The following is a 105,223-nucleotide window of genomic DNA, read 5'->3' as shown; positions in this document are numbered from 1 at the left end:
GTGTCATCCTCGGTCACTTCGCCCGCATCGTTGCCCGAGATCGTGGCGAGGTCGTTCACGCCGTTCACGGTGACGGTGATGGTCTGCGTCGCGGTGCCGTCGAGCGATGTGACGGTGAGGGTGACGTTCTCGAAGTCGCCGGCGCCGAGTTTCTGGGTGGCGGCGTTGTCGATGGTGAAGGTCCACGCGCCGGTGGTGGTGTTGAAGGTGAAGGTGCCCCAGTCGGTGGTCAGGCTGCTGGCCACGACGAAGGACGCCTGTCCGGTGTCGCCGTCGGTCACGGTCAGTTGGCCCGACGCGATGGCGGGGTTGTCTTCGGTGACCGACCCGGTGCTGGTGCCGGTGATCGTGGCCGCGTCGTTGACGCCCACGAATTTCAGTTCGGCCGTGGCGAAGCTGAAGGTGCCGTTGGCGAGCTGGATCGAATAGGTGAGGTTGACGATCTTGACCTCGCCCGCCGGAAGGGCGTCGATCGCGGCCTTGAGCGCCGGGGACATGGTGAAGGTCACCCTGCCATTGCTGATATTCGCGCTGCCATCCGTGCCGGTGGCGGCCGTCGTGTCGGCGCGCAGCAGGTCGTTGACGAGGTTGGAGTCCCTGATCACGTCGCGTTCGGCGCCGAAGACCACGTCCACCAGCTTTTTCGCATTGCCGCCGAGGTCATTGCCCAGCACGTCGAGCGTGATGGTATCGCCCGAGACGGTCATGAAGGGGTTGGTCTCGGTCAGACCGGCATTCGTGCCCGCGTTATCGGTGAGGGTGAAGAAGTCATCAACTGCCTGAGGGGTGTTCAGGTAGGAGGTGCTGGTCGACGTCGCCATTTCCGGCTCCCGTGCAAAATCGTGACAAAAACATGGCCGAAAGGTGGCAATGCTACATACAAGCGGTGATCTGCCTTGTTCGAAAGAATGTCAAACATACTTTCGGATAGGTAAGGATTTTCGCACCCGCCGGTGGCGAGAAGTGTTACCGGCGGTTGTGCAAATCATTCGCACTGCACGGTATCCGTAACTTTAGTTAATAACGGGAAACAGTTACGCAGATCGTGGCTGCGGATTTGCCTAAAAAATAGGCAGCATTTTCCCTGCGGTTGCAGGCGCGCGAATCAGAAAAGGGCGCCCGTGGGGCGCCCTTGGACAGTGGGGACGGGGAAGGTCGTTCAGCGCGTGAACTTCTTGTACTTCACGCGCTTCGGTTCGACGGAATCCGGGCCGAGGCGGCGGATCTTGTCCTGTTCGTAGGCGTCGAAGTTGCCTTCGAAGAATTCCACATGGGCGTCGCCTTCGAAGGCGAGGATGTGGGTGCAGAGGCGGTCGAGGAAAAAGCGGTCGTGCGAGATGATGACCGCGCAGCCCGCGAATTCCTCGATCGCGGCTTCGAGGGCCTGAAGGGTTTCGACGTCGAGGTCGTTGGTCGGTTCGTCGAGCAGCAGGACGTTGCCGCCGGATTTCAGCAGTTTGGCCATGTGGACGCGGTTACGTTCCCCGCCCGAGAGGATGCCGACCTTTTTCTGCTGGTCCGATCCCTTGAAGTTGAAGGAGGAGCAATAGGCGCGGCTGTTCACTTCGGCATCGCCCAGCTGGACGATGTCGAGCGCGTCTGTGATTTCCTCCCAGACGTTCTTGTTGGGGTCGAGCGCGTCGCGCGACTGGTCGACATAGGACAACTGCACGGTGTCACCCAGCGTGATGGTGCCGCTGTCGGGCTTTTCCTGACCGGTGATCATCTTCATCAGCGTGGATTTGCCCGCGCCGTTGGGGCCGATCACGCCGATGATGCCGCCCGGGGGCAGCGAGAAGGAGAGGTTCTCGATCAGCTGCTTGTCCCCCAGCGCCTTGGAGACGTTTTCGAATTCGATGACCTTGGAGCCGAGGCGGGGGCCGTGCGGGATGATGATCTGGGCCTTGCCGACCAATTCCTTGACCGACTCGTCCGCCATCTTTTCATAGGCCTGGATACGGGCCTTGGATTTGGCCTGACGGGCCTTGGCGCCCGCGCGGATCCATTCGAGTTCCTTTTCGAGGACCTTCTGCTTGGCCTTGTCCTCGCGCGCCTCTTGCGCCAGCCGCTTGGCCTTGGCGTCGAGCCACGAGGAATAGTTGCCCTCGTGCGGGATGCCCTTGCCGCGTTCAAGCTCGAGGATCCAGGTCGTGATGTCGTCGAGGAAGTAGCGGTCGTGGGTGACCGTCAGGATCGTGCCCTTGTATTCGATCAGGTGCTTTTGCAGCCATGCGATCGTTTCGGCGTCGAGGTGGTTCGTGGGTTCGTCGAGGAGCAGCATGTCGGGCGCCTCGAGCAGGAGTTTGCACAGCGCCACGCGGCGGCGTTCGCCGCCCGAGAGGGTTTCCACATTCGCGTCATCGGGGGGGCAGCGCAGCGCCTCCATCGCGACGTCGATCTGGCTGTCGAGATCCCAGAGGTTTTCGGCGTCGATCTGGTCCTGAAGCTGGGCCATTTCTTCCGCCGTCTCGTCCGAATAGTTCATGGCGAGTTCGTTGTAGCGGTCGAGTTTCGCCTGCTTCTCCGCCACGCCGAGCTTGACGTTTTCGCGCACGGTGAGGTTCGGGTCGAGTTGCGGTTCCTGCGGAAGGTAGCCCACCTTGGCGCCCTTGGCGGCCCATGCCTCGCCCTGGAAATCCTTGTCCCAGCCGGCCATGACGCGCAGCAGGGTGGATTTGCCCGCGCCATTGACGCCCACGACGCCGATCTTCACGCCGGGCAGGAAGTTGAGGCGGATGTTTTCGAAAACCTTCTTGCCGCCGGGATAGGTCTTGGAGACGCCATCCATGTGGTAGACGTATTGATAGCTGGCCATGTTGCCGCTCCTGATCGGGAATCCTCGGATGTTGGCGGGGTATGTAGCGATAATGCTGGACAGTGGCAACGTGGGGTGGTTGGGCTTCGGGCCGGAACAGCGGCGGAGGGTGGCGTGCGGGCAGGATTTCCCGTGGCGCGGAAGGGGATGGTGATCGGGCTTCTGGGAGGGAGCTTCGATCCGGCGCATGGCGGGCATGTGCACATCACGCGCGAGGCGCTGAAGCGGATGGGGCTGGACAGGGTCTGGTGGCTGGTGTCGCCCGGCAATCCGTTGAAGGCGCGGGGGCCTGCGCCGATGGCGGACCGCATGGCGCGGGCGCGGGCGGTGATGGATGATCCGCGGGTGGTGGTGAGCGATCTGGAGGCGCGGCTGGGCACGCGGTTCACGGCGCAGACCTTGCGGCGGCTGCGGGCGATCTATCCCGGGGTGCGGTTCGTCTGGCTGATGGGGGCGGACAATCTGGGGCAGTTCCACCGCTGGGAGCGGTGGGAGGAGATCCTGCGGATGGTACCCGTGGGGGTGCTGGCGCGGCCCGGATGGGGGGTGCGGGGGCGGATGTCGAAGGCCGCGCGTATCTATCGCGGGCATCTGGTGGATCGGGGCGAGGTGTTGCGGGGCAAGGATGCGCCCGCGTGGTGTTTCGTGAACCTGCCGATGGATGGCAGTTCTTCCAGCGCGATCCGGGCGCGGGGGGAGTGGCGGGGGTAATCCCCGGCGTTTCGCGGGTGGCGGGCCCCGGGAGGGTCCCCGGACCCTCCCGGACCCACCCGGGGGTATTTGGGCCGGGATGAAGGGGGATCAGGGTTCGGGGTCCTGGGCGGCGCGGCGGAGCGTGCGGAAGAGACGGGATTGCAGCCAGCCCGAGAGGGTGAGGGCGAGCGAGAGCATGAGCGCCACGATGCCTGCGGTCAGGGCGAGGGCGGTGTTCGCGACGCGGACGGTGGCGCGCAGGAGGCGGGACTTTCCCAACGCCTCGGCCACGGCGGTGGTGCGGGGGCCGAGGGCGGTGGCGGCATTGGCAAGGCGGCGCGCGTCGGCGGGGGTGTCCACGAATTTCAGCAGATGCAGCGCGGTTGCCGTGTCCGTCGCCTCGCGCAGGCGGTCGAGGTCGGCTGCGGTGTCGACGAGGGGGGCGAAGGCGGCGGGGCGCAGGCTGGCTGCGATGTCGTCGGTGGAGCGGGCGGCGCGCAGGGCGACCCAGTCGACGCCGTCGGTCGCCGCGCGGGTGACGAGCGTGGTGAGGGCGGGCGAGAGGCGGCCCATGCCGCGCGCGAGTTTCAGGGTGGAGGCACCGAGTTTCGCCGCGACCGATGTGCCGCCGGTGGCTGCGACGGTGACGGTGGCACCAAGGCCCACGATGGCGAGCGCGACGGAGAGGCGGTCGACATCGCCGCCCGAGAGGTAGTCGCGCGCGCCGTCCGCGATGGCGAGGACGTCACCGATGGGCGAGAGTTCGATGGGCGCGCGGCAGAGCAGCACGTTCGACAGGGTGCAGGCGGCGGGGTCGGTGGCGCAGGCGGCGCAGTTGGCGGCGCTGGCGTAGAAGCCCGAGTCAGAGGCCAGGGCCGCGTCGTAGCGGGCGGACAGGTCGGGGGGCAGGGGGTGGCCGAGGTCGGTGGCGAGGTCGCGCAGCGCGGCCAGCGTGACCCAGTCGCGCGGTTCGGCGGCAAGGCCCGTGGCGATGCGGGCGGGGATCGTGTCGGGCGAGAGGCGGGCGAGTTCGCGCCCCACCGTGGCGGTGATTTCCGCCACGGTCGCGTCGCGCAGGGGGGCGAGCGCGGGGTCCATCGCCACATGGGCCCCCGAGAGGGCGGTCAGCGCGACGGACCCCGCAAGGGACAGGGTCAGGATGTGCCGCGCCAGCCGCCGGAACATCCCGCGCCCCGTCAGCGTCGCGAGCGGATCATGCCGATGATGTCATAGACCTGATCGACGATCGGCCGCGCGATGGCATCGGCGCGGGCTGCGCCTTCGCCAAGGATGCGGTCGATTTCGGCGGGGTCCTGCATCAGGCGGTTCATTTCCAGCGTGATGGGTTCCAGTTTCGCCACGGCGAGGTCGGCCAGCGCCGGTTTGAAGGTGCCGAATTGCGCGCCCGCATAGTCGCAGATCACCTGTTCGGGGGTGTGGCCGGCAAGGGCTGCGTAGATGTTCACGAGGTTGCGCGCCTCGGGCCGGTCCTTCAGGCCGTCGAGCGTGTCGGGCAGGGGTTCGGGGTCGGTCTTGGCCTTGCGGATCTTTTTCGCGATGGTGTCGGCATCGTCGGTCAGGTTGATGCGGGACTGGTCCGAGGGGTCGGACTTGGACATCTTCTTGGTGCCGTCGCGCAAGCTCATCACGCGGGTGGCCGCACCTTCGATCACGGGTTCGACGACGGGGAAGAAATTCACGCCGTAGTCGTTGTTGAACTTGATCGCGATGTCGCGGCAGAGTTCGAGGTGCTGTTTCTGATCCTCGCCCACCGGAACATGGGTGGCCTTGTAGGTCAGGATGTCGGCGGCCATGAGGGATGGGTAGGCGAAGAGGCCCAGCGAGACGTTTTCGCTGTTCTTGCCCGCCTTGTCCTTGAACTGGGTCATCCGCGACATCCAGCCCATGCGGGCGATGCAGTTGAAGATCCAGCCCAGTTCGACATGGGCGGTCACCTGGCTCTGGTTGAAGAGGATGGAGCGCGCGGGGTCGATGCCTGCGGCGATGAAGGCGGCGGCGCCTTCGCGGGTTTGCTGGCGCAGTTTTTCAGGGTCCTGCCAGACGGTGATCGCGTGCATGTCCACCATGCAGTAGATCGTTTCGATGCCTTCCTCCTGCTTTTCCACGAAACGCTTGAGCGCGCCGAGGTAATTGCCGAGCGTCAATCCGCCGGAGGGCTGGATGCCGGAGAAGATGCGCGGGGGGAAGGAAGCCTGAGGCGTTTGGACCGGCTCGGCCATTTTGTGCTCCGTCTGGAAAATGTCGGGCTTTCGGCTTAACGATGCGGCGGTTGGGCGTCAATCGCGCCCTGAGTGAAGGACCGTGCAGAGATGATGCAGGATCGCAATGCGCCGCCGTTGAACCCGCTGCCGTGGATCGTCTGGGTGCTGGCCCTGCCGATGATCGCGATGGAGGTGGTGCTGAGCCTTGGGTCGTCGGGGCTGGCCGGAGGGATCGAGGGCGCGGGGTGGCGGTTGCAGGCGCTGGAGCGGTTCGTATTCTCGCCCCCGCTGATGCGGGCGATGATCGAGGCGGGGGAGTATCCGCCGCAGCATGTGATGCGGCTGGCGAGCTATGTCTTCGTGCATGGCGGGGTGACCCATGCGCTGTTCGTCGTCGTGATCCTGCTGGCGCTGGGCAAGATGGTGGGCGAGGTGTTTCGCTGGTGGGCGGTGGTGGTGATCTTCTTTGCGGCGGCGGCTGCGGGGGCGGGGGCCTTCATGCTGGTGCCCGGGAATGATGCGCCGCTGTTCGGGGGCTATCCGGCGGTGTTCGGGCTGATCGGGGGGTTTACCTTCCTGCTGTGGGTCAATCTGGCGGCGGTGGGGGCGAACCGGTATCGGGCCTTTACCCTCATCGGGTTTCTGCTGGCGTTCCAGCTGGTCTTCGGGGTGCTGTTCGGGGGCGGTTATGAATGGGTGGCGGATGTGGCGGGGTTCGCCACGGGATTCGCGCTGTCCTTCGTGGTCAGTCCGGGCGGGTGGCGGCGGGTGGTGGCGAAGATCCGTCAGCGCTGACGGCGCAGCGCGGCCTTGAGGTCGGCGGGCCGCATGGCACCCAGGGCGAGGGCGGCGAGGCCGTAGGCGGCCATGCCGATGGCGACGAGAAGGGCGAGGGCGGCGTAGCGCCAGAGGGGTGTGCCGAGCGCGGGGCCGAGGGCGATGGAGCCGCCCCAGAGGGCTGCGCCCATGATGAGGCTGGCGGCGATGATGCGGGGCAGGCGGCTGCGGAAGCGGGTGTCGAAGCGCGCCTCGTCGCCCATCTTGCGCGTGCCGAGCCAGAGTTGCAGGACCATGGTCCAGCCGGAGATGGTGGTGGCCAGCGCGGCGGCGGAGAAGCCGATGAGCGGCAGGAGGCCCACGGCGACGATGGCGTTGACGATCATCGACCAGACGGCGAAGCGGAAGGGGCTGCGGGTGTCTTCGCGGGCGTAGTAGAGCGGCTGGAAGACCTTGTGCAGCACGAAGGCGGGAAGCCCTGCGCCGTAGATGGCGAGTGCAAGCGCCGTGGCGGCGGTGTCGTCGGGGCCGAAGGCGCCGCGCTGGAACAGGACTTCGCAGAGCGGCATGGCGATGACGACCAGCGCCACGGCGGCGGGGATCGTGAGGAAGAGCGCGAATTCCGTGCCGCGGTTGAAGGAGGCGCGGCCACCTTCGGCATCGCCTGCGCGCAGGCGGCGGGAGAGGTCGGGGAGGAGGACGGTTCCGACCGCGATGGCGACGACGCCTAGGGGGAGTTGGTAGAGGCGGTCGGCATAGGAGAGCCATGCGACCGCGCCTTCGGTGAAGGAGGCGACTTGGCGGCCCACGAGGAGGTTCACTTGCACCACGCCGCCCGCGAGCACGGCGGGGGCGGCGATCAGGGCGAGGCGTTTTAGGTCGGGGGTCAGGCGCGGCAGGCCGGGGGTGAAGCGGAAGCCCGCGCGGTGGGCCGATATCCATGTGAAGGCGAGTTGCGCGATGCCCGTCAGGGGCACGGTCCATGCCAGCGTCAGGCCCATATCCCAGCCCCAGCGGTCGGCCAGCAGCATGGCGGCGATGAACATGAGGTTCATCAGGACGGGGACGAAGCTGGCTTCGGTAAACCGTCCGAAGGCGTTGAGGACGCCGGAGAGGAGTGCGACCAGCGAGATGAAGAGGATGTAGCTGAAGGAGATGCGCCCGAAGAGGACGGCGAGGTCGAAGCGCGCGTCGCCCGCAAAGCCCGAGGCCATGAGCCAGACGAGCCACGGCATGGCGATGGTGCCGAGGATGGAGAAGAGGATGAGGATGCTTGCCAGCCCGTTGAAGGCGTCGCGGGCGAAGCCCTGCGCGTCCTCGCCGCCTTCGAGTTTCTTGGAAAACATGGGCACGAAGGCCATGTTGAAGGCGCCTTCGGCGAAGAAGCGGCGGAACATGTTGGGCAGCGAGAAGGCGATCAGGAACGCCTCGGCCACCGGGCCCGCGCCAAGGTAGGCAGCCATCATCACGTCGCGGGCAAAGCCTGCGCCGCGCGAGAGCAGGGTCCATCCCCCCACGGTGACGATGGAGCGGATGAGGCGGATGGGCTGCATCAGCTTGCCGCCCGTTCGGCGCCGTCGGCGATGGCCTGACGCAGTTTCTTTTCCAGCGCCTCTTGCTTTGACTTGGCGTGGAGTTTCAGGCCGAACATGTCTTTCACGTAAAAGCTGTCCACCACCTGCGCGCCGAAGGTCGCGATGACGGCAGAGGCGATGTAGATGTTGTTGCCCGCCAGCGTGCGGGTCAGGTCATAGAGCAGGCCGGGGCGGTCGCGGGTGTCCACTTCGATGATGGTGTAGATTTCCGATCCTTCGTTGTCGAAGGTGATGTGGGTCGGGAAGCGGAATTCGCGTTCGCGTTTCTTGACCTTGTCGCGGTCCTTGAGCGCGTCGCGGGCGACGACTTCGCCCTTCAGCGTCTTGTCGATCATCTGCGACAGGCGGGGCAGGCGGGCGACTTCGTAGGGTTTGCCTTCGGCGTCCTGCACCCAGAAGACGGCGGTCGCGTAGCCGTCCTTGGAGGTGTAGGTGCGCGCGTCCACGACGTTCGCCCCCACCAGCGCGAGCGCCCCCGCAAGGCGCGAGAAGATGCCCGGGTGGTCGGCAAGGGCGAAACAGGCGCGGGTGGCGTCGCGGCCTTCGTCGGGATGCAGGTCGATGCGGATCTCGTTGTCGGGGATGTCCTTCAGGAGGCGGGCAAAGACGGCGTGGGTGTCGGTGGGCAGCCCCTGCCAGTAAGGCGCGTAATGGCGCGTGGTTTCGTGTTTGAGGTCGGTGTCGGACCAGTCGGGCAGGCGGTCGCGCAGCGCGCGCTTTGCCTCGTCCTCGCGGTTCTCGCGGTTGAGGGATTCGAGCCCGCCTTCCAGCGCCTCGGCCGTCTGGCCGTAGAGCTGGCGCAGGAGCATGGCCTTCCAGTTGTTCCACGTGCCCGGGCCCACACCGCGGATGTCGCAGACGGTGAGGACGGTGAGCAGGTCGAGACGCCGACGCGATTTCACCGCCTTGGCGAAGTCGCGCACCGTGCGGGGATCTCCAAGGTCGCGCTTCTGCGCGGTGTCGGACATCAGCAGGTGATAGCGCACCAGCCATTCCACGGTTTCGGTTTCGTCCGCCGACAGCCCGAGGCGGGGGCAGACGCGGCGGGCGATCTGCGCGCCGAGGATGGAGTGATCCTCGGGCCGGCCCTTGCCGATGTCGTGCAGCAGGAGGGCGACGTAGAGGATCTTGCGGTCGACGCCTTCCTTCAGGATACCCGAGACGACGGGGAGTTCTTCCACCAGCTCGCCGCGTTCGATCTGGGCGAGGATCGAGATGCACTGGATGATGTGTTCGTCCACCGTGTAGTGGTGGTAGACGTTGAACTGCATCATCGCGACGATGGGTTCGAATTCGGGGATGAAGGCGGCCAGCACGCCCAGCTCGTTCATCCGCCGCAGCGAGCGTTCCGGATTGCCGTGTTTGAGCAACAGGTCGAGGAAGATCTGCACCGCCTCGGGGTTGTCGCGCATGTCGTCGTCGATCAGGTCGAGGCTGCCCGCGATCTGGCGCATGACGTTTGGGTGCAGCAGATAGCCGGTACGCAGCGCCTCTTCGAAGACACGCAGGATGTTGAGCTTGTCGGTGAAGAAGCGGCGCGGATCGGTGACGTCGAGACGGCCCTGCACCAGCTTGTAGCCTTGCTTGACGCGTTTGGTGCGTTTGAAGATGCCGAAGAGCGAGGCTTCGGGTTTCGCATGCCGCGCCTCGAGTTCGGTGAGGAAGACGCGGGTCAGGTCGCCCACGCGGGTGGCGTGGCGGAAGTAGTCCTGCATGAAATGTTCCACCGCCCGCCTGCCGCCGCGGTCGGCATAGCCCATGCGGGCGGCCACCTCGACCTGCAGGTCGAAGGTGAGCTGGTCCATGGCGCGACCGGTGATGTAATGCAGGTGCGACCGCGCGGCCCAGAGGAAATCCTCGGCGCGGGTGAAGATGTCGTATTCCTCGCGCGTGAGCAGACCGGCCTGCACGAGGCCTTCGGCCGTCGGCGTGCGGTGGAGGTATTTGCCGATCCAGTAGAGCGTCTGCAGGTCGCGCAGACCGCCCTTGCCCTCTTTCACGTTGGGTTCGAGGACATAGCGCTGGCCGCCCTGCCGCTTGTGACGCTCGGCCCGTTCGGCCAGTTTGGCGTCGATGAATTCGGGGCCGGTGTTCTTGAACAGCTCGCCCCAGAGCCGGTCGCCCAGTTCGGTGGCGAGGGGTTCGTAGCCCGCGATGAAGCGGTGTTCCAGAAGGGCGGTGCGGATGGTGATGTCCTCGCGGCCCAGACGCAGGCAGTCCTTCACCGTACGCGAGGCGTGGCCCACCTTCAGCCGCAGGTCCCAGAGCATGTAGAGCATCGATTCGATGACGGATTCGGCCCAGGGGGTGATTTTCCACGGGGTGAGGAAGAGGAGGTCGACGTCGGAATGGGGGGCCATCTCGGCGCGGCCGAAGCCGCCGACGGCGAGGACGGCCATGCGCTCGGCCTCGGTCGGGTTGGCCAGCGGGTGGAGGTGGTTGCGAGCGATGTCGAAGGCGGTGGCGACGAGGATATCGGTCAGATGCGCCTGCGCGCGGATGAGGGCGCGGGCATCGTGCGGGCGGGTGGCAAAGACGGCGGCGAGGGCGGCGTTGCCGCGGGTCTTCGCCTCGGCCAGATGGCGGACGGCGGCGCTGCGGGCGGCGCGGGCATCGGCGGCGGCGGGCAGGTCGGCAAGGATCGCGGCGCGCAGGGCGGCGGGGTCGATGATGGCAACCGCCGGCAGGATCATGCCGGCGGGTTCGGGCGGGAGTGTCCGGTCAGGCTGTGCCGACAGCGCCTTTGGCATGGCATGGGCCGCGCGGGCGGATCAGAAGCCCGCCCCGCCGAAGCTGCGCGGGGCAGGGTCGATCACGGTGACGGCGTTGTTCTGGATGCGCGCGATGGCAAGGCCGCGCTCGTTGGTGCCGTTGGGCAGCAGGCGGAAGACGCCGTTGACGCCGACAAAGCCCGCCCCCTGCGTCAGCGAGGCGCGGTCCATGCCGCGGCCCTGCTTGGCCAGCGCGCCGATGGCGGCGATGCCGTCATAGGCGATGGCCGAGACGGGATGGGGCTGTTCGCCGAAGGTCGACTGGTAGCGCGCCTGGTACTGGGCATAGAGCGCGGGATCGGGCATGGCGAAGATGCCGCCCTGCACCCCCGGTAGCGACAGGGTCGCGGCGGGGATGTCCCAGCGGGTCAGGCCCACATATTGCGTGACGGCGGGGCTGACCCCGTTTTCGGACAGAAGTTGCGTCACCAGCGGCAGCGCGCCCGCGGTGTCGGCGGTCAGGAACACGGCCTGCGCGCCCGAGGATTTGGCCTGAGCCGCGATGCCCGGGATCGCCTGCACGATGCCGTTCTGCGAGAATTCGTAAGAGCCCGTGGCGACGATGCGCCCGCCCGCCGAGACGACGCCGTTCTGGATGGCGGCGCGGCCCGCCTCGCCCTGCGGGTTGCGGTCGTGGACGATCATCACCTGCGACTTGCCGGTGCGGACGGCATAGCTGGCAAGGCGGCGCGCGGTGTTGTCGAAGGTCGGCCCGAGGACAAAGACATTGGCCCCCGCGATGGCCGGGTTGTTCGAGAAGGACAGCACGTTGATGCCCGCCTGCGAGGCGGCAAGGCCGGCCGCGTTCGCCTCTTCGGCGAAGACGGGGCCGAGGATGACGCTGGCACCATCCGCCACGGCCTGCGTCGCGGCGGCCGAGGCCTGCGCGGGCTGGCCCGAGGTGGGGTAGACGCGCAGGTCGATCTTCACGCCGCCCAGATCGGTGATGGCCATGCGGGCCGCATTCTCGATGGAGCGGGCAAGAAGCTGGTCACTGGCCTGACCCGAGCCCGAGGGGACGAGGAGCGCCACGTTGACCGTGTCCGAAGGGGCGGTGGCGGGGCCGTCTCCCGAGGGTTGGCAGGCGGCGAGGACGAGGGTGGAGAGGATGGCGGCGGCCTTGCCCATCGACTTGCGGGCGTTGCGGAAAACAGAGAACATGCGGCTTCCTCACTCGTTGGTCGGGTCGGCGTGCCTGCCCGGCCCCGGTCCCCCTGAAATCGGCCCCAAGCCTAAGGGGTTCCACAGGGGAAGTAAACTTGGCGGAGGCGGTGGCGGCGGAAGCGGACCGGCGAGGAAGTAAACCTGTGGGTTGTAATGCTGTGTGTGTTGTAAACCCGCTGGACCAGCAGAGTTTTTACAAGGGGCGCCGCATCATGGACCTGCCGACCACCGTCTGGGAAAAGCGGCCGCTTCGGGCGGGGCTCTATCTGGTCGCCACGCCCATCGGCGCGGCGCGGGACATCACGCTGCGCGCGCTGGATATCCTTGCCAGTGCCGATGTTCTGGCAGCCGAGGATACGCGGACACTGCGGCATCTGATGGAGATCCACGGCGTGCCGCTGGCGGGGCGGAGCATCGTGCCCTGCCATGACCATAACGAGGGGGCGGCGGCGGGTCGGCTGCTGCGCGCGGTGGCCGAGGGGAAGTCGGTCGCCTATGCGTCCGAGGCGGGGACGCCGCTGGTGTCGGACCCGGGCTTCGTGATGGCGCGCGAGGCGGTGGCGCAGGACCTGCCGGTGATCGCGGCGCCGGGGGCGTCGGCGGTGCTCTGCGCGCTGGCGGTGGCGGGGCTGCCGTCGGACCGGTTCCTGTTTGCGGGCTTCGCCCCCCCGGCGCGGGCGGCGCGGCGGAGCTTTGTCGGGGACCTCCGCGAGGTGCAGGCGACACTGGTGCTATACGAATCGCCCAAGCGGCTGGCGGCGCTGCTGGAGGACATGGTGGAGGTGCTTGGCGCGGGACGGCAGGCGGCCGTGTGCCGCGAGCTGACCAAGCGGTTCGAGGAGGTGCGGAGGGGCACGCTGGCAGAGTTGGCGGCGGAGTTCGCGGCGCGCGAGGTGAAGGGAGAGGTGGTCGTGCTGGTGGACCGCGCCGAACCCGCCCGCGCCGATACGGCGACATGGGAAGAGGCGCTGGATCAGGCCATGGTGACGCTGTCGGTCAAGGATGCCGCGGCCATGGTGGCCGAGGCCTACGGCCTGCCCCGGCGCGAGGTCTATCAGGTGGCGCTGTCGCGGGGACAGGGGCGTTAATGATAAGGGGGCAAAGTGCTTGTGGGAGAGGGGGGAATGGCGCATCCTCCGAAGTGTTGTTTATTGCCTGTGGTGGCTGCGGGGGCCGGGATGCAGTTGTCCTTCGATTTTTCGCCCGTGGAGGCGGTTCCTGTTCCGGTGGTGACGCCGGCCGCTGTGGTGGTGCTTGACCCCGCGCGTGCCGTGCCTGCGCAGGCCATGCGGGGCAGGCTTGCCTATCATGCGGGCCTTGCGGCCGAGGACCGGGTTGCGGGGCTTTACGACCGTGCGAGAACGCCGGTCTGCGCACGGCGCTGGCGCGGGCGCCATGGCGAGATCGACATCGTGGCGCGGGACGGGGATCAGGTGATCTTTGTCGAGGTGAAGCAGAGCCGGACGCATGACGAGGCGGCCCTGCATCTGACACCGCGCCAGATGCAGCGCATCTGGAATGCGGGATCGGAATTTCTGGACGGTGAACCCAGGGGTCAGTTGACGGATGTCCGCATCGACGTCGCCCTTGTCGATGCCATGGGCCGGATCGAACTTGTACGGAATGCCTATGCCGCGTGATGGTTGACCGGGCGCGCGGTTCGCGGGCGGCTTCGGTTTGCATCCCCCGCTCTGTTGCGCCATCAAGGGGCGACAGGCAGCGCGGAGTGAGACATGACCCTGAAGGTCGCCTTGCAGATGGACCCGATCGGGTCGGTCAACATCAACGCCGATTCGACGTTCCGCATCGCGCTTGAGGCGCAGGCGCGGGGGCATTCGCTGTTCTTCTACACGCCGGACCGGCTGGCCTTTGTCGAGGGGCGGGTGATCGCGCGGGGCTGGCCGATCGAGGTCCGGCGCGAGGCGGGCAACCATGTGAGCTATGGCGAGGAGGTCGAGGTCGATCTGGCCGGGTTCGACGTGGTCTGGCTGCGGCAGGACCCGCCCTTCGACATGGGCTATATCACGACGACGCATCTGCTGGAGCTGATCCATCCGCAGACGCTGGTGGTGAATGATCCGTTCTGGGTGCGGAATTTCCCCGAGAAGCTTCTGGTCCTGCGCTTCCCCGACCTGACGCCGCCCACGGCCATTGCGCGCGATCTGGCGACGATCCGGGCGTTCAAGGCGAAGCACGGGGACATCATCCTCAAGCCGCTTTACGGGAATGGCGGGGCGGGGGTGTTCCGGCTGGACCCGAATGACCGCAATCTGGCCTCGCTGCACGAGCTGTTCACGGGGATGAGCCGGGAGCCGATGATCGTGCAGAAGTTCCTGCCGGATGTTTCAAAGGGCGACAAGCGGGTGATTCTGGTGGATGGCGAGCCGGTGGGCGCGATCAACCGTGTGCCGCAGGCGGGCGAGACGCGGTCGAACATGCATGTGGGCGGGCGGCCCGAGAAGATCGGGCTGACGGAGCGGGATCTGGAGATCTGCCGCCGCATCGGGCCGACGTTGCGCGAGAAGGGGCAGGTCTTTGTCGGGATCGACGTGATCGGGGACTGGCTGACCGAGATCAACGTCACCTCGCCCACCGGGTTGCAGGAGTTGGAGCGGTTCGACGGCACGAATGGTGCCGCGCGCATCTGGGAAGCGATCGAGGCAAAGCGGCGGGGCTGAAGGCGCGGCTGGAGGGGTCCGAATTTTCTGCGAAAATTCGGGCGGCGCGCGAGTGGGCTGTCTGGTCTTGTGCTGCGGGTGGTATGGCCTGCCGTGCTTTCTTCGGGTGCGGGATTGGGTGGGGCGGGCGAATTTTCTGCGAAAATTCGGGATCGCGCGGTGTGGTTGTCGGCGAGGGTTGTCCGGTCAGGTGATTTGCCAAGCACGTGCCCGAGGGCGGGTGCAGCGGGCGCGGGAGTGCCCGTTCCGGCATCCGGTGAGGGTGCGTCATCCGGAAAGCCGCGATCCGCGGGGCGGGTTCGGCCTGTGCGCGGTCGGGGCGGGGCGGAATTTTCGCCAGAAAATTCGCCGCCCCTAGCCCTTGGCGCCGAGGACGAGGCGGTAGCTGACGGCTTCGGCGATGTGGGGTTGGCGGACATGGTCGCTGGCGTCGAGGTCGGCGATGGTGCGGGCCACGCGCAGGATGCGGTGATAGCCGCGCGCGGTCAGGTGGAAGCGGTCGGCGGCGCGGGCGAGGAAGGCGCGTCCCTCTTCGTCCGGTGTGGCGGTTTCTTCCAGCAGGCGGCCTTCCATGTCGGCGTTGCAGCGGAGCGTCGGGTGGCCTGCGAAGCGGGCGGTCTGGCGGGCGCGGGCGGCGGCGACGCGGGCGGCGACGGTGGCGGAGCTTTCGCCGGTTGCGGGCAGGTCGAGGTCTTGCCAGGCCACGGGCGGGGCCTCGACGCGCAGGTCGAAGCGGTCCATCAGCGGGCCGGAGATGCGACCGATATAATCCTCGCCGCAGGCGGGGGCGCGGGTGCAGGCGCGGGCGGGGTCGGTGAGATAGCCGCAGCGGCAGGGGTTGGCCGCCGCGATCAGCAGGAACCGGCAGGGATAGCGGACATGGGCATTGGCGCGGGCGACCACGACTTCGCCCGTCTCGATCGGCTGGCGCAGGGTTTCGAGGACGGGGCGCGAGAATTCGGGGAATTCGTCGAGGAACAGCACGCCGTTATGGGCAAGCGACACCTCGCCCGGCTTGGCGCCCTTGCCGCCGCCGACGATGGCGGCCATGGAGGCCGTGTGGTGCGGTTCGCGGAAGGGGCGCTGGCGCGAGATGCCGCCTTCGGTGATCAGGCCCGCGAGGGAGTGGATCATCGAGGTTTCCAGCGCCTCTGCCGCCGTCAGGGGCGGCAGGATGCCCGGCAGGCGCGCGGCCAGCATGGATTTGCCAGAGCCGGGCGTGCCCATCATCAGCATGTGGTGGCGGCCTGCGGCGGCGATCTCGAGGGCGCGCTTGGCGCGTTCCTGCCCCTTGACCTCGGCCAGATCGCGGGGGGCGGGGCCGTCGGTGACCTCGCCCGCTTCGGCGGGGGTGAGGGGGGATTGGCCGGTATAGTGGCGCACCACGGCGTCGAGCGAGGGTGCGGCGAGGACCTGCACCGCGCCGACCCATGCGGCCTCGGGGCCCGAGGCCTGCGGGCAGAGGAGGGTGAGGTCCTCTTCGGCGGCGGCCATGGCGGCGGGGAGGGCGCCGGCGACGGGGATCAGGCGGCCGTCGAGGGACAATTCGCCCAGGGCGACGGTGGTTTCGACGGCGTCCTTGGGGATGATCTCTAGCGCGGCGAGGAGGGCGAGCGCGATGGGCAGGTCGAAATGCGACCCTTCCTTCGGCAGGTCGGCGGGCGAGAGGTTGACGGTTATGCGCCGCGAGGGCAGCGCGATGGACATGGCCGAGAGCGCGGCGCGGACGCGTTCGCGGGCTTCGGACACGGCCTTGTCGGGCAGGCCCACGAGGGCGAAGTTGGGCATGCCGGGGGCTATGGCGCATTGCACCTCGACCATCCGGGCCTCGACCCCTTCGAAGGCGACCGTGTAGGACCGTGCCAGCATCTTTCCCCTGCCCTTTGCCGGATAGGGGTAACGCGGGAATGGTTTACGATTGGTAAAGGGCCATGAATTGCGGCCATGCTTCGGGGTCGGCTGCCGTCTTGTCGCGGCAGAAGGCGTTGCAGAAGCCGAAGCGGCGGCCGTTCAGGGCCAGCGCGTGGGTGACGGGTTTGCCGGAATAGGGGCAGGCGGTGTTTTCGGTGTCGGTCCCTTCGATGGCGCGGGCCGGAAGCGGCTTTGGCCCCGGCCAGTCGCGGCGGGGGTAGTCGCGGCGGTAGAAGTCCTGATCCGCGCCGTCGACCATGCCCATCGCGCGCCAGCGGCGGAAGGAGGGATGGGCGAGGTGGGCCATGACATAGTCCATCGCGGCGGGGGTGACGGGCAGGTTGTAGGTGGCGATGCGGGTGGCGACGGGGGCGAACATGGCGTCCGCCACGGAATAGGCGCCGCAGAGCCACGGGGTGGTGCTGCCGGTTTCGGCGCGTGCCCATGACCAGATGGTGTCGAGGCGGGCGAGGTCGGCAAGGACCGCGTCGGGGGGCGTGCAGTCGGTATAGCTCACGCGCAGGTTCATCGGGCAGTGGGAGCGGAGTGAGGTGAAACCGGCATGCATTTCGGCGGAGACCGCGCGGGCGATGGCGCGGGCCTTGGGGTCGGTGGGCCAGAGGCCGGTGTCGGGGTGGCGGGTCGCCAGTTCCTCGGCAATGGCGATGGTTTCGGGGACGACGGCGCCTTCGGGGGTGCGCATCGTGGGGGCGGTGCGGGCGGGGTGGTATTGGTGCAGAAGGGTCGGCAGTTCGTCGGTGTAGAGCCGTGCCGAATGGGTGCGGACGGGGATGCCGAAGGCGTCGAAGAAGAGCCAGCCGCGCAGGCTCCACGAGCTATAGGCGCGGTCGCCGATGACGAGGTCGTAGGTCATTATGGTCCCCCTTGTTCCGGGTGAGGGTAGGTCAGGACTGTTGCCGCGCCAAATGCCGATTTGTGCGCTGGGGCATCACGAGCGGTGATTGATGGCGACGATATCCCAGCCCGTGGCGTGGCGGTCGAGGCGGGTGACGGAGAGGTTGTCAATGCGGTGGGCGAAGACGTCCACGGGGGCGCAGCCCATGGCGCGTTGGATCTGCGTCAGGATCGCGCCGAAATGGGCGATGACGATGATATCGCGGCCCGGATGGGCGGCGAGGAGGGCGTCGGTCGCTGCCGAGACGCGGGCGGCGGCTTCGTTCCAGCTTTCGCCGTTCGGGGGGCGGTGGTCGCCCGGATCGTCCCAGTAGGCGAAGGACAGTTCGGGGTGGGTGTTGGCGATGGCGTCCCATGCCATGCCGTCCCAATCGCCGAAGTGGAGTTCCCGCAGGCCCGCATGGTGGGGCAGGCGGTGGCGGCCCTGTGCCAGCGCGTCGGCGGTGGCGGTGGCGCGGATCAGGTCGGAGGAGACGAGGAGCGCGTCCTGCGGCAGATGCGCGTTCAGGCGGGCGATGGTTTCGTGATCGGACAGGTCGGCGGGCACGTCGCGCCAGCCCACCATCGTCTTTTCATGCGTCGGCCCGTGACGGACCCACCAGAGCCGCGTCACAGCCATGCGGGGCGGTCCCCCTTCAGCACCATGGGCAGGCCCGCCATCACGCCGATGACAAGGTCGGCCTGCGCGGCAATCTGCTGATTGAGGCGGCCTTGGGCATCGCGGAAGGCGCGGGCGAGCGCGTTTTCGGGAACGATGCCCCAGCCGACCTCGTTCGACACGACGACAACGGGGGCAGGGCAGGCGGCGAGGGCCGCCAGAAGTGCGGCGCTTTCCGCCGCCAGATCGTGGTCGGCCAGCATGTGGTTGGTCAGCCAGAGCGTGGCGCAGTCCAGCAGCACCGCCTCGGACGGGTGGGCGGCGGCGAGGACGGGGGCGAGGTCGAGGGGGGCTTCGACCGTGGTCCACTGCGCGCCGCGGTCGGCGCGGTGGCGGGCGATGCGGTCGCGCATCTCGTCATCCCAGGCCTGCGCCGTGGCGATGTAGCGGCGGGGGCGGCCTGTGCCCGTGACAAGCCTTTCGGCAAGGCCCGACTTGCCGGAGCGCGCGCCCCCCACGACCAGAGAGAGGCGGGGGAGTAATTTTATTTCGTCTGCGGGTGATCCAGCCACGGGTGTGCCTCGTATTCCTATCAAAACGGCAAGAATGCCGCTGCGCGTTATCTGACTGGGGGTTCACCATGGCGCTCGACGGATATACCGACCAAACCATGTCGCGCCAAGCGATGCGGGCCGAATTGCTGGATGCGGAAACGGAATTGCGGCTGGCCTATGCCTGGCGCGACCACCGCGACGAGCAGGCGCTGCACCGGCTTGTCACGGCCTATATGCGGCTGGCGATCAGCATGGCGGCCAAGTTCCGCCGCTATGGCGCGCCGATGAATGACCTGATCCAGGAGGCGTCTCTGGGCCTGATGAAGGCGGCGGACAAGTTCGATCCGGATCGCGGCGTGCGGTTTTCGACCTATGCCGTCTGGTGGATCAAGGCGTCGATCCAGGATTACGTGATGCGCAACTGGTCGATGGTGCGGACGGGGTCCACGTCCAGCCAGAAGGCGCTGTTCTTCAACCTGCGCCGCGTGCAGGCCAAGCTGGAGCGCGAGGCGGCGGCGCGGGGCGAGGTGCTGGACCAGTTCCAGCTCCGCCAGATGGTGGCGACCGAGGTGGGCGTGCCGCTGGCGGATGTGGAGATGATGGAGGGGCGGCTGTCGGGGTCGGACTTCTCGCTCAACGCCGCGCAGTCGTCGGACGAGGACGGGCGCGAGTGGATCGACGCGCTTGAGGATGAGCAGCCGCAGGCGGCCGAGACGGTGGAAGGCGCGCATGACGCGGAGCGGCTGCGGTCGTGGCTGGTCAAGGCGATGCAGTCTCTGAACGCGCGGGAACGCTATATCGTGGCCGAGCGCAAGCTGAAGGACGAGGCGCGGACGCTGGAGTCGCTTGGCGAGGAGCTGGGTCTGTCCAAGGAACGCGTGCGGCAGCTGGAGGCGGCGGCTTTCGCCAAGATGCGCCGCAATCTGGAATCGCAGTCGCGCGAGGTCTACGCGTTGCTGTCGTGATGCGGGCGGCGCTGGCCCTTTGCGCGGCGCTGGCCTGTCCGGCTGGCGCGCGCGAGATCGGGGCAGAGGCGCTGGACAGTCTGCCGCAGGTCGATGTGGTGGTGCTGGGCGAGGTGCATGACAACCCCGCCCACCATGCCCATCAGGCGCGGGCCGTGCGGGCGCTGGACCCCGCCGCGCTGGTCTTCGAGATGTTGCAGCCCGCGCAGGTGGCGGCTTTGCCTGACGATCTGTCGGACGCGGCGGCGGTGGCCGCGGCGACCGATTGGGAGGCGCGGGGATGGCCCGATTTTGCCATGTATCACCCGATCTTTCTGGCCGCGCCGGAGGCGCGCATCTATGCCGGTGATGTGCCGCGATCCGTGGTGCGGATGGCGATCCGCGACGGGGCGGCGGCGGCCTTTGGTGCCGAGGCGGCGCGCTACGGGCTGACCGTGCCTTTCGGGGCCGACATGCAGGCAGCGCAGGAGCAGGCGCTGCTGGCGGCGCATTGCTATGCCATGCCGTCTGACGCGCTGGCGGGCATGGTCGAGGCGCAGCGTCTGCGCGATGCGGTGCTGGCGCAGGCGGCAATGACCGCCCTGCGCGAGACGGGGGGGCCCGTGGCGGTGATCACGGGGGTAGAGCATGCGCGCACCGATATCGGGGTGCCCGCGCTGATCCGGTTGGCGGACCCGTCGGTGACGGTGCTGTCGGTCGGGCAGATGGAGACGGTGCCCGAGGGGCGCCCGCCGCATGACCTGTGGATCGTGACGGATGGGGTGAAGGATCGCGGCGATCCGTGCGAGGGGTTCGGGTCGACGGAGGGGTGAGGCGGGGGTCTTCAGAACGCACGTCGCTGCAAACCCCGCATTAAAACGCGCGGGATAAGGGCTGATGTGCCCAGAGGTGCAACGGTTGGACCGGACCGTGGCCCAAAGCCACGGTCCGCGCACGACCTCCCGGCGCGGCCATGGGCCGCGCGTTCGGCGGGGAAATCGTCCACCGGACGATTTCTGTTCCCGCCTCACCCCCACCGGGACGTGCGCCATGGGCGCCCGCCCCGGCGTGACGCGCGCAGACCTACCGGCGGAGTGTCGAAACGCGCCACTGGCGCCTTTCGACACTCCTTTTCCTGCAGGACAACCCAAAAGCCGGTGACGGTTGAGTTCCGCGCCCCCCCGCCCTACACCTTGGACCCGTAACCTGTGGAGCATCGCCCATGCTGAGTGGCAAGCGCATCCTTCTGATCATCGGCGGTGGCATCGCCGCCTACAAGGCGCTGGAGCTGATCCGGTTGATCCGCAAGGCGGGGGGCGCGGTGACGCCGGTGCTGACCAAGGCGGGGGCGGAATTCGTCACGCCGTTGTCGGTGTCGGCGCTGGCGGGGGAGAGGGTGTACACCGATCTATTCGACCTGACGGACGAGGCCGAGATGGGGCATATCCAGTTGTCCCGCGTGGCGGACCTTCTGGTGGTGGCGCCCGCTACGGCTGACCTGATGGCGAAGATGGCGCAGGGGCGGGCGGATGATCTGGCCTCCACGCTTCTGCTGGCGACGGATACGCCGGTGCTGGTGGCGCCTGCGATGAATGTGCGGATGTGGGACCATCCGGCGACGCGGCGGAATGTGGCGGTGTTGCGCGGCGACGGGGTACGGTTTGTCGGGCCGGACGAGGGCGAGATGGCCTGTGGCGAATACGGGCCGGGGCGGATGGCGGAGCCTGCGGCGATCCTTGGCGCGATTTCGGCGGCGCTGGCGACGGGGCCTCTGGCGGGGAAGCATGTAATCGTGACCTCGGGTCCGACGCATGAGCCGATCGATCCGGTGCGCTATATCGCCAACCGGTCGTCGGGCGCGCAGGGGACGGCGATTGCGGCGGCGCTGCGCGATCTGGGGGCGCGGGTGACCTTTGTGACGGGGCCTGCGGCGGTGCCTGCGCCGGAGGGGGTTCTGGTGGTGCGGGTGGAAACCGCGCGCCAGATGCTGGAGGCGGTCGATGCCGCGCTGCCCGCCGATGCGGCGGTGATGGCGGCGGCGGTGGCGGATTGGCGGGTGGCCAATGAATCCGGCAGCAAGATCAAGAAGGTGGCGGGGGAGGCGGTGCCCGTGCTGGAGTTTGCCGAAAACCCCGACATCCTGAAATCCGTGTCCCAGTCGCTGGACCGTCGGCCACGTCTGGTGGTGGGGTTCGCCGCCGAGACGGATGATGTTCTGGCCCATGCGCAGGCCAAGCGGGCGCGCAAGGGCTGTGACTGGATCGTCGCGAATGACGTGTCGCCCGGCACGGGGATCATGGGCGGGGCCGAGAATGCAGTGACGATCATTTCCGCGGCAGGGGTGGAGGAATGGCCGCGCCTGCCCAAGGACGAGGTGGCGCGGCGGCTGGCGGCGCGGATCGCGGAGGCGCTGGGTTGAGCAAAATTCTTGGAAGAATTTTGCAAAAGTTTTTGAAAACTTTTGCGGTTGCAAGGGGTTGGGCATGACGGTCCTGAAGCTGTTGTGGGAGGACTGGGCGGACCGGTCGCTGGGCCTGCCCGCCTATGAGACGCCCGGATCGGCGGGGGCGGATATCCGTGCAAACCTGCTGCCCGAGGATCGGGACAGCGGGTTCACGCTGGACCCGATGCATCGGACGGTGGTGCCGACGGGGTTGCGGGTGGAAATCCCTGCGGGGTTCGAGATGCAGATACGGCCGCGGTCGGGGCTGGCTCTGAAGCACGGGATCACCCTGCCCAATACGCCCGGCACCATCGACAGCGATTATCGCGGGCCGCTGGGCGTGGCCTTGGTCAATCTTGGGGCGGAGCCTTACACGATCCGGCACGGCGACCGCATCGCGCAGATGGTCGTGGCGCCGGTGATTCAGGTGGTGTTTCAAGAGGTTGACGCGCTGTCCGACACGGCGCGGGGCGCGGGCGGGTTCGGCTCGACGGGGAAGCGATGATCCTTGTCCTGTCCTTGGCGGCGGCGCTCTGGGGGGTCGGGGTGGTGATGAAGACCCCCGTCCGGCTGCGGCTGGGGATGATCCTTGCGCTTTGGGTCGGGGTGGTGGTGTTGCACCTGCTGCTGCCTGCGGGGCATCCGCTGCGCGTGGCGACGGGGGGCGACGCGCGGGGCTGGCTGGCGCTGGGCGTGGTGGCGGGGCTGGTGGCGGGATATCGCGCGCTGGTCGGGCGGCTGCGGATGCGGGCAGCACCCAAGGTGGCAGAGGTGGCGTCGGGGGCCTTTCGTCCGGCGGAGCTGGACCGCTATGCGCGGCATATCATCCTGCGCGAGATCGGCGGGCCGGGGCAGCGGAAGTTGAAGGATTCCAAGGTCTTGGTGATCGGGGCGGGGGGGCTGGGATCGCCCGCGCTGATGTATCTGGCGGGGGCGGGCGTGGGGACGCTGGGCTTTGTCGATGACGATACGGTGGACGGGTCAAATTTGCAGCGGCAGATCATCCATGCGGATGAGCGGATCGGGATGCCCAAGGTTTTCTCGGCCGAGATGGCGCTCAGGGCGATCAATCCTTTCATCGAGCTGCGCCCCTACAAGCGGCGGCTGGACGAGGGGGCGGCGCGGCAGCTCTTTGCGGAGTATGACCTGATCCTTGACGGGACGGACAATTTCGACACGCGCTATATGGTCAACCGTGTGGCGGTGGACACGGGCAAGCCCTTGATTTCCGCGGCGATCACGCAGTGGGAGGGGCAGGTGTCGCTGTTCGATCCGGGCAGCGGCGCGCCGTGCTATGAATGCGTCTTCCCCGTCCGGCCCGCGCCGGGGATGGTGCCGACCTGCGCCGAGGCGGGGGTGGCCGCACCCCTGCCCGGGGTGATCGGGTCGATCATGGCGATGGAGGCGGTCAAGCACATCACCGGAGCGGGCGAGACGTTGAAGGGCCGTCTGATGATCCATGATGCGCTGTTTGCCGAGACGCGGGTGATCGGGGTGAAGCGGCGGGCGGATTGTCCGGTCTGCGGCGCAAGGCCCTGAGAACGCTGGCTTTACGGGGCGGGTTGGCGGCGGGGCGGGTGTCCGGTTCCTGTGCAGGCGGTTGTACCGCAGGCTGTGCATACGCGCGGTGGGGTGAGGCTGCGTTAACCAACCGTCGGGTCGGGGATGGCCGTGCTGCGGGGGCGGTGCAAAACAGTTTGGTCCGTCTCTGGACAGGTCGGGGGTGGCGCACCATAGTCTGCCGCAATGAATTTTAAGCCTCGGGGAGAATGACCGATGAAACTGACCGCATGGGCCACCGGATTGTCGCTTGCGCTGGGATTTGTGGCAGGGGCCGCCGCCGCGCAGGACCTGCCCGATCTGGGGGGCAAGGAGATTGTCGTGGTGACGGAGAATGCCTATCCGCCGCTGCAATTCCTTGACAAGGACGGCAAGGCGATCGGCTGGGAATATGACGCGATGGCCGAGATTGCCAAGCGGCTGAACGCGACGGTGAAATACGAGAACATCTCGTGGGATGCGATGATCCCTGCCGTGTCGGAGGGGCAGTTCGACCTTGGCATGACGGGCATCACCATCAAGGACGAGCGCAAGGAGGCGGTGGATTTCTCCGACCCCTACATGCGGTCCGAGATGCTGATGATCGTGCGGGGGGATGAGGAGCGGTTCACGGATGCGGCGTCCTTTGCGGCGGATCCGGAATTGCTGGTCTCGGCCCAGCCCGGAACGTCGCCCTTCTATGCCGCGGTCTACAACATCCTTGACGGGAACGAGGAAAACCCGCGCGTCGTGAAGTTCGAGACCTTTGGCGCGGGGCTGGAGGCGTTGAAGGCCGGTGACGTGGACCTGACGCTGTCGGATTCCACCGCCGCCAACGGCTATGTCGCGGCGTCGAATGGCGGGTTGAAGATCATCGGCGAGCCGCTGGCGACCGAGGATTTCGGGTTCATCTTCCCCAAGGGGTCGGAGCTGGTGGCGCCGATCAATGCGGCGATTGCCAGCATGAAGGCGGATGGCACGCTGGATGCGCTGAACACCAAGTGGTTCCTTGATTACAAGATGGGCGAATGAGCCTTCGCGCCTTTGACATGGGGGCCCCGGAGGCGATGCCGGGGCCTTTCGCATGACGCCGAACGCGCAGCCGGAAAAGGATTTTCCGTGGTGGCTGGTCCTTGTCGCGGGGATCGGCCTCTGGCTGTTCTACGAGGTGCTGGCGAATGACCAGTACGCGAAGGTTCTTGACACGCTGTCGAAGGGGATTGCCGTCACGGTGATGGTGTCGGTGGTGGCCTATCTGGGGGCCTGCCTTCTGGGCCTTGCGCTGGCGGTGGGGTGCCTGTCGCGGTTCCTGATCCTGCGGCAGCTGTGCCGGTTCTATATCGAGGTGATGCGGGGCATCCCGATCATCGTGCTGCTGCTTTATGTGGCCTTTGTCCTGTCGCCGCTGGTGGTGGCGGGGTGGAATGCGGTGGCGGAGCCTTTGGGGCTGGGCGAGCTCCGGACGCGGGATTTTCCGCTGCTGTGGCGGGCGGTGCTGGCCCTTGTGCTGGCCTATGCGGCCTTTCTGGCCGAGATCTTCCGCGCCGGATTGCAGGCGGTGGACAAGGGGCAGGTGGAGGCGGCGCAGGCGCTGGGCCTGAACGGGTGGCAGCGGTTCCGGCATATCGTCTTTCCGCAGGCGTTCCGGATGATCTTGCCGCCTTTGGGCAATGATTTCGTGGCGATGGTGAAGGATTCCTCGCTGGTGTCGGTGCTGGGCGTGGGGGATGTGGCGCAGTTGGCCAAGGTCACGGCGGCGGGGAATTTCCTGTATTTCGAGACGTATAACGTGGCGGCGCTGATCTATCTGACGATGACGATCGGGTTGAGTCTGGCGATGCGGCGGCTGGAGAAGCGGTTGAAGGCAAGGGCGGAGCGGTAGCGCCTTGGGCTGACGGTGGAGCGGGGGGCCGTCTGCCCCCCGCACCCCCCGAGGATATTTGAGAACGGATGAAGGGGTGGACCTTTTGCGGGGGGGTGCCTAGCTTTCTTGCCAAAGGAGACCCGTGACATGACCAATCCGCTGCTTGCCCCCTGGACCGCGCCTTTCGGGTTGCCGCCTTTTGCGGAGATACGGGACGAGTATTTCGGGCCTGCCTTCGAGGCGGGATTGGCCGAGGCGCGGGCGGCGATTGCGGCGATCGCGGATCAGGCGGAGGCGGCGACCTATGCCAATACCATCGCGGCGCTGGAACTGGCCGAGGGGACGCTGGATCGGGTGTCGGGGGTGTTCTACAACCTTGCGGGGGCCGACAGCACCGAGGCGCGCGAGGCGTTGATGCGGGAGCTGGCGCCGAAGATGAGCGCATTCGCGTCGGAGATCACCAACAACAAGCGGCTGTTCGCGCGGATCGAGGATCTGTGGGCGCGGCGGGACGGGTTGGGGCTGGAGGCGGAGCAGATGCGGGTGCTGACGCTCTATCGCCGTATGTTCGTGCGGTCGGGGGCGGAGCTGGAGGGCGCGGCGGCGGAGCGGCTGACAGAGGTCAAGGCGCGGCTGGCGGTGCTGGGGACGCAGTTTTCGCAGAACCTGCTGGCGGATGAGCGCGAGTGGTTCATGGTGCTGGCCGAGGAGGATCTGGAGGGGTTGCCGGGGTTCGTCGTGGATGCGGCGCGGGCGGCGGGGCGCGAGCGGGGGCAGAACGGGCCGGTGGTGACACTGAGCCGGTCCTTGATCGTGCCGTTTTTGCAGTTTTCCCCGCGGCGGGAGTTGCGGCGGGTCGCCTATGAGGCCTGGGTGGCGCGCGGGGCGAATGGCGGGGCGACGGACAATCGGGGGATCGCGGCGGAGATCCTAAGCTTGCGCGAGGAGCGGGCGAAGCTGCTGGGGTATGGGAGTTTCGCGGCGTTCAAGCTGGAACCCGAGATGGCGAAGACGCCAGAGGCGGTGCGCGATCTGCTGATGCGGGTCTGGGAGCCTGCGAAAAGGAAGGCGCTGGCGGATGCAGCGGTGCTGGAGGGGATGCTGCGGGCGGATGGGGTTGCGGGGCCGCTGGAGCCTTGGGATTGGCGGTATTATTCCGAGAAGCGGCGCATGGCCGAGCATGACCTGGATGAGGCGGCGTTGAAGCCTTACCTGGGGCTTGAGGCGATGCTGGGCGCGATGTTCGGCTGTGCGTCGCGTCTGTTCGGGCTGGAGTTCCGCGAGATTGCGGGGCCGTTCTATCATCCCGACGTGCGGGGGTGGGAGGTTACCCGTGCAGGTAACCATGTGGCGGTGTTCCTTGGCGACTATTTCGCGCGGTCGTCGAAGCGGTCGGGGGCGTGGTGTTCGGCCATGCGGTCGCAGCGCAAGCTGGGCGGGGATCAGCGGCCCATCGTGGTGAATGTGTGCAATTTCGCCAAGGGGGAGCCGAGCCTGCTGTCCTGGGATGATGCGCGGACGCTGTTTCACGAATTCGGCCATGCGCTGCACCAGATGCTGTCGGATGTGACGCACGGGTTCATTTCGGGCACATCCGTGGCGCGGGACTTCGTGGAATTGCCGAGCCAGCTGTATGAGCATTGGCTGGAGGTGCCAGCGGTGCTGGAGGAATATGCGCGGCACTGGCAGACGGGGGAGCCCATGCCTGCGGATATGCGGGCGCGGTTGTTGGCGGCGGGGACCTACGATCAGGGGTTTGCGACGGTGGAATTCGTGGCATCGGCCCTTGTCGATCTGGCGTTCCACGAGGGGGCGGCACCTGCCGATCCGATGGCGGCGCAGGCAGGGGTGCTGGACGGTCTGGGCATGCCCCATGCGATCCGGATGCGGCACGCGACGCCGCATTTCGCGCATGTGTTTTCGGGGGACGGGTATTCGTCGGGCTATTATTCCTACATGTGGTCCGAGGTGATGGATGCCGACGCCTTTGCCGCCTTCGAGGAGGCGGGCGATCCGTTCCATCCCGGGACGGCGGCGTTGTTGGAGAAGCATATCCTGTCGGCGGGCGGGTCGGAGGAGGCGGAGGTCCTTTATACCCGCTTCCGCGGCCGGATGCCGGGGGTGGAGGCGCTGCTGAAGGGGCGGGGGCTTCTGGAGGTGGCGTGATGGCGGACGGGACGGCGCTGCTGGTCATAGACATGCAGCGCGAGATGGAGCGGCGGATCGCGGCGGGGCGGGATTGCGTGAACCCGGATGCGGGGGTGCGGATTGCCGCGCTGGTTGTCGCGTTCCGGCGGGCGGGGTGGCCCGTGGTACATGTGCGCCATGCGTCGGATCAGCCGGGGGCGGCGCTGCATCCGGACAGTCCGTTCCATCCGCCGATGGATTGCGCCGGGGCGGAGGCGGGGGAGGCGGTGTTCGTGAAGGCGGGGTCGTCGGGTTTTGCCGGGACGGGGCTGGAGGCGCATCTGCGGGCGCAGGGGATCGGGGCGCTGGTCGTCGTCGGGGCGGTGGCGGGGTTTTGCGTGAACACCACGGTGCGGGCCGGGTCGGACCTCGGCTTTGCGATGACGGTGGTGCGGGATGCGGTGATCGGGTTCGACCTGCCGGAGGCGGGGTTGCCTGCGCGGGTGATCTTTGACGTGACGATGGCGCATCTGGCGGCGGATTTCGCGCAGGTCGCGGATGGGGCAGAGGTGATGGCGCGGCTGCGCGACGTGGCGTGAGGTCTGGCATCCCCTGCGGGGCGGTGGTTTAGTCGGCGCCGCAAGACGGAGGATGGTATGACGTTCGGGACGAATATCCGCACATGGTGGCAGGGCCGCTGGCACGAGGAGGATGTCGCGGTGATGAAGGCCGCGGATCATGGCATCTGGCAGGGGTCTTCTGTCTTTGACGGGGCGCGGATGTTCGGCGGGGTGGTGCCCGATCTGGCGAAGCATTGCGCGCGGGTGAACGAGAGCGCGCGGGCCTTGATGATCACGCCCACGATGGCAGCGGAGGAGATGGAGGCCGTGATCCGCGAGGGGTTGCGCGCCTATGGGCCGGAGGCGGCGGTCTATATCCGGCCGATGTATTGGGCGATCGACGGGTCCGATCTGGGGATCGCGCCGAAGGAGAATTCGACGGGGTTCGCGATTTCTCTGGAGCAGGTGGCGATGCCTGCGGCGGAGTTCCAGACGACGGTGACGCGGACGCGGTTCCGGCGGCCCGTGCTGGAGGATGCGGTCTGCAATGCCAAGGCGGGGTGTCTGTACCCGAACAACGCGCGGATGCTGGTTGAGGCGAAGGCCAAGGGGTTCGGAAATGCGCTGGTGGCGGATGCGATGGGCAACCTTGCCGAGAGTGCGACGGCGAATGTCTTTCTGGTGAAGGACGGGGTGCTGTTCACGCCGATCCCGAACGGGACGTTTCTGGCAGGCATCACGCGGGCGCGGCATATCGCGAACGCGCGGGCGGCGGGGATCGAGGTGGTGGAGACGGTGCTGACCTTTGACGATGCCCATGCGGCGGACGAGGTGTTCCTGTCGGGCAATTTCGCCAAGGTGACATCGGTGAAGAGCTTTGACGGGACGGAGTATCGCAGTCGTGCGGTGACGGAGCGGATGCGGGGGCTGTATCTGGACTGGGCGGCGTCGCAGCCTGTGTGAGGGCGAATTCTGACGCAGAATTCGCGGCGGAAATTGACGCAATTTCCGCTGGCTGACGTCGGGGACCGTGGCGGGTTTGGGCCATGGTGCAGTTGGTGTGGCCCGAGACGATCGCGGCGCATATTGACGCAATTTCCGCGCCCCACGGTCGGGGACCGGAGTTTGCGTCAAACTCCGGCGCGGTTTTTGCGTCAAAAACCGCTGTTGCGCGGGCATCGCGCGGGCGGCATGATCCGCCCGAACGGGAGAAGAAGATGCGGAAGTTCCTTGTCGTTCTGGACGACACGCGCGAATGCCTGAATGCGATGCGCTTTGCCGCGCTTCGGGCGGCGCATACGGGGGGCGGGGTCACGATCCTGTCGATCATCCCGCCCGAGGAGTATCAGCACTGGATGGGCGTGGCCGATCTGATGCGGGCCGAGGCGCGCGAGCGGATCGAGGCGCATTTCGAGGTCTTTGCCAAGTGGATGCGCGACAAGCAGGGGATCAATCCCGAGCTGGTCATCCGCGAGGGCGATCCTGTGTCGGAAATCCTGTCGCAGGTGAAGGAAGACCCCGAGATCGGGGTTCTGGTCCTTGGCGCGGGGACCGAGAAGTCGGGGCCGGGACCGCTGGTCACGCAGATGAGCCGGAATTCGGGGAACCTGCCCATTCCGATCACCATCGTTCCGGGCGACATGTCCAAGGAACGGCTGGAGAGCATCACCTGATGCTGCGCTGCAGCGAGAATCGGTGACAGGCGCGCGCGGGCGTGGCAGGCTGGCCGTCAGGGAGGACTGTGAAGGAGTCGTGTCATGCGCCTTGTCCCGCCCTATTCCCTTTTCCTGCCGCCGAAGCTGCGCCTGTTGATGCGACGGGCGGCGGACCCGCTGCGCTGTCGGGCGGTGCTGGCGCAGATGTATGGCTATTGGGAGCCCTGATCACTCTTCCCTGAGCGGGGGAAGGGGCGCGGGGGTCAGGGCGGATTCGCGCGGCAGGACCGGCAGGGTGATCGGGGGCGGCGTGCCTTCGAGGCTTTCGAGGAAGGCTGCGATCCTGTCCGTCTCTTCGTCGGAGAGATCGGTGCCGAGCTGCGTGCGGCCCATGATCTGGATGGCGAGGGGGAGCGAGCGGACCGAGCCTTCGGAGAAATAGGGCGAGGTCAGGGTGATGTTTCGCAGGGTTCCGGCGCGGAAGAGGTATTGGGTGCCGTCATCCTCGACCACCGAGAAGCACTGGATGGATTCGGGTTGGCCTTCGGTGCCCGGCGTGCGGATGACGCGGAAGGGGTGATAGCTGTTGCCGCCCAGATTCACGCCCTGATGGCAGGTGGCGCAGCCCTTGTCGATGAAGAGGGCGAGGCCCTCGCGCGCCTGTGGCGAGAGCGCGCTGTCCTCGCCTTTGAGCCATGCGTCGAAGGGGGCGGGGGTGACGAGGGTGGCGATGAAGCTTTCCAGCGCGGTCGTGGCATTTGCGAAGGTGACGGGGTCGGCGTCGTCGGGGAAGGTGCGGGTGAAGGCGTCCACATAGGCGGGCATGGAGGCGAGCGTGGCGACCATGCGTTCGGGCGTGCCGGTGCGTTCGGCGCCGACTTGCAGCAAGCTGTCGCCGGTGGCGGGCAGGTCCTCGGCCCAGCCCTGCCAGAAGCGGGCGCTGTTGAGCGTGGCGTTGAAGATGGTGGGGGCGTTCTGCGGGCCGGTCTGCCAGGCGTGGCCGATGGAGGTGTCGCGGTTGCTGTCGCCCCCCGTGGCGGGGTTGTGGCAGGTGGCGCAGGCGAACTGGCCGGTATCCGAGATGCGGGGGTCGAAGTAGAGCATCCGCCCGAGGTCGACCTGTTCGGGGGTGACGGGGTGGCCTGCGACGGTGTCGATGCGGTCCGGCAGCGGTTCAAAAAGCGTGAGCGCGTGGTCGCGCAGGCTGTCGGCGGCGGCGGGCAGGGCGAGGCAGGCGAGAAGGACTGTGAGGGGCGCGCGCATGGGGAAAGGTTAACGCGGCGCGGCGAGGGGGGGAAGGTGCGCGGTGCAAAACGGAGCAAGTTAGAACGGTTCCAAACTTGACAGCGCGCAGGGCAAGGCGCATATCCGAGAGGAATTGTCGGAGATGCCCCGCGGAGGTGGCGCTATGTTCATCCAGACCGAATCCACCCCTAATCCCGCCACGCTGAAATTCCTGCCGGGGCAGACCGTGCTGGAACTGGGCACGGCGGATTTCCCCAATGCCGAGGCCGCGTCGAAATCGCCGCTGGCGCGGCGCATCTTTGCCACGGGCGGGGTGACGGGCGTGTTCTTCGGGACGGATTTCGTTACCGTGACCAAGGCCGAGGGTGTGGAGTGGGACCATGTGAAGCCCGCGATCCTGGGCGCGATCATGGAGCATTACCAGTCGGGCGCCGCCACGATCGAGGGCGAGGGCGCGGCGGGCGGCCATGCGGAACATACCGGCGAGGATGGCGATATCGTGCGCCAGATCAAGGAATTGCTGGATACGCGCGTGCGGCCGGCGGTGGCGCAGGATGGCGGGGATATCACCTTCCACGGCTTTGACCGCGGGGTGGTCTATCTGCACATGCAGGGCGCCTGTGCGGGCTGTCCGTCCAGCACGCTGACGCTGAAGATGGGGATCGAGAACCTGCTGCGCCATTACATCCCCGAGGTGCTGGAGGTCCGGCCCGTTGCGGCCTGAGCCCTGCATCCTTGCCTTCGACACATCGGCCGCGCATTGCGCGGCCGCTTTGCTGTCGGGCGGGCGGGTGGTGGCCGATGCCTTCGAGCCGATGGAAAAGGGGCAGGCGGAGCGGTTGTTGCCGCTGTGCGCGGAGGTGATGGCGCGGGCCGGTGTTGCGTGGGGCGATCTGGACGCGGTGGCGGTGGGCACGGGGCCGGGGAATTTCACCGGTGTGCGGATCGCGGTGGCGGCCGCGCGGGGGCTGGCGCTGTCGCTGGGGGTGCCCGCGATCGGGGTGACGCGGCTGGAGGCGCTGGCCGAGGGGTTGGCGCGACCGGTGACGGTGATCGAGGATGCCAAGCGCGGCGAGGTCTATGTGCAGCGCTTTGACGCAGGGGGTGCGGGGGTGGCCGGATTGCGCGGGGCGGGTGTGGACCTGCCTGACGGTGCGGTCACGGGGTCTGCGGCGGGGGCGGGGGCGCTGCCGCCCGCGATGCCACTGCACCATGCCATCGCGGTGATCGCGGCGCGGCGGTTCGGGACCGAGCAGCCGCGGCCTGCGCCCTTTTACATGCGCGGGGCGGATGCGGCGCCGCCCAGCGACCCGCCGCCGGTGATCCTGCCGTGACGCCCGCCGCACTGGCAGCGCTGCATGCGCGCTGTTTCACCGTGCCGCGGCCATGGGGAGAGGGCGAGTTTGCGGGGTTTCTGGACGATCCGCTGGCCTTCCTGCTGGTCGAGGGGGATGCGGGGTTCCTGCTGGGGCGCGCGGTTGCGGGCGAGGCGGAGCTTCTGACGCTGGCCGTGGCGCCCGAGGCGCGTCGGCGCGGGCTGGGGCGCAAGCTGGTGGCGCGGTTCGTCTATCAGGCGCGGCTGCGGGGGGCGGAGACGGCCTTTCTGGAAGTGGCCAGCGACAATGCGGCGGCGCGGGCGCTGTATGCGCGTTGCGGTTTCGCCGAATCCGGCCTGCGGCGGGGCTATTATCGCGGGCCGGACGGGGCGGCGGTGGATGCCGTGGTGATGGCGCGCGGGCTGGCTGGTTGAGTGCCGCAGCGTCAAGCGCCGGAAATTTGATCAGAAGTTCAAATGCGGACCGGTCCGCCTGCAAAGAGGTGTTGACCGCGTTTCGGGAATCCGCCCTAAATTGGCGGTGATGCACCCCGCCGGACGGATGGGGTGACGGGAAACCACCAAAAACGAAAACCGGGAGACTGACCCATGACCCTGATGAAGCATTTCCTCGGCGCGGCGGCGACGCTGGCGCTGACCGCGGGTGTTGCCGCGGCCGAACCGGCCATCATTTTCGACCTTGGCGGCAAGTTCGACAAGTCGTTCAACGAGGCGGCCTTCAACGGCGCGGAGCGTTGGGCGCAGGAGACCGGCGGCACCTACAAGGAGCTGGAGATGCAGGACGAGGCCCAGCGCGAGCAGGCGCTGCGCCGTCTGGCCGAGGCGGGCGCGAACCCCGTCGTGATGACCGGCTTTGCCTTTGGCGACGTGCTGAACAAGGTTGCCCCCGATTTCCCGAACACCAAGTTCGCCATCGTGGACATGGTCGTGGACCAGCCGAACGTGAAGTCGGTCGTGTTCAACGAGCATGAGGGGTCTTACCTTGTGGGCATGATGGCGGCGCTGGCGTCGAAGTCGGGCACCGTGGGCTTTATCGGTGGCATGGACATCCCGCTGATCCGCAAGTTCGGCTGCGGCTATGCGCAGGGCGTGAAGGCGGTCAATCCCGATGCGACGGTCGTTCTGAACATGACCGGTACGACGCCGGCCGCGTGGAACGATCCGGTGAAGGGCGCGGAACTGGCCAAGGGCCAGAAGGCGCAGGGCGCGGATGTGATCTATGCCGCGGCGGGCGGCACGGGCGTGGGCGTGCTGCAGGCTGCGGCCGACGAAGGCATCCTGTCGATCGGCGTGGACAGCAACCAGAACTACATGCACCCGGGCAAGGTGCTGACCTCGATGCTCAAGCGCGTGGATAACGCGGTGTATGAGGCGTTCAAGGAAGGCGAGAACCTGACCGCAGGCATCAACGTCATGGGTCTGGCCAATGACGGCGTGGGCTATGCGATGGACGAGAACAACGCCTCGCTCGTGACGGCGGAGATGCAGGCCGCGGTTGATGCGGCGGCGGAAAAGATCAAGTCGGGCGAGCTGGTCGTGCATGACTACATGTCCGACAACACCTGCCCCGCGGCGACGTTCTGAGACGTTCGCGGCAAGACTGAAGGGTGCCGCGCCAAGGAATTGGCGCGGCATCTTTGCAAGATGACCGCCCCGCGCGGAAACGGGACGGCGGACGGACAGGGGAATTTCATGGCGCATGCGGGCTATGCCATCGAGTTGAAGGGCATTTCCAAGGCCTTCGGTCCGGTTCAGGCGAACAAGGACATCCATATCGCCGTGCCCAAGGGCACGATCCACGGGATCATCGGCGAGAATGGTGCGGGCAAGTCGACGCTGATGTCGATCCTGTACGGGTTCTACCGCGCGGATTCGGGCGAGATCTTCATCAACGGCAAGCTGACGACCATCCCCGACAGCCAGAGCGCCATCCGCGCCGGAATCGGGATGGTGTTCCAGCATTTCAAGCTGGTGCAGAATTTCACCGTGCTGGAGAATGTGGTGCTGGGCGCGGAAGAGGGCGCGCTGCTGGCGGGGTCGCTGTCCAAGGCGCGCAAGGTGCTTTCCGATCTGAGCCGCGAATACGAGCTGGACGTGGACCCTGATGCGGTGATCGAGGATCTGTCGGTGGGGCACCAGCAGCGGGTCGAAATCCTCAAGGCGCTGTACCGGCAGGCGGATATCCTGATTCTGGACGAGCCCACCGGCGTGCTGACACCGGCCGAGGCGGACCATCTGTTCCGCATCCTGAAGGGGCTGCGCGATCAGGGAAAGACGGTGGTGCTGATCACGCACAAGCTGCGCGAGATCATGGAGACGACGGATAACGTGTCGGTCATGCGGCGGGGCACGATGGTGGGGACGGTGAAGACGTCCGAGACCAGCCCCGAGGAGCTGGCCGAGCTGATGGTGGGGCGCAAGGTCCTGCTTGAGGTGGAAAAGACGCCCGCCATGGCCGGCAAGACCGTGCTGAAGGTCGAGGACCTGCGCGTGCGCGACGAGCACGGGGTGGAGCGGCTGAAGGGTGTGAGTTTCGAGATCCGCGCGGGCGAGATCCTTGGCATCGCGGGGGTGGCGGGGAACGGGCAGTCCGAATTGCTGGAGGCGCTGGGCGGGATCGCGCGGGCCACGGGGCGGGTGGAGCTGAACGGGGTGGAATTGCCGCTGTCGGGCAAGGGCGCGGACGGGCAGAGCCGCCGCGCGGCGGGCATCGCCCATGTGCCCGAGGACCGGCAGGCGCTGGGCCTGATCATGGATTTCACGGCGTGGGAAAATGTGGCCTTCGGCTATCACAACGCGCCGGAATACCAGAAGAACGGCCTGTTCATGGACAATGATGCGCTGCGGGCGGATACCGAGCGGAAGATGGAACGGTTCGACGTGCGCCCGCCGATCCCGACGCTGGCGGCCAAGAGTTTTTCGGGCGGCAACCAGCAGAAGATCGTGGTGGCGCGCGAGATCGAGCGGAACCCCGATCTGCTGCTGGTGGGTCAGCCGACGCGGGGGGTGGATATCGGGGCGATCGAGTTCATCCACAAGCAGATCGTGGCGCTGCGCGATCAGGGGAAGGCCATTCTGCTGGTTTCGGTCGAGCTGGACGAGATCCGAAGCCTGTCGGACCGGATCGCGGTGATGTTCGACGGGCGGATCATGGGCTTCCGCGATCCCGAGACGACGGATGAGCGGGAGTTGGGTCTGCTGATGGCAGGGATGACCGGCAAGGGGGAGGCCGCCTGATGGAGCGTTTGCCGAAATGGGCGGATGTGGTGCTGGTGCCGCTGATTTCGCTGCTGCTGGCTGCCGTGATCGCCGCCGTGGTGATCGTGGCGATCGGGCAGGACCCGTGGGAGGCCATCACGGTGATGGTGCAGGGGTCGGTGATGAATTCCTACGGCTGGGGCTATACGCTGTATTACGCGACCAGCTTCATGTTCACGGGGCTGGCGGTGACGGTGGCCTTTCATGCCAGCCTGTTCAACATCGGGGGCGAGGGGCAGGCGCAACTGGGCGGGCTGGGCGTCGCGCTGTGCTGTCTGATGATCCCGTGGCCGCATTGGTCGCTGGCGCTGATCGGGGCGACGGTCGCGGCGGCGGCCTTTGGCGCGGCATGGGCGGCGGTGCCGGCCTATCTGCAGGCGCGGCGGGGCAGCCATATCGTCATCACGACGATCATGTTCAACTATATCGCGGCGGCCTTCCTGATCTTCATGCTGGTGGATGTGCTGCGCCCTGACGGGCAGATGGACCCCGCCACGGCGAATTTCCCCGAGACGGTGGCGCTGCCCACGCTGAACGAGATTCCGGTGGTGAACCTGCTGTTCACGTCGAAGGTGCCTGCCAACATCACGCTGTTCATCGCGCTGGGCATGGCGGTGGTGGTGTGGGCGCTGCTGTGGCGCACGCGGCTGGGCTATGCGATCCGCGCCTTCGGCAAGTCGGAGGCGGCGGCGAAATATGCGGGGATTTCGCCCTTTGGCATCATCATGGTGGCGATGCTTATTTCCGGCGGGCTGGCCGGGATGATGGCGATCAACAACGTCATGGGCGAGGCGGGGCGACTGCTCCAGAATTCGGCATCGGGCGCGGGGTTCATCGGGATTGCGGTGGCGCTGATGGGGCGGAACCATCCGGTGGGGGTGGTGCTGGCGGCGCTGCTGTTCGGGTTCCTGTTCCAGGGCGGGGCAGAGTTGGGGCTGTGGACCAAGATTCCCATCGAGATGCGGATCGTGGTGCAGGGGCTGGTGATCCTGTTCACGGGGGCCTTGGACATGATGGTGCGGATGCTGCTGACATGGGTGTTCAACCTGCTGCGGGGCGGGCGTGCGGCGCGGGGGGCGGTCTGATGGATTACGCGACGCTTTTGCAGATACTGGACAGCTCGCTGCGGCTGGCGACGCCGTTGCTGTTTGCCTGTCTGGCGGGGCTTTATTCGGAGCGGGCGGGAATTTTCGACATCGGGCTGGAAGGCAAGATGCTGATGGCGGCGATGGCGTCGGCATCGGTCGCCTTCCTGACGGGGTCGGTCTGGGCGGGATTGTTCGCGGGGATGCTGGCATCGCTGATGCTGGCGGGGATACATGGCATCGCGTCGATCACCTTTCGGGGCAATCAGCTGATTTCGGGCGTGGCGCTGAATTTCGTGGCGTCGGGGATCACGGTTCTGGTGGCGCAGCGGCTGTTCGGGCAGGGGGGGCGGACGCCGCCTCTGGAGGGGGATGCGCGGTTCACGCCGATCATCCTGCCGCTGGCCGAGGAGTTGCGGGGCGTGCCGGTGCTGGGCCCGCTTTATGCCGAGGTGATTTCGGGGCATCCGCTGCTTGTCTATGTGGCGCTGCTGGCGGTGCCGGTGACCTGGTGGGTGCTGTATCGCACGCGGTTCGGGCTGCGGCTGCGGGCGGTGGGGGAAAATCCGGCCGCCGTCGATACGGCGGGGATTTCGGTGAAGGGGCTGCGCTTTGCCGCCGTGGCGATCACGGGCATCCTGTGCGGGCTGGCGGGGGCCTATATGGCGACCGCCTTGCAGGCGGGGTTCGGGCGCGAGATGACGGCGGGGCGGGGCTATATCGCGCTGGCCGCGCTGATCTTTGCCAAGTGGCGGCCGGTGGCGGCGCTGTGGGCGTGCCTGCTGTTCGGGTTCTTCCAGGCGCTGGCGCTGCGGCCTGACGTGGTGGAGGCGGTGGTGCAGGTGAAGGTGCCGGTGCCCTTCCTTGACGCGCTGCCCTACGTGCTGACCGTGCTGGTGCTGGCGGGGTTCGTCGGCAAGGCCATTCCGCCGCGTGCGGGGGGGGAGCCGTATGTCAAGGAACGTTGATGAACTGGCGGCCCTTGTCCGCGCGCGGGCGGGGGATGCGCCGGTGCGGCTGGGCCTGATCCTCGGGTCCGGTCTGGGGCATCTGGCGGGGGCGGTGGAGGGGGTGGCGATCCCCTATGCCGATCTGTCGGGATTTCCCCATGCGGGGGTGTCGGGGCATAATCCCCATCTGGTGATCGGAGAACTGGAAGGCGTGCGCGTCGCCGTCTTTGGCGCGCGGGAGCATTATTACGAAAAGGGCAATCCGGCGGCGATGCGGCCCGCGCTGGAGCTGTTGCGCGCGCTGGGGGGCGAGGCGGTGATTGCCACCAATGCGGCGGGCAGTCTGCGGACGGATATCCGGCCCGGGGATTTGATGCTGCTGTCGGATCACATCAACTTTTCCGGCCTGAACCCGCTGATCGGTGAAGCGACGGATGCGCGGTTCGTGCCGATGGGCGACGCGCATGACCCGGCGCTGCGCGCGTCCCTGCGGGCGAGTGCCGAGGCGGTGGGGGTGGCCCTGCCCGAGGGGGTTTATGCGTGGTATTCGGGGCCGTCCTTCGAGACGCCTGCCGAGATCCGCGCGATCCGGATTCTGGGCGGCGATGCGGTGGGGATGTCCACCGTGCCGGAAGTGATTTTGGCGCGGTTCCTTGGCCTGAAGGTGGCGGCGATTTCCACGATCACCAACATGGCGGCGGGGCTGTCGGACGAGAAGATCAGCCATGAGCATACCAAGGCCATGGCGCCGCTGGGTGCGGCAAAACTGGAACGGGTGCTGCGGCATTTCCTCCGCCATCTCCGATGAGGGCGGCTGTGGTTTGACAACGCGGCCAAAGGGGCGCAACCCTTTGGTCTGACTGCCGCCTTTACCCCCGGCCTTGCCCATGCAGCTTTATCTTCCGATCGCCGAGGTGTCGGTCAATGCCTTCCTCATTCTGGGGTTGGGCGGGATCGTGGGTTTCCTGTCGGGGATGTTCGGCGTGGGGGGCGGGTTCCTGATCACGCCGCTGCTGTTCTTCATCGGGGTGCCGCCTGCGGTGGCGGTGGCGACGGGGGCCAATCAGGTGGTGGCCTCGTCCGTGTCGGGCGTGCTGGCGCAACTCAGGCGCAAGGCGGTGGATTTTCGCATGGGGTCGGTGCTGCTGGCGGGGGGCTTTGCGGGATCGGCGGTCGGGGTCTGGGTGTTCCAGTGGATGACGCGGCTGGGGCAGGTCGATCTGTTCGTGCAGCTGTCCTATGTGCTGTTCCTGGGCCTGATCGGCGCGATGATGCTGCAGGAGAGCCTGCGGGCGTGGTTTCGCGCGCAGAAGGGCGGGCCGGTGCGGCGGTCGCATGTGCATACATGGGTGCACGGGCTGCCGCTGAAGATGAAGTTCCGCGCGTCGGGGCTGTATATCAGCGTGCTGCCGCCGCTGGCGGTGGGGGCGCTGGTCGGGTTTCTGGCCGCGATCATGGGGGTGGGTGGCGGTTTCGTCATGGTGCCCGCGATGATCTATCTGCTGGGGATGCCGACGAAGGTGGTGGTGGGGACGTCGCTGTTCCAGATTATCTTCGTGACGGCCTTTACCACCTTGATGCATGCGGTGACGAACCAGACGGTGGATATCCTGCTGGCGTTCCTTCTGATCATCGGGGGGGTGATCGGGGCGCAGGTGGGCACGCAGGTGGGCGTGCGCCTGAAGGCCGAACAGTTGCGGATCCTGCTGGCGCTTTTGGTGCTGGCGGTCAGCGTGAAGATCGCGCTGGACCTGCTGATCCGGCCGAGCGAGCTTTATTCCGTGATGCCGGGGATGCTGCCATGAGGTGGCTGGCGGTGGTGCTGTGTCTGGTGGCGGCGCCTGTCGGGGCGGAAAGCATCGTGGCGGGGCTGAGCCAGAACCGCGTGTCGATCACGGCGGATTTCGACGGGTCCGAGATTCTGGTCTATGGCGCGGTGAAGCGGGAGGCCCCCGCGCCCGAGGGGGCGCTGGAGGTGATCGTGACGGTCGAGGGGCCGGCGACGCCGGTGACGATCCGCAAGAAGGACCGCCGCGCGGGCATCTGGATCAACACGGAAGCCGTGCATGTCGATGCCGCGCCCAGTTTCTATGCCGTGGCGACGACGGGGCCGCTGCGGTCGATCCTGTCCGATACCGAGGACCTGCGCTATCGCATCACCCTGCCGCGCGTCATCCGCGCGGTGGGATCGGCCACCGAGGCGGGCGATCCGGCGGAATTCATCGAGGCCCTGCAGCGCATCCGTCTGGAGGACCGCCGCTATCGCGTGTTGCAGGGGGCGGTGGAGTTCGTGGAAGAGACGCTGTTCCGCGCCGATATCGTGCTGCCCGCCAACCTGACCGAGGGGGAATACCGCGTGCGGCTGTTCCTGACGCGGGATGGGCGGGTGATCGATGCGCAGGACCGCGTGGTGGGCGTGCGGAAAGAGGGGCTGGAGCGGTTCCTCTACAACCTCGCCATACAGCAGCCGTGGATTTACGGGCTGTTGTCGCTGGTGATGGCGGCTGTGGCGGGCTGGGGGGCGTCGACGCTGTTCCGGCTGGTGCGGAGCTGAGGCGGGGGGCGTGAGGCGATGCGGTCGGCCAATGCGGGCATGGCGCGGTGCATGGTCAGGCCGCGGGCGGCGAAGAAGACCATGAGCGCCGCCCACAGGCCGTGGTTGTCCAGCAGCGGCACGAGAAGCGCCAGCGCCACGGCATAGGCGGCGACCGAGGCGATCATGGCGCGGCGCATCTGGGCGGTGAGGGTGGCGCCGATGAAGATGCCGTCATAGATCCACGCATAGACGCCGATGACGGGTGCCGCTGCGACCCAGGGCAGGAAGGCGCGCGCCTCGCCTCGCACGTCGGGGGCGGTGGTCATCAGGTCGATCAGGGCGGGACCGGCGGCAAGGAAGGCCGCGCCGAGCAGCAGGCTGGTGCCTGCGCCCCATTGCATGGCCATGCGGGCGGCGCGGCGGGCGTCGGGCAGGGCGCGGGCCCCGACGGCCTGACCCACCAGCGTTTCGGCCGCGAAGGCGAAGCCGTCGAGTGCATAGGCGGTGATGGACAGGAACTGCATCAGCACCTGATTGGCGGCCAGCGTCACGTCGCCCATCCGCGCGCCGAGAAAGACGAAGGAGGTGAAGCAGAGCTGCAGCAGGACCGAGCGGATCATGATGTCGCGGTTGACGGCGAACATGGTGGCAAGGGCGGTGCGGTCGGGGATGCGCGCCAGCGCCGCGCGCCAGACGGGCAAAAGGCCGTCACGGCAGAGCCAGAGGCCCAAGGCAAGGCCCGACCATTCCGCGATCAGGGTGGCAAGGGCGACCCCGCCCACGCCCCAGCCGAGGGCGAGGACGAACCACAGGTCCAGCGCGATGTTCACGCCGTTGATCCAGAGTTGCAGCAGAAGGACCGCGCGGGTGCGCTCCACCGCGATGAGCCAGCCGGTGAGGGCATAGGCCGCGATGGTGGCGGGCGCGCCCCAGATGCGGATGGACAGGTATTGGCGGGCCAGCGTTTCCACCCCGTCGCCTGCGGGGGCGATGGCGAAGGCGGCGTGGAAGAGGGGGCGTTGCAAGATGACGAAGGCCAGCCCTGCCGCCGCGCCGACGAGGAGGGCGCGCAGGAGGATCGCGCCCCGCTCGGCCCCGTCGCCCGCGCCATGGGCCTGCGCGGCAAGGCCGGTGGTGCCCATCCGCAAAAAGCCGAAGACCCAGTAGAGCGTGGTCAGCACGATCGCGCCCAGCCCCACCGCCCCGATGGGCGCGGCCTGCCCCATCTGCCCCACGACGCCGGTATCGACCGCCCCGAGCAGCGGCACGGTGGCATTCGAGATCACGATGGGCGCGGCGATCCGCAGGAGGCGGGTGTGGGTGAGGGCGGTCATGGTGGGGTGAGAGTGGCAGGCGCGCGCGGCGGGGGGAAGGGGCCTATGTGGCCGGCGTCGCCCGACGTTCGAAGCGCGGCATCAGCGCGCCGATGTCCAGCACGGTCCAGCAGTGTTTGGCAAGATCCTGACCGGCACCGTCGATCTGGCCATGGACCACCTTGAGGCCGCGTTTCTGAAGCTCTTGCGCGACGGGGATGAAATCGCGATCGGCAGAGACAAGAAGGGCAACATCATACCCTCCGGACCAAGCCAGCCCCATCATGTCGGTGACGATGCGCGTATCGACACCCTTTTCCTCTGTACCGCGCATATCGGCCCCGCAGGCGGCACAATGCGTTGCGTCAACGTGGCAACTCGGGCATTTCGGCGGGGACTTCTTCAGTTTACGCTCGACCGCGTTGACGAGCACGCCAGGTTGCTTGTCCAGAAAGTTCGTGAGCCAGTGCCGGAATTTCATGTCCTCGCCCTTGTGCGGCGAGTAGGAGCCGTAGACGTGCATGGCTTCGTAACTGTGGGGAAGCGACTGGCTGACCTTGCCTGCGGCTTCGGCCGCGAAGAGGGGGCCGATGCTTGACCAGTCGAACCGGAACCCCGCCTGAAGCGATTTGCAGGCAAGGGTGAAATTCCAATAGTCGATGAAGACGCGGACCTTGAGAAGCGGGGAAGCGGAGGTTTGATCGGCCACTGGTTACTCTTGATACCAAAAAGAAACGGGGCGCTGGTTGGCACCCCGTAACGAAATTCCGTAATACTCGCTTCCTGTATCCACATGCGAGGTGGGCAGTCCGCGAGGGGTTACTATGCCACTCCAGATGCCCTTTTCGGGCCGGAATGTCAAGATCGGCGGCAGAGGGCGGTGGTGGTGGCCTAGTCGCCCCCCTCCGGCATCAGGAAATGCCCCGTGCCTTGCGCGAAGAGGCGGGTGCGGTTGTCCTGCCAGGCTTCGACATGCACGCTGGCGTAGCGGCGGCCGGAGCGGTTGACGCGGGCGCGGGCATAGGCGTCGCGGGGAAGGCCCGCGCGCAGGTAGTCGACGGTGAAGTCGATGGTTTTCGGCAGGCGCGGAGGATTGGCGGCGATGGCGGCGGGGTCAAGGCGGCCGCCCTCCATCTCTTCCCAGAGGATGGACCAGGAGAGTTCGATGATCGCCGCCACCTCGAGGAAGGCTGCGGTGACGCCGCCATGCAGGGCGGGCAGGGTCGGGTTGCCGATCAGTTTTTCGTCGAAGGGCAGGATGGCGGTGAGTTCGTCGCCGCGCCGGTCGAAGCGGATGCCGAGGTAGTTGATATAGGGCACGCCGGAGAAGAGCGCGGTCAGCGCGGCGTCGCGGCGCTGTTTGACCACCTGCACGGGTTCGGGTTTGGCGCGGGTCATGTCGCCCCCCTTGGCCGGTCGAGCGTGAAGGCCCCGGTGGCGGCGGCGACGGGGCGGGTTTCGTCCTCATCCGTGGCGGTGACGCGGACGAAGGCGACCGAGCGGGTGACGTGGTAGCATTCGGCGCGGGCGGTGATGGTCTGTCCGGGCGTGGCGGGGCGGAAATAGTCGATCCTGAGGTCGAGCGTGGCGGTGGAGAGGGGCGAGGCGGGGTGGCACATCACCGCCGCGCCGCTGGCCGTGTCCATCAGGGCCGAGACGGCCCCGCCATGCAGGACGCCGGTGGCAGGGTCGCCCACGAAGCGCGTGTCATAGGGCATGGTCATCGTCACCCGCCCGTCGCCGAGGCTTTCCAGCCGCATTCCCAGCATGCGGGAATGGGGGATGGCTTCGATGAACTGGCGGGCGAGTGCCGTGGCGTCAGGCATTGCGGGGTTCCTTCCGCTGCCATTAATCCGTCTGCGGCGGGGATGTGCAAGCCCGCGCATGGTGCAAGCGGCAATTGCGCGCGGGGCGCGGCGGTCCTATGGTTTGCCAAGCAGGAGTGGCCCGATGTCAGACACACGGCTGAGCTTCAAGGAGATGTGCGCGAAGTTCGACGTGACGCCGCGCACGCTGCGCTATTACGAATATATCGAACTCCTCCAGCCCGAGAAGGAGGGGCGCGCGCGGTTCTATGGCCCGCGCGAGGTGGCGCGGATGACGCTGATCCTGCGGGGGCGGCGCTTCGGGTTCAGTCTGGAGGAGATCCGGCAGTGGCTGCTGATCTATCGCCAGAAGGGAACGCGGCCGCAGCTCGAGGCGTGGCTGAAGCTGGCGGACCGGCAGCTTGAGGCGCTGGCCGCGCAGGTGGAGGAGATGCAGGCCTCGATCGCCGATCTGCGCGCGTTGCGCGAGACGGCCGAGGCGGAACTGGGGAAACTTCCCGAGGAGTGAGCCGCGCGGGGAACGCCGTTTCGGGGCGGGGGGCAAATTCGGGAGGACAATTCACGATTATCTTGGTAGATATTGTGACGACTCGTGACACCCGGGGGGGATCGCCGATGCAGAACCTTTTGCGGAACAGGAACAGGCAGGGCTATGGCGCGCTGGTGCTGTTCCTGATCGTCTATCTGGCGGCGCTTGGTCTGATCTTCGCACCCGAAGGCAGCCTGTCGGGCGCTGCCGCGCCCGAGGCCGCCAGCGAAGGCTGAGTTCAGAACGCGCAGCCGGGGCGCAGGCCGAGACGCCGCATCACCATGGCGGCGGGGCAGAAACCGGTGAAGGCCGATTGCATCAGGTTCGCGCCGATGAAGAGCGTGAACCAGACGAAATGCGGCGAGACCCAGAGGGTCAGCGCGACGCTGAGAAAGATCATCGCCCCTGCAAAGGCCAGAACGGCGCGGTCGAGTGTCATGTTGTCATTCCCTTGCTGATGGCGGCGCCCCGTTCGGGTTGCCCTGCGGATGATCTAGGGCAAGCGGGAATAATATTCAAGAACGTGAATTTATAAATGATGGCGCGCGACGGCCCGGAAACCGGCAACGGAACGCCGCGAAATGGGGATTTATGCCAAAATTCTTGCTTTTTTGGCGGGGTGCTCCCATATCGGATGGGCGACGTTATCTCTACTCGACTTCTGTCTTCGGATTTTCCGGTCCAGAGCATCGACCAAGCTGACGGGGCCAGGCCGCCGCGAGGTGCGGGCGGCAAGACAGACAGGAGACTTCACGATGGCCAAGGGCACCGTGAAATGGTTCAATGAAACCAAGGGTTACGGCTTCATCGCGCCGGAAGGCGGGAAGAAGGACGTGTTCGTTCACATCACCGCGCTGGAGCGCGCCGGTCTGCGTGGTCTGAAGGACGGCCAGGCCGTGACGTTCGACATCGAAGCGGGCCGTGACGGCCGCGAATCGGCGACGAACCTGTCGCTCGCCTGAGCGACTAACGGGGATGGGCCGCGCTGTGGCCTGTCCCCTTGCTTTTTCCCGCCACGTATTCCAGCGCGACATGCAGCGCGACCCGCGAGAGGGGCAGGCGAAGCCGGATCGGCTCGGCCCCGAGGTCGGGGGGGAAGGTCTGGACGGGGCAATCCCTTGACAGGTGAAGCACGGCATCGGCACCCGTTCCGGCGGCGGTGTGCGACGTGTCGGTCCCTTCGGTCAGCAGAAGGCGCAGGGTGCGCGGAAGGCTGGCAGGGGGCGGGTGTTCGGGCAGGCCGTGCAGGCGGGCGGCGAGCAGGTGGCGCAGGTGGCTGTCCTGCGTGGCGACGTGGAGATGGACGGGCTGCCCGTCGGGCATGACTGTCGCGATCGACATGCGCCTGTCGCGCGCGAAAAGCTGCGTCATGTGAAACCCCGCCAATCACACCGCGGCAGGTCGCAGACAGAGTTGCGTGACCGGCCGATTCACCACAGGCTCGGATCATGCAGAGCCCCGATTACCATTCCCTTATCGACCGCGAGACCCGCGATTTTATCCGGATCACCGAGGCATCCTATCCGCCGGATACCGCGACGCTGACCATTGCAGAGCAGCGCGCGATCTATGACCGGATGTGCCGCGCCTTCCATCGCGGCTATCCGGCGGGGGTGGTGGCGGTGGACCGTGCCTTTGGCGGGGTGCCCTGTCGCCATTACGCCGGTGCGGGGGGGACCGTGGTCTATCTGCATGGCGGCGGGTTCGTCGTGGGGGGCCTGCATAGCCACGACGACGTCTGCGCCGATATCCGCGCGGCGACGGGGCTGCATGTGGTGTCGGTGGATTACCGGCTGTGCCCCGAGCATACGCATCCGGCGGCCTTTGACGATGCGCTGGCCGCGACGCGGGCGGTGGCGGCGGAACTGCCTGCGCCGCTGGTCATGGTGGGTGACAGTGCGGGAGGGAACCTTGCGGCGGCGGTCTGCCATGCGGCAGGGCGGCGCGGGGGGCTGGGGATCGCGGGGCAGGTGCTGATCTATCCGGGCTTGGGCGGCGTGCGCGGGGGCGGATCGTTCGAGACGCATGCGGAGGCGCCGATGCTGACGCGGGCGGATGTGGAATTCTATGCGGGCGTGCGTCATGCGGGGGGCGTGGTGCCCGCGCCGGACCCGACCTTTGCGCCGCTGTCGGATGCGGATTTCGCGGGGCTGCCGCCGACGCTGGCCGTGGCGGCGGAGTGTGACCCGCTGGCCGATGATGCCGCGGCCTATGCGGCGGCGGTGCGGGCGGCGGGGGGTATGGCCGCGGGCGTGGTGGAGCAGGGGCTGGTGCATGGCTATCTGCGGGCGCGGGCCACGGTGCCGCGGGCGCAGGCCAGTTTCGCGCGGATCACGGCGGCGATTTCGGCAATGGCGGCGGGGCGGTGGAACCCCGCGGCCGAGGAGGATGGCAAATGAATGCACCGATCCCGAACCTGACCCATTGGCAGGAGCGCTGCGACATGGCGGCGGCCTTTCGCTGGACCGCGCGGCTGGGTCTGCACGAGGCGGTGGCCAACCACTTTTCGCTGGCGGTGAACGCGGAGGGGACGCGGTTCCTGATCAACCCGAACGGGCGGCATTTTTCCCGCATTACGGCGTCGTCGCTGGTGGAGATCGACGCGAATGATCCGGACACGATGGCGCGGCCCGATGCGCCGGACCCGACGGCATGGGGGCTGCACGGGTCGATCCACCGCGCGCTGCCCCATGCGCGGTGCCTGATGCATGTGCATTCGGTCCATGCGACGGTGCTGGCGTCTCTGGCGGAGTCGCGCCTGCCGCCGATCGACCAGAATTCGGCGATGTTCTTTGGCCGGCATGTGGTGGATGAGCAGTATGGCGGCATGGCCTTCGAGGAGGAGGGGGCGCGCTGCGCGGCACTGCTGGCGGACCCGAAGGTGATTGCGATGGTGATGGGCAATCACGGGGTGCTGGTGGTGGGGCGCACCGTGGCCGAGGCGTTCAACCGGCTGTATTATTTCGAGCGGGCGGCCGAGACCTATGTGCGCGCCTTGCAGACGGGGCGGCCCTTGCGCGTGCTGCCCGATGCGGTGGCGGAAAAGACGGCGCAGGAGTGGGAGGCCTATCCCGGCTTTGCCGAAAACCACCTGCGCGAGCTGCGCGCGATCCTGGACGAGGAAGGCGGGGCTTACGCGAAATAGCGTGGCCCGAGTTCCCCGCGGAACAGCCCGACGTGGCGTCAACCGCTAGACACGGGCAGTGTTCCGGGTCCTTGGGGGTTTTTCCGATGTCGCAATCCATCCTGCTGATCGTTCTGGCGGCTGCCGCGCTGGATGCGGTGATGCATCTGTTCCTGAAGGCCGAGGGGGACTGTCGCGGCATGTCGGTGCTGACGGGGATCGTCGGCGGCGTGCTGGGGGTGCTGGCGCTGCCCTTCACGGGGTTGCCTGATATGGCAAGCCTGCCGTGGCTGGTGCTGTCGGCCTGCTGGGGCTTTGCCTATTGGGTGGTGCTGGGGCGGGCCTATGAGGGGGGCGCGCTGGGGCTGGTCTTTCCGCTGGCGCGGGGGGCGGGGGTCCTGCTGACCACGGGCTTTGCGGCGGTGTTTCTGGCCGAACGACTGAGCCTTGCCGAGATGGCGATGGTGGGGGCCATCGTGGCGGGGCTGGTGCTGGTGGCGGTGAACGGGATGTCGGGATGGGCAGGGCTGCGCGGGTTGGGGCCGACGGTCCTGCTGGCGGGGGTGATCTGCGGCTATACGGTGACGGATGCGGTGGGCGTGCGCGAGGCGGGGTCGGCGCTGGCCTATTGCGCGGTGCTCTATGCGCTGAACGGGGTGATGCTGGCGGCCTTTGCGCTGCGGTCGGAACGGGCGCGGATCGTGGCGCTGGGCGTGGCGGCGGTGCCGCGGGCGGCGGGGTTCGCGGCGATGTCGGTGGTGGTTTACGGGCTGGTGCTGTTTGCGATGCAGCGGGAAGAAGTGGCGGTGGTGGCGGCGCTGGCCGAGACGAGCATCGTCTTTGCCGCCGCGCTGGGCTTTGTCTGGCTGCGCGAGCCTGCGCGGGCGGCGCATGCGCTGGGTGTGGTCATCATCGCGGGCGGGGCCGGGATGATGCACTTCGCGGGCTAGGTCAGGGCGTGAAGAAGGGCGCGGCCTTCATCGTGGCGGGGACGGGAACGCCCATGCGGGTGAGGATCGAAGGCGCGAGGGCGAGCTGGTCGAGGACCGTGTCACGCGCGGGCATGGCGCTGTCGCCGAAGTAGTAGAAGGCGAAGTCCTGTTGCAGGTCGCCCGCGCCGCCGTGGTGGCCGCGGTCGTCCTGCCCGTGGTCGGCGGTGACGATGACTTCGTATCCCGCGTTGCGCCAGCGGTGGATGAAGGGGGCCATCTGTTCGTCCAGCAGGTAGCAGGCATGGTCCATCTGGGCGCAGTCGTGGAAATAGCGGTGGCCCATGCTGTCGAGCGTACAGGAATGGTAGATGCCGTAGTCGATGCCTTTGACTTCGCAGAGCCTTGTCAGGGTGGCGAAGAGGTCGTGGTCGGAGGGCGTCATCTGGTTGTCATGGCCGTATCCGGCCATGGTGTGGAAGCGGCCGTGGTGGATGGGGCCGGTTTCTTCGTCATATTCGATGTCGCGGACGGTGTCGAAGGGCGCGCGCTGGAAGAATTCGGACCAGAAGCTGTGGGTGACGGCGCCGGTGCGGCGGCCTGCGCGGGCCAGTTCGGAGAAGATGTCGGGCAGGTCCAGTTTGCGGACGTTGGAATTCCCCCAGATGCCGTGGACCTGTGGCGGCACGCCCGTGTGGATCGAGGCGTAGCAGGAGGCCGAGGTGGAGGGCAGGACCGAGCGCATCCGCCACACCCGCGCCTCGCCCTGCTGCACCCAGCCTTCGAGATTGCCGAAGAGGCGGCGCCAGTTGCGGTAGGGCACCCCGTCGATGATGATCAGCAGGAGTTTGCGCATCAGTTCCCCGCGCTTTCCATCTTGCGATGGGCCAGCACCTGTTCCAGCCAGCCCAGTTGCATTTCGGGGACCGAGGACAGCAGGAGGTCGGTGTAATCGTCGAAGGGAGGGGTCAGCACATCGGTCTTGGACCCGTAGCGGACGACCTGACCGCGATACATCACGGCGATGCGGTCTGCGATGGCCTTTACCGTGGCAAGGTCGTGGGTGATGAAGAGATAGGCGACATGCTCTTGCGCCTGAAGGTTCAGGAGGAGTTTCAGGATCCCGTCGGCCACCAGCGGGTCGAGGGCGGAGGTCACCTCGTCGCAGATGATGAGCTTCGGTTTGGCGGCAAGGGCGCGGGCGATGCAGACACGCTGTTTCTGGCCCCCCGACAGTTCGGCGGGGTAGCGGTCGATATAGCCTTTGCCCATCTCGATCTCGTCCAGCAATTCCTGAACGCGGATCCGTTTTTCGTCACCCGTCATGCCGAAATAGAATTCCAGCGGGCGGCCGATGATGGTGCCGACCGTCTGGCGCGGGTTCATGGCGGTGTCGGCCATCTGGTAGATCATCTGGAGTTCGCGCAGGTCGTCGCGCGAGCGGCTTTGCAGGTCGCGCGACAGTTCGCGTCCGGCAAAGGTGATGCGGCCTTGGCTGGGCGGCAGAAGGCCCGTGATGGCGCGGGCGAGGGTGGATTTGCCCGATCCGCTTTCGCCCACCACGGCCAGCGTCTGGCCTGCGGGGAGGTCCACGGTGACGTTCTTCAGCACGTCGAAATTCGTGCCGCGATAGCGGGCGGTGACGTTCTGGATGGACAGGACGGGCGGGGCTTCGGGCTTTTCCACGTGGTCGATGGAGCGGACCGAGACGAGCGCGCGGGTATAGTCCTGATGCGGGTCGGTGATGATCTGGGCGGTGGGGCCGTATTCCACCTTTTTCCCGTGGCGCAGGACGAGGATGTCGTCGGCCACCTGTGCCACGACGGCAAGGTCGTGGGTGATGTAGAGCGCGGCGACGCCTGTGTCGTGGATGGCTTCCTTGATCGCGGCCAGCACGTCGATTTGCGTCGTCACGTCCAGCGCGGTGGTGGGTTCGTCGAAGATGACGAGGTCGGGTTTGGGGCAGAGCGCCATGGCCGTCATGGCGCGTTGCAACTGGCCGCCCGAGACCTGATGCGGGTAGCGCGTGCCGAATGTTTCGGGGTTGGGCAGGCCCAGCTTGCCGAAGAGCATGACCGCGCGTTTTTCGGCATCGGCGCGGGACATCAGGCCGTGGGTGAGCGAGGTTTCGATCACCTGTTCCATCAGCCGTTTCGCGGGGTTGAAGGCGGCGGCGGCGGATTGGGCGACGTAGGTGACTTCGCGCCCCCTGAGCGCGCGCAGGGCGGCGGGGTCGGCCAGCCGGATGTTGCGGCCGTTCAGGAGGATTTCGCCCCCCGTCAGGCGTACGCCGCCGCGGCCATAGGCCATGGCGGAAAGGCCGATGGTGGATTTCCCCGCGCCGGATTCGCCGATCAGGCCCAGCACCTTGCCCTTGGCGACGGAGACGGACACGTCATCCACCAGCACCACGTCGCGGGGTGCCTCGCCCGGCGGGTAGGAGGTGGCCTCGATGCGGAGGTTTCGGATGTCGAGAAGATCAGGCACCGCGACCCCCTTTCAGGCTGGTGGTGCGCGACAGGATCCAGTCGGCCACGAGGTTCACCGAAATGGCCAAGAGCGCGATGGCAAGTGCCGGCATTAGCGCGGCGGATTTGCCGTAGATGAGGCCGTCCTTGTTCTCCTTCACCATCCCGCCCCAGTCCGCGAGCGGCGGCTGGATGCCGAGGCCGAGGAAGGACAGCGTCGAGATGAAGAGGACCGCGAAGATGAAGCGCAGGCCGAATTCCGCCACCAGCGGCGAGAGGGCGTTGGGCAGGATCTCGCGGAATATGATCCAAGACTGGCCTTCGCCGCGCAGTTTTGCGGCTTCGACATAGTCCATCACGGCGATGTCCATGGCGACGGCACGGGAGAGGCGGAACACGCGGGTGGAGTCGAGCAGGCCCATGACGAGGATCAGCACGGTCAGGTTGATCGGCAGGACCGAGAGCACGACCAGCGCGATGATGAGCGAGGGGATCGCCATCATCAGGTCGACAAGGCGGGAAAGACCCTGATCGATCCAGCCGCCGCGCACGGCGGCGAGGAAGCCAAGGAAGGAGCCGAGCCCGAAGGAGATGAGCGAGGATGCCAGCGCCACGAAGATGGTGATCTGGCCGCCATGGATCAGGCGCGAGAGGATGTCGCGGCCGATCGTGTCGGTGCCGAGCCAGTGCGCCTCGGACGGGCCTTCCCAGACGCCGCCTGTGACGGCGTCGAGCGGATAGGGCGCGATGAGCTGCGCGAAGACGGCGCAGAACAGGAAGATGCCGGTCAGGACCAGACCGATGAGGGCGGAAAGGGGCATCTTCATTTCGGGTGCCTCAGCCGCGGGTTGGCGACGATCGCGATGACGTCGGCAAGGATGTTCAGGCCGATATAGACGGCGGCGAAGATCAGCCCGACCGCCTGCACCACGGGAAGGTCGCGCTTGGCGACGTGGTCGACGAGGTATTGGCCAAGGGCGTTGTAGCCGAACACCACCTCGACCACCACGACGCCCACGACGAGATAGGCGAGGTTCAGGACCACGACCGACACGATGGGGGCGATGGCGTTGGGGAAGGCGTGCTGCCAGATCACCCGCATGGGCGACAGGCCCTTGAGTTCGGCGGTTTCGATATAGGCCGACTGCATGACGTTCAGGATCGCGGCGCGGGTCATGCGCATCATGTGGGCAAGGACCACGAGAACGAGGACGATCACTGGCAGGGCGACAGCCTGAAGGCGGTCCCAGAAGGACATGCCGGGAAAGACCATGGCGACGGGCTGGAAGATCGGGATGACCTGCGTCAGCAGGAAGATGACGAAATAGGCCGCCACGAATTCGGGCAGCGAGATGGTGGAGAGCGTCACGCCGGAAATCACCTTGTCCGGCCAGCGCCCGTTGTAGCGCGCGGCGACAAGGCCCAGCAGGATCGCCAGCGGGACCGAGATCACGGCGGCGCAGGTGGCGAGGAAGAGCGTATTGCCCAGACGCTGGCCGATGGCCTGTCCGATGTCCTGCCCGTTGGTCAGGGCGACGCCGAAGTCACCCGTCAGGATGCCGCCCAGCCACTGGAAGTAGCGGACATAGGAGGGCTGGTTCAGCCCCAGCGATTCCCGCAGGTTGGCCAGCGCCTCGGGCGTGGCGGACTGGCCAAGGATGGCCTGTGCCACGTCACCCGGGAGCGCCTCGGTCCCCAGAAAGATCAGGAGCGAGACGGCGAGCAGGAGGAGGAGGCCCAGCGCGATGCGCTGGACCACGAGTTTGAGGATCGGATGCACCGTGCGCGCCCGATCAGGCGTTCAGCCAGCACTTGGCAAGTGCGCGGCCGTTCATCAGTTCGCCGTTCGGATCGGGCTGCCAGCCGCCGACCTCTTCGCGCTTGGCTTCGACGAAGTCGTTGAACATCGGGCAGATCAGGCCGCCTTCGTCGCGCAGGATGTTGGCCATTTCGGAATACATGCCCTTGCGCTTTTCCGCGTCCAGTTCGGCGCGCGCGGCGACGAGGAGTTCGTCGAAGCGGGCGTTCTTGAACTTGGTGTCGTTCCAGTCTGCGGTGGACAGGTAGGCCGTGGAATACATCTGGTCCTGCACCGGACGGCCGCCCCAGTAAGAGGCGCAGAAGGGTTCTACGTTCCAGACGTTGGACCAGTAGCCGTCATCGGGTTCGACCTTCACCTCCAGCGGGATACCCGCCGCGGCGGCGGATTGCTGGAAGAGCTGCGCCGCCTCGACCGCGCCCGGGAAGGCGCCCGGAGCGGTGCGCAGGATGATCGGGCTGCCGTCATGGCCGGAGGCCTTGTAGAGTTCGGCCGCCGCCGCCGCGTCGTATTCGCGCTGCGGGATGGAGTCGTCGAACAGCGGATAGGCCGCGTTGATCGGGAAGTCGTTCCCGCGCGAGCCGTAGCCGCCAAGGATCTTGTCCACCATTTCCTGACGGTTGATCGCCAGTTTCAGGGCGTTGCGCAGGTCCTTGTTGTCGAAGGGGGCCTTGTCGCAATGCATGATGAAGACGTAGTGGCCGCGGCCCGCGACGTGTTCGATCGAGATGCCGGGCGCGCCCTTGAGCAGTTCGATGATCTTGGGGTCCACGCGGTTGATCATGTGGACCTGCCCCGCTTGCAGGGCGGCGGTGCGGGCGGTGTTGTCGTTGATGACGAGGATTTCCACGCTGTCGGCATGGCCCATCGTGCTGTCGAAGTAGTTGGGGTTGCGTTCGAACACATGGCGCACGCCCGGTTCGTTGGCGACGACCTTGTAGGGGCCCGCGCCGATGCCTGCGGCCGGATTGTCCACACCGCCGCCCGGCTGGATCACAAGGTGGTAGTCGGCCATCAGGAAGGGAAGGTCGGCATTGCCCGAGGCAAGCTTGAGCGTGACCATGTCGCCTTCGGCGGTCATTTCCGAGATGCCCTGCACGATGCCCAGCGCGCCGGACTGCGACTTCTCGTCGGTGTGGCGCTTCAGTGTGGCGACCACGTCTTCTGCCGTCACGGTCTTGCCGTCGTGGAATTCGACGCCGGCGCGGATCTTGAACTTCCACTCGGTCGCGTCGGCATTGGCGCTGATCTCTTCGGCGATGCGGTAGTCGATCTCGCCCTTGGCGTTCACGTCGACCAGCATCTCGCCCCAGGTCATGTTGACCATGAAGGGCACTTCGGAGGCCGCCAGTGCGGGGTCGAGCGAGTTGGTGGATTCCCCGCCTGCCATGCCGGCGCGGAGCGTGCCGCCCTTGACCGCCTCTTGCGCGCGGGCGGCCGAGGAGAGGAGCATGTTCGCCGTCGCGGCGGTGATGCCCAGCGCCGAGGCGCGGCCGACGAATTCGCGGCGGCTCATCAGGCCGCGCGCGGCGCGCTTGAGCATGTAGTCGAGTTCTGCGTTCATTCCCTTGGTCTCCCTGTTTTCCGGCCCCGTTTCTACTGAGCGCCGTTTTTGTTGATTACCCAATCAGTAACCCGCGAATCCTTTCCACGGCAAAGGTTTTTTCCCGTGGAGCGGTCACGTTTCTTCACACGGCTTTACGCGGCACTTCATCATCCCAGTCGCGCTGGAAGATCAGGTTGTCGCCTTCCCATGCGCGCAGGCGGGCGGTCAGGCGCAGATGGGTGGCGGTGGCGGTCATTTCGGCCCAGGCATGGGTGCGGACGGACCAGTCGCCGCGCGACAGGCGCTGTTCCCATGTGTGGGTGGCGCGGGCCGAGAGCGGGTCGTCGGGGTGGATTTCCCAGCGTTCCGACATCGTCTCGCCCGTACACAGGCCGTGGGTCAGGTTTTCGGCATCGCCAAGGTCGTCCTGCACGACAAGGGCCACGGTGCCGGTGATCTGGTCGGTTTCGATGAAACGGCGGGTCTTGCCCTGCCGGATCACGCGGTGCTTCCACGGGCTGGCATGTTCGGCCGGCGGCGGGGTCCATTCGTTGGTGCTGCCCTGATGGACGGGAAGGGTCAGGCTTCCCGCGGTCAGGGTCAGGGTTGCGGGCGCGGGCGAGGGCCAGACGAAGGGCCAGTAGCTGTTCGAGAGCGCGATACGCAGGCGGTGGCCCGGGGCCAGGCGGTAGGCGCAATGGTCCAGCGCGAAGGTGACGGTGACGGCTTCGCCCGGCGTCAGGGGGCGGGGGTGTTCCATGCTGTCGCGGTGGCAGAGGTTCAGCATTCCATGCGCGATGCGGGTGGACGATCCGTCGGGGGCCACGTCGTTCAGCCGCGCAACGATGAAAGCGAGCGGTTGGTCGGAGGCGAGGGTGAGGGTGAGTTTCGCCGCCCCCAGCAGGTCCATGCCGTCGGGCATCACGTCGGTGTCGAAGGTGACCGACAGTGCGTCATCGTCGCGCTGGTCGCCCGGCATTTCGGCGTTCAGGCCCATGGGGAAGAATTCGCCTGCCTTGAGACCCAGATGCTGGGGCGTGGCGATGTCTTGCGCAAAACCTGCCGCTTCATCTCGGCCCAAATACCCATGCGACGCGCCATGCAGGTGCAGCGTCAGGGGTTTGGCGCGCGGCGTGGGCCAGTCCTGTTCGGCCACCCAATGCCCCGCGCGATAGGGCGCGCTGGCATCGGGCGGGGCGGAATGCATCATCCAGACGCGATAGGCGGGGTCGTCCTCGGCCCCGTTCGCGATGCCCTTCAGCCAGCGGTCCCACCAGCGGATCGCCAGTTGCAGGAAGCCCACCTGCGGCCCGGGCGCGGCGGTGTGGGGGTATTGGTGCACCCACGGCCCCACGATCCCCTTGCAGGGGGCGGGGACGTTTTCCACCAGATGCGACACGGTGTTCATGTAGTTGTCGGCCCAGCCGCCCCAGATCAGGACGGGGGTCTGCATCCGGCTGTAATCCTCGCAGACGGAGCCGTGTTTCCAGTAGGCGGACCGTTCCTGCAGCGCCGCCCAGCGCGGGGCGAGCCAGGGTTCGTTCTCCAGCCGGTTCAACCAGTCCGCGCGCCAGTCGGGGCGCAGCGCCGGGTCGGCAGGGCGCGAGGAGTAGGACAGCATCACCGCGCCCCAGCCGAAGTTTTCGCCCAGAAGGCAGCCGCCCTTGTAATGGATGTCATCGGCGAAGCGGTCGGTGGTGGCGCAGACCGAGATCACGGCCTTGAGCGCGGGGGGCTGGTTGAAGGCGGCCTGCAGGCAGTTGAAGCCGCCCCATGACTTGCCCATCATCCCCACCGTGCCCGAACACCACGGCTGGCGCGAGAGCCAGTCGATGACGGCCACGGCATCGTCCATTTCCTGCTGCGTGTATTCGTCCGACATAAGCCCTTCGCTGTCGCCGTTGCCGCGCATGTCGACGCGCACGCAGGCATAGCCGTGGGCTGCGACATAGGGATGCATCATCTCGTCCCGCTGCAGGGTTCCGTCGCGCTTGCGGTAGGGGATGTATTCCAGCACGGCGGGAACGGGGTTCGCGGGCGCGTCCACCGGCATCCAGACGCGGGCCGACAGGCGGCAGCCGTCGGGCATGGGGATGCCCATGTCGGGGTCTTCGGTGATGGCGTGGGGAAAGTCGGTGCGGATCGTCATTGCGGCCTCCTGTGACCGGAACTTGCCATGGCAGGTCGCCCCTGCGATTGAACGGTGCGACCTGTTGCGATTGGACTGCGGCAGGCAGAGCTTTGCGAAGGACCCGACCCATGACCCAGCGCCCGAACATCCTGATCCTGATGGTGGATCAGTTGACCGGAACCCTGTTCCCCGACGGGCCTGCGGATTTCCTGCACGCGCCGAACCTGCGGCGGCTGGCGGCGCGGTCGGTGCGGTTTGCGAGCAGCTATACGCCCTCGCCGCTGTGTGCGCCCGCCCGCGCGGCCTTCATGTCCGGCGCGCTGCCCAAGCGGACGCGGGTCTATGACAATGCCGCGGAATTCGCGTCCGACATTCCCACCTATGCCCACCACCTGCGCCGCGCGGGGTATCAGACGGCGCTGTCGGGCAAGATGCATTTCGTCGGCCCCGACCAGATGCACGGCTTCGAGGAACGTCTGACGACCGACATCTACCCCGCCGATTTCGGCTGGACGCCCGACTATCGCAAACCGGGAGAGCGGATCGACTGGTGGTATCACAACCTCGGCTCCGTCACGGGGGCGGGGGTGGCCGAGATCACGAACCAGCTGGAATACGATGACGACGTGGCCTTTCAGGCGGTGCAGAAGATATACGACCTGTCGCGCGGCGGGGATGCGCGCCCGTGGTGCCTGACGGTCAGCTTCACCCATCCGCATGACCCCTTCGTCGCGCGGCGGAAATACTGGGACATGTACGAGGGCGCGCCGGAACTGGCCGCGCCGGAGGCCATTCCCTATGACCGGCAGGACCCCCATTCGCAGCGCCTGATGGATGCCTGCGACTGGCGGGCCTTCGACATCACCGACAGCCACATCCGCCGCGCGCGGCAGGGGTATTTCGCCAATATCTCTTATGTCGATGCGAAGATCGGCGAAATCCTCGACACGCTGGAGGCCACGCGGCAGGAGGCGATCGTGGTCTTCCTGTCCGACCATGGCGAGATGCTGGGCGAGCGGGGGCTGTGGTTCAAGATGAACTTCTTCGAAGGCTCTGCCCGCGTGCCGCTGATGATTGCCGCGCCGGGGCTGGAGCCGCGGCTGGTGGAAACCCCCGTCTCCACCATCGACGTGACGCCCACGCTGGGCGCGCTGGCGGGGATCGACATGGCCGAGATCATGCCCTGGACGGATGGCGAGAACCTTGTTCCCCTTGCGCGCGGAGAGGGGCGCGCGGCACCCGTCTGCATGGAATATGCGGCAGAGGGGACGGTGACGCCCATGGTCTGCCTGCGGGAAGGGAAGTGGAAATACATCCGCTGCAACGCCGATCCCGAGATGCTGTTCGATCTGGCCGCCGATCCGGCGGAGCGGGTGAATCTGGCCGACGACCCCGCCCATGCGGCGGTGCTGGAGGGGTTCCGCACCATGGCGGATCAGCGCTGGAACCTTGCCGCCTATGACGCGGCGGTGCGCGAAAGCCAGGCGCGGCGCTGGGTCGTGTACGAGGCGCTGCGGAACGGGGCCTATTTCCCGTGGGATTACCAGCCGCTGCGGGCGGCATCGGAACGCTATATGCGCAACCACATGGACCTGAACGTGCTGGAAGAGTCCAAGCGATTCCCGCGCGGGGAGTGAGGGCGGCAGGCGGTTCCTGACGCAGGAACCGCGCCGGAATTTGGCGCAAATTCCGGGGGCGACCGGGTGGGAGCCGGTTTCTGCGTCAGAAACCGGCGCGAAATCTGCGTCAGATTTCGCTTCAGCGGGCGTCGGCAAGGACAAGCTCGGCCCCTTTCCAGCCCACCATCATGGCGGGCGCGTTGGTGTTGCCCGCGATCAGGTTCGGGAAGCTGGAGGCGTCGATGACGCGCAGGCCGTCCACGCCGTGGACGCGCAGGCGGGCGTCGATCACGCTGCTGGCGGGGTCCGGCCCCATGCGGCAGGTGCAGGAGGGGTGATAGACCGTGCCGGAGCGGCGGCGGAAGTCGTCGATGATCTGCTCGTCGGTGGTGATGTCGGGGCCGGGGCGCAGTTCCTCGGCAATGAGCCTTGCGAGGGGCGGCTGGGCGGCGAGGTGGCGGAGGTATTTCACGGCCAGAAGCATTTCCTGCACGTCATGGTCGGTGGAAAAGGCGTTGGCGGTGATGGTGGGATGGGTGAAGGGGTCGGGCGAGGCGATGCAGATATGGCCGCGGCTGGTGGGGCGGCAGTTCGACAGGCCGATGGACATGCCGGGGAAGGGGTCGGGTGTCAGGATGGGCCTTTCGCCGTCGCGCGGGATCAGGGTGGAAAAGGCCTGCATGTAGAGTTGCATGTTGGGGCGTGGCAGATCGGGCGATGTGCGGAAGAAGCCGCCGCCGTGGTTGATCGACTTGGACAGCGGGCCCGATCCGGCGAGGACGTATTTCATCCCCGCGATCAGCTTGCCCCACCACGGGCGAAGTTCGTCATTATAGGTGGGGACGCGCATCTTCCATGTGTAGTTGATGCCCTGATGGTCGCTGAGGTGGTCGCCCACATTGGGATTGTCGCGCAGGACGGGAATGCCCAAGCCTTGCAGCAGCGCGCCGGGGCCTAGCCCTGAGAGTTGCAGGAGCTGGGGCGAGTTGATGGCGCCGCCCGACAGGATGACTTCGGCCTTGGCGCGCAGGGTGCGGGTTTCGTTGCCGATACGGTATTCCACGCCGGTGGCGCGGCCGTTTTCGATCAGGACGCGGGTGACCATGGCGCCTGTGATGACGCGGCAGTTCGGGCGCTTCATCGCGGGGCGCAGGAAGGCGCGGGCGGCGGAGTTGCGGCGGGCATCCTTGATCGTCATCTGGTAGATGCCGGTGCCTTCCTGTTCGGCCCCGTTGAAATCGGGGTTATGGGCAAGCCCCGCGCTTTCGCAGGCGGCGATGTAGTCCTTGACCAGCGGGTGCAGCCCCTTGCGGTTGGCCGACACGAAGAGGGGGCCGCCCTTGCCGCGCCATGCGTCGCCGCCTGCCTCGGTATCCTCCATCGCCTTGTAGGCGGCAAGGACATCGTCCCAGCCCCAGCCGGTATTTCCGGCGGCGGCCCATTCGTCGTAATCCGCGCGGTGGCCGCGGATATAGACCATGGCGTTGATCGAGGATGACCCCCCCAGCACCTTGCCGCGCGGCCAGTGGTCGCGTGCACCCGCAAGGCCGGGGTCGGGTTCGGTCTTGTAAAGCCAGTTCACGGCGGGGTCGTAGAAAAGCTTGCCATAGCCCAAGGGCAGCATGACGAAGAAGCGCCGGTCGGTTCCGCCCGCCTCCAGCACCGTGACGCGGTGCTTGCCCGAGGCTGTCAGCCGGTCCGCCAGAACGCATCCCGCCGAACCTGCGCCCACGATGATGTAATCGGTCTCGTCCGTCATGCCTGCCCCCTGCTTTGGGCGGAGCCTAGCCTACGGGGCCGGGGCGGCGTGACAGATGGCGACGGATTTTGTCGCATACGGATCAGCGCCCCTTCCAGACTGGATCACGCTTTTCGGCGAATGCGCGGGCGCCTTCGAGCTGATCCTCGGAGGAATAGAGACGGTCGACGGTCGCCATCTGGCGTTTGGTGATGCGGTTCAGCGCGTCCTGAAAGCGCAGCGCCTCGGCCTCGCGCACGACTTCCTTGATCGCGGCATAGACGAGCGGCGGGCCAGAGGCGAGGAGGCGGGCAAGATCCCATGCCTTGGGCAGCAGGTCCTGCGGGGTGGTGATTTCCTTCAGCAGGCCCCAGCGCAGCGCCTCTTCCGCGTCGAACCAGCGGCCGGTCAGCAGCAGGTCCATCGCGACGTGGTAGGGGATGCGCTTGGGCAGTTTGATGGAGGCGGCATCGGCCACGGTGCCGGAGCGGATTTCGGGCAGGGCGAAGGTGGCGTTGTCCGACGCAAGGATCAGGTCGCAGGAGAGGGCGAGTTCGAGGCCCCCCCCGCAGCAGATGCCGTTGACGGCGGCGATGACGGGTTTGTTCAGGTTCGGCAGTTCCTGCAACCCGCCGAAGCCGCCCACGCCATAATCGCCATCCACCGCATCACCGGCGGCGGCGGCCTTGAGGTCCCAGCCGGGGCAGAAGAACTTGTCCCCTTCGGCGCGCAGGATCGCCACGCGCAGGCTGTCATCGTCGCGGAAGGCGCGGAAAGTCAGGCCCATGATGCGGCTGGTAGCAAGGTCGATGGCATTGGCCTTGGGCCGGTCCAGCGTGACTTCGAGGATGGCACCCTCGCGCCGCGTGCGGATCGGGCCTTCGGTGAGCATGGTCATTTCGGTCATTCGGCGGACTCCCATAGGACGGCATCGACGGCGACGGCCCCTTGGGCGCGCAGGATGAGGGGGTTGATCTCGATCTCTTCCAGCCGGTCGTCGGTGTGGAAGAGGGATTGCAATGATAGCACGGTGGCGATGGCGGCGGCGGTATCGGCCTTGGGTCGGCCACGGTAGCCATCCAGCAGTGGCCAGAGGCGCAGGCGGCGAAGGGCGGCGTCGATGTCGGTGGCGGTCACGGGCAGGATGAGCGTCTGGATATCGGCCAGGAGTTCCGCCGTTGTGCCGCCAAAGCCCAGCGTCAGGGTCGCGCCATAGACCGGATCGCGGCGGAACCCGATGAGGAGTTCGGCTATGGGGGCGGTGACCATCTCCTCGGCCAAATAGCCTTGGGCGCCTTGGATGTCGGGTTGGCCGTCGAGGCTGTGGAGGTTCAGGCGGACGGCCCCCGCTTCGGTCTTGTGCGCAAAGCCCAGCCCCTTGAGGGCGAGGGGCGGGGTGAGGGTGGCCGCCAACGGTGCCAGCGCCGCGAGCGTGGCTGCGGTGACGGCGCGGGGGACGGTGACGCCGACGGCAGCGATCAGGGCCTTGGCCGAGGCTTCGTCGCGCATCCGAATGGGGCGTTGCGGCAGGCGGGGCCACGGGCGCCAGCCGCCCGCATTGGGCGGCGTCTGCGCGGCGCGGATGGCGGCGAGGGCGGTCTCGAAGCCCATCATGGGAACGATGTTCGGGCCTGCCATGCGGGCGGCGAGGGTTTCATCGAAATTCTCGGGCAGGGAGGCGACGGCGAAGGCGGGTTTGCCGGTGGCCGTGGCGGCTGCGGTGATGGCGTCCAGCGCGGGCTGGAAGCTGGAGGGATCGCAGCGGTCGGGGCGCGGGGGGTCGATGATGAAGATGCCCGCGTCATAGCCCGCCAGCATGGTGGTGAAGACGTCGGTGGTGCGCGGCCCGTCGCCCCAGATGAAGGTGTGGTAGTCCAAGGGATTGGCGATGGCGACGATGGGGCCGAGGATGTCGCCGAGGCGCTGGCGCTGCGCGTCCGAGGGGGGCGGGAAGTCCACCCCATAGGGCGCGGCAAGGTCGGCCACCAGCCCCGCCTCGCCGCCCGAGCAGGAGAGAGAGCAGAGGCGCGGGCCGATCTGCGGGCCGCAGTGGTGGAAGATCTTCAGCGTCTCGATCAGTTCGGCGGGGGTGGCGACCTCGGCCACGCCGCAGGCGCGCAGGAAGGCCGAGGAGGCGGCCCCCCCGCCCGCGAGCGAGGCAGTGTGCGAGGCGGCGGCGGTGCGCGAAAGTTCCGTCTTGCCGGACTTGATGCAGACGATCCCCTTGCCCGCCGCGCGGGCGCGTTCGGCAAGGTCGGCAAAGGCCGCGGCATCGTCGATGCCTTCGACATACATGCCGAGCGCCGTGACGCGGTCGTCGGAGAGCAGGGCGTTTGCCAATTCCGCCAGCCCCGTCTGCGCGGCATTGCCCAGACAGGCGACATAGGCCACGGGCAGGGCGCGGGCCTGCATCGTCAGGTTGATGACGATGTTCGACGATTGCGAGAGCAGCGCCACGCCCCGGTCGCAGCGGACGCCGCCATGCTGGTCGGGCCACAGGAGCGCGCCGTCGAGGTAATTGATGACGCCATAGCAGTTGGGGCCAAGGATGGGCATGTCACCCGCGGCCTGCACGAGCTTGGCCTGCAAGTCGGCCTCGCCCGCCTCTTCCCAGCCGGAGGCGAAGCAGGTCGCCCCGCCCGCACCCATGGCGGCGAGTTCGGCCACCACGTCCAGCGTGGCGTGGCGGTTGACGCCGATGAAGGTGGCGTCGGGGGCGTGGGGCAGGTCGGCGAGGGTGCGGAAGCAGGGCGCGCCCGCGATGGCGTCGCGGCTGGGGTGGACGGGCCAGACGGGGCCGTCGAAGCCCATCTTGCGGCACTGCTCCACCACATTCGCGGCCCAGCCGGAGCCGAGCACGGCGATGGAACGGGGGCGCAGCAGGCGGGTGAGGTCACGCATGGCGGCCCCCGGCGCAAAGCGGAGCGCGCGTGCCGCGCGCAAGCCTTTGGGGTCGCCTGCGCGGCAGGGCCGCTTGGCTCCGGCCGGGGGGTTTCCACCCCCGGACCCCCGAGGATATTTGGCAACGGATGAAGGGGCGAAGGCATCCCCCTGCCCCTTGGCGGGACAGGGAGACTTCACCCGTTACGGTCATCGGCGTCCCCGCCTGTACCGTGCCCTTACTCTGGATGGGAAAGGTGAACATTCCGTTACTTCATCCGTTCTGAAATATCCTCAGGGGGTGAGGCGCGGCACGCGCCGAGGGGGCAGAATGCCCCCTTCCTTTCTTCATGCGCCGTAAGCGCGCAGCATCTGGCGGCTGATGATGTGGCGCTGGATTTCGCTGGTCCCTTCCCAGATGCGTTCCACCCGCGCGTCGCGCCAGATGCGTTCCAGCGGCAGGTCGTCCATCAGGCCCATCCCGCCGTGGATCTGGATCGCCTCGTCCGCGATGAAGGCCAGAACCTCGGTCGCCTTGAGTTTTGCCATGCTCATGTCGGCCTCGGTCACCGTGCCCTGATCGAAGCGCCATGCGGCGTCCCATGTCAGGAGTTCGGCAGCCTTCAGCTCCATCGCCATGTCGGCAAGCTTGAAGCTGATGCCCTGAAACTTGCCGATCTGCTGGCCGAATTGCCGCCGTTCGGCGGCGTATTGGACGGCGTGGCCGAGCGCGCGGTCGGCGCGGCCGAGGCAGGTGGCGGCGACCTGCAGGCGGGTCGCGCCGAGCCATGTATTGGCGACCTCGAATCCCTTGTGGACTTCGCCCAGCACCTGTTCCTTGGGGATGCGGCAGTTGTCGAATTCGAGGATGGCGTTGGTATAGCCGCGATGGCTGACGTTGCGGTAGCCGTCGCGGACGGTGAAGCCGGGGGTGCCCTTGTCGACGAAGAAGGCGGTGATGAGTTTCTTCTTGCCGCGGGGGGTGTCCTCCTCTCCGCTGGCCATGAAGCAGATGGCGAAATCGGCAAGGTCGGCGTGGCTGATGAAATGCTTGGTGCCGTTCAGGATCCAGTCGTCGCCGTCCTGCCGCGCGCTGGCCTTCATGCCGCGCAGGTCGGAGCCCGCGCCGGGTTCCGTCATGGCGAGGCAATCCCATTTCTCGCCCCTGATGCAGGGGTGGAGGTAGCGCTGTTTCTGTTCGTCGGTCCCTGCCAGAAGGATGTTCGACGGGCGGGCGACGCAGGTCCAGTGCAGGGCGTAGTTGGCGCGGCCGAGTTCGCGTTCGTATAGGAGCCAGGAGAGGGTATCGAGACCCGCGCCCCCCACCTCGGCCGGCATGTTGGCGGCGTAGAGGCCTGCGGCGATGGCCTTTTGCTGTATTTCGCGGATCAGCTCCATCGGCAGGTGGCCGCTGCGTTCCACCTGCATCTCGTGCGGGTAGAGTTCGTTTTCGACGAAGCTGCGCGTCGTCTCGACGATCATCTGCTGTTCTTCGGTCAGGGCGAAGTGCATGGGATCACGCCTTTTTCTGGCCGACGTGGCGACCGGTGGCTTCGGGTCTGGGAAGCGACGCATGGGCCTCGGCGATGGGCATCAGGCGGTCGAGGATCGCTTGCGGGGCGGGGCAGGTCTTGCCGGCCTTCATGTCGACATGCAGCAGCATCTGTTCCAGCGTGGCGACGGGTTCGTCGCCCTTGAGGATGCGGATGAAGATGTGCAGCCGCTTTTCGTCGGCATGCAGGACCTGCACGGTGCCGGTCAGGGCGTCGCCCAGTTTCGCCTCGCCCAGATGCATGATGTGGGTCTCAGCCGTGTAGTAGCTGAAGCCCGTGCCGACATAGGCGACGTCGGCGCCGATGTGGCGCAGGAAGGCGTCGGAGGTTTCGGAGGCCGCAAAGAGGTAGCGGCTTTCGGTCATGTGGCCGTTATAGTCGATCCAGCCCGGCAGGACGGTGAGGCGCGCGGTTTCCATCGGGCCGCTGCCCGCGACGGGGGCGGGCATGGCGGTACGGCGGCGGGCGTCGTGGTCGAGAAGCACCTTGCCCGCGCCCCAGTTGCGGTCCTTCAGCACGCGCAGGAAGCCGATCAGGTTCTGGTCGCGGATGCGTTCCAGCTCGCGGATGGAATGGTGGCCGGATTGGGCGTCGGATTGGCCTGCGATGAGGTCGACGAGTTCGTCGTTGAATTCGGGGACGTCCATCAGTTTCGTCCAGGGCCATGTCAGGCAGGGACCGAACTGGGCCATGAAATGCTTCATCCCCGCCTCGCCGCCCGCGATGCGGTAGGTTTCGAATAGGCCCATCTGGCCCCAGCGCAGGCCGAAGCCCATGCGGATCGCTTCGTCGATTTCCTCGGTCGTGGCGATGCCGTCTTTGACCAGCCACAGCGCCTCGCGCCACACCGCCTCGAGGAAGCGGTCGGCGATGTGGGCGTCGATCTCCTTGCGGATATGCAGGGGGAACATGCCGATTTCGCGAAGGGTTTCCTTGGCCGCCTCGATCAGGGCAGGGTCGGATTTGGCGGAGGGGACGATTTCGGCCAGCGGCAGCAGGTAGACGGGGTTGAAGGGGTGGGCGACGAAGATGGTCGCGGGGTTGGCGGCGTTCTGCTGCAATTCCGACGGTTTGAAGCCGGAGGTGGAGGAGCCGATGGGGGTGTGGGGCGCGACCTGCTGGATCTGGGCGAAGACGCGGTGTTTCAGGTCGAGGCGTTCCGAGACGGATTCCTGGATGTAGTCGGCGCCTTCGACGGCCTCGGTGATCGTTGCGGCGAAGGTCAGGGTGCCTTCGGGCGGCATGGGTCCGTCGGACAGGGCGGGAAGGGCGCGGCGGGCGTTGGCGATGACTTCGCCCACCTTGCGGGGGGCTTCGGGGTCTGGGTCGAAGACGGTGACGTTCCAGCCGTTCAGAAGGAAGCGCGCGGCCCAGCCGCCGCCGATGACGCCGCCGCCGATGATGCCTGCCTTGCGAGCCATGGGGTCGTTCTCCGTTTCAGATGGCCAATGCGAGGGCCAGAATTGCGATGGCGGCAAGGATCGCCGCGGTGGTGAGTGGCGAGGGCAGGGGGATGCCCCTGGCCGGTTCTGTCGGGCCGCCCGTGGGGGCGGGGGGGCCACCCGCGGGGCGCGTTCCGGCGAGACGCTTCGCCTTGTCCGAGAAGGCCACGGTGACGGCGGCACCCGAGGGGTGTGGCGGTTGCGTCAGCCCGTGGCGGGCGGCGAGGTCCTGCGCGGTGGTCTGCCCGTCGCGGAGCGCCTGCGCCTCATCAGTCGTGATGCGGATTTGCGCGCCCGTGGCCAAGGCCTTGAGAAGAAAGCCGGGTTCCAGCGGTTCCATCACCCAGCCCGTGCCCACGGGGATCACGCGTCCCGTCGCGGGGGTGGCATGGGGCGGGGTGATGGGGCCGAGCTTCTCCATCAGCGGGGCAGGGGCGGGCGCTTGTCCAGTTTCAGGCGGGCGCGCACCTCGGCGGGGGTGATGACGCGGGCGCCCATGTTTTCGATGATGGTGGCGGCGCGTTCGACGAGTTGCGCGTTGGTGGCAAGGACGCCCTTGTCGAGCCAGAGGTTGTCTTCCAGACCCACGCGGACATTGCCGCCCGCAAGGACGGCGGCGGCGACATAGGCCATCTGGTTGCGGCCCAGAGAGAAGGCCGAGTAGTGCCAGCCTTGGGGCACGTTGTTGACCATCGCCATGAAGGTGTTGAGGTCGTCCGGCGCGCCCCACGGCACGCCCATGCAGAGTTGAACGAGGACGGGTTCGGGGATGACGCCTTCCTTCACCAGTTCCTTGGCAAGCCAGAGGTGGCCGGTGTCGAAGGCCTCGATTTCAATGCGGACGCCTGCGGCGGTCATGCGCTGTGCCATGTCGCGCAGCATGCCGGGCGTGTTGACCATGACGTAATCGGCTTCGTTGAAGTTCATCGTGCCGCAGTCGAGGGTGCAGATTTCTGGGCGGCATTCGACGACATGGGCGACGCGTTCCGTGGCGCCTGCCATATCGGAGCGGGGGCCGATGCGGCCCATATCCTCGGTCCCTTCGAAATAGATGTCGCCGCCCATGCCGGCGGTCAGGTTCAGCACCACATCGGTGGCGGAATCGCGAATGCGTTCAGTGACTTCGCGGTAGAGCGCGGGGTCGCGGGCGGGTTTGCCGGTTTCGGGATCGCGGACGTGGCAGTGGACGACGGCAGCACCGGCCTTGGCGGCGGCGATGGCGCTTTCGGCGATCTGCTGGGGGGAGCGGGGGACATGCGGGCTGCGGTCCTGCGTGCCGCCCGATCCGGTGACGGCGCAGGTGATGAAGACTTCGCGGTTAATGGCGAGCGGCATGGTTTCCTCCCTTGTTGGGGGCAGATTAGCGGGGTTGCACGGGCCTGCATTGCCGTTTACGCAATTTTCATGACGCAAAACGCAAGCCTGTTTTCCCCGTCACGAGAGGCGCTGACCATTGCGGTGCTGGTGCTGCCCCATGCCTCGATCCTCGAGGTGGCGTCGGTGCTGGACCCGATGCGGGCGGCGAACCGGCATCTGGGGCAGGAGGCCTATCGCTGGCGGGTGGTGTCGCCGGAGGGGCGGCCCGTGCCGCTGACCTGCGGGATCGAACTGCCGTCCTCGGGGCCGCTGGCGGCGGCGGAGGGGGCGGATGTGCTGATGCTGATCGTGGGGTATCGGCAGGAGGAGGTGGCGACGGGGCCGTTCCTGCGTGAACTGCGGCGGATGGCGGGGCGGTTCCGGCTGGTGGCGGGGGTGGATGCGGGGGCGTGGGTTATGGCGCGGGCGGGGCTGCTCGCGGGCTATCGCGCGACCGTGCACTGGGAAGATCTTGAGGATTTCGCCGCCGCCTACCCCGATATGGAGTGTCTGCCGGACCGGTACGTGATCGACCGCAACCGCGCTACGGCGGGGGGCGCGGCACCGGCGCATGACCTGATGCTGCATCTGATCGGGGCGCGGCACGGGGCGCCGCTGGCGCGGCAGGTGGCGGCGTCCTTCCTGACGACGGAGCGGGCGGGGCATGAGCCGCAGGTCGCCCCCGTGCCGGCGGAGGGGCGGCTGGATGCGCGGGTGGCGGAGGCCATCGCGCGGATGGAGGCGCGGCTGGACGATCCCGAACCCGTGGCGCGGGTGGCCAAGGCGGTGGGGTTGAGCCCGCGGCGGATGGAGGGGTTGTTCCGGCAATATCTGGGCGAGACGCCTGCGGCCTATGCCCTGGGTCTGCGGTTGCAGGCAGCGCGGCGGATGGTGACGGACACGCGCCACCCGCTGGCCGAGGTGGCTTTGCGGACGGGGTTCGCGTCGCCATCCACCCTGAGCCGCGCGTTCAGCAGGCGGTTCGGGGTGGCCCCCGGTGTGTTGCGGCGGCGGGGTGGCTAAGGCCCTGCGGGCGCTGCGTTTATTTCCGTGGCGGGGCGTTCCGGACTGTGCCGTGCGCGGTGCAGGCGGCTGTGCCGCAGGTTGTACATACGCGCGGTGGGGTCAGGGTGGGTTAACCATCGGGTGAGTTGGTCTGCGGCGGGGCCGGTCGCGGGTGGAGAGGCGGGGGGCTTTCCGCCCCCCGTGCCCCCCGAGAGTATTGGGGCCGAGATGAAGGGCGCGGGTCTGGTGGGGCGCCGGTGGTGGCCGCGGGGACAGGGGCGCGGCGGTTCGGCGCGCTTGATGCGCGGTGCGGGGTGGGGATAGGTTTGGCGGGCTGGTGCCGGTCCGGTTTGCGGGCCGGATGCGGGCCTGCGCTTTCGGGGGGATGGGTGATGGTTTCACGTCGTTTCGTGCTGTCGGGGATGCTGGCGGGGGCGGCCCTGCCCGTGTGGGGCGAGGGGCTGGCGGTCAGCCCGCGTCCCGTGGCGCGGCCTTCGGGGGTGCAGGCGGTGGCGGGCAAGGCCGTGGCCGATCCGGCCGCGCTGATCGAGGCGGCGGGGCTGGGCGGGGTCGTGGGCTATGCCGTGGCCGATGCGCGGACGGGGCGGCTGCTGGAGGCGATGGGCGAGCGCGAGGCGCTGCCGCCCGCGAGCACGGCCAAGGCGGTGACGGCGCTTTACGCGCTGGAGAAGCTGGGGGCGGGGCATCGCTTTGCGACGCGGGTTCTGGTGACGGGGCCGGTGGCGGGGGGTGTGGTGCAGGGCGATCTGGTCCTGTCGGGGACGGGCGATCCGGAATTGGACACCGACCGGCTGGCAGGGTTGGCGGCGGAACTGGCGGCGACGGGGATACGGGGGGTGACGGGCACCTATCTGGTGCATGACGGCGCGCTGCCCTTTGTCGACCGGATCGCGGGCGATCAGCCGGAGCATGTGGGGTATAACCCCGCCATCTCGGGGCTGAACCTGAATTACAACCGCGTGCATTTCGAGTGGAAGCGGGCGCAGGGCGGCTGGGGTGTGGCCATGGATGCGCGGGGCGAGCGGTTTGCGCCGCCCGTGCAGATGGCGCGGATGGAGGTGGTGGCGCGGGAGGCGCCGCTGTTCACCTATCGCGCGCGGGGCGGGGCGGAGGAATGGACGGTGGCGAGCGGGGCGCTGGGCAAGGGCGGGAGCCGCTGGTTGCCGGTCCGCAATCCGGCGGCCTATGTGGGCGAGGTGTTTCAGTCGCTGGCGGCGGCTCAGGGGGTGAAGCTGCCTGCGGGGCGGGTGGTGGGGCGGCTGCCTGCGGGGGCGCAGGTGGTGGCGGAGCTGGCGGGTGATCCGCTGGCGGATGTGCTGCGGCGGATGCTGCGCTGGTCGACGAACCTGACGGCGGAGGTGGTGGGGCTGTCGTCGTCGGGCGCGGGGGGGCTGCGGCCGTCGGCGGGGGCGATGTCGGACTGGATGCGGGGGCGCCTCGGGGCCGAGGGGCGGTTCGTGGACCATTCGGGGCTGGGCGGGCAGAGCCGGATTTCCGCCGAGCAGATGGTGCGTGCGCTGGTCGCGTCGCAGGGGACGGCGGCGGGGCGGGGGTTGAAGCCCGTGCTGCGCGATCTGGGGATGCGCGATGACGAGGGGGGCGCGATCGAGAGCCCCGTGGCGGTGATCGGCAAGACGGGGACGCTGAATTTCGTGTCAGCGCTGGTGGGGTTCGTGCAGCCGCCGTCGGGGCGGGAGATGGCCTTTGCCATCTTCTGCGCGGATGTGGCGCGGCGGGACCGGTTGAGCGTGGCCGAGCGGGAGCAGCCGAAGGGCGGCAAGGCATGGACACGGCGGGCGCGGAAGCTGCAGGGGCAGCTGATCGCGCGGTGGGGGGCGGTGTACGGGTGAGGGGGGCGCGTGGCGGGGTGAACCCCGCCCTACGGGTTTGGATGCGCTACGGTCGGGTTGGGCCCGTGGCCCAAAGCCACGGGCCGCGCACGACCCGCCCCCACGGGTCGTGCGCCATGGGCGCCCGCCCCGGCGGGTCATGCGCGTCCCTAACGACGAAGCCCCGAAACGCGCCACTGGCGCCTTTCGGGTCTTCTTGCGCCTGGCAGTTCCGGTTCCTGCCTAGGGCTTCATATGCCGCACGCGCGCGCCCCATTCGATGGCGGCGGCGTGGAGGCGGTCGACCTTCAGCTCTTCGCGCACCTCTTCGAGCATCCTCAGTTCCACCTCGTTGTGCTTGCCGTCCGCTGTCACCACGTCGCAGGCAAGGGCATAGGCGGTTTCGTTCAGGCGTTCGGGCAGCGCCTCGCGGATCAGGCCGAAGAGGGCGTCGAGGCCGTCTTCCTCTTCGAACAGGTCGAAGACGATCTGGGAAATGCGGCGGATGCGGTCCTGGTCGTAAGTGGCGAAGACCGGCATGTGGTTGACCATGCGCTGGATCGCCACGAGTTCGGCCGTCCGCATGTTCTGGTCCGAGGCCGAGCAGGCGACCATGACGGCGACGAGCGCGTCTTGCGGGGACATGGGGGGCGTGTCGGACATGGGCGTTTCCTTGGTGCTTCGGGACGGGACATTATTGACGCGATGCGGGGGCGGCAATAGAGGACGGGGGCTGCGGAGGCACGGGGTTTCCGCACATCTCCTTGAGGATTGCCGATGTCTGGCTTGCGTGATGCCGCGATGAAATCGAAAGCATGGCCCTTTGAAGAGGCGCGCGCGATCCTCAAACGCTATGAGAAGAAGGATCCCGAGAAGGGCCATGTCCTGTTCGAGACGGGCTATGGTCCGTCGGGTCTGCCCCATATCGGCACCTTTGGCGAGGTGGCGCGGACGACGATGATCCGCCGCGCCTTCGAGGTGATCAGCGATATTCCGACGCGGCTGATCTGTTTCTCGGACGATCTGGACGGGATGCGGAAGGTGCCCGAGAACGTGCCGCAGCAGGAGATGCTGCGCGGGCATATGCAGAAGCCGCTGACATCCGTGCCCGATCCCTATGGCGAGTACGAGAGTTTCGGCCATCACAACAACGCCATGCTGCGGCGGTTTCTGGATACGTTCGGGTTCGAGTACGAGTTCATCTCGGCCACCGATTTCTACGGCTCGGGCCGGTTCGACGAGGTGCTGCGGCGCGCGGCGGAGCGGTATGACGCGATCATGGGGATCATGCTGGCAAGCTTGCGGGAGGAGCGGCAGCAGACCTATAGCTGCTTCCTGCCGATCCATCCCGAGACGGGGCGGGTGCTCTATGTGCCGATGAAGAACGTGGATGCGGTGCGGGGCGAGATCACCTTCGACGACGAGGACGGGCGGGAATGGACGCTGCCTGTCACGGGGGGGAATGTGAAGCTGCAGTGGAAGCCGGATTTCGGCGCGCGCTGGGCGGCGCTGGGTGTGGACTTCGAGATGTACGGGAAGGACCATTCCACCAACACGCCGATCTATGACGGCATCTGCGAAGTGCTGGGCGGCAAGAAGCCCAACCACATGACATACGAGCTGTTCCTTGACGACCAGGGGCAGAAGATTTCGAAGTCGAAGGGCAACGGGCTGACCATCGACGAATGGCTGACCTATGCGGCGACGGAAAGCCTTTCGTATTTCATGTACCAGAAGCCCAAGACGGCGAAGCGGATGCATTTCGATGTCATCCCGCGGGCGGTGGATGAATATCACCAGCAGTTGAAGGCGTACCCGACGCAGGATGTGGACGGGCAGGTGAACAACCCCGTGTGGCATATCCACGGCGGCAACCCGCCGGAGAGCCGGATGGTGGTGCCGTTCTCGATGCTGCTGAACCTTGCGAGCGTGGCGGGGGCGAAGGATGCCAAGGGGCTGTGGGGCTATATCCGCGCCTATGCGCCGGAGGCGAGCCCCGAGACGCATCCGGATCTGGATGCCGCGGCAGGCTTTGCGGTGCGCTATTTCGCCGACAAGATCGCGCCGTCGCGCGTGTTCCGCCTGCCCGACGACCGGGAACGGGCGGCGATGGCGGACCTGCGCGCGCGGCTGGCGGCGTGGGAAGGCGGGCAGGACGCGGATGCGTTGCAGTCCATGGTCTTTGCCGTGGGCAAGGAACACGGGTTCGAGCCGCTGCGCGACTGGTTCAAGGCGCTGTACGAGGTGCTGCTGGGGGCGTCGGAGGGGCCGCGCTTTGGCGGGTTCGTGGCGCTTTACGGTGTGGCCGAGACGGTCGCGCTGATGGATCGCGGGTTGGCGGGGGAGCTGGTTTCGTAAGGACGCGCAGTTCTGCCCGTCCTGCGGGTCATTGACCCGTGCGGCGGTCGACCTAGGCTTTCCCTCGGGGATATAGGAGGGAGGCCGCGATGCGCCGTATCGCCTTTGGACTGCTGACTGCGCTTTGCCTTGTCCTGCCCGTGACCGCCGCGAAGGCGGATCCCGTGCAGGATACGATCCTGAACCAGATCGAGGCGTTCAAGGCGGATGATTTCGCCACCGCCTTCACCTTTGCCTCGCCGTCGATCAAGTCGATCTTCATGTCGCCCGAGAATTTCGGGAAGATGGTGACGCAGGGCTATCCCATGGTCCACCGCCCCGCCGATGTGCGGATGCTGGAGCAGCGGACGATTTCGGGCGCGCTGTGGCAGAAGGTGATGATCACCGACCAGACGGGGCGGACCCATATTCTGGACTACCAGATGGTCCAGACGCCCGAGGGCTGGCAGATCAACGGCGTGCAGTTGCTGCCCGAGCCGGGGGTGGGGGCGTGAGGCGTGCCGGAGGGGCGCGCGGTGGTCTGACATCCCGTTAACCCTGCATTGCTACCCCTTGCCGCGACATATCGAGCGGCGAGGGGTGCGATGAACAAGGCGGTGACGGACGGGCTGGTGCTGATGCCTCCGGCTTTCGAGGCGGGGCTGAACCTGTGGTCGCGCGAGGACGGGCGGCCGGGGCAGGGGTCATGGGCGAACCAGCCCAATGCGGCCTTTGTTCCGGCGGATCAGGATTTCGGCGGCTGTCTGGAAATCCAGAAGACGGCGGCGACGACCAAGCTGCGCTGCTTCCAGCAGATCCCCTGCCAGCCGGGGATGTATCTGCGCGTGACGGCGCGGGTGAAGTGCCTGTCGGGGGCGCTGCCCGAGGTGCGGATCGCGGGCTATGCTGCGGCGGCGAACGGGTCGAATGTCGCGGCGGCGGTTCAGACGGGGCCGAGCGTCGCGCTGCCGGGATACGGGCAGGTGGTGACGGTTAGTGCCATCATCGGGTCGGGCAACCGCGGCGGCGTGGGCATGGTCTGGGGCACGGCGCCGGTTTACGGGCATCTGGGCATCGACCTGACGGGGCCCAATGGCGGGATCGTGCGGATCGACGACATCACGGTCGAGGATGTGACGGGCGTCTTTCTGCGGAACATGCTGACATGGGTCGATGTGCGCGATTATGGCGCGCGGGGTGACGGGGTGGCGGATGACACGGCGGCCTTCGTCGCGGCGGATCAGGCGGCGGGGCAGGGGCAGCGGTCGGTTCTGGTGTCGGCGGGCACATACCGGCTGACGGGGAATGTCACCTTTGCCAGCGATGTGCGGTTCGAGGGCACGGTGACCATGCCCGACACGGCGCGTCTGGCCTGTACGCGCAATTTCGACATGAACACCTATACCGCCGCCTTCGGCAGCGAGGAGACGGGGTTCCGCAAGGCGGTTCAGGCGCTGTTCGCCTTTACCGACCATGCGGAACTGGACCTGTCGGGGCGGCGGATCGCGCTGGCCGCGCCGGTGGATGTGGCGGCGCTGGCGGGGCTGACGAATTATCAGGTGCGCCGCGTGATCCGGAACGGCCAGCTCGAGGCGGTGGCGGGCGCGGCATGGACGCCTGCGGTGACGACATCGGTCGCCACCTATGCGACGAGCCAGCCGACGCGGCTGACGGCGGTGGCCAATGTGGCCAATATCCTGCCCGGTTCGCTGGTCACGGGAACGGGTGTCGGGCGCGAGGTCTATGTCCGGTCGGTCAATGTGGCGGGCGGCACGGTGGAGCTGAGCCAGCCGCTGTTCGCGGCGGCGGGGACGCGGACCTTCACCTTCCAGCGGTTCCGCTATCTGGTCGATCTGAGCGGGTTCGAGAACCTTGGGCGGCTGGAGCTGCGGAGCCTCGACTTTGACTGCGGCGGGATCGCGAGCGGGCTGATGCTGCCGCGCATCGGGCTGGCCTTGCAGGTGGAGCAGTGCAATTTCAGCCGCCCGAGGGATCGCGGCATCACCTCGACCGGGACGGGCTGTCAGGGGTTCATGCTGGACCGCTGCAACTTTCTGTCGAACGAGCAGGATGTGGTGGTGCAGGACCGCACGACCATCGCGCTGAACGTCAATGCCAACGATGCCAAGATCAGGGGCAACCGGATCGTGCGCTTTGCCACATTCGCGGTGATGGCGGGGACGGGGCACATGCTGATCGGCAACCACTTCTTTCAGGGGGACAACACGACGGACGGGACGCGGCGAGCCGGGGTGGTGCTGACCACGACCAATGTGAAGACGCTGTTCACCGGCAATTACATCGACAACAGCTTCATCGAATGGTCGAACGAGCATGACGCCAACCCTGCCTTCAGCAGCGGGTTTTCCTTCGGGGGGCTGACGATCACGGGCAACATCTTTACCGTCAACGATGTGGCGTCGCATTTCCGCTGGATCGTGGTGACGCCGCGCGGGGCGGGGCATTACCTGCACGGGCTGTCGGTGACGGACAATGTGTTCCGCACGCTGAACGGCAATATCGACCGGGTCGAGAAGGTGGATGATACCTTTGCCACGCTGGATGGCGGGCGCTGCCGCGTGGTGGAATTCGCGCAGAACGCCTTTCACGGGGTGTCGCAGATCACGGTCAGTCCGCTGGTGATCCAGCACGATCAGGCGAGCGTGGCGGATACATGGACGGTCGAGGCGGGGCCCTTCATGCCCTTTGGCGGCTGGGCGCGCAATGTGACGGGGCTGGTGGCCGAGGGGGCGATCACCAATGCGTCGAATGTGACGCAATGGGCGATGCCCAATGTCCTGACCGAGCGGGGGGCGGCCAAGACGCAGGTGCAGTTGCGCTGGCCCGCGGCGGTGAAGGGGCGGGTGCTGGCGACGGTGCGTTGCGACAACCCGATCTGAGGCCGGTCAGCGCAGGTCTTCCGGTGCAAGCCGGAAGGCCCGCGCGAAGCCGCCGTTCAGGAGCGCCGAGACGGGGGCAAAGCGGACGAAGGCGAAATCGGCAAAGTCGATGTAGAGCTTTGCCTTGGGGTGATGCGCGAGCCAGTGGTCGCGGATCGCGGGGCGGGCGGGGTCGTCGGGGGCGATGAACTCTGCCCGCGCCTTGACCATCAGGCGGGGATGGGTGAGGGGGTCGCCCTTTTCCCCCGCCTCGCCCAGCAAAAGCGCGCAGGCGGGGTGGGCATGCAGGGCGGCGTGATGGGGGGCGAGCGCCGAGACGAGGGTCAGGAGCGCGCCGTCGGGGCCGCGGCCAAAGGCGATACGGCTGATGCCGGGGGTGCCGTCGGCGGGGTCGGTCACGGCAAGCGCGGCATGGGTCGCGCCGTCGATCAGGCGGCGGGCCAGCGCGCGGGCCTCGTCATCGGGGGCGGCGACGGGATCGGGGCGGGTGGTCATGCGGCGTTCCGGTGATTGACAGCGGGCAGGGTGCGGGCGTTGAGTGGGCGCGTTCCCGAAGGGCTAGTGCCGGACCATGACAGACGCAAGCCATCCTGCCCAGACTGCCGAATTCCTGCCCAAGATCGTGACGGTGCTGCGCGAGGGCTATACGTCGCGCGACCTGAGGGCGGATGCGCTGGCGGGGTTGACGGTGGCGATCGTGGCGCTGCCTTTGTCCATGGCGATCGCCATCGCCAGCGGCGTGGGGCCGGAGCGGGGGCTTTACACCACCATCGTGGGCGGGTTCCTCGTATCGCTTCTGGGCGGAAGCCGGTTCCAGATCGGGGGGCCTGCGGGGGCGTTCATCGTGCTGGTGTCGGCCTGTGTCATGGCGGTGGGGGTGGAGGGGCTGATCCTTGCCACCTTCCTGTCGGGCTTCCTGCTGATGGCGGCGGGGGTGTTGCGGCTGGGCACCTATATCCGCTTCATCCCCTATCCGGTGACGGTGGGCTTCACCGCCGGAATCGCGGTTATCATCTTTGCCAGCCAGATCCGCGACCTGTTCGGACTGACGCTGGCGGGGCCGGAACCGGGCGAGATCGTGGGGAAGATCGAGACGCTCTGGGCGGCGCGGGGGACGGTGACATGGGCCGCGGTGGCGGTGGCGCTGGGTGTGGTCGCGGTCATACAGGGGATCAAGCGCTGGCGTCCCGGCGCGCCGGGGATGTTGCTGGCGGTGGTGCTGGCGTCGGTTGCGGTGGCAGGGCTGGGGCTGGAGGTGGAGACCATCGGGTCGAAATTCGGCGCGCTGCCCAACCTGCCGCCCGCGCCCGCGCTGCCGGTGCTGGACGGTGCGGCGATGATGGCGGCGCTGCCATGGGCGGTGAGTTTCGCGCTGCTGGGGGCGATCGAATCGCTGCTCTCTGCCGTTGTGGCGGATGGCATGAGCGGGGCGCGCCATCGCAGCAACGCCGAACTGGTGGCGCAGGGGGCGGCGAATGTGGGATCGGCGCTGTTCGGCGGGTTCTGCGTGACGGGGACCATCGCGCGGACGGCGACGAACGTGCGCGCAGGGTCGCGCGGGCCGGTGTCGGGGATGCTGCACGCGCTCTTCGTGCTGGGCTTCATGCTGGTGGCGGCGCCCTTGGCGGGGTTCATCCCGCTGGCCGCGCTGGCGGGGGTGCTGGCGGTGGTGGCGTGGAACATGGCCGAGAAGGAGGAGTTCTGGCACCTTTTGCGGTCGAGCCGCGCGGATGCGCTGGTTCTGGTCGTGACCTTCCTTCTGGTGGTGTTCCGCGACCTGACGGAAGGGATCGTGGTGGGCTTTGCGCTGGGCGGGCTGGTCTTTATCGCGCGGATGTCCGAGGCGGCGGAGGTGGCGGGCGCGGAGGCGCCGGATGTGACGGGCGACCGCGTGGTGGTGCGGCTGAGCGGGCCGTGGTTCTTTGGCGCGGCGGCGCGTCTGGGATCGGTGCTGGAAAAGATCGCGGACCGGCCACGGGAATTCGTGGTGGATGTGTCGGAGGTGCCGATGATCGACAGTTCCGGCGCGCGGTCCTTCCTTTTGCTGGCGCGCCGGATGGCGCGGCGGGACGGGGTTCTGGTGGTGGCTGGCGCGCGCCCCGCCCTGCGCGCGGCGCTGGAGGCGCAGGGGCTGCGGGGTCTGCCGGTGCGCTTTGTCCCCGACCTGTCCGCGCTGGACTGACCGCCGGGGGTTCCACCCCCGGACCTCCGGGGTATTTGGGCCGAGATGAAGGGGCTGGTCTTCATCTCGGCCCAAATACTCTCGGGGGGTGCGGGGGGCAGACGGCCCCCCGCTGCGCCGGGTCAGGTGGCGAAGGGGTCTTCGGGGTAGATCACCCGTGTCAGGTAGAGCCCCTGCGGCGGGCAGACCGGGCCGCAGGCGGCGCGGTCGCGGGCGTCGAGCGCGGCCTTGACGTCGGCGGGCTGCCAGCTTCCCGCGCCGACGCGCTCCAGCGTGCCGACGATGGAGCGGACCTGGTTGTGCAGGAAGCTGCGCGCGCGGAGGTGGAAGCGGTATTCGGTGCCGCCGGGGACGGGGCGGGTGTCGATGGTGATTTCGTCCAGCGTCTTTACCGGCGATTTCGACTGGCAGAGGGTGGAGCGGAAGGTGGTGAAGTCGTGCTGCCCGATCAGGTGGGCGGCGGCGGCGCGCATGGCGTCCGCGTCGAGCGGGTTCAGGATGTGCCAGGCGCGGCCGCGGTCATGGGTCAGCGGCGCGCGGCGGGCGATCAGGCGGAAGGTGTAGCGCCGTTCGGTGGCCGAGAAGCGGGCGTGGAAGTCTTCGGTCACGCGGGCCGCCTTGAGGATGGCGACGGGGGCGGGTTTGAGGTGGTGGTTCAGCGCCTCGGACAGGCGGAAGGGGTCCCAGTAGCGGGCGAGGTCGGCATGGGCGACCTGCCCCGTGGCATGGACGCCCGCATCGGTGCGGCCTGCGGCGGCGATGGTGTGGGGGCGGGGTTCAAGCTTTGCCAGTGCATCCTCGACCGCCTGCTGGACGGAGGGCTGGCCCTGCGACTGGCGCTGCCAGCCGTTGAAGGGCGTTCCGTCGTAGTCGATGAGGAGGGCGAAGCGGGGCATGGGGTGGGGTTAGCCCATGCGGGCGGGGTTTGTCCATTGTGCAGGCCGGTGGCTACACAAGCGGGCGGGGGGTGATTATGTTCGCGGGGACGGAAGGGGACTGACTTGGTTCTTGCATCCATTACCGACGGGATCACCCGTGGCATCGAGGGGGCGGCGGCGTCCGTCTCGGGCGCGTTGTTCGAGCCGGTCGTGCGGCTGGGCGTGACGGGGTTGAGCCGGGCGGGAAAGACCGTCTTTATCACGGGGCTGGTGGCCAATCTGCTGGATCGCGGGCGGATGCCGCAACTTCGCGCCCATGCGGAGGGGCGGATCGAGGCGGTGTGGTTGCAGCCGCAGCCCGATGTGACGCTGCCGCGCTTTGACTATGAGGGGCATCTGGCCGCGCTGACGGGAGATGCGCCGCATTGGCCCGAAAGCACGCGGGCGGTGTCGGAGTTGCGGCTGTCCTTCCGCGTGCGGCCCGAAGGGTGGCTGGCGGGGCTGGCGGGGCCGCGGGTGGTGCATCTGGATATCGTGGATTATCCCGGCGAATGGCTGCTGGATCTGGCGCTGTTGGACAAGTCCTATGCCGACTGGTCCGAGGAGGTGCTGGCGCGGCTGGCCAGGCGGGCGGAGGGGGCGGAGTTTCTGGCCACCGCGCGGGCCGAGGACGGGGCGCTGCCCTTTGACGAGGGGCGGGCGCGGGCTTTGGCTGCGCTGTTCACGGACTATCTGGCAGGGGCGCGGCAGGCGGGGTGGGCGGATTGCACGCCGGGGCGGTTCCTGCTGCCCGGCGATCTGGCGGGGTCGCCCGCGCTGACCTTCGCGCCCTTGCCGCAACCTGCGGACATCCCGCGCGGGTGTCTGTGGCGCGAGATGGAGCGGCGGTTCGAGGGATACAAGGCCAAGGTGGTGCAGCCCTTCTTCCGCGCGCATTTCGCGCGGATCGACCGGCAGGTGGTGCTGGCCGATGTGCTGGGCGCGATCCATGCGGGGCCGCAGGCTCTGGAGGATTTGCGGCGGGTGATGGCGGATGTGCTGGGCGCGTTCCGGCCGGGGCGGAACTGGTGGCTGACCGCGCTGCTGGGCGGGCGGCGGGTGGAGCGTATCCTGTTCGCCGCGACCAAGGCGGACCATCTGCACCACGCGCAGCACGCGGCGCTGGCGGGGATCATGGAGGCGATGCTGCGCGAGGCGAAGGATCGGGCGGAATTCGCGGGTGCGCTGACGGGGGCGATGTCGCTGGCGGGGTTCCGCGCGACGGTGGAGGAGACGGTGACGCGGGGTGGCGTGGCGCAGGACTGCGTGAAGGGGCGGCTGGCGGACGGGCGGGTGGTGGCGATGTATCCCGGGCGGTTGCCCGACGATCCGGCGCGGCTGCTGTCGCCCGCGCGGCAGGGGGCGGAGCGGTGGCTGGAGGCGGAGTTCGGGATGATGTCCTTCGAGCCACCCTTGCGGATGGCGCGGCGGGCGGGCGAGGGGTTGCCCCATATCCGGCTGGACCGCGCGGTGGAGTTTCTGCTGGGGGACCGGCTGTGAGCGGGGACAAGCCCTTCGTCATCGAGATGGAGGCGGGGGTGGACCCGTCCTTTGACCCCGCGCTGGCCCCTGCGGTGCCCGAGGTGCTGCCTGACGGGCGCGCGATGCAGGCGGCGGTGCGGATCGGGGCGGGGCGGCGGCGGTCGGCGCTGGGGCGGTTCGCGGTCTGGGCCTTTGGCGCGCTGTTTTCCTTCGTGCTGTCGGTGGCGGCGTGGGAGTTCGTGACGGGTTTGCTGGCGGCCAATACCGCGCTGGGTTTCGTGGCGTTGGGGCTGGTGGGGCTGGCGGTGCTGGCGGCGCTGCTGTTGGCCTTGCGCGAGGCGGCGGGGTTTGCGCGGCTGGCGCGGCTGGACGGGCTGCGGGCGCGGGTGGCGGGGGCCGTCACGCTGGCCGAGGCGCGGGGGGTGCTGGGCGCCTTGCGCGGGCTTTATGGCGGGCGGGCCGACATGGGCTGGGCCGTGGCGCGGCTGGCCGAGCGCGAGGGGGATGTGCTGGATGCCGACGCCCTGATCCGCTTGGCGGAGGTGGAGCTGATGGGGCCGCTGGACACTGCTGCGCGGGCCGAGGTGGAGCAGGCGGCGCGGCAGGTGGCAACGGTGACGGCGCTGGTGCCGCTGGCGCTGGCGGATGTGGCGATGGCGCTGGTGGCCAATCTGCGGATGGTGCGGCGGATTGCGGAAATCTATGGCGGGCGGGCCGGAACGCTGGGGTCGATGCGGCTGATGCGGCGGGTCTTCGGGCATCTGGTGGCGACGGGGGCGGTCGCGCTGACCGATGATCTGATCGGGTCGGTGGCGGGGGGCGGGGTGCTGGCCCGCCTGTCGCGGCGGTTCGGCGAGGGGGTGGTGAATGGCGCGCTGACGGCGCGGGTGGGGGTGGCGGCGATGGAGGTGTGCCGCCCGATGCCCTTTGCCGCGCTGGCCAGGCCCGGGGTGACCGAGACGGTGGGGCGGGCGCTGGCGGGGCTGGTGCGGCGCGAGGATGACGGGGGGAAGGTCTGAGCCGTCGCAAAGGGGGGCTTTGCGCCCCCCTTGGACCCCCCGCAGGATATTTGTGAACAGATGAAGGGGCGGGCCGGGGGTCAGAGACCGGCCGCGATCTTGCGGAAAAGCGCGATGTTGGCGGCGGCGACGCCGTCATCTTCGAAGCCGCGGTCGGCGGCGTTGACGGCGATGACGATGTTGCGGGCGCGGTCGATCCAGATGTACTGGCCGTAGATGCCTTGGGCGTTGACTTCGCCCGGGGTGGCGCCGTCGGCGATCCACCACTGGTAGCCGTAGCCCGCGCCGTTCGGGGCGGAAGGGGTGGTGGAGGCGTCGACCCAGTCGCGCGGGACGATCTGGCGGCCCTGCCATGCCCCCCCTTGCGCGATCATCTGGCCGAAGCGGGCGTAGTCGCGGGTGGTGAGGTTCAGGCCGCCGAGGACGAAGGTGGTGCCATAGCCGTCGGTCAGGTAATAGGGCGCGCGTTCGAGGCCCAGGGGGGCGAGGATGTGGTGTTCGAGGAGGTCGGGGATATCCTCGCCCGTGGCGCCGCGGATGATCATGCCGAGGACGTGGGTGTCGATGGAGACGTAGTGCCAGCGGGTGCCGGGATCGGCGGCGCGGTCCTTCAGGCTGGCGGCGAAGGCGTCCATCGACCGGCCCAGCGCAAGGACGCGGCCCATGCGGTTAATGTCGGACCAGAAGTCCATGTAATCCTCGTTGAACGCCACGCCCGAGGACATGGTCAGGATGTGGCGCACGGTGGTGCCGTCATAGGCGGTGCCCTTCAGGGCCGGGACGTATTGCGTCACGGGGTCGTCGAGGCCGATCTTCCCTTCGGCATGGAGGATGCCGAAGAGGGCGGAGAGGAAGCTTTTCGCCACGCTCCACGAGATGCGGAGGTCGTCGGGGGTGGTGCCCTGATGGTAGCTTTCGTGGACGATCCGGCCGTCTTTCAGGATGACGAGGGCGGTCACGTTGCGGGCGGTGATCCAGTCTGCGACTTCGGGCGGGAGGGGGGCGGCGGGGCCTTCGGGCAGCGGACTGACGGGGCCGTCGCCGCGCGAGAGGGGGCGGGTGAGGAAGAGGTCGCCCATATGCGAGAAGTTGTGGACGATGTGGTCCGGGGCGAAGAGGGAGTTCACGGCCATGAGGCGGGTGATCTCTTCGCGTTTCCAGAGGGCGGCGGCGGCGAGGAGGATCAGGAGGACGGCGAGCAGGCGGACGAGGCGGCGCATGGCGGTTCCTTTGGGCGGTTGGCACAGGGGTGCCATGCGGCGGGCGGCTTTGCCAAGCGGTCTGTCGGATGGGCAATAGTGCCCTTCCTGCGGGTGGGTCAGCGGAACTTGTCCATCAGTTTCTGCATGGCGGTGCGGGTGTCTTCGGGGGCGGGGTCGGCGGCGGCGGCGGGTTTTGAGGCCTTCTCCGGCGTTCCGGTGGAGGAGCGGGGCGGGGCGGTGCGGAGCGCCACGGCGTTCATGAAGCGGGCGGCGTCGCCGTCGGCGAGGGCGGGGGCGCCGTCGGAGAGGCCGCGCAGCAGGTCGTCGAGCCAGTCCTGATCGGCCTTGGCGAAGTCGTGCAGCACATAGGCCGCCACCGCGTCCTTGTGGCCGGGATGGCCGATGCCGAGGCGGATGCGGGCGTAGGCATCGGTGCCGAGGTGCTGGTGGATGGAGCGCAGGCCGTTGTGGCCCGCATGGCCGCCGCCCGCCTTCACGCGGCATTTGCCGGGGGCGAGGTCCAGCTCGTCATGGAACACCGTGATGTCGGCGGGGGCGAGCTTGTAGAAATCCATCGCCGCGCGGACGCTTTCGCCCGAGAGGTTCATGAAGGTCGCGGGTTTGAGGAGCAGCACCTTCTCCGCCCCGAGGCGGCCTTCGCAAAGTGTGCCCTTGAAGGCGGATTTCCACGGCGAAAAGCCGTGGTCGGCAGCGATGCGGTCCAGCGCCATGAAGCCGATATTGTGGCGGTTGCCCGCATATTTCGCCCCCGGATTGCCGAGGCCCACAAACAGTTTCATGGCCGCACCTTCCCTGTTCCGCGCCAAGGACCATTGCCGCAGGCGGGCGGGCCGTGCAAGCCTTGCGGGCGAGGCAGGGAGGCGCGCGTGCGGTATACGGTTGTCTGTTCGGTGAAGGACGAGGGGCCGTTTCTGGTGGAATGGGTCTGCTGGCAGCGGATGCTGGGCTTTACCGATGTGGTCGTGGTGACGAATGATTGCACCGACCGGTCGCCCGCCCTGCTGGATGCGCTGGAGGCGGCGGGATGGGTCAGGCATCTGCGCCATGACGTGCCGGACCGCAAGAACATCACCGCGCGCAAGCTGGCCGCGGCCAAGGAGTTGCCCGAGGTGGCGGGGGCGGACTGGGTCATGGTGGCGGATGTGGACGAGTTTCTGGTCGTCCATGCCGGGGCGGGGAAGCTGGCCGATCTGCTGGACGTGCCGGGGCGGCCGTTCCTTGGCATGTCAATCCCGTGGCGGATCTTCGGCACCTCGTGGCGCAAGACGTGGGAGGACGGGCTTTTGCACCGGCAGTGCCTGCGGGCGGGGGTGGCGGGCGGGCGGATGAACGGCTGGGTCAAGTCGATCCACCGCAAGCCCGACTGGTTCGGCAAGCTGGGGGAACATTCGCCCAAGCGGCTGCGCCCGCGGCGGATGGCGGAGTGGGGCAGCGAGGGGATGATCTGGGTGAACCCTGCGGGGGCCGAGGTGACGGGATGGACGCCCGAGGGGGACAGTCTGCGTATCCTGCCCGAGGGATTGCAGGGCTGGGAGGTGGCGCAGGTCAACCATTACATGCTGCGCTCGGCCGAGAGTTTCAGCCTGAAGCGGGGGACGCTGTCGCCGGTGGCGGGCAAGGACCGCTATACCACGGCCTATTACGACCGTGCCGAGCAGAACGCGGTCGAGGACAGGAGCGCGCTGCGCCATGCGGCGGAGTTCGACGCGCTGCACGCGCAGGCGATGGCCCTGCCGGATGTGCGGCGCCTGCACCATCTGGCCTGTGCGGATTACGTGCGGCGGCTGGCCGAAAAGGCGGGGCGGGTGGCCGAGGACGACCCGCGGCTGGCGCATCATCTGGCGGCGGCGGGGGAATGAGAAAGGGCGCGTCCGGTGGCCGGACGCGCCCCTGTCTGTTCACCTGATCCGAGGGATCATTCCGACGCGGCGAGGCCCGACGGAGCGGCGATGTTCGCGATCACGAAGTTGCGCGCGATCGTGGGCTTCACGCCATTCGGCAGGGTCACATCGTTGATGTGGATCACGTCGCCGATCTGCTTGCCGGTCAGGTCCACGGTGATGTGGTCCGGAATGTCGCCGGCCACCACTTCGAGTTCCACTTCCGGACGCACGACGGTCAGGGTGCCGCCACGCTTGAGCCCCGGCGACGCTTCGTGGTTTTCGAAGGTCACGTGGATGAAGAGGTTGATGCGCGATTCGTCGTGGATCCGCATGAAGTCGACATGGGTCGGAAGATCCTTGACCACGTCGCGCTGCACGCCGCGGCAGATCACGTGCACTTCCTCGCCGCCTTCGACCTTGAGGTTGAAGAGGGTCTGGAGGAAGCGGCCCTGACGCAGGCGCTTCAGCAGGTAGTTGTAGTTCAGGTTGATCGGCGTCGGCTCTTTGCCATCGCCATAGATGATGCCGGGTACGTTGCCCTCACGACGGGCTTGACGGGCGGCCCCCTTGCCTGTCCCCGTCCGCACCACAGCCTGAAGATCGGGGATCTCGCGAGCCATAGTCATTCTCCATGTATAGGTCCGCCGCCCTCCAAGGGTGTGCGGCGCGACCGGGGGGCTATAGCCGCGATTCGCCATGAAGGAAAGGGGAAATCGGGTCGCCCGTGGCGTGGGCGGGGTCGGTGGCGGGCTTGCCGCAGGGGGCGGGGCAGGCTAGCTGGATAGGGCAGGAGAACCCCCATGTCCATCGCTTCCACCCTTGTCGTGGCGCGCGCGCCCGTTGCCGCCTTTGCCGCGATGGGCGTGCTGTGGGGCACGTTTGCCGCCGTGCTGCCGGACCTGAAGGCGCAGCTGGGCGTGGACGAGGCGCGGCTGGGGCTGATCATGCTGCCCACGCCGCTGGCCGCGGTGACGGCGATGCTGCTGTCGCCGGTGATCGGGGCCATGCTGGGGCGGGTGGCGCTGCCGGTGGCGGCGCTGCTGATGGCGGCGGCCTTTGCGCTGCCGGGGCAGGCGCATCAGGTCTGGGTCTTTCCGCTGGCCATGATGGCCTGCGGGGGGGCGACGGGGCTGACGGATGTGCTGATGAATGCCCGCGTGGCGGCGCTGGAGAATGACCGCGGGCTGCACCTGATGAACCTGTGCCATGCGGCCTATAGCTTTGGCTATGCGGGGGGCGCGGTGACGACGGGGGTGATGCGGGGTGCGGGCTGGTCGCCGGACTGGGTGATGGGTAGCTGCGCGGTGCTGGCGGGGCTCTTCGCGCTGATGACGGTGGAGCGGGACGGGACGATCCACGGGTTGCGCAAGCCCAAGGACGGGACGGCGGGGCGGCTGGGGCTCATTCCGGTGATCGGGGGCGGGATCGTGCTGATCGCCTTCCTGACCGAAAACGCGGCCGAGAACTGGTCGGCGCTGCATATCGAGAAGACGCTGGGCGGGCGGCCCGAAGAGGGCGCGATGGGGCCTGCGGTGCTGGCGCTGACCATGGGTTTCGCGCGGCTGGCGGGGCAGGGGATCGTGCAGAGGGTCGATCCGTTCCGCCTGCTGATGGGGGGGGCGGTGCTGTCGGCCTGCGGGGCGCTGGTGGCGGCGGGGGCGGTGTCGCCCGCCATGGCCTATGCGGGGTTCATCGTCATGGGGATCGGGTCGTCGGTGATCGCGCCCACGGCCTTCTCCCTTGTCGGGCGGCTGGCGGACCCTGCCTCGCGGGCGCGGGCCATCGCGCGGGCGACGCTTTTGGGCTATTTCGGCTATTTCTTCGGGCCGCCCGCGCTGGGCTTCCTTGCCGGTGCCTTCGGGCTGCGCTTTGCCTTCGTCTTTGCGGCGGCGATGCTGCTGGCGGTGCTGGTGCTGGCCCCGCTGATGGCGCGGCAGCGCACGGCAGAGGCCTGAGCGCGACCGAGGGCTGTTGCGGGCGCGGGGGTCAGAGGAAGTCGCCCTCGAAATCGCGCGGGATCAGCAGGTTGTGGCGGCCGAGATTGGCCACGTTCTTTTCCCCGCAGAGCGCCATGGTGATGTCGAGTTCCTTGCGGATCACCTCGAGCGCCGTGGTCACGCCCGCCTCGCCCATGGCGCCCAGACCGTGGATATAGGCGCGGCCGATCATGGTGCCTTTTGCCCCCAGCGCCAGCGCCTTGAGCACGTCCTGACCGGAGCGGATGCCGCTGTCGAGGAAGACTTCGGTCCGGTCGCCCACGGCGCGGACGATGCGGGGAAGCATGCGGATCGAGGAGAGCGCGCCGTCGAGTTGGCGGCCGCCGTGGTTCGAGACGATGATCGCATCCGCGCCGAAATCCGCCGCCGCGCGGGCGTCATCCTCGTCGAGGATGCCTTTCAGGATCAGCTTGCCGCCCCACTGGTCGCGGATGCGGGCGATCTTTTTCCAGTCGAGTTCGGGGTCGAACTGTTCGTTCGTCCAGCTCATCAGGCTGGAGAGGTCGCCCACGCCCTTGGCATGGCCCACGATGTTGCGGAAGGTGCGGCGCGGGGTGCCCAGCATTTCCAGCGACCATTGCGGGCGGATTGCCATGTCGAGGATGTTCCGCAGGGTCAGGCGGGGCGGGGCGGAAAGGCCGTTCTTCAGATCCTTGTGCCGCTGGCCGAGGATTTGCAGGTCGAGCGTCAGGACGAGCGCCGAGCAGCCCGCCTTGCGCGCGCGTTCGATGGCGCTGTCGACGAATTCCTCGTCCTTCATGACGTAGAGCTGGAACCAGAAGGGGCGGGTGGTGTGTTCCGCGATATCCTCGATCGAGCAGATGGACATGGTGGAGAGGGTGTAGGGCACCCCGAATTTCTCGGCCGCGCGGGCGGCCTTGATCTCGCCATCGGCCCTTTGCATGCCGGTCATGCCGACGGGGGCGAGGGCCACGGGCATGGCCACCTGTTCGCCGATCATGGTGCTGTCGGTGCGGCGGCCCAGCATGTCGACCGCGACCTTCTGGCGGAGGCGGAGCTTTGCGAAGTCGGTCGTGTTCTCGCGGAAGGTCTGTTCGGTGTAGCTGCCGCTTTCGCAATAGTCGTAGAACATCTTGGGCGTGCGGCGCTTGTGCAAGCGCTTGAGGTCGTCGATGCAGGTGATGACGGGCATGGGGGCCTCCGGCGGGATTGGTTGGGTTTGCTTACCAATGGGGCCGTGATCCGGCAAGTGCGGCGAGGTCCGGTGCGGTGTCGCACCAGACGGTGCGGGGTGGCACGGGGATTGCAGGGAAAGGTGCGATGTCCCGATCCGGAGTTTCGCCATGACCGATCCGCTGCGCCCTGTCCTGTCGCTGTTCGCGGCCGTTTCCGCCGCGCATCATGCCGCGCAGCGCCTGCTGGAGGCGCGGCTGCCCAAGGGGGTGAGCGGGGCGCAATTCGCCGTGCTGGACCGGCTGGCGCGGCTGGGCGAGGGGCAGACGCCCGTGTCGGTGGCGGCGGCCTTCGGCTGGCCAAAGACCAGCATGTCGCACACGGTGGCGGTGATGGAGGCGCGGGGTCTGGTGCGGCTGGAGCCCAATCCGCGCGACGGGCGGTCGAAATGCCTGTGGCTGACGCCCAAGGGGCGGACGCTGGCGGCACTGGGCCGTGCGGCGGTGGAGGGCGATCTGGAGCAGGTCGCGGCGCTGGCGGATGAGGAGGAGGTGGCGCGGCTGGCGGGGGACCTGCTGTCGCTGGCGGCGCGGCTGTCGGATCAGCGGCGGTTTCCGGATGCGGCGTGAGGCGGGTGGTGCGTGTGGCGTGGTGGGCGGGGCGTGTGGCGGGGTGAACCCCGCCCTACGGGTCGGCGCGGTTGTCGGGCGGCGGCGTGTCAGAGGGGCGTCACGCGGCCGATCAGGGCGGCCTGTCCGTGGCGGGTGCCTGTGGCGTCGGTCACGGTCCAGAGAACGGTTTGCGAGATGCGGAAGCGGCGGCCTGTCGCGCTGATGCGGATGCCTTCGTAGCCGTCGACCCATCCCTGTTGCAGGGCGCGGGCGAGAAGGGCGCTGCGGTCGGTCTGGATGCCCGTGTCGGCCTCGGCCGAGTGGCGCGAGGGGAGGCGGGTGAAGGCGTACCAGTCCATTTCCCACAGCGACAGCGCGGCGCGGTTGGCGTGGCGGAAGACGGGGTCGGGTTCGGTGCCGTGCGAGACGAGGGGGCGCGCCATGTCCCAGAGCGCGGCGGCAAGGGCGGCATCGGGCAGGGCGGGGTCGGCCATGGCATGGCCGGTCAGGCGGTGCAGGCTTTCGACCAGAAGGCGGGCATAGGCGATGGCGGCGGGCTGTTGCCAGCCTGCGCCGCCGTCTGCCCGCAGGGGATCAGGCGGCGTGGGCGCCACCGGCAAGCGCCGCGACATTGGCCAGAACCTCGGCCACGGGTTTGCCCGAGCCGATATCCTTGACGATGGCCGAGCCTACGACGCAGCCATCCGCGACCGAGGCGATGGCGCGGGCGGCTTCGGGCGTGGTGATGCCGAAGCCCACGATGACGGGCAGGTCGGTCGCGGCCTTGATGCGGGCGACTTCGGGGCCGACATCGGTGGCCTGCGCGGCGGCGGCCCCCGTGATGCCGGTGATCGAGACGTAATAGACGAAGCCCGAAGTGTTTTGCAGCACCTTGGGCAGGCGCTTTGCATCGGTGGTGGGCGTGGCGAGGCGGATGAAGTTCAGACCGGCCTTCTGCGCGGGGATGCAGAGTTCGTCATCTTCCTCGGGCGGCAGGTCGACGATGATGAGGCCGTCGATGCCTGCCTCTTTCGCCTCTGCCACGAAACGGTCGACGCCGCGGGAATAGATCGGGTTGTAATAGCCCATCAGGACGATGGGCGTGGTGGCATCGCCCTTGCGGAAGGCGCGGACCATGTCGAGGATGGCGTCGGTCGTCATGCCCTGTTCCAGCGCGCGCTGGCCGGCAAGCTGGATCGTCGGGCCGTCGGCCATGGGATCGGTGAAGGGCATGCCGAGTTCGATGATGTCCACGCCCGCCGCGGGCAGGCCCTGCATCACGGCAAGCGAGGTGGCCGCGTCGGGATGGCCGCCCATGATGTAGCTGACGAAGGCCTTTTTGCCGCTGGCGCGCAGGCGCGCGAAGGTGGCGTCGATTCTGGTCATGGCTGGCCCCGTCCCCTTTGTCCGTTCCGGCGGTTTTGCAGGACAGGCGGGGAAAGATCAATGGGCGGCGGGCTGTGCGGCAGGCGTCGGCAGCGGGGGTTTCACACCCCCGCCGCCATCGGTCGGGCGACCGATGGCTTCCCCCGTGGAGTATTTGGGCCGGGATGAAGGGGGGGCGGCCCTCAGGCGTCGGCGGTGGGGTCGAGCGGGTCTTCGGGCGGGAGGGTGATCATCCAGTGGGTGCCGAAGCGGTCCTTCACCATGCCGAAGCCTTGCGAGAAGAAGGTGGGGCCATAGGGCAGGACCGGTGCGCCGCCGTCGCCCAGTTTCGCGACCCAGTCGCGGGCGGTGGCGTCGTCGGGGGCGGTGAGCATGAGGGAGACGGCAGCCTGCGCGTCGCCCGCGACACCGGGCGGGAAGTCCGAGGCCATGAGCATCCCGTCGGGCAGCATGACCTGACCGTGGATGACGCGGTCGGGATCGGCGGGGCGGGGCATGTCGGGGGCTTCGGCGTAGCGCATGAGGTTGGGGGCGGGGGTGCCGAAGGTTTCGGCATAGAAGGCCAGTGCTGCGGCGCAGTCGCCGCGGAAGTGGAGATAGGGGATCGGCATGGCGGGGGTCCCTTTGCGGCAGGTGCCACAGGGTGCCACGGGCGGCCCGAGTCGGGGAACTTGATAAGGGCGGGGCATCAAACTAGAAGCGGCCCGACGCAGAAAAGGTTGGGCAGAGGGAACGGGACGATGGGTTTCAAGATGGGGATCGTGGGTCTGCCGAATGTCGGCAAGTCGACCCTGTTCAACGCGCTGACGCGGACGGCGGCGGCGCAGGCGGCCAACTTCCCCTTCTGCACCATCGAGCCGAATGTGGGCGAGGTGGCGGTGCCGGATGCGCGGCTGGACAAGCTGGCGGCCATTGCAGGTTCCAAGCAGATCATCCCGACGCGGATGACCTTTGTCGATATCGCGGGTCTGGTGCGGGGCGCGTCCAAGGGCGAGGGGCTGGGGAACCAGTTTCTGGCCAATATCCGCGAATGCGATGCCATCGCCCATGTGCTGCGCTGTTTCGAGGACGGGGACATCACCCATGTCGAGGGGCGGATCGACCCCGTGGCCGATGCCGAGACGATCGAGACAGAGCTGATGCTGGCCGATCTGGAATCGGTGGAGCGGCGGCTGGTGAACCTTGCCAAGAAGCTGCGCGGCGGGGATCAGGAGGTGCTGGATCAGGACCGTCTGCTGCGCGCGGCGCAGGCCGCGCTGAACGAGGGCAAGCCCGCCCGCACGGTGAAGGTGGAGGCCGATGACCAGCGCCAGTGGCGGATGCTGCAGCTGCTGACGGCAAAGCCGGTGCTCTATGTCTGCAATGTCGAGGAATCGAAGGCCGCGACGGGCAATGCCCAGTCCGACCGCGTGGCCGAGATGGCGCGCGCGCAGGGGGCGGCGACGGTGGTGATCTCTGCCCGGATCGAGGAGGAGATCAGCCAGCTGGCCGAGGACGAGGCCGCGATGTTCCTGGAGGAGATGGGGCTGCACGAGGCGGGGCTCGACCGTCTGATCAAGGCGGGCTACGCGCTTTTGGGATTGCAGACCTATTTCACCGTGGGGCCCAAGGAGGCGCGGGCCTGGACGATCACCAAGGGCACGCTGGCGCCGCAGGCGGCGGGTGTGATCCACGGGGATTTCGAAAAGGGCTTCATCCGCGCCGAGACCATCGCCTATGACGACTACATCGCCGGAAACGGCGAGGCAGGCGCCAAGGAGGCGGGCAAGTTCCGCGTCGAGGGCAAGACCTACGAGGTCAAGGACGGGGACGTGCTGCATTTCCTGTTCAACGGCTGAGCCGTCCGGCGGGGGGCGTGGCGGGCCGGTTGCGGACCGCCTGCCGGAGCGGGAAAGGCCAGCTTTCCCCCTTGCCCCCATCTGCGGCCATCGCTAAACGGGTCGGCGGAGCTGTGGCCGAGTGGTCGAAGGCACACCCCTGCTAAGGGTGCAGGCGGGAAACCGTCTCGAGGGTTCGAATCCCTTCGGCTCCGCCATCCCTTTCATGTCTTTTCCTGTGACTGGCGGCGCTGGGCCTTGGGTGGCCGATTTGGGCGTCTGACCCGCGCTTGGGCGGGCGGTGCGGTTTTCCCTGGATGGCAGGCTGGGGGGTGGCGTTTTTTCCGCGTCCGGCAGGTCTGCTGCCGCGGGCGGGGCCATCCGAAAGGACATATGCGTCTTATTCGGAAAATCATCCGGACCTTACATCTTAAAATCTATTGGCCCAATGCAATTAGATTGAACGGATAATAAGTATGGAATGTGTGGATTTTAATTTCAAGTCGTCTGCAATGCTGTAACACCTTAACAGGTCTTAATGGGGCCGCGGGTTGTTTGCGGGACAGTCAATTGAGCAAGGCGCAGAAGACGAGCAAGGGCGATCGAAGCTTTTTGGGGGCGATGGTCTTTTCCATCTGCTTCATGGGGGTGCTGGCATATTCCTACACCTTTCTGGACGAGGTGATCGAGAGCGTGACGTCCTCGACGATCCGCGCGTCGACCGAATCGTCGCATGGCGACATGGTCCTCGTGGCGTCCCAATCGCTGCGGCAGGAGATCGAGACGCTCATCACCGCCTATGAGGCCGTCGATGACAATGTGGACTGGCCGCAGTTTTCCCGCGCGCCCGTCTTCATCGACTTCGACCGGAAGGTGCGTGCGCTGGTGGCGCGGACCAAGGTGGTCAAGCTGAAGCTCTATGCCGATGACAGCATCACGATCTATTCCAGCAATCCGTCGGAGATCGGCGTGGAGAAATCCGAGGTCGAGCAGGTGACCCACGCGCTGCGCGGGCGGTCGTCCAGTCAGGTGACCGTGCGCGAGACCTTCAGCAGTTTCGAGGGCGAGTTGCGGAATGTGGATATCGTGTCGTCCTACCATCCGCTTCAGGACGGCAAGGGCGAAACGATCGGGGTGGTGGAGATCTATTCGGACCGCACGACGGAATTCAGCACGATCAACGATTACGGTCAGACGCAGGTCGGAAAGTTCCTGATCGTTCTGGCACTGGCGATGGCTGTCTGGTTCGGGCAGCTGATCTTCGGGGCGCTGCGGCAGCGGCAGACGGATTAACGACTGCCATGCAGCTTTTCAGCGGTTTCAAGTTCCAGAGCTTTCTGATCGTCCTTCTGGGCGTGTCCTTCGCGTCGATCCTGTTCTTTGTGCTGAGCACGAACAACAAGGACACGATCGAACGGTCCCTGATCCAGTCGGCGCGGACCTATAGCCAGACCTTTACTGGAATCCGCAACTTCTATCTGCAGACGGTGGTGGAGCGGGTGAACGGGTCCGACGTTCTGGTCACGCATGATTTCCGCGATCACGAGCAGGCGATTCCCATTCCGGCGACGATGATGCTGGAGCTGTCCGCCTATCTGAATTCGGAAACCGAGGATATCACCTTCGCGCTGGTCAGCGACTATCCGTTTCCCTGGCGCGAGGACCGCTATCTGGCCGATTTCGACATCCGCGCGCTGGAGAACCTGCGGAGCAGCGGGGCCGAGGAATACTTCGAGATGTTCGAGGAGAACGGCCTGACCTACCTGCATTACGCAAGCCCGGTCCACATGAAGAAGGGCTGCGTCGATTGTCATAACAGCCATCCGGATTCGCCCAAGCAGGACTGGAAGGTCGGCGATATCCGCGCGGTGCAGGTGTTCGAGATTCCGGTCGACGATGCCGTGCGGCATCTGGATTTTGAAACCTCGGCCGTGGCCGCGACGATCACGCTGGTCGGGGTGACGACGATCTTCGCGCTGCTGTTCCTGAACCAGCGCGCGGCGCGGGCGCAGGTTCTTTTGCGGCGCGAGGCCTATTTCGACGTCCTGACCGGTGCCATGCGGCGGCAGCGGTTTCAGGAGCTGTACGATGTTCCCGACCGCCCGCATGACCATTATCTGGTCCTGATCGACATCGACGATTTCAAGTCGTTCAACACGAATTACGGCCATGCCGTGGGCGATCTGGTGCTGGCGACGGCGGTGTCCAACATCCTGCAGGCCATGCCCGAGGCCGAGGTGATCTGCCGTTTCGGTGGCGAGGAATTCCTGCTTCTGGTGCCGGTGGACAAGGTCGGCGGCGATGCGGAGCAGTATTTCGCACGGGCGGTGGCCTATGTCGCGAAGCAGGAAATCCGCCTGAACGAGCGCATCACGAATTGCACCATTTCGGCGGGGTACATCCTGCTGCGGCAGGCGGATGATCTGATCAAGGCGTCCGAGAAGGCGGATACCGCGCTGCGCTATGCCAAGCGGACGGGGAAGAACCGCGCCATCGAGGCCGATCAGGACCTGCTGACGCGGCTTGGCTATCTGGAAGAGAACTACAAGCTGGCCGATGTGGTGTCGGCCATCGAGCGGCAGGAATTCGCCCTGTTCTATCAGCCCATCGTCGATCTGGAGACAGGGCAGGCCATCGGATACGAGGCGCTGGTGCGCTGGTGTCAGGATGGACGCTCGCCCATCCCGCCGGCCAGCTATCTGCCGCAATATATCTCGGCCCTGCGGGATCCGGCGCTGACCGAGCCGATCCGTCGGATGGTGCGCCGGTCGCTGCCGCCGCTGCAGCCGGGGGATGACAGCAGGAAGTGCCTGTCCTTCAATTATGACCCCTATGACCTGTTGTCGGGGTTCGAGGACAACGCCCTGACGCCGGTGTTGCTGGAGCTTGTCGCGGATGGATACGACATCGCGATCGAAGTGACCGAGACCCCCTATCTGCAGGACGCCTCGCCCGAGGATGTGCGCCGCCAGTTTGCCCGTATCGCCGGCCTTGGCTTTGCCTTGCATCTGGACGATTTCGGCAAGGACGGGTCGGGCATCGAACGGCTGGCGTCGCATTCGTTCAGTGTGGTCAAGGCGGACCGCACGCTGATTGCGGAACTGGAGACGTCGGAACGCAAGCGGCAGATGATGGCGCTGCTGGTGGAACTGACGGGGTCGGTGGGCGCGCGGCTTGTCGTCGAAGGGGTCGAGAGCGAGAACGAGCGTGCGATCCTGCTGGGGCTGGGGGTCAAATACGCGCAAGGCTATCTGTTCGGCCGTCCGAAGCCGCTGTCGGAACTTTGACCGAAGGCGGGCTGCGGAACCGGCGTGCGGGCCAAGGGGGCCTGTTGCCCCGCGCCCCGATCCGCGCCCCGATCCGCACCGTGAACGGCTTGACAGCGCGAGGGGCCTTTGACTAGGTGGAGGGGATGGTTCCCGAAGTGAAGGGATCAAAAGGGAATACGGTGAGGATTACCCATCAGGGGCCGAATCCGTAGCTGCCCCCGCAACTGTGAGCGGCGAGCCCCCGATCAGGTGCCACTGGCTGACCGCACTTCCACGCGGGGCAAGGCCGGGAAGGCGACCGGGGTGCAGCGACCCGCGAGTCAGGAGACCTGCCATCGCTCTTGTGCTGCAAGCCGTCCGGGGCGGGGTGTCCTTGGTCTTTTCGATAGCAGCGCGTTCGTTGTGGAAGGATCATCATGCATATCATGGAAGGGTTCCTGCCCGCGTCCCATGCCATAGGCTGGTACGCCGTGTCGGCCCCGTTCGTCGTGGCGGGGGCGGTGCGCCTGCGCTCTGTGCTGCGCGACAAGCCCGAGGCGCGGATGACGCTGGCGGCGGCGGGGGCGTTTGCCTTTGTGCTGTCGGCGCTGAAGATCCCGTCGGTGACGGGGTCCTGTTCGCATCCGACGGGTACGGGGCTGGGGGCGATCGTGTTCGGGCCTGCGGTGATGTCGGTGCTGGGGGTGATCGTGCTGCTGTTCCAGGCGGTGCTGATGGCGCATGGCGGGCTGACGACGCTGGGGGCCAATGCCTTTGCCATGGCGATCGTGGGCCCGTGGGTGGCCTGGGGTGTGTGGAAACTGGCGGGGCGGATGGGGCTGCGCTTTGCCGTGGCGGTGTTTCTGGCGGCGTCGCTGGGCAATCTGGCGACCTATATCTGCACCACGCTGCAACTGGCGTTGGCCTATCCCGATCCGGTGTCGGGATTCATGGGGGCCGCGATGAAGTTCGGCAGCATCTTCGCGCTGACGCAGGTGCCGCTGGCGGTGGCCGAGGGGCTGTTGACCGTGGTGGTGATCGAGGCGCTGTCCGGCAAGACGCGGGACAGCGACCGGATTGCCGCGCTGGCAGGGGAGGCGCGGTGATGTCGCGCCGGTCTGTCTGGATGCTGTTGGGCGTGGCGCTGATCATCATCGTGCCGCTGGTCATGGGGGGCGAGTTCGGGGGCGCCGATGCCGAGGTGGCCGCGCTGATCGAGGCGCGCGAGGGGTTTGCGCCGTGGTTCACCCCGATCTGGGAGCCGCCGAGCGGCGAGGTGGCGAGCCTGATGTTCGCCTTGCAGGCCGCGCTGGGGGCGCTGGTGATCGGCTATGTGGTGGGCCGGAGGCATGGGCGGCGCGAGGGGCTGCGCGGCAAGGACGGCACGACGCCGCCAACGGTCTGAGATGTCGGTCGGAACGATAGACCGGGCGGCCGGCCTGAACCGCTGGCGGCACCGTGCCTTGGCTGAAAAGCTGTTGATCGGGTTGGGCTTTCTGGTTCTGGCGGTGGGCTTGCCGCCGTGGCCCGGGGCGGCGTTGGTGGCGGTGGCCATGCTGGGGTTCACCTTTGCCGGTGCGCGGGTGCCGGTGCGGCTGTGGCTGGCGGCGGTTGCGCTGCCGCTGGGGTTTCTGGCGACGGGGTCGGTGATGCTGCTGGTGCAGGTGGGGCCGGAGGGGCCCGCGCTGGCGCAGGACGGCGTGGCGGCGGCGGCGCAGGTGTGCCTGCGGGCGATGGCGGCGACCTTCTGTCTGATGTTTCTGGCCTTTACGACGCCTGCGGCGGAACTGATTGGCGGGTTGCGCCGGTTGCGGGTGCCGGCCGAGATCGTGGAACTGGCGCTGCTGACCTATCGCTTCGTCTTCCTGCTGGCGGATGAGGCGGTCGCGATGACGGCGGCACAGCGGGCGCGGCTGGGTCATTCGACGCGGCGGCGCTGGCTGCGGTCGAGCGGCATGGTGATCGCCAATCTGCTGCCGCGTGCGATGGCGCGGGCGCGGCGGATGGAAACGGGGCTGGCCGCGCGGGGCTGGCAGGGCGGGATGCGGGTGCTGACACAGCGCCGTCCGGTGTCGGTCGGGATGGTCGTGCTGGTGCTGGTCCTGCAGGTGGCGGTCGGGGTGGCGGCAACATGGGGATGAGTGCCATCCTGTCGGTCGAGGGCCTGCGCTATGCCTATCCGGGCGAGGTGCCCGCGCTTTGCGGATTGTCGCTGGAGGTGACGGCGGGGCGCAAGCTGGCGATTCTGGGGCCGAACGGGGCGGGCAAGTCCACCTTGCTGCTGCATCTGAACGGGTCGCTGCGGCCCGATGCGGGGCGTGTCACGCTGGCGGGGCAAGCGGCGGATTATTCGCGGCGCGGGTTGAACGGCTGGCGCAGCCGCGTCGCGCTGGTGTTGCAGGAACCGGACGACCAGATCTTCGCGGCGACGGTGGCCGAGGATGTGTCCTTCGGCCCGCTCAATCAGGGACTGTCCGAGGCCGAGGCGGCGTTACGGGTGCAGGGGGCGCTGGCGGCTCTGGGGATCGCGGGGCTGGCGGACCGGCCGACGCATATGCTGTCGGGCGGGCAGAAGAAGCGGGTGGCGATCGCGGGGGCGGTGGCGATGCAGCCCGAGGTGCTGCTTCTGGACGAGCCGACGGCGGGCTTGGACCGCGAGGGGGCGGAGCAGCTGGTCACGGTGCTGCGCGATCTGGGGCGGCGGGGGATGACGCTGGTCTTTTCCACGCATGACATCGAACTGGCGCTGGCGCTGGCCGATGACGTGGCGCTGTTCACGGGCGGGACGGTGCTGGCGCAGGGCGGGGCGGGGGCGCTGCTGTCCGATCCGGCCTTGCTGGCGCGGGCGGGGCTGCGGCCGCCGGTGCTGCTGGAGCTGTGGCTGGCGGCGCGGGCGCGGGGGATGTGCCCGCCGGATGCGCCGATGCCGCGCAGTGTCGAGGATCTGGTGGGGCTGCTGGCAAGGGCGGCGTCACCCGCGCAGGCGGGATGATGCGGGCGGCAGTGGCGCGCGGTTGCCCGGGGGGGCGGTTCCGCGCTATGCCTGCCGCGTCTGGTGCCGCGCGCAGGCGTGGAGAATCGGGAATGCGGTGGAAATCCGCAACGTGCCCAACGCTGTGAGGTGGACGGGCCCGCAGATGCCACTGGCCGCAGGGCCGGGAAGGCGCGGGTCCGGTGGAAGCCCTAGTCAGAAGACCGGCCAGACGGAACAGGGGCGCCGAAGGCCGGCGGTTGCCCCGTTTCGCCAAGGGGAATGCCCATGTCCGAGCCTGTCTTTCCGTCTGATTCCGCCGTGTCGCCCGTTCCCGCCGGTCCCTTTGCCGAGGCCGAGCGGGCGGCGGTCTATCGTGCCATTCACACGCGGCGCGATGTGCGCGGCCAGTTCACGGACCGGCCGGTCGGTGACGATGTGTTGCGCCGTCTGCTGGAGGCCGCGCATCACGCGCCGTCGGTCGGGCTGTCGCAGCCGTGGAATTTCATCGTGATCCGGTCCGAGGCGGTGAAGGCGCGCGCGCAGGCGGCCTTTGCCCGCGCCAATGACGAGGCACGCGCGAAGTTTCCCGAAAGCCGCCGCCCGCTTTATTCCGCGCTGAAGCTGGAGGGGATCGGGCAGGCGCCGGTCAGCCTGTGCGTGACCTGCGATCACAGCCGCGGGGGGCCGGTCGTGCTGGGCCGGACGCACCAGCCGGAGATGGACCTGTTCTCGACGGTCTGTGCGGTGCAGAACCTGTGGCTGGCCGCGCGGGCCGAGGGGATCGGGGTGGGCTGGGTCAGCATTTTCCGCAAGGAGGACCTGCGCGCGATGCTGGGACTGCCGGACCATGTCAGCCCCGTGGCGTGGCTGTGTCTGGGCCATGTCGACGCGCTTTATCCCGAGCCGGAATTGCAGGCGCGGGGATGGGCCAGCCGCCTGCCGCTGGAGGAGCTGGTATTCCACGAGGGGTGGGGGATGCGCGACGGGGTGGCCTGCCCCTAGCGCGCGGTGGCAAGGAGCGCCGGCACGTCGAGATGGGACTCGAGATGGTCTGCGAGGGCGTCGAGCGTGGCGTCGACCGTCGCCGCGTGATTGCGAGGGGCGGCGGCGATGCCGAGGCGGGCAAGGAAGGCCGCGCGGAAGGCGTCGGACTGGAACAGGCCGTGCAGGTAGCTGCCGGTGACGCGGCCATCGGCGCTGATGGCGCCTTCGGGGCGGCCTTCGACGGTGGCGAAGGGGCGGGCGCAGTCGGGGCCGTCGCTGCGGCCGATGTGAATTTCGTAGCCGTCGACGGCAAGGCCGGTGGCGGCATGGGTGGCCGAGACGCGCGTCAGCCGCTTGTCGGGGGTCATGACGGTGTCGATGTCGAGCAGGCCGAGACCGGGGGTGCTGCCGGCCGGTCCCTCGATCCCGTCAGGGTCCGAGACGGCGCGGCCGAGCATCTGGTAGCCGCCGCAGATGCCAAGCACATGGCCGCCGCGGCGCAGGTGGGCGGCGATGTCGATGTCCCAGCCCTGCGCGCGCAGGAAGGCCAGATCGCCACGGGTGGATTTCGAGCCGGGCAGGATCACCAGCCGCGCTTCGGCGGGGACGGGCTGGCCCGCGCGGACCATGACGAGGTTGACGGAGGGTTCCGCCGCGAGCGGGTCGAGGTCGTCGAAATTGGCGATGCGCGAGAAGGTGAGGCAGGCGATGGTGACGCCGTCGCCGCGCGGGGCGGAGTCGATGTCGAGCGCGTCCTCGGCGGGCAGGAGATGGGCCTGCGGGAACCACGGCAGGACGCCGAAGCCGCGCCAGCCGGTGCGGGTTTCGATCAGGCGGTAGCCGTCGTCGAAAAGGCGCGGGTCGCCGCGGAACTTGTTGATGAGGAAGCCCGCGACGGTGGCGGCATCTTCGGGGTCGATGACGGCCTGGGTGCCGACGACCTGTGCGATGACGCCGCCGCGGTCGATGTCGCCTGCAAGGATGACGGGAACGCCTGCCGCGCGGGCAAAGCCCATGTTGGCGATGTCGCCCGCGCGCAGGTTCACTTCGGCGGGGCTGCCCGCGCCTTCGACGATCACGAGGTCATGGGCGGCGCGCAGGCGGTCGAAGCTTTGCAGGACGGGGGCCATGAGCTGCGGTTTCAGCGCGGCATATTCGCGGGCGCGGACGGTGGTCAGGCGGCGGCCCTGCACGATGACCTGCGAGCCGGTTTCGGATTCGGGTTTCAGCAGGACGGGGTTCATGTCGGTGACGGGGTCAAGGCCCGAGGCCAGCGCCTGCAGCGCCTGTGCGCGCCCGATCTCGCCCCCGTCGACGGTGACGGCGGCGTTGTTGGACATGTTCTGCGGCTTGAACGGGGCGACGGACAGCCCGCGGCGGCGGGCGGCGCGGCAGAGACCGGCGACGAGTATGGACTTGCCCACGTTCGAGCCGCAGCCCTGGATCATCAGCGCCTTGCCCGCTGTGCGGCCCGCTGCGCGGTCGGGCATCAGAATTCGACCCCCGGCTGGCCCTTGATGCCCGAGCGGAAGGGGTGTTTGACCAGCGTCATCTCGGTCACCAGATCGGCGGCTTCGATCAGCGCCTCCTTGGCGTTGCGGCCGGTGAGGCAGACATGGGTGAGCGGGGGCTTCTCGTCGCGCAGGAAGGCCAGCACCTCGTCGAGGTCGAGGTAGTCGTAGCGCAGCGCGATGTTGATCTCGTCCAGCAGGACGAAGCGGATGGCGGGGTCGCGGATCAGCTCCTTGGCCTTTTCCCATCCGGCGCGGGCGGCGGCGATGTCGCGCGCCTTGTCCTGCGTTTCCCAGGTGAAGCCCTCGCCCATGGCGTGGAACTGGCACAGGGTGCTGAAGTTGCCCTCGATCAGGCGGCGTTCGCCGGTGTCCCATGCGCCCTTGATGAACTGCACCACGGCGCAGGGCATCCCGTGGGCGATGCAGCGCAGAATCATGCCGAAGCCGGAGGAGGATTTGCCCTTGCCCGCGCCGGTATGGACGATGACCAGACCCTTCTCGCCGGACTTGCCCGCCATGATCTTGTCGCGGGCGGCCTTCTTCTTGGCCATCTTGGCGCTGTGGCGGGCCAGATCGTCGGTTTCCGTCGTGGAGGGAATGTCGCTGTTATGGGTCATTGGGGCGTTTCCTTTTCCTTGACAGCACCGCTTCTGTGGCACAGGAGGGGGCATAGGCGCTGGTGCCTGTCTTAGGGCAGGCCAAGAGGGAATGCGACAGGATTTGCGACGTGTCACGTCGCCTGGCCGAAGCGCAGCCGCCCCCGCGACCGTGACCGGAAAGGTCTGTCCGATGCCACTGGCCGCAAGGCCGGGAAGGCGGGCAGGGCGCCGGGGTCCGGCCAATGCCGTGCCCCGATATCCGCAAGCCGGGAGACCTGCCAGGGCCTGGACTGAATCGCGCGGACGGGGTGTGCCGCGACCTTCGGATTGGCCTTGTGCGGCCGGACCGTCGGCTTCCCGTCTGCCTTATGGAGAGGGGACATGGCGACCGTCCTGCATGTCTGCACCACCTGCCGCGCCGGACAGCCGGTGCCCGAGGGCGAGACCTGCCCCGGGCAGCGCCTGCATACCGCCTTACTGGGTGCGGGTGCGCCAGAGGGTGTGACCATCCGTGCGGCAGAATGCCTGTCTGCCTGCGACCACGGCTGCAACATCGCGCTGACCAAGCCCGGCGCGTGGTCCTATGTCTATGGACGCCTGAACGAGGCGGATGTTCCCGAAATCCTGCGCGGCGCGGGGCTTTATGCCGCCTCTGCCGACGGGATCGTGCCGTGGCGCGAGCGTCCCGTGATCTTCCGCAAGCAGAGCCTTGCCCGCATTCCCCCGATGGAGCCCTGAGCCATGACCGACCTGACCAAGATCCCCGTCACCGTGATCACCGGCTTTCTGGGGGCGGGCAAGACGACGCTGATCCGCCACCTGATGCAGAACCCGCAGGGCAAGCGGCTGGCGATCCTTGTCAACGAGTTCGGGACGGTGGGGGTGGATGGCGACATCCTGAAATCCTGCGCGGACGAGAATTGTCCGGTGGAGAACATCGTGGAACTGGCCAATGGCTGCATCTGCTGCACCGTGGCCGACGATTTCATCCCGACGATCGAGGCCCTGATGGCGATGCCGCAGCGGCCTGACCATATCCTGATCGAGACATCGGGGCTGGCGCTGCCCAAGCCGCTGCTCAAGGCGTTCGACTGGCCGGCGATCCGGTCGCGGATCACGGTGGACGGCGTGGTGGCGCTGGCCGATGCCGAGGCGGTGGCGGCGGGGCGGTTCGCGCCGGATGTCGCGGCGGTGGACGCGCAGCGCGCGGCGGACGAGGGGCTGGATCACGAGACCCCGCTGAGCGAGGTGTTCGAGGACCAGATTGCCTGTGCGGATATCGTCCTGCTGACCAAAGCCGATCTGGCGGGCGAGGCAGGTGTCGCCGCCGCCCGCGCGGTGGTCGAGGCCGAGGCGCCGCGCAAGCTGCCGATCCTGGCCGTGACCGACGGGACCATCGACCCGCGCGTTGTGCTGGGGCTGAATGCGGCGGCCGAGGATGATCTGGCCGCGCGGCCCAGCCACCATGACGGGCATGACGACCACGAGCATGACGATTTCGACAGCGTGGTGATCGACCTGCCCGAGGTGTCCGATCCCGCCGATCTGGCTGCGCGGGTGCAGCGTCTGGCGCGCGAGTTGAACATCCTGCGGGTGAAGGGGCATGTCGCGGTGGCGGGCAAGCCGATGCGCCTGCTGGTGCAGGCCGTGGGCGAGCGGGTGCGCCACCAGTTCGACCGCCCTTGGGGCGATGCCCCGCGCCAGTCGCGCCTTGTGGTGATCGCCGAGCATCACGACATCGACGAAGCCGCGATCCGCGCCGTATTGGGGGCGTAAGGCAGGGACATGCACGTCGTCTTCCGCGACAGCCGGGGTCTTGATGCAGCAGAGGCGCCGTTCGATCCGGAACAGGATCCGGCCGAGCTGATCGTCCTGTCCTTTTCGGACAGCGACCTTGGCGCCTTCGCGGCGGGCTGGCATCGGGCCAAGGGCGGGCTGCCGTCGTTGCGGTTGCAGAACATCGTCGCGCTGAAGCATCCGGTGTCGGTGGACAGCTATGTGGAGCGGACGCTGTCGGGGGCGAAGGCCATCCTGATCCGGCTGATCGGGGGCGAGGCCTATTGGCCCTATGGCATCGCGTCGATACAGGACTTGGCGCGGCGCAGGGGGATCGCTCTGGCGGTGCTGCCTGCCGACGGGCGGCCCGATCCGGCGCTGGATGCGGCCTCGACCCTGCCCGTGTCGACGCTGCGGCGGTTGCAGGAGTTGTGCGATACGGGGGGTGCTGTGGCGGCGCAGGCGGCGCTGGCGCAGCTTTGCCTTGCGGCGGGGCTTTATGCGGGGCCGGTGCCGGGGGACAAGCGGTTGCCGGATATGGGGTTCTATGATCCCGATCTGGGCGTGGTGCCGTCGCTGCCCGAGGGGCCCTATGTGCTGGTCAGTTTCTACCGCAGCTATCTGACGGCGGCGGATACGGCGCCGGTGGATGCGCTGATCCGAGCCTTCCGTGCCGAAGGGATTGCCGCGGCGGGGGTCTTTGCGCCGTCGCTGAAGGCGGCGGGGCTGGCGGAATGGCTGGGGCGCGCGATGGCGGCGCGCCCGCCGGTCGCGATCGTGAACGCGACGGCCTTTTCCGCGCGGGGCGATGACGGGACGACGCCCTTTGACGGGGTGGACTGTCCGGTCTTTCAGGTGGCACTGTCGACGGCACGGCGGCGCGACTGGGACGAGTCGGACCGCGGGCTGTCGCCGGCCGATCTGGCGATGCATGTGGTCCTGCCCGAGGTGGACGGGCGGCTGTTCGCGGGGCTGGTGTCCTTCAAGTCGCCCGGCAAGCGTGATCCGGACCTGCAATTCGCCCGCTTTGGCCATCGGGCGGATGCGGGGCGGGTGGCGGCGGTCGTCGCGCGGGTGAAGGGCTGGATGCGGCTGGCCGGTGCCGCGGTGGCGGAACGGCAGGTGGCGGTGGTGCTGTCGACCTATCCGGGACGGGCGCACCAGATGGCCCATGCGGTGGGCATGGATGCGCTGGCCTCGACCGAGGCGTTGCTGGCCGATCTGGCGGCAGAGGGGTATGACACCGCGCCTGCCGCGCCTCTGGCGCAGGTGCTGGGGCAGGAGGTGCTGGACTGGCCGCTGGCCGCCTATCGCGCGGCGCTGGCCACGCTGCCCGACGCGCTGCAGGAGGCGCTGGCGGCGGCATGGGGTGCGCCCGAGGCGGATGCGGCCTGTGCGGGGGGCGTCTTCCGCTTTGCCGCCGTGCGGCGGGGCAAGGTGCTGGTCGCGCTGCAACCCGAGCGGGGCGAGGTCGCGCTGCGGGACGGGGAATATCATGATCTGGCGCGGGTGCCGCGGCACGGCTATGTGGCCTTCTATCTGTGGCTGCGGTCGCAGGGTTTGCATGCGCTGGTGCATATGGGGGCGCATGGCACGCTGGAATGGCTGCCGGGGAAGTCGGTCGCGCTGTCGGCGGCCTGCTGGCCCGAGGCGCTGGCGGGCGATTTGCCGGTGATCTATCCCTTCATCGTCAATGACCCCGGCGAGGCGGCGCAGGCCAAGCGGCGCATCGGGGCGCTGACGCTGGGCCATCTGCCGCCGCCTCTGGTGCGGGCGAGCCTGCCCGAGGGGATGCACCGGCTGGAGCGGTTGCTGGACGAATATTCCACCGCCGACGGGCTGGACCCTGCGCGGCGGGACCGGCTGATCGCGGATATCCGCGCCGAGGCGCAGGCGTCGGGGGTCGAGGGCGATCTGGGGATTCCGGCGGGGGCGAGCGCGGCCGAGGCGATCACGCGGATCGACCGCTTTGTCTGCGATATCAAGGAAAGCCAGTATGGCGACGGGCTGCATGTGCTGGGGCGCGGCGATTGCGGCGCGGCCGAGCGGGATGGCCTGCTGCGCGCGCTGGCGGGGCGGCGGGTGGCGGCGGGGCCGTCGGGAAGCCCTGCGCGGGGGCGGGTGGATGTGCTGCCCACGGGGCGGAACCTGTTTGCGGTCGATCCGCGCGCGGTGCCCAGCCGTGCCGCCCATGCACAGGGCGTGAAGCTGGCCGAGGAATTGCTGCGAAAGCATCTGCAGGACCATGGCGACTGGCCGCGCGGGCTGGTCGTGGATCTGTGGGGCAGTGCCACGATGCGGACGGCGGGCGAGGAATTCGCGATGGCGCTGCATCTGGCGGGGCTGGCGCCGGTCTGGGATGCGGGGTCGAGCCGCGTGTCGGGGGTGGAGGTGGTGCCGCTGGCGCTGCTGGGGCGGCCGCGTATCGACGTGACGCTGCGGGTGTCGGGACTGTTCCGCGATGTCTTTCCCGGTCTGGCTGTGTTGTTCGAGACGGGTGTGGCGATGCTGGCCGAGCGGGACGAGGCCATGTCGGACAATCCCTATGGCGAACGGGCGGCTCGGGTCTACGGGCCGAAGCCCGGGCAGTACGGGCTGGGCATGGGCGTGGCGATGGACGAGTTCACCCCCGAGGCGCGGGCGGCGGCGGGCGAGGCGTGGATCACCGCGTCGAGCTGGGCCATCGGGGCGGACGGGCAGTCGCGCGACGACCGCGCGGGGCTGGAGGCGCGGCTGCGCGGGGCGGACAGTTTCGTGCACGCGCAGGACCTGCCCGAGTCGGACCTGCTGCTGGCGGCGGATTATGCCGCGCATGAGGCGGGGTTTGCCGCGGCGCTGGCGCGGCTGGGGGCGGCGAAGCCCGCGCTTTACCATCTGGACGCGACGCAGGCCGACCGGCCGCGCGCGCGCAGCCTGACCGAGGAGATCGCGCGCGTGGTGCGGTCCCGCGCCGTCGATCCGAAATGGGCGGATGGCATGATGCGCCACGGGTTCCGTGGCGCGGCCGAGATCGCGGCGACGGCGGATCACATGGCGGCCTTCGCCCATCTGGCGGGGGTGGTGCCGCCGCATCTGTTTGACCTGTATCACGAGGCGACGCTGGGCCGCGACGATGTGGTGGATTTCATGTCGCGCGAAAATCCGGCAGCCCTGTCGGCGCTGCGCGACCTGTTCCGGCGTCTGGCCGAGGCGGGGCTGTGGGTGACGCGGCGCAATTCGATTGCCGCGTCGCTGGGCGCGGCGGCGGGAGAGCTGGCATGACGGGGGCGGCGGCCTTTCAGGTGCAGGGGTGGTGTCCCGGCGCGCTGCGGCCGATGATGTCGGGCGACGGGCTGGTGGTGCGGGTGCGCCCGCCGCTGGGACGGCTGACGCAGGCGCAGGCGGCGGGGATCGCGGCGGCGGCGGCGCGGCACGGCAACGGGCTGGTCGATCTGTCGGCGCGCGGGAACGTGCAGTTGCGCGGGGTGACGGAGGCCTCGCACGGGGCGCTGATCGCGGAGCTGCGGGCGCTGGACCTGATCGATGCCGATGCGGCGGACGAGGCGCGGCGCAACATCCTTGTCACGCCCTTTGCCGATGCGGGAACGGATGCGCTGGCGGCCCGTCTGGGTGCGGCGCTGGCAGAGATGCCGCCGCTGCCCGGCAAGTTCGGGTTCGTGGTGGATACGGGCCCCGCGCCCGTCTTTGCGGGGATCGCGGGGGATATCCGGCTGGAGCGCGCGGGCGATGGCGGGCTGGTGCTGCGCTGCGACGGTCTGGCGCTGGGCGCGGCGGTGGCCGAGGCAGAGGCACCGGACGCCGCCGTGGCGCTGGCGCGGTGGTTCGTCGCCGCGGGCGGGGTGACGGGCGGGCGGGGCCGCATGGCGGCGCTGGTGGG

99 protein-coding genes, 1 tRNA gene, 1 pseudogene and 3 riboswitches are annotated in these 105,223 nt (G+C 67.9%); of the genes and pseudogenes, 58 read left to right on the top strand and 43 right to left on the bottom strand.

Features of this window, described 5'->3' with window-relative positions:
* Positions 1-821, bottom strand: an 821-nt coding sequence (locus GU927_RS18865; protein WP_217765728.1) for a VCBS domain-containing protein, incomplete at its 3' end; no start/stop codon positions are given.
* Positions 822-1,159: 338 nt separating this feature from the next.
* Positions 1,160-2,815 carry an energy-dependent translational throttle protein EttA gene (ettA, locus tag GU927_RS18860; protein WP_161763953.1) on the bottom strand — a complete coding sequence of 552 codons (1,656 nt, stop codon included), beginning with the start codon at positions 2,813-2,815 and terminating at the stop codon, positions 1,160-1,162.
* A gap of 114 nt (positions 2,816-2,929) precedes the next feature.
* On the opposite strand from ettA, the gene GU927_RS18855 reads away from it, so the two are divergent.
* On the top strand, positions 2,930-3,526 hold the full coding sequence (locus GU927_RS18855; RefSeq protein ID WP_161763952.1) for a nicotinate-nucleotide adenylyltransferase: 597 nt from the start codon (positions 2,930-2,932) through the stop codon (positions 3,524-3,526).
* Positions 3,527-3,616: 90 nt separating this feature from the next.
* Here GU927_RS18855 and GU927_RS18850 read toward each other — a convergent pair whose 3' ends face one another.
* Both GU927_RS18850 and trpS read right to left on the bottom strand, forming a co-directional pair.
* A complete protein-coding gene (locus GU927_RS18850) occupies positions 3,617-4,693 on the bottom strand; it encodes a hypothetical protein (RefSeq protein ID WP_161763951.1) in 1,077 nt (358 codons plus the stop codon).
* An 11-nt stretch (positions 4,694-4,704) separates the two neighbouring features.
* Positions 4,705-5,748 carry a tryptophan--tRNA ligase gene (gene trpS, locus GU927_RS18845; protein WP_161763950.1) on the bottom strand — a complete coding sequence of 348 codons (1,044 nt, stop codon included), beginning with the start codon at positions 5,746-5,748 and terminating at the stop codon, positions 4,705-4,707.
* A 90-nt stretch (positions 5,749-5,838) separates the two neighbouring features.
* On the opposite strand from trpS, the gene GU927_RS18840 reads away from it, so the two are divergent.
* Entirely contained in the window at positions 5,839-6,525 is a 687-nt protein-coding gene (locus GU927_RS18840; RefSeq protein WP_161763949.1) for a rhomboid family intramembrane serine protease, read from the top strand.
* Here GU927_RS18840 and murJ read toward each other — a convergent pair.
* The 3 genes from murJ to GU927_RS18825 are packed head-to-tail and all read right to left on the bottom strand — an operon-like array spanning position 6,516 to position 12,034.
* Positions 6,516-8,060 (bottom strand): murein biosynthesis integral membrane protein MurJ, encoded by a 1,545-nt coding sequence (gene murJ, locus GU927_RS18835; protein WP_161763948.1) that lies wholly within the window; start codon positions 8,058-8,060, stop codon positions 6,516-6,518. The genes GU927_RS18840 and murJ overlap by 10 nt on opposite strands.
* A complete protein-coding gene (locus GU927_RS18830; protein WP_161763947.1) occupies positions 8,060-10,852 on the bottom strand; it encodes a [protein-PII] uridylyltransferase in 2,793 nt (930 codons plus the stop codon). Before GU927_RS18830 ends, murJ begins: the two co-directional genes overlap by 1 nt.
* A gap of 21 nt (positions 10,853-10,873) precedes the next feature.
* On the bottom strand, positions 10,874-12,034 hold the full coding sequence (locus GU927_RS18825; protein ID WP_161763946.1) for a penicillin-binding protein activator: 1,161 nt from the start codon (positions 12,032-12,034) through the stop codon (positions 10,874-10,876).
* A 215-nt stretch (positions 12,035-12,249) separates the two neighbouring features.
* Here GU927_RS18825 and rsmI point away from each other — a divergent pair, with 215 nt between their 5' ends.
* From rsmI to gshB, 3 genes are all read left to right on the top strand, one after another.
* Positions 12,250-13,125 (top strand): 16S rRNA (cytidine(1402)-2'-O)-methyltransferase, encoded by an 876-nt coding sequence (gene rsmI, locus GU927_RS18820; protein ID WP_161763945.1) that lies wholly within the window; start codon positions 12,250-12,252, stop codon positions 13,123-13,125.
* Positions 13,126-13,323: 198 nt separating this feature from the next.
* Positions 13,324-13,677 carry a YraN family protein gene (locus GU927_RS18815; protein WP_161763957.1) on the top strand — a complete coding sequence of 118 codons (354 nt, stop codon included), beginning with the start codon at positions 13,324-13,326 and terminating at the stop codon, positions 13,675-13,677.
* Positions 13,678-13,770: 93 nt separating this feature from the next.
* Positions 13,771-14,715, top strand: coding sequence for a glutathione synthase (gshB, locus tag GU927_RS18810; protein WP_161763944.1), 945 nt, complete (start codon positions 13,771-13,773; stop codon positions 14,713-14,715).
* Between the two features lie 354 nt (positions 14,716-15,069).
* On the opposite strand, the gene GU927_RS18805 is transcribed toward gshB, so the two are convergent.
* The 4 genes from GU927_RS18805 to cobU form a co-directional block, all read right to left on the bottom strand.
* Positions 15,070-16,584: a YifB family Mg chelatase-like AAA ATPase gene (locus tag GU927_RS18805; RefSeq protein ID WP_161763943.1), complete on the bottom strand. Its 1,515-nt coding sequence runs from the start codon at positions 16,582-16,584 to the stop codon at positions 15,070-15,072.
* Between the two features lie 43 nt (positions 16,585-16,627).
* On the bottom strand, positions 16,628-17,500 hold the full coding sequence (locus tag GU927_RS18800) for a glutathione S-transferase (protein WP_161763942.1): 873 nt from the start codon (positions 17,498-17,500) through the stop codon (positions 16,628-16,630).
* A gap of 75 nt (positions 17,501-17,575) precedes the next feature.
* Positions 17,576-18,154, bottom strand: coding sequence for a histidine phosphatase family protein (locus GU927_RS18795; RefSeq protein WP_217765730.1), 579 nt, complete (start codon positions 18,152-18,154; stop codon positions 17,576-17,578).
* Positions 18,151-18,657 carry a bifunctional adenosylcobinamide kinase/adenosylcobinamide-phosphate guanylyltransferase gene (cobU, locus tag GU927_RS18790; RefSeq protein ID WP_232489276.1) on the bottom strand — a complete coding sequence of 169 codons (507 nt, stop codon included), beginning with the start codon at positions 18,655-18,657 and terminating at the stop codon, positions 18,151-18,153. The genes GU927_RS18795 and cobU overlap by 4 nt, the downstream gene beginning before the upstream one ends.
* Positions 18,658-18,779: 122 nt before the next feature.
* On the opposite strand from cobU, the gene GU927_RS18785 reads away from it, so the two are divergent.
* The 12 genes from GU927_RS18785 (at position 18,780) to GU927_RS20560 (ending at position 30,053) form a co-directional block, all read left to right on the top strand.
* Positions 18,780-19,658, top strand: a complete 879-nt coding sequence (locus GU927_RS18785; RefSeq protein ID WP_161763940.1) for an RNA polymerase factor sigma-32 — start codon at positions 18,780-18,782, stop codon at positions 19,656-19,658.
* A complete protein-coding gene (locus tag GU927_RS18780; protein WP_161763939.1) occupies positions 19,658-20,470 on the top strand; it encodes a ChaN family lipoprotein in 813 nt (270 codons plus the stop codon). The genes GU927_RS18785 and GU927_RS18780 overlap by 1 nt, the downstream gene beginning before the upstream one ends.
* 389 nt (positions 20,471-20,859) lie before the next feature.
* The gene (gene coaBC / locus GU927_RS18775) at positions 20,860-22,056 is read left to right on the top strand and encodes a bifunctional phosphopantothenoylcysteine decarboxylase/phosphopantothenate--cysteine ligase CoaBC (protein WP_161763938.1); all 1,197 of its coding nucleotides are present in this window, start codon (positions 20,860-20,862) and stop codon (positions 22,054-22,056) included.
* A gap of 64 nt (positions 22,057-22,120) precedes the next feature.
* On the top strand, positions 22,121-22,585 hold the full coding sequence (dut, locus tag GU927_RS18770; protein ID WP_161763937.1) for a dUTP diphosphatase: 465 nt from the start codon (positions 22,121-22,123) through the stop codon (positions 22,583-22,585).
* On the top strand, positions 22,582-23,619 hold the full coding sequence (locus GU927_RS18765; protein ID WP_161763936.1) for a HesA/MoeB/ThiF family protein: 1,038 nt from the start codon (positions 22,582-22,584) through the stop codon (positions 23,617-23,619). The genes dut and GU927_RS18765 overlap by 4 nt, the downstream gene beginning before the upstream one ends.
* Before the next feature lie 237 nt (positions 23,620-23,856).
* Positions 23,857-24,651 carry a transporter substrate-binding domain-containing protein gene (locus GU927_RS18760; RefSeq protein ID WP_161763935.1) on the top strand — a complete coding sequence of 265 codons (795 nt, stop codon included), beginning with the start codon at positions 23,857-23,859 and terminating at the stop codon, positions 24,649-24,651.
* A gap of 52 nt (positions 24,652-24,703) precedes the next feature.
* Complete coding sequence (locus tag GU927_RS18755) at positions 24,704-25,501, top strand: amino acid ABC transporter permease (protein ID WP_161763934.1); 798 nt, start codon at positions 24,704-24,706, stop codon at positions 25,499-25,501.
* 129 nt (positions 25,502-25,630) lie between these two features.
* Positions 25,631-27,649, top strand: coding sequence for a M3 family metallopeptidase (locus GU927_RS18750; RefSeq protein ID WP_161763933.1), 2,019 nt, complete (start codon positions 25,631-25,633; stop codon positions 27,647-27,649).
* Positions 27,649-28,209 carry an isochorismatase family protein gene (locus GU927_RS18745; RefSeq protein ID WP_161763932.1) on the top strand — a complete coding sequence of 187 codons (561 nt, stop codon included), beginning with the start codon at positions 27,649-27,651 and terminating at the stop codon, positions 28,207-28,209. Before GU927_RS18750 ends, GU927_RS18745 begins: the two co-directional genes overlap by 1 nt.
* 57 nt (positions 28,210-28,266) lie before the next feature.
* A complete protein-coding gene (locus GU927_RS18740) occupies positions 28,267-29,133 on the top strand; it encodes a branched-chain amino acid aminotransferase (RefSeq protein ID WP_161763931.1) in 867 nt (288 codons plus the stop codon).
* 254 nt (positions 29,134-29,387) lie between these two features.
* Complete coding sequence (locus tag GU927_RS18735) at positions 29,388-29,843, top strand: universal stress protein (RefSeq protein WP_161763930.1); 456 nt, start codon at positions 29,388-29,390, stop codon at positions 29,841-29,843.
* 84 nt (positions 29,844-29,927) lie between these two features.
* Positions 29,928-30,053 carry a hypothetical protein gene (locus GU927_RS20560; RefSeq protein WP_269770143.1) on the top strand — a complete coding sequence of 42 codons (126 nt, stop codon included), beginning with the start codon at positions 29,928-29,930 and terminating at the stop codon, positions 30,051-30,053.
* Here GU927_RS20560 and GU927_RS18730 read toward each other — a convergent pair whose 3' ends face one another.
* Positions 30,054-31,088, bottom strand: a complete 1,035-nt coding sequence (locus GU927_RS18730) for a cytochrome-c peroxidase (protein ID WP_161763929.1) — start codon at positions 31,086-31,088, stop codon at positions 30,054-30,056.
* A gap of 145 nt (positions 31,089-31,233) precedes the next feature.
* On the opposite strand from GU927_RS18730, the gene GU927_RS18725 reads away from it, so the two are divergent.
* The 10 genes from GU927_RS18725 to GU927_RS18680 all read left to right on the top strand — a co-directional run bounded on the left by GU927_RS18725 (position 31,234) and on the right by GU927_RS18680 (position 40,253).
* On the top strand, positions 31,234-31,794 hold the full coding sequence (locus GU927_RS18725) for a NifU family protein (protein ID WP_161763928.1): 561 nt from the start codon (positions 31,234-31,236) through the stop codon (positions 31,792-31,794).
* Positions 31,784-32,404: a tRNA (adenosine(37)-N6)-threonylcarbamoyltransferase complex dimerization subunit type 1 TsaB gene (gene tsaB, locus GU927_RS18720; RefSeq protein WP_161763927.1), complete on the top strand. Its 621-nt coding sequence runs from the start codon at positions 31,784-31,786 to the stop codon at positions 32,402-32,404. Before GU927_RS18725 ends, tsaB begins: the two co-directional genes overlap by 11 nt.
* Positions 32,401-32,820 (top strand): ribosomal protein S18-alanine N-acetyltransferase, encoded by a 420-nt coding sequence (rimI, locus tag GU927_RS18715; RefSeq protein ID WP_161763926.1) that lies wholly within the window; start codon positions 32,401-32,403, stop codon positions 32,818-32,820. Before tsaB ends, rimI begins: the two co-directional genes overlap by 4 nt.
* Positions 32,821-32,994: 174 nt before the next feature.
* The gene (locus tag GU927_RS18710; RefSeq protein WP_161763925.1) at positions 32,995-33,990 is read left to right on the top strand and encodes a BMP family lipoprotein; all 996 of its coding nucleotides are present in this window, start codon (positions 32,995-32,997) and stop codon (positions 33,988-33,990) included.
* A 108-nt stretch (positions 33,991-34,098) separates the two neighbouring features.
* Positions 34,099-35,643 carry an ABC transporter ATP-binding protein gene (locus GU927_RS18705; protein WP_161763955.1) on the top strand — a complete coding sequence of 515 codons (1,545 nt, stop codon included), beginning with the start codon at positions 34,099-34,101 and terminating at the stop codon, positions 35,641-35,643.
* A complete protein-coding gene (locus tag GU927_RS18700) occupies positions 35,643-36,749 on the top strand; it encodes an ABC transporter permease (protein ID WP_161763924.1) in 1,107 nt (368 codons plus the stop codon). Before GU927_RS18705 ends, GU927_RS18700 begins: the two co-directional genes overlap by 1 nt.
* On the top strand, positions 36,749-37,717 hold the full coding sequence (locus GU927_RS18695) for an ABC transporter permease (protein WP_161763923.1): 969 nt from the start codon (positions 36,749-36,751) through the stop codon (positions 37,715-37,717). The genes GU927_RS18700 and GU927_RS18695 overlap by 1 nt, the downstream gene beginning before the upstream one ends.
* The gene (locus GU927_RS18690; protein ID WP_161763922.1) at positions 37,701-38,507 is read left to right on the top strand and encodes a purine-nucleoside phosphorylase; all 807 of its coding nucleotides are present in this window, start codon (positions 37,701-37,703) and stop codon (positions 38,505-38,507) included. The genes GU927_RS18695 and GU927_RS18690 overlap by 17 nt, the downstream gene beginning before the upstream one ends.
* A gap of 79 nt (positions 38,508-38,586) precedes the next feature.
* Entirely contained in the window at positions 38,587-39,504 is a 918-nt protein-coding gene (locus tag GU927_RS18685; protein WP_161763921.1) for a sulfite exporter TauE/SafE family protein, read from the top strand.
* Positions 39,501-40,253: a TIGR02186 family protein gene (locus tag GU927_RS18680; protein WP_161763920.1), complete on the top strand. Its 753-nt coding sequence runs from the start codon at positions 39,501-39,503 to the stop codon at positions 40,251-40,253. The genes GU927_RS18685 and GU927_RS18680 overlap by 4 nt, the downstream gene beginning before the upstream one ends.
* Here the strand turns inward: GU927_RS18680 and GU927_RS18675 are convergent.
* The 4 genes from GU927_RS18675 to GU927_RS18660 all read right to left on the bottom strand — a co-directional run bounded on the left by GU927_RS18675 (position 40,175) and on the right by GU927_RS18660 (position 43,374).
* Complete coding sequence (locus GU927_RS18675; protein ID WP_161763919.1) at positions 40,175-41,569, bottom strand: MATE family efflux transporter; 1,395 nt, start codon at positions 41,567-41,569, stop codon at positions 40,175-40,177. The genes GU927_RS18680 and GU927_RS18675 overlap by 79 nt on opposite strands.
* A gap of 43 nt (positions 41,570-41,612) precedes the next feature.
* Positions 41,613-42,257, bottom strand: a complete 645-nt coding sequence (locus GU927_RS18670) for an NYN domain-containing protein (RefSeq protein WP_161763918.1) — start codon at positions 42,255-42,257, stop codon at positions 41,613-41,615.
* Between the two features lie 182 nt (positions 42,258-42,439).
* Positions 42,440-42,946 (bottom strand): PaaI family thioesterase, encoded by a 507-nt coding sequence (locus tag GU927_RS18665; RefSeq protein ID WP_161763917.1) that lies wholly within the window; start codon positions 42,944-42,946, stop codon positions 42,440-42,442.
* Positions 42,943-43,374: a PaaI family thioesterase gene (locus GU927_RS18660; RefSeq protein WP_161763916.1), complete on the bottom strand. Its 432-nt coding sequence runs from the start codon at positions 43,372-43,374 to the stop codon at positions 42,943-42,945. The genes GU927_RS18665 and GU927_RS18660 overlap by 4 nt, the downstream gene beginning before the upstream one ends.
* Before the next feature lie 124 nt (positions 43,375-43,498).
* On the opposite strand from GU927_RS18660, the gene GU927_RS18655 reads away from it, so the two are divergent.
* Together GU927_RS18655 and GU927_RS18650 are read left to right on the top strand one after the other, a co-directional pair.
* The gene (locus GU927_RS18655; RefSeq protein ID WP_161763915.1) at positions 43,499-43,882 is read left to right on the top strand and encodes a MerR family transcriptional regulator; all 384 of its coding nucleotides are present in this window, start codon (positions 43,499-43,501) and stop codon (positions 43,880-43,882) included.
* 107 nt (positions 43,883-43,989) lie between these two features.
* Positions 43,990-44,139: a hypothetical protein gene (locus GU927_RS18650; RefSeq protein ID WP_161763914.1), complete on the top strand. Its 150-nt coding sequence runs from the start codon at positions 43,990-43,992 to the stop codon at positions 44,137-44,139.
* Positions 44,140-44,141: 2 nt separating this feature from the next.
* Here GU927_RS18650 and GU927_RS18645 read toward each other — a convergent pair whose 3' ends face one another.
* Positions 44,142-44,342 carry a YgaP family membrane protein gene (locus tag GU927_RS18645; protein WP_161763913.1) on the bottom strand — a complete coding sequence of 67 codons (201 nt, stop codon included), beginning with the start codon at positions 44,340-44,342 and terminating at the stop codon, positions 44,142-44,144.
* Between the two features lie 316 nt (positions 44,343-44,658).
* On the opposite strand from GU927_RS18645, the gene GU927_RS18640 reads away from it, so the two are divergent.
* Positions 44,659-44,865, top strand: coding sequence for a cold-shock protein (locus GU927_RS18640; RefSeq protein WP_108436549.1), 207 nt, complete (start codon positions 44,659-44,661; stop codon positions 44,863-44,865).
* 4 nt (positions 44,866-44,869) lie between these two features.
* On the opposite strand, the gene GU927_RS18635 is transcribed toward GU927_RS18640, so the two are convergent.
* A complete protein-coding gene (locus GU927_RS18635; protein WP_217765727.1) occupies positions 44,870-45,244 on the bottom strand; it encodes a hypothetical protein in 375 nt (124 codons plus the stop codon).
* 107 nt (positions 45,245-45,351) lie between these two features.
* Between GU927_RS18635 and GU927_RS18630 the strand changes: the two genes are divergently transcribed.
* From GU927_RS18630 to GU927_RS18620, 3 genes are all read left to right on the top strand, one after another.
* Positions 45,352-46,302, top strand: coding sequence for an alpha/beta hydrolase (locus GU927_RS18630; RefSeq protein ID WP_161763911.1), 951 nt, complete (start codon positions 45,352-45,354; stop codon positions 46,300-46,302).
* Entirely contained in the window at positions 46,299-47,048 is a 750-nt protein-coding gene (locus tag GU927_RS18625; protein WP_161763910.1) for a class II aldolase and adducin N-terminal domain-containing protein, read from the top strand. The genes GU927_RS18630 and GU927_RS18625 overlap by 4 nt, the downstream gene beginning before the upstream one ends.
* A gap of 86 nt (positions 47,049-47,134) precedes the next feature.
* A complete protein-coding gene (locus tag GU927_RS18620; RefSeq protein WP_161763909.1) occupies positions 47,135-47,977 on the top strand; it encodes a DMT family transporter in 843 nt (280 codons plus the stop codon).
* A gap of 1 nt (position 47,978) precedes the next feature.
* Here the strand turns inward: GU927_RS18620 and GU927_RS18615 are convergent, their stop codons facing one another.
* From GU927_RS18615 to GU927_RS18590, 6 genes are all read right to left on the bottom strand, one after another.
* Positions 47,979-48,815, bottom strand: coding sequence for an alkaline phosphatase family protein (locus GU927_RS18615; RefSeq protein WP_217765729.1), 837 nt, complete (start codon positions 48,813-48,815; stop codon positions 47,979-47,981).
* Positions 48,812-50,443 (bottom strand): ABC transporter ATP-binding protein, encoded by a 1,632-nt coding sequence (locus GU927_RS18610; protein WP_161763907.1) that lies wholly within the window; start codon positions 50,441-50,443, stop codon positions 48,812-48,814. The genes GU927_RS18615 and GU927_RS18610 overlap by 4 nt, the downstream gene beginning before the upstream one ends.
* A complete protein-coding gene (locus tag GU927_RS18605; RefSeq protein WP_161763906.1) occupies positions 50,436-51,251 on the bottom strand; it encodes an ABC transporter permease in 816 nt (271 codons plus the stop codon). The genes GU927_RS18610 and GU927_RS18605 overlap by 8 nt, the downstream gene beginning before the upstream one ends.
* Positions 51,248-52,204 carry an ABC transporter permease gene (locus tag GU927_RS18600; protein WP_161763905.1) on the bottom strand — a complete coding sequence of 319 codons (957 nt, stop codon included), beginning with the start codon at positions 52,202-52,204 and terminating at the stop codon, positions 51,248-51,250. The genes GU927_RS18605 and GU927_RS18600 overlap by 4 nt, the downstream gene beginning before the upstream one ends.
* A gap of 13 nt (positions 52,205-52,217) precedes the next feature.
* On the bottom strand, positions 52,218-53,807 hold the full coding sequence (locus GU927_RS18595; RefSeq protein ID WP_161763904.1) for an ABC transporter substrate-binding protein: 1,590 nt from the start codon (positions 53,805-53,807) through the stop codon (positions 52,218-52,220).
* Between the two features lie 124 nt (positions 53,808-53,931).
* A complete protein-coding gene (locus GU927_RS18590; protein ID WP_161763903.1) occupies positions 53,932-55,938 on the bottom strand; it encodes a CocE/NonD family hydrolase in 2,007 nt (668 codons plus the stop codon).
* A gap of 110 nt (positions 55,939-56,048) precedes the next feature.
* Here GU927_RS18590 and betC point away from each other — a divergent pair, with 110 nt between their 5' ends.
* A complete protein-coding gene (gene betC / locus GU927_RS18585) occupies positions 56,049-57,557 on the top strand; it encodes a choline-sulfatase (RefSeq protein WP_161763902.1) in 1,509 nt (502 codons plus the stop codon).
* A 121-nt stretch (positions 57,558-57,678) separates the two neighbouring features.
* Here betC and GU927_RS18580 read toward each other — a convergent pair whose 3' ends face one another.
* The 7 genes from GU927_RS18580 to GU927_RS18550 form a co-directional block, all read right to left on the bottom strand.
* Positions 57,679-59,298 (bottom strand): GMC family oxidoreductase, encoded by a 1,620-nt coding sequence (locus GU927_RS18580; protein WP_161763901.1) that lies wholly within the window; start codon positions 59,296-59,298, stop codon positions 57,679-57,681.
* An 82-nt stretch (positions 59,299-59,380) separates the two neighbouring features.
* Positions 59,381-60,184, bottom strand: a complete 804-nt coding sequence (locus GU927_RS18575) for a carnitinyl-CoA dehydratase (RefSeq protein WP_161763900.1) — start codon at positions 60,182-60,184, stop codon at positions 59,381-59,383.
* The gene (locus tag GU927_RS18570) at positions 60,181-62,178 is read right to left on the bottom strand and encodes an acetate--CoA ligase family protein (RefSeq protein WP_161763899.1); all 1,998 of its coding nucleotides are present in this window, start codon (positions 62,176-62,178) and stop codon (positions 60,181-60,183) included. The genes GU927_RS18575 and GU927_RS18570 overlap by 4 nt, the downstream gene beginning before the upstream one ends.
* A gap of 327 nt (positions 62,179-62,505) precedes the next feature.
* Positions 62,506-63,669: an acyl-CoA dehydrogenase family protein gene (locus GU927_RS18565; protein ID WP_161763898.1), complete on the bottom strand. Its 1,164-nt coding sequence runs from the start codon at positions 63,667-63,669 to the stop codon at positions 62,506-62,508.
* A gap of 4 nt (positions 63,670-63,673) precedes the next feature.
* Positions 63,674-65,131, bottom strand: coding sequence for a carnitine 3-dehydrogenase (locus tag GU927_RS18560; protein ID WP_161763897.1), 1,458 nt, complete (start codon positions 65,129-65,131; stop codon positions 63,674-63,676).
* A gap of 16 nt (positions 65,132-65,147) precedes the next feature.
* A complete protein-coding gene (locus GU927_RS18555; protein ID WP_161763896.1) occupies positions 65,148-65,573 on the bottom strand; it encodes a hypothetical protein in 426 nt (141 codons plus the stop codon).
* Entirely contained in the window at positions 65,573-66,487 is a 915-nt protein-coding gene (locus tag GU927_RS18550) for a BKACE family enzyme (protein WP_161763895.1), read from the bottom strand. Before GU927_RS18550 ends, GU927_RS18555 begins: the two co-directional genes overlap by 1 nt.
* 69 nt (positions 66,488-66,556) lie before the next feature.
* Here GU927_RS18550 and GU927_RS18545 point away from each other — a divergent pair, with 69 nt between their 5' ends.
* The gene (locus tag GU927_RS18545) at positions 66,557-67,531 is read left to right on the top strand and encodes a GlxA family transcriptional regulator (protein ID WP_161763894.1); all 975 of its coding nucleotides are present in this window, start codon (positions 66,557-66,559) and stop codon (positions 67,529-67,531) included.
* A 374-nt stretch (positions 67,532-67,905) separates the two neighbouring features.
* Positions 67,906-69,384 (top strand): D-alanyl-D-alanine carboxypeptidase/D-alanyl-D-alanine endopeptidase, encoded by a 1,479-nt coding sequence (dacB, locus tag GU927_RS18540; RefSeq protein ID WP_232843853.1) that lies wholly within the window; start codon positions 67,906-67,908, stop codon positions 69,382-69,384.
* A gap of 222 nt (positions 69,385-69,606) precedes the next feature.
* On the opposite strand, the gene GU927_RS18535 is transcribed toward dacB, so the two are convergent.
* Entirely contained in the window at positions 69,607-70,026 is a 420-nt protein-coding gene (locus GU927_RS18535; protein WP_161763892.1) for a tellurite resistance TerB family protein, read from the bottom strand.
* A gap of 114 nt (positions 70,027-70,140) precedes the next feature.
* On the opposite strand from GU927_RS18535, the gene GU927_RS18530 reads away from it, so the two are divergent.
* The 3 genes from GU927_RS18530 (at position 70,141) to GU927_RS18520 (ending at position 74,600) form a co-directional block, all read left to right on the top strand.
* Complete coding sequence (locus tag GU927_RS18530; protein WP_161763891.1) at positions 70,141-71,721, top strand: lysine--tRNA ligase; 1,581 nt, start codon at positions 70,141-70,143, stop codon at positions 71,719-71,721.
* Between the two features lie 89 nt (positions 71,722-71,810).
* Positions 71,811-72,215: a DUF4864 domain-containing protein gene (locus GU927_RS18525; RefSeq protein ID WP_161763890.1), complete on the top strand. Its 405-nt coding sequence runs from the start codon at positions 71,811-71,813 to the stop codon at positions 72,213-72,215.
* 90 nt (positions 72,216-72,305) lie between these two features.
* Entirely contained in the window at positions 72,306-74,600 is a 2,295-nt protein-coding gene (locus GU927_RS18520; protein ID WP_161763889.1) for a glycosyl hydrolase family 28-related protein, read from the top strand.
* A 6-nt stretch (positions 74,601-74,606) separates the two neighbouring features.
* On the opposite strand, the gene GU927_RS18515 is transcribed toward GU927_RS18520, so the two are convergent.
* Positions 74,607-75,095 carry a pyridoxamine 5'-phosphate oxidase family protein gene (locus GU927_RS18515; protein WP_161763888.1) on the bottom strand — a complete coding sequence of 163 codons (489 nt, stop codon included), beginning with the start codon at positions 75,093-75,095 and terminating at the stop codon, positions 74,607-74,609.
* A 76-nt stretch (positions 75,096-75,171) separates the two neighbouring features.
* On the opposite strand from GU927_RS18515, the gene GU927_RS18510 reads away from it, so the two are divergent.
* A complete protein-coding gene (locus GU927_RS18510) occupies positions 75,172-76,782 on the top strand; it encodes a SulP family inorganic anion transporter (protein WP_161763887.1) in 1,611 nt (536 codons plus the stop codon).
* Between the two features lie 122 nt (positions 76,783-76,904).
* Here GU927_RS18510 and truA read toward each other — a convergent pair whose 3' ends face one another.
* A complete protein-coding gene (gene truA, locus GU927_RS18505) occupies positions 76,905-77,678 on the bottom strand; it encodes a tRNA pseudouridine(38-40) synthase TruA (protein WP_161763886.1) in 774 nt (257 codons plus the stop codon).
* A gap of 105 nt (positions 77,679-77,783) precedes the next feature.
* On the opposite strand from truA, the gene GU927_RS18500 reads away from it, so the two are divergent.
* Both GU927_RS18500 and GU927_RS18495 read left to right on the top strand, forming a co-directional pair.
* On the top strand, positions 77,784-79,199 hold the full coding sequence (locus tag GU927_RS18500; protein ID WP_161763885.1) for a YcjX family GTP-binding protein: 1,416 nt from the start codon (positions 77,784-77,786) through the stop codon (positions 79,197-79,199).
* A gap of 26 nt (positions 79,200-79,225) precedes the next feature.
* Complete coding sequence (locus GU927_RS18495) at positions 79,226-80,200, top strand: YcjF family protein (RefSeq protein WP_161763954.1); 975 nt, start codon at positions 79,226-79,228, stop codon at positions 80,198-80,200.
* An 80-nt stretch (positions 80,201-80,280) separates the two neighbouring features.
* Here GU927_RS18495 and GU927_RS18490 read toward each other — a convergent pair whose 3' ends face one another.
* Both GU927_RS18490 and pth read right to left on the bottom strand, forming a co-directional pair.
* Positions 80,281-81,420 (bottom strand): serine hydrolase domain-containing protein, encoded by a 1,140-nt coding sequence (locus GU927_RS18490; RefSeq protein ID WP_161763884.1) that lies wholly within the window; start codon positions 81,418-81,420, stop codon positions 80,281-80,283.
* 98 nt (positions 81,421-81,518) lie between these two features.
* Positions 81,519-82,202 carry an aminoacyl-tRNA hydrolase gene (gene pth, locus GU927_RS18485; RefSeq protein WP_161763883.1) on the bottom strand — a complete coding sequence of 228 codons (684 nt, stop codon included), beginning with the start codon at positions 82,200-82,202 and terminating at the stop codon, positions 81,519-81,521.
* Positions 82,203-82,289: 87 nt separating this feature from the next.
* On the opposite strand from pth, the gene GU927_RS18480 reads away from it, so the two are divergent.
* Positions 82,290-83,282 carry a glycosyltransferase family 2 protein gene (locus tag GU927_RS18480; protein WP_161763882.1) on the top strand — a complete coding sequence of 331 codons (993 nt, stop codon included), beginning with the start codon at positions 82,290-82,292 and terminating at the stop codon, positions 83,280-83,282.
* A gap of 56 nt (positions 83,283-83,338) precedes the next feature.
* Here GU927_RS18480 and GU927_RS18475 read toward each other — a convergent pair whose 3' ends face one another.
* Positions 83,339-83,926, bottom strand: coding sequence for a 50S ribosomal protein L25/general stress protein Ctc (locus tag GU927_RS18475; protein WP_161763881.1), 588 nt, complete (start codon positions 83,924-83,926; stop codon positions 83,339-83,341).
* Positions 83,927-84,106: 180 nt separating this feature from the next.
* Here GU927_RS18475 and GU927_RS18470 point away from each other — a divergent pair, with 180 nt between their 5' ends.
* Entirely contained in the window at positions 84,107-85,261 is a 1,155-nt protein-coding gene (locus GU927_RS18470; protein WP_161763880.1) for an MFS transporter, read from the top strand.
* A gap of 31 nt (positions 85,262-85,292) precedes the next feature.
* Here the strand turns inward: GU927_RS18470 and GU927_RS18465 are convergent, their stop codons facing one another.
* Complete coding sequence (locus GU927_RS18465) at positions 85,293-86,456, bottom strand: alpha-hydroxy acid oxidase (protein ID WP_161763879.1); 1,164 nt, start codon at positions 86,454-86,456, stop codon at positions 85,293-85,295.
* 151 nt (positions 86,457-86,607) lie between these two features.
* Between GU927_RS18465 and GU927_RS18460 the strand changes: the two genes are divergently transcribed.
* Positions 86,608-87,066, top strand: a complete 459-nt coding sequence (locus GU927_RS18460) for a MarR family winged helix-turn-helix transcriptional regulator (RefSeq protein WP_161763878.1) — start codon at positions 86,608-86,610, stop codon at positions 87,064-87,066.
* 89 nt (positions 87,067-87,155) lie between these two features.
* Here GU927_RS18460 and GU927_RS18455 read toward each other — a convergent pair whose 3' ends face one another.
* The 3 genes from GU927_RS18455 to GU927_RS18445 form a co-directional block, all read right to left on the bottom strand.
* Entirely contained in the window at positions 87,156-87,680 is a 525-nt protein-coding gene (locus GU927_RS18455) for an MEKHLA domain-containing protein (protein ID WP_161763877.1), read from the bottom strand.
* Positions 87,643-88,434 (bottom strand): tryptophan synthase subunit alpha, encoded by a 792-nt coding sequence (gene trpA / locus GU927_RS18450; RefSeq protein WP_161763876.1) that lies wholly within the window; start codon positions 88,432-88,434, stop codon positions 87,643-87,645. Before trpA ends, GU927_RS18455 begins: the two co-directional genes overlap by 38 nt.
* A gap of 182 nt (positions 88,435-88,616) precedes the next feature.
* The gene (locus tag GU927_RS18445; RefSeq protein WP_161763875.1) at positions 88,617-89,045 is read right to left on the bottom strand and encodes a VOC family protein; all 429 of its coding nucleotides are present in this window, start codon (positions 89,043-89,045) and stop codon (positions 88,617-88,619) included.
* Positions 89,046-89,174: 129 nt separating this feature from the next.
* Between GU927_RS18445 and ychF the strand changes: the two genes are divergently transcribed.
* The 9 genes from ychF to bluB all read left to right on the top strand — a co-directional run bounded on the left by ychF (position 89,175) and on the right by bluB (position 97,475).
* Positions 89,175-90,272, top strand: a complete 1,098-nt coding sequence (gene ychF, locus GU927_RS18440; RefSeq protein WP_161763874.1) for a redox-regulated ATPase YchF — start codon at positions 89,175-89,177, stop codon at positions 90,270-90,272.
* Positions 90,273-90,379: 107 nt separating this feature from the next.
* Positions 90,380-90,469: transfer RNA gene (locus tag GU927_RS18435), tRNA-Ser, on the top strand.
* A gap of 352 nt (positions 90,470-90,821) precedes the next feature.
* Positions 90,822-91,544, top strand: a complete 723-nt coding sequence (locus GU927_RS18430) for a hypothetical protein (RefSeq protein ID WP_161763873.1) — start codon at positions 90,822-90,824, stop codon at positions 91,542-91,544.
* An 8-nt stretch (positions 91,545-91,552) separates the two neighbouring features.
* On the top strand, positions 91,553-93,538 hold the full coding sequence (locus GU927_RS18425; protein WP_161763872.1) for an EAL domain-containing protein: 1,986 nt from the start codon (positions 91,553-91,555) through the stop codon (positions 93,536-93,538).
* 109 nt (positions 93,539-93,647) lie between these two features.
* Positions 93,648-93,871: riboswitch (cobalamin riboswitch) on the top strand.
* A 65-nt stretch (positions 93,872-93,936) separates the two neighbouring features.
* Positions 93,937-94,605 (top strand): energy-coupling factor ABC transporter permease, encoded by a 669-nt coding sequence (locus GU927_RS18420; RefSeq protein ID WP_161763871.1) that lies wholly within the window; start codon positions 93,937-93,939, stop codon positions 94,603-94,605.
* The gene (locus tag GU927_RS18415) at positions 94,605-94,904 is read left to right on the top strand and encodes an energy-coupling factor ABC transporter substrate-binding protein (RefSeq protein ID WP_161763870.1); all 300 of its coding nucleotides are present in this window, start codon (positions 94,605-94,607) and stop codon (positions 94,902-94,904) included. The genes GU927_RS18420 and GU927_RS18415 overlap by 1 nt, the downstream gene beginning before the upstream one ends.
* A 1-nt stretch (position 94,905) precedes the next feature.
* Positions 94,906-95,640, top strand: a complete 735-nt coding sequence (gene cbiQ / locus GU927_RS18410; RefSeq protein ID WP_161763869.1) for a cobalt ECF transporter T component CbiQ — start codon at positions 94,906-94,908, stop codon at positions 95,638-95,640.
* Complete coding sequence (locus GU927_RS20555; RefSeq protein WP_161763868.1) at positions 95,637-96,491, top strand: energy-coupling factor ABC transporter ATP-binding protein; 855 nt, start codon at positions 95,637-95,639, stop codon at positions 96,489-96,491. The genes cbiQ and GU927_RS20555 overlap by 4 nt, the downstream gene beginning before the upstream one ends.
* A 44-nt stretch (positions 96,492-96,535) precedes the next feature.
* Positions 96,536-96,717: riboswitch (cobalamin riboswitch) on the top strand.
* 41 nt (positions 96,718-96,758) lie between these two features.
* Positions 96,759-97,475 carry a 5,6-dimethylbenzimidazole synthase gene (gene bluB, locus GU927_RS18400; RefSeq protein WP_161763867.1) on the top strand — a complete coding sequence of 239 codons (717 nt, stop codon included), beginning with the start codon at positions 96,759-96,761 and terminating at the stop codon, positions 97,473-97,475.
* Here the strand turns inward: bluB and GU927_RS18395 are convergent.
* Positions 97,472-98,947 (bottom strand): cobyric acid synthase, encoded by a 1,476-nt coding sequence (locus GU927_RS18395; RefSeq protein ID WP_161763866.1) that lies wholly within the window; start codon positions 98,945-98,947, stop codon positions 97,472-97,474. The genes bluB and GU927_RS18395 overlap by 4 nt on opposite strands.
* Complete coding sequence (gene cobO / locus GU927_RS18390) at positions 98,947-99,588, bottom strand: cob(I)yrinic acid a,c-diamide adenosyltransferase (protein WP_161763865.1); 642 nt, start codon at positions 99,586-99,588, stop codon at positions 98,947-98,949. Before cobO ends, GU927_RS18395 begins: the two co-directional genes overlap by 1 nt.
* Before the next feature lie 43 nt (positions 99,589-99,631).
* A riboswitch (cobalamin riboswitch) is annotated at positions 99,632-99,867 on the top strand.
* 84 nt (positions 99,868-99,951) lie between these two features.
* On the opposite strand from cobO, the gene GU927_RS18385 reads away from it, so the two are divergent.
* The 4 genes and pseudogenes from GU927_RS18385 to GU927_RS18370 form a co-directional block, all read left to right on the top strand.
* Positions 99,952-100,308: a DUF1636 family protein gene (locus GU927_RS18385; RefSeq protein WP_161763864.1), complete on the top strand. Its 357-nt coding sequence runs from the start codon at positions 99,952-99,954 to the stop codon at positions 100,306-100,308.
* A 3-nt stretch (positions 100,309-100,311) separates the two neighbouring features.
* Complete coding sequence (gene cobW, locus GU927_RS18380) at positions 100,312-101,346, top strand: cobalamin biosynthesis protein CobW (RefSeq protein WP_161763863.1); 1,035 nt, start codon at positions 100,312-100,314, stop codon at positions 101,344-101,346.
* A 9-nt stretch (positions 101,347-101,355) separates the two neighbouring features.
* Positions 101,356-104,607 (top strand): cobaltochelatase subunit CobN, encoded by a 3,252-nt coding sequence (gene cobN, locus GU927_RS18375; protein WP_161763862.1) that lies wholly within the window; start codon positions 101,356-101,358, stop codon positions 104,605-104,607.
* Positions 104,604-105,223 (top strand): annotated as a pseudogene (locus GU927_RS18370) (precorrin-3B synthase); the annotation flags it as partial. The gene cobN and the pseudogene GU927_RS18370, both read left to right, overlap by 4 nt.

The sequence above is a fragment of the Paragemmobacter amnigenus genome, from assembly GCF_009908265.2.
GTDB lineage: Bacteria > Pseudomonadota > Alphaproteobacteria > Rhodobacterales > Rhodobacteraceae > Paragemmobacter > Paragemmobacter amnigenus.
The sequence above is the reverse complement of the archived record's forward strand: the minus strand, read 5'-3'. Positions and strand labels throughout refer to the sequence as shown.

Excerpts from the sequence above, each read along its gene's own strand:
- trpA (WP_161763876.1), bottom strand. The coding sequence starts at position 88,434 with ATGACCAGAATCGACGCCACCTTCGCGCGCCTGCGCGCCAGCGGCAAA.
- GU927_RS18655 (WP_161763915.1), top strand. The coding sequence starts at position 43,499 with ATGTCAGACACACGGCTGAGCTTCAAGGAGATGTGCGCGAAGTTCGAC.
- GU927_RS18700 (WP_161763924.1), top strand. The coding sequence starts at position 35,643 with ATGGAGCGTTTGCCGAAATGGGCGGATGTGGTGCTGGTGCCGCTGATT.
- GU927_RS18630 (WP_161763911.1), top strand. The coding sequence starts at position 45,352 with ATGCAGAGCCCCGATTACCATTCCCTTATCGACCGCGAGACCCGCGAT.
- GU927_RS18660 (WP_161763916.1), bottom strand. The coding sequence starts at position 43,374 with ATGCCTGACGCCACGGCACTCGCCCGCCAGTTCATCGAAGCCATCCCC.
- GU927_RS18710 (WP_161763925.1), top strand. The coding sequence starts at position 32,995 with ATGACCCTGATGAAGCATTTCCTCGGCGCGGCGGCGACGCTGGCGCTG.
- GU927_RS18640 (WP_108436549.1), top strand. The coding sequence starts at position 44,659 with ATGGCCAAGGGCACCGTGAAATGGTTCAATGAAACCAAGGGTTACGGC.
- GU927_RS18555 (WP_161763896.1), bottom strand. The coding sequence starts at position 65,573 with ATGGAGAAGCTCGGCCCCATCACCCCGCCCCATGCCACCCCCGCGACG.
- GU927_RS18425 (WP_161763872.1), top strand. The coding sequence starts at position 91,553 with ATGCAGCTTTTCAGCGGTTTCAAGTTCCAGAGCTTTCTGATCGTCCTT.
- GU927_RS18560 (WP_161763897.1), bottom strand. The coding sequence starts at position 65,131 with ATGGCTCGCAAGGCAGGCATCATCGGCGGCGGCGTCATCGGCGGCGGC.
- GU927_RS18415 (WP_161763870.1), top strand. The coding sequence starts at position 94,605 with ATGTCGCGCCGGTCTGTCTGGATGCTGTTGGGCGTGGCGCTGATCATC.
- GU927_RS18455 (WP_161763877.1), bottom strand. The coding sequence starts at position 87,680 with ATGTCGCGGCGCTTGCCGGTGGCGCCCACGCCGCCTGATCCCCTGCGG.
- GU927_RS18515 (WP_161763888.1), bottom strand. The coding sequence starts at position 75,095 with ATGACCACCCGCCCCGATCCCGTCGCCGCCCCCGATGACGAGGCCCGC.
- GU927_RS18545 (WP_161763894.1), top strand. The coding sequence starts at position 66,557 with ATGACGCAAAACGCAAGCCTGTTTTCCCCGTCACGAGAGGCGCTGACC.
- GU927_RS18625 (WP_161763910.1), top strand. The coding sequence starts at position 46,299 with ATGAATGCACCGATCCCGAACCTGACCCATTGGCAGGAGCGCTGCGAC.
- GU927_RS18470 (WP_161763880.1), top strand. The coding sequence starts at position 84,107 with ATGTCCATCGCTTCCACCCTTGTCGTGGCGCGCGCGCCCGTTGCCGCC.
- GU927_RS20560 (WP_269770143.1), top strand. The coding sequence starts at position 29,928 with ATGCGCCTTGTCCCGCCCTATTCCCTTTTCCTGCCGCCGAAGCTGCGC.
- GU927_RS18815 (WP_161763957.1), top strand. The coding sequence starts at position 13,324 with ATGCGGGGCAGGCTTGCCTATCATGCGGGCCTTGCGGCCGAGGACCGG.
- gshB (WP_161763944.1), top strand. The coding sequence starts at position 13,771 with ATGACCCTGAAGGTCGCCTTGCAGATGGACCCGATCGGGTCGGTCAAC.
- GU927_RS18765 (WP_161763936.1), top strand. The coding sequence starts at position 22,582 with ATGATCCTTGTCCTGTCCTTGGCGGCGGCGCTCTGGGGGGTCGGGGTG.
- GU927_RS18725 (WP_161763928.1), top strand. The coding sequence starts at position 31,234 with ATGTTCATCCAGACCGAATCCACCCCTAATCCCGCCACGCTGAAATTC.
- truA (WP_161763886.1), bottom strand. The coding sequence starts at position 77,678 with ATGCCCCGCTTCGCCCTCCTCATCGACTACGACGGAACGCCCTTCAAC.
- pth (WP_161763883.1), bottom strand. The coding sequence starts at position 82,202 with ATGAAACTGTTTGTGGGCCTCGGCAATCCGGGGGCGAAATATGCGGGC.
- GU927_RS18550 (WP_161763895.1), bottom strand. The coding sequence starts at position 66,487 with ATGCCGCTCGCCATTAACCGCGAAGTCTTCATCACCTGCGCCGTCACC.
- ettA (WP_161763953.1), bottom strand. The coding sequence starts at position 2,815 with ATGGCCAGCTATCAATACGTCTACCACATGGATGGCGTCTCCAAGACC.
- GU927_RS18675 (WP_161763919.1), bottom strand. The coding sequence starts at position 41,569 with ATGACCGCCCTCACCCACACCCGCCTCCTGCGGATCGCCGCGCCCATC.
- dacB (WP_232843853.1), top strand. The coding sequence starts at position 67,906 with ATGGTTTCACGTCGTTTCGTGCTGTCGGGGATGCTGGCGGGGGCGGCC.
- GU927_RS18730 (WP_161763929.1), bottom strand. The coding sequence starts at position 31,088 with ATGCGCGCGCCCCTCACAGTCCTTCTCGCCTGCCTCGCCCTGCCCGCC.
- GU927_RS18760 (WP_161763935.1), top strand. The coding sequence starts at position 23,857 with ATGAAACTGACCGCATGGGCCACCGGATTGTCGCTTGCGCTGGGATTT.
- GU927_RS18385 (WP_161763864.1), top strand. The coding sequence starts at position 99,952 with ATGGCGACCGTCCTGCATGTCTGCACCACCTGCCGCGCCGGACAGCCG.
- GU927_RS18645 (WP_161763913.1), bottom strand. The coding sequence starts at position 44,342 with ATGACACTCGACCGCGCCGTTCTGGCCTTTGCAGGGGCGATGATCTTT.
- GU927_RS20555 (WP_161763868.1), top strand. The coding sequence starts at position 95,637 with ATGAGTGCCATCCTGTCGGTCGAGGGCCTGCGCTATGCCTATCCGGGC.
- GU927_RS18580 (WP_161763901.1), bottom strand. The coding sequence starts at position 59,298 with ATGACGGACGAGACCGATTACATCATCGTGGGCGCAGGTTCGGCGGGA.
- GU927_RS18570 (WP_161763899.1), bottom strand. The coding sequence starts at position 62,178 with ATGCGTGACCTCACCCGCCTGCTGCGCCCCCGTTCCATCGCCGTGCTC.
- GU927_RS18575 (WP_161763900.1), bottom strand. The coding sequence starts at position 60,184 with ATGACCGAAATGACCATGCTCACCGAAGGCCCGATCCGCACGCGGCGC.
- GU927_RS18830 (WP_161763947.1), bottom strand. The coding sequence starts at position 10,852 with ATGCCAAAGGCGCTGTCGGCACAGCCTGACCGGACACTCCCGCCCGAA.
- GU927_RS18530 (WP_161763891.1), top strand. The coding sequence starts at position 70,141 with ATGTCTGGCTTGCGTGATGCCGCGATGAAATCGAAAGCATGGCCCTTT.
- murJ (WP_161763948.1), bottom strand. The coding sequence starts at position 8,060 with ATGCAGCCCATCCGCCTCATCCGCTCCATCGTCACCGTGGGGGGATGG.
- GU927_RS18800 (WP_161763942.1), bottom strand. The coding sequence starts at position 17,500 with ATGACCTACGACCTCGTCATCGGCGACCGCGCCTATAGCTCGTGGAGC.
- GU927_RS18745 (WP_161763932.1), top strand. The coding sequence starts at position 27,649 with ATGGCGGACGGGACGGCGCTGCTGGTCATAGACATGCAGCGCGAGATG.
- cobN (WP_161763862.1), top strand. The coding sequence starts at position 101,356 with ATGCACGTCGTCTTCCGCGACAGCCGGGGTCTTGATGCAGCAGAGGCG.
- GU927_RS18780 (WP_161763939.1), top strand. The coding sequence starts at position 19,658 with ATGCGGGCGGCGCTGGCCCTTTGCGCGGCGCTGGCCTGTCCGGCTGGC.
- GU927_RS18695 (WP_161763923.1), top strand. The coding sequence starts at position 36,749 with ATGGATTACGCGACGCTTTTGCAGATACTGGACAGCTCGCTGCGGCTG.
- GU927_RS18740 (WP_161763931.1), top strand. The coding sequence starts at position 28,267 with ATGACGTTCGGGACGAATATCCGCACATGGTGGCAGGGCCGCTGGCAC.
- GU927_RS18445 (WP_161763875.1), bottom strand. The coding sequence starts at position 89,045 with ATGCCGATCCCCTATCTCCACTTCCGCGGCGACTGCGCCGCAGCACTG.
- GU927_RS18620 (WP_161763909.1), top strand. The coding sequence starts at position 47,135 with ATGTCGCAATCCATCCTGCTGATCGTTCTGGCGGCTGCCGCGCTGGAT.
- GU927_RS18825 (WP_161763946.1), bottom strand. The coding sequence starts at position 12,034 with ATGTTCTCTGTTTTCCGCAACGCCCGCAAGTCGATGGGCAAGGCCGCC.
- GU927_RS18525 (WP_161763890.1), top strand. The coding sequence starts at position 71,811 with ATGCGCCGTATCGCCTTTGGACTGCTGACTGCGCTTTGCCTTGTCCTG.
- trpS (WP_161763950.1), bottom strand. The coding sequence starts at position 5,748 with ATGGCCGAGCCGGTCCAAACGCCTCAGGCTTCCTTCCCCCCGCGCATC.
- dut (WP_161763937.1), top strand. The coding sequence starts at position 22,121 with ATGACGGTCCTGAAGCTGTTGTGGGAGGACTGGGCGGACCGGTCGCTG.
- GU927_RS18635 (WP_217765727.1), bottom strand. The coding sequence starts at position 45,244 with ATGTCGATCGCGACAGTCATGCCCGACGGGCAGCCCGTCCATCTCCAC.
- GU927_RS18590 (WP_161763903.1), bottom strand. The coding sequence starts at position 55,938 with ATGACGATCCGCACCGACTTTCCCCACGCCATCACCGAAGACCCCGAC.
- GU927_RS18840 (WP_161763949.1), top strand. The coding sequence starts at position 5,839 with ATGATGCAGGATCGCAATGCGCCGCCGTTGAACCCGCTGCCGTGGATC.
- GU927_RS18510 (WP_161763887.1), top strand. The coding sequence starts at position 75,172 with ATGACAGACGCAAGCCATCCTGCCCAGACTGCCGAATTCCTGCCCAAG.
- GU927_RS18685 (WP_161763921.1), top strand. The coding sequence starts at position 38,587 with ATGCAGCTTTATCTTCCGATCGCCGAGGTGTCGGTCAATGCCTTCCTC.
- GU927_RS18395 (WP_161763866.1), bottom strand. The coding sequence starts at position 98,947 with ATGCCCGACCGCGCAGCGGGCCGCACAGCGGGCAAGGCGCTGATGATC.
- GU927_RS18665 (WP_161763917.1), bottom strand. The coding sequence starts at position 42,946 with ATGACCCGCGCCAAACCCGAACCCGTGCAGGTGGTCAAACAGCGCCGC.
- GU927_RS18475 (WP_161763881.1), bottom strand. The coding sequence starts at position 83,926 with ATGGCTCGCGAGATCCCCGATCTTCAGGCTGTGGTGCGGACGGGGACA.
- cobW (WP_161763863.1), top strand. The coding sequence starts at position 100,312 with ATGACCGACCTGACCAAGATCCCCGTCACCGTGATCACCGGCTTTCTG.
- ychF (WP_161763874.1), top strand. The coding sequence starts at position 89,175 with ATGGGTTTCAAGATGGGGATCGTGGGTCTGCCGAATGTCGGCAAGTCG.
- GU927_RS18690 (WP_161763922.1), top strand. The coding sequence starts at position 37,701 with ATGTCAAGGAACGTTGATGAACTGGCGGCCCTTGTCCGCGCGCGGGCG.
- GU927_RS18850 (WP_161763951.1), bottom strand. The coding sequence starts at position 4,693 with ATGTTCCGGCGGCTGGCGCGGCACATCCTGACCCTGTCCCTTGCGGGG.
- GU927_RS18650 (WP_161763914.1), top strand. The coding sequence starts at position 43,990 with ATGCAGAACCTTTTGCGGAACAGGAACAGGCAGGGCTATGGCGCGCTG.
- GU927_RS18755 (WP_161763934.1), top strand. The coding sequence starts at position 24,704 with ATGACGCCGAACGCGCAGCCGGAAAAGGATTTTCCGTGGTGGCTGGTC.
- GU927_RS18750 (WP_161763933.1), top strand. The coding sequence starts at position 25,631 with ATGACCAATCCGCTGCTTGCCCCCTGGACCGCGCCTTTCGGGTTGCCG.
- GU927_RS18605 (WP_161763906.1), bottom strand. The coding sequence starts at position 51,251 with ATGAAGATGCCCCTTTCCGCCCTCATCGGTCTGGTCCTGACCGGCATC.
- coaBC (WP_161763938.1), top strand. The coding sequence starts at position 20,860 with ATGCTGAGTGGCAAGCGCATCCTTCTGATCATCGGCGGTGGCATCGCC.
- GU927_RS18460 (WP_161763878.1), top strand. The coding sequence starts at position 86,608 with ATGACCGATCCGCTGCGCCCTGTCCTGTCGCTGTTCGCGGCCGTTTCC.
- rsmI (WP_161763945.1), top strand. The coding sequence starts at position 12,250 with ATGGACCTGCCGACCACCGTCTGGGAAAAGCGGCCGCTTCGGGCGGGG.
- GU927_RS18535 (WP_161763892.1), bottom strand. The coding sequence starts at position 70,026 with ATGTCCGACACGCCCCCCATGTCCCCGCAAGACGCGCTCGTCGCCGTC.
- GU927_RS18495 (WP_161763954.1), top strand. The coding sequence starts at position 79,226 with ATGGAGGCGGGGGTGGACCCGTCCTTTGACCCCGCGCTGGCCCCTGCG.
- GU927_RS18465 (WP_161763879.1), bottom strand. The coding sequence starts at position 86,456 with ATGCCCGTCATCACCTGCATCGACGACCTCAAGCGCTTGCACAAGCGC.
- GU927_RS18565 (WP_161763898.1), bottom strand. The coding sequence starts at position 63,669 with ATGCACTTCGCCCTGACCGAAGAACAGCAGATGATCGTCGAGACGACG.
- GU927_RS18705 (WP_161763955.1), top strand. The coding sequence starts at position 34,099 with ATGGCGCATGCGGGCTATGCCATCGAGTTGAAGGGCATTTCCAAGGCC.
- bluB (WP_161763867.1), top strand. The coding sequence starts at position 96,759 with ATGTCCGAGCCTGTCTTTCCGTCTGATTCCGCCGTGTCGCCCGTTCCC.
- GU927_RS18420 (WP_161763871.1), top strand. The coding sequence starts at position 93,937 with ATGCATATCATGGAAGGGTTCCTGCCCGCGTCCCATGCCATAGGCTGG.
- betC (WP_161763902.1), top strand. The coding sequence starts at position 56,049 with ATGACCCAGCGCCCGAACATCCTGATCCTGATGGTGGATCAGTTGACC.
- GU927_RS18680 (WP_161763920.1), top strand. The coding sequence starts at position 39,501 with ATGAGGTGGCTGGCGGTGGTGCTGTGTCTGGTGGCGGCGCCTGTCGGG.
- GU927_RS18490 (WP_161763884.1), bottom strand. The coding sequence starts at position 81,420 with ATGCGCCGCCTCGTCCGCCTGCTCGCCGTCCTCCTGATCCTCCTCGCC.
- GU927_RS18520 (WP_161763889.1), top strand. The coding sequence starts at position 72,306 with ATGAACAAGGCGGTGACGGACGGGCTGGTGCTGATGCCTCCGGCTTTC.
- cobO (WP_161763865.1), bottom strand. The coding sequence starts at position 99,588 with ATGACCCATAACAGCGACATTCCCTCCACGACGGAAACCGACGATCTG.
- GU927_RS18805 (WP_161763943.1), bottom strand. The coding sequence starts at position 16,584 with ATGCTGGCACGGTCCTACACGGTCGCCTTCGAAGGGGTCGAGGCCCGG.
- GU927_RS18595 (WP_161763904.1), bottom strand. The coding sequence starts at position 53,807 with ATGAACGCAGAACTCGACTACATGCTCAAGCGCGCCGCGCGCGGCCTG.
- cbiQ (WP_161763869.1), top strand. The coding sequence starts at position 94,906 with ATGTCGGTCGGAACGATAGACCGGGCGGCCGGCCTGAACCGCTGGCGG.
- GU927_RS18735 (WP_161763930.1), top strand. The coding sequence starts at position 29,388 with ATGCGGAAGTTCCTTGTCGTTCTGGACGACACGCGCGAATGCCTGAAT.
- GU927_RS18785 (WP_161763940.1), top strand. The coding sequence starts at position 18,780 with ATGGCGCTCGACGGATATACCGACCAAACCATGTCGCGCCAAGCGATG.